The 115,343-nt window shown below is 69.5% G+C and carries 85 protein-coding genes and 1 tRNA gene (2 of these 86 cut by a window edge); 49 read left to right on the top strand and 37 right to left on the bottom strand.

Annotation, left to right across the window (positions count from 1 at the left end; genetic code table 11):
• Together SLW52_RS14730 and SLW52_RS14725 are read left to right on the top strand one after the other, a co-directional pair.
• Positions 1-648: the 3' portion of an MFS transporter gene (locus SLW52_RS14730; RefSeq protein ID WP_320740584.1), read on the top strand. The gene continues 591 nt to the left of window position 1, outside the view; 648 of the gene's 1,239 nt are visible here — the last part of the coding sequence; its start codon lies off the left edge, out of view; its stop codon occupies positions 646-648.
• Between the two features lie 102 nt (positions 649-750).
• Positions 751-1,848: a sterol desaturase family protein gene (locus SLW52_RS14725; RefSeq protein WP_267099884.1), complete on the top strand. Its 1,098-nt coding sequence runs from the start codon at positions 751-753 to the stop codon at positions 1,846-1,848.
• 164 nt (positions 1,849-2,012) lie between these two features.
• Here the strand turns inward: SLW52_RS14725 and SLW52_RS14720 are convergent, their stop codons facing one another.
• The 9 genes from SLW52_RS14720 to ybaL all read right to left on the bottom strand — a co-directional run bounded on the left by SLW52_RS14720 (position 2,013) and on the right by ybaL (position 14,586).
• Positions 2,013-2,327: a PsiF family protein gene (locus tag SLW52_RS14720; RefSeq protein WP_295930399.1), complete on the bottom strand. Its 315-nt coding sequence runs from the start codon at positions 2,325-2,327 to the stop codon at positions 2,013-2,015.
• Between the two features lie 53 nt (positions 2,328-2,380).
• Positions 2,381-3,634 carry a type III PLP-dependent enzyme gene (locus SLW52_RS14715; RefSeq protein WP_320740585.1) on the bottom strand — a complete coding sequence of 418 codons (1,254 nt, stop codon included), beginning with the start codon at positions 3,632-3,634 and terminating at the stop codon, positions 2,381-2,383.
• Positions 3,631-5,388 (bottom strand): IucA/IucC family protein, encoded by a 1,758-nt coding sequence (locus tag SLW52_RS14710; RefSeq protein ID WP_320740586.1) that lies wholly within the window; start codon positions 5,386-5,388, stop codon positions 3,631-3,633. The genes SLW52_RS14715 and SLW52_RS14710 overlap by 4 nt, the downstream gene beginning before the upstream one ends.
• A complete protein-coding gene (locus SLW52_RS14705) occupies positions 5,366-6,538 on the bottom strand; it encodes an MFS transporter (RefSeq protein ID WP_152236035.1) in 1,173 nt (390 codons plus the stop codon). Before SLW52_RS14705 ends, SLW52_RS14710 begins: the two co-directional genes overlap by 23 nt.
• The gene (locus tag SLW52_RS14700; protein ID WP_320740587.1) at positions 6,535-8,331 is read right to left on the bottom strand and encodes an IucA/IucC family protein; all 1,797 of its coding nucleotides are present in this window, start codon (positions 8,329-8,331) and stop codon (positions 6,535-6,537) included. Before SLW52_RS14700 ends, SLW52_RS14705 begins: the two co-directional genes overlap by 4 nt.
• Entirely contained in the window at positions 8,328-9,554 is a 1,227-nt protein-coding gene (locus SLW52_RS14695; protein WP_320740588.1) for a siderophore biosynthesis protein PvsA, read from the bottom strand. The genes SLW52_RS14700 and SLW52_RS14695 overlap by 4 nt, the downstream gene beginning before the upstream one ends.
• A 250-nt stretch (positions 9,555-9,804) precedes the next feature.
• Positions 9,805-11,883 carry a TonB-dependent siderophore receptor gene (locus SLW52_RS14690; protein WP_320740648.1) on the bottom strand — a complete coding sequence of 693 codons (2,079 nt, stop codon included), beginning with the start codon at positions 11,881-11,883 and terminating at the stop codon, positions 9,805-9,807.
• A 79-nt stretch (positions 11,884-11,962) separates the two neighbouring features.
• Entirely contained in the window at positions 11,963-12,694 is a 732-nt protein-coding gene (locus SLW52_RS14685; protein WP_150409772.1) for an aldolase/citrate lyase family protein, read from the bottom strand.
• A 212-nt stretch (positions 12,695-12,906) separates the two neighbouring features.
• Positions 12,907-14,586 (bottom strand): YbaL family putative K(+) efflux transporter, encoded by a 1,680-nt coding sequence (gene ybaL / locus SLW52_RS14680; RefSeq protein WP_267123530.1) that lies wholly within the window; start codon positions 14,584-14,586, stop codon positions 12,907-12,909.
• 489 nt (positions 14,587-15,075) lie between these two features.
• On the opposite strand from ybaL, the gene SLW52_RS14675 reads away from it, so the two are divergent.
• Positions 15,076-16,590 (top strand): MASE1 domain-containing protein, encoded by a 1,515-nt coding sequence (locus SLW52_RS14675; RefSeq protein WP_150409773.1) that lies wholly within the window; start codon positions 15,076-15,078, stop codon positions 16,588-16,590.
• Here SLW52_RS14675 and SLW52_RS14670 read toward each other — a convergent pair.
• Positions 16,580-17,011 carry a hypothetical protein gene (locus SLW52_RS14670; protein ID WP_026143831.1) on the bottom strand — a complete coding sequence of 144 codons (432 nt, stop codon included), beginning with the start codon at positions 17,009-17,011 and terminating at the stop codon, positions 16,580-16,582. The genes SLW52_RS14675 and SLW52_RS14670 overlap by 11 nt on opposite strands.
• Positions 17,012-17,353: 342 nt before the next feature.
• On the opposite strand from SLW52_RS14670, the gene SLW52_RS14665 reads away from it, so the two are divergent.
• On the top strand, positions 17,354-17,527 hold the full coding sequence (locus SLW52_RS14665; RefSeq protein ID WP_193312571.1) for a hypothetical protein: 174 nt from the start codon (positions 17,354-17,356) through the stop codon (positions 17,525-17,527).
• A 259-nt stretch (positions 17,528-17,786) separates the two neighbouring features.
• Here the strand turns inward: SLW52_RS14665 and SLW52_RS14660 are convergent, their stop codons facing one another.
• The 3 genes from SLW52_RS14660 to SLW52_RS14650 all read right to left on the bottom strand — a co-directional run bounded on the left by SLW52_RS14660 (position 17,787) and on the right by SLW52_RS14650 (position 25,950).
• Positions 17,787-20,171 (bottom strand): TonB-dependent receptor, encoded by a 2,385-nt coding sequence (locus SLW52_RS14660; protein ID WP_320740589.1) that lies wholly within the window; start codon positions 20,169-20,171, stop codon positions 17,787-17,789.
• A 684-nt stretch (positions 20,172-20,855) separates the two neighbouring features.
• A complete protein-coding gene (locus SLW52_RS14655) occupies positions 20,856-23,246 on the bottom strand; it encodes a TonB-dependent receptor (RefSeq protein ID WP_320740590.1) in 2,391 nt (796 codons plus the stop codon).
• A gap of 313 nt (positions 23,247-23,559) precedes the next feature.
• Positions 23,560-25,950: a TonB-dependent receptor gene (locus tag SLW52_RS14650; RefSeq protein WP_320740591.1), complete on the bottom strand. Its 2,391-nt coding sequence runs from the start codon at positions 25,948-25,950 to the stop codon at positions 23,560-23,562.
• 252 nt (positions 25,951-26,202) lie between these two features.
• Here SLW52_RS14650 and SLW52_RS14645 point away from each other — a divergent pair, with 252 nt between their 5' ends.
• Positions 26,203-28,062 (top strand): ABC-F family ATP-binding cassette domain-containing protein, encoded by a 1,860-nt coding sequence (locus SLW52_RS14645; protein WP_267101987.1) that lies wholly within the window; start codon positions 26,203-26,205, stop codon positions 28,060-28,062.
• Positions 28,063-28,504: 442 nt separating this feature from the next.
• Here SLW52_RS14645 and SLW52_RS14640 read toward each other — a convergent pair whose 3' ends face one another.
• Together SLW52_RS14640 and ampR are read right to left on the bottom strand one after the other, a co-directional pair.
• A complete protein-coding gene (locus SLW52_RS14640; protein WP_043085650.1) occupies positions 28,505-28,795 on the bottom strand; it encodes a hypothetical protein in 291 nt (96 codons plus the stop codon).
• Between the two features lie 206 nt (positions 28,796-29,001).
• Positions 29,002-29,880: a LysR family transcriptional regulator AmpR gene (ampR, locus tag SLW52_RS14635; RefSeq protein WP_267098160.1), complete on the bottom strand. Its 879-nt coding sequence runs from the start codon at positions 29,878-29,880 to the stop codon at positions 29,002-29,004.
• Between the two features lie 98 nt (positions 29,881-29,978).
• On the opposite strand from ampR, the gene bla reads away from it, so the two are divergent.
• Together bla and SLW52_RS14625 are read left to right on the top strand one after the other, a co-directional pair.
• Complete coding sequence (gene bla / locus SLW52_RS14630; protein ID WP_320740592.1) at positions 29,979-30,887, top strand: class A beta-lactamase; 909 nt, start codon at positions 29,979-29,981, stop codon at positions 30,885-30,887.
• 292 nt (positions 30,888-31,179) lie between these two features.
• Positions 31,180-32,103, top strand: a complete 924-nt coding sequence (locus SLW52_RS14625) for an alpha/beta hydrolase (RefSeq protein WP_267083799.1) — start codon at positions 31,180-31,182, stop codon at positions 32,101-32,103.
• Positions 32,104-32,323: 220 nt separating this feature from the next.
• On the opposite strand, the gene SLW52_RS14620 is transcribed toward SLW52_RS14625, so the two are convergent.
• Together SLW52_RS14620 and SLW52_RS14615 are read right to left on the bottom strand one after the other, a co-directional pair.
• Positions 32,324-34,480, bottom strand: coding sequence for a phospholipase C, phosphocholine-specific (locus SLW52_RS14620; RefSeq protein ID WP_320740593.1), 2,157 nt, complete (start codon positions 34,478-34,480; stop codon positions 32,324-32,326).
• A gap of 70 nt (positions 34,481-34,550) precedes the next feature.
• A complete protein-coding gene (locus tag SLW52_RS14615; protein WP_320740649.1) occupies positions 34,551-36,908 on the bottom strand; it encodes a TonB-dependent receptor in 2,358 nt (785 codons plus the stop codon).
• A gap of 509 nt (positions 36,909-37,417) precedes the next feature.
• Between SLW52_RS14615 and SLW52_RS14610 the strand changes: the two genes are divergently transcribed.
• Together SLW52_RS14610 and SLW52_RS14605 are read left to right on the top strand one after the other, a co-directional pair.
• Positions 37,418-38,701, top strand: coding sequence for a cation:proton antiporter (locus SLW52_RS14610; RefSeq protein ID WP_320740650.1), 1,284 nt, complete (start codon positions 37,418-37,420; stop codon positions 38,699-38,701).
• Between the two features lie 74 nt (positions 38,702-38,775).
• Complete coding sequence (locus SLW52_RS14605; protein ID WP_148828961.1) at positions 38,776-39,117, top strand: zinc ribbon domain-containing protein; 342 nt, start codon at positions 38,776-38,778, stop codon at positions 39,115-39,117.
• Positions 39,118-39,284: 167 nt separating this feature from the next.
• Here SLW52_RS14605 and SLW52_RS14600 read toward each other — a convergent pair whose 3' ends face one another.
• Complete coding sequence (locus tag SLW52_RS14600; RefSeq protein WP_320740594.1) at positions 39,285-40,238, bottom strand: DUF3011 domain-containing protein; 954 nt, start codon at positions 40,236-40,238, stop codon at positions 39,285-39,287.
• A gap of 157 nt (positions 40,239-40,395) precedes the next feature.
• Here SLW52_RS14600 and aspS point away from each other — a divergent pair, with 157 nt between their 5' ends.
• The 5 genes from aspS to SLW52_RS14575 all read left to right on the top strand — a co-directional run bounded on the left by aspS (position 40,396) and on the right by SLW52_RS14575 (position 44,051).
• Positions 40,396-42,147, top strand: a complete 1,752-nt coding sequence (gene aspS, locus SLW52_RS14595) for an aspartate--tRNA ligase (RefSeq protein ID WP_320740595.1) — start codon at positions 40,396-40,398, stop codon at positions 42,145-42,147.
• 33 nt (positions 42,148-42,180) lie between these two features.
• Positions 42,181-42,486, top strand: coding sequence for a DNA primase (locus tag SLW52_RS14590; RefSeq protein ID WP_152236023.1), 306 nt, complete (start codon positions 42,181-42,183; stop codon positions 42,484-42,486).
• Positions 42,487-42,489: 3 nt separating this feature from the next.
• A complete protein-coding gene (locus SLW52_RS14585; protein WP_043091795.1) occupies positions 42,490-43,008 on the top strand; it encodes a GNAT family N-acetyltransferase in 519 nt (172 codons plus the stop codon).
• 97 nt (positions 43,009-43,105) lie between these two features.
• Positions 43,106-43,417, top strand: a complete 312-nt coding sequence (locus SLW52_RS14580) for an I78 family peptidase inhibitor (RefSeq protein ID WP_223875595.1) — start codon at positions 43,106-43,108, stop codon at positions 43,415-43,417.
• Positions 43,418-43,424: 7 nt separating this feature from the next.
• Complete coding sequence (locus SLW52_RS14575) at positions 43,425-44,051, top strand: alpha/beta fold hydrolase (RefSeq protein ID WP_320740596.1); 627 nt, start codon at positions 43,425-43,427, stop codon at positions 44,049-44,051.
• 100 nt (positions 44,052-44,151) lie between these two features.
• Here SLW52_RS14575 and SLW52_RS14570 read toward each other — a convergent pair whose 3' ends face one another.
• Positions 44,152-45,048 carry a hypothetical protein gene (locus SLW52_RS14570; RefSeq protein ID WP_320740597.1) on the bottom strand — a complete coding sequence of 299 codons (897 nt, stop codon included), beginning with the start codon at positions 45,046-45,048 and terminating at the stop codon, positions 44,152-44,154.
• Between the two features lie 283 nt (positions 45,049-45,331).
• On the opposite strand from SLW52_RS14570, the gene SLW52_RS14565 reads away from it, so the two are divergent.
• From SLW52_RS14565 to SLW52_RS14480, 18 genes are all read left to right on the top strand, one after another.
• Positions 45,332-46,066, top strand: coding sequence for a YebC/PmpR family DNA-binding transcriptional regulator (locus SLW52_RS14565; protein WP_010344319.1), 735 nt, complete (start codon positions 45,332-45,334; stop codon positions 46,064-46,066).
• A gap of 115 nt (positions 46,067-46,181) precedes the next feature.
• Positions 46,182-46,751, top strand: a complete 570-nt coding sequence (gene ruvC, locus SLW52_RS14560) for a crossover junction endodeoxyribonuclease RuvC (protein ID WP_267092644.1) — start codon at positions 46,182-46,184, stop codon at positions 46,749-46,751.
• Between the two features lie 124 nt (positions 46,752-46,875).
• Positions 46,876-47,460 carry a Holliday junction branch migration protein RuvA gene (gene ruvA / locus SLW52_RS14555; protein WP_010344317.1) on the top strand — a complete coding sequence of 195 codons (585 nt, stop codon included), beginning with the start codon at positions 46,876-46,878 and terminating at the stop codon, positions 47,458-47,460.
• A gap of 130 nt (positions 47,461-47,590) precedes the next feature.
• The gene (locus SLW52_RS14550) at positions 47,591-49,432 is read left to right on the top strand and encodes a potassium transporter Kup (RefSeq protein WP_223875597.1); all 1,842 of its coding nucleotides are present in this window, start codon (positions 47,591-47,593) and stop codon (positions 49,430-49,432) included.
• A 182-nt stretch (positions 49,433-49,614) separates the two neighbouring features.
• The gene (gene ruvB, locus SLW52_RS14545; protein ID WP_320740598.1) at positions 49,615-50,652 is read left to right on the top strand and encodes a Holliday junction branch migration DNA helicase RuvB; all 1,038 of its coding nucleotides are present in this window, start codon (positions 49,615-49,617) and stop codon (positions 50,650-50,652) included.
• A gap of 39 nt (positions 50,653-50,691) precedes the next feature.
• Positions 50,692-51,165 carry a tol-pal system-associated acyl-CoA thioesterase gene (gene ybgC / locus SLW52_RS14540; RefSeq protein ID WP_320740599.1) on the top strand — a complete coding sequence of 158 codons (474 nt, stop codon included), beginning with the start codon at positions 50,692-50,694 and terminating at the stop codon, positions 51,163-51,165.
• Positions 51,162-51,938 (top strand): protein TolQ, encoded by a 777-nt coding sequence (gene tolQ / locus SLW52_RS14535; RefSeq protein WP_017907448.1) that lies wholly within the window; start codon positions 51,162-51,164, stop codon positions 51,936-51,938. The genes ybgC and tolQ overlap by 4 nt, the downstream gene beginning before the upstream one ends.
• Before the next feature lie 37 nt (positions 51,939-51,975).
• Entirely contained in the window at positions 51,976-52,413 is a 438-nt protein-coding gene (gene tolR, locus SLW52_RS14530) for a protein TolR (RefSeq protein WP_320740600.1), read from the top strand.
• Positions 52,403-53,404 carry a cell envelope integrity protein TolA gene (tolA, locus tag SLW52_RS14525; RefSeq protein WP_152244869.1) on the top strand — a complete coding sequence of 334 codons (1,002 nt, stop codon included), beginning with the start codon at positions 52,403-52,405 and terminating at the stop codon, positions 53,402-53,404. Before tolR ends, tolA begins: the two co-directional genes overlap by 11 nt.
• A 171-nt stretch (positions 53,405-53,575) precedes the next feature.
• A complete protein-coding gene (gene tolB, locus SLW52_RS14520; RefSeq protein WP_010344310.1) occupies positions 53,576-54,895 on the top strand; it encodes a Tol-Pal system beta propeller repeat protein TolB in 1,320 nt (439 codons plus the stop codon).
• Positions 54,896-54,963: 68 nt separating this feature from the next.
• The gene (gene pal / locus SLW52_RS14515) at positions 54,964-55,482 is read left to right on the top strand and encodes a peptidoglycan-associated lipoprotein Pal (RefSeq protein ID WP_152244871.1); all 519 of its coding nucleotides are present in this window, start codon (positions 54,964-54,966) and stop codon (positions 55,480-55,482) included.
• Positions 55,483-55,488: 6 nt separating this feature from the next.
• Entirely contained in the window at positions 55,489-56,316 is an 828-nt protein-coding gene (gene ybgF, locus SLW52_RS14510) for a tol-pal system protein YbgF (protein ID WP_193314680.1), read from the top strand.
• Positions 56,317-56,362: 46 nt separating this feature from the next.
• The gene (queE, locus tag SLW52_RS14505) at positions 56,363-57,040 is read left to right on the top strand and encodes a 7-carboxy-7-deazaguanine synthase QueE (protein ID WP_267114312.1); all 678 of its coding nucleotides are present in this window, start codon (positions 56,363-56,365) and stop codon (positions 57,038-57,040) included.
• A 209-nt stretch (positions 57,041-57,249) separates the two neighbouring features.
• Positions 57,250-57,915 carry a 7-cyano-7-deazaguanine synthase QueC gene (queC, locus tag SLW52_RS14500; RefSeq protein WP_026143259.1) on the top strand — a complete coding sequence of 222 codons (666 nt, stop codon included), beginning with the start codon at positions 57,250-57,252 and terminating at the stop codon, positions 57,913-57,915.
• Positions 57,916-57,979: 64 nt separating this feature from the next.
• Positions 57,980-58,055 (top strand) — tRNA-Lys (locus SLW52_RS14495).
• A gap of 499 nt (positions 58,056-58,554) precedes the next feature.
• Entirely contained in the window at positions 58,555-58,872 is a 318-nt protein-coding gene (locus tag SLW52_RS14490; protein ID WP_320740601.1) for a hypothetical protein, read from the top strand.
• Positions 58,873-59,341: 469 nt separating this feature from the next.
• Complete coding sequence (locus SLW52_RS14485) at positions 59,342-59,779, top strand: hypothetical protein (RefSeq protein WP_267123498.1); 438 nt, start codon at positions 59,342-59,344, stop codon at positions 59,777-59,779.
• A gap of 61 nt (positions 59,780-59,840) precedes the next feature.
• Positions 59,841-60,536, top strand: coding sequence for a glycosyltransferase family A protein (locus SLW52_RS14480; protein ID WP_267123497.1), 696 nt, complete (start codon positions 59,841-59,843; stop codon positions 60,534-60,536).
• Positions 60,537-60,593: 57 nt separating this feature from the next.
• Here SLW52_RS14480 and SLW52_RS14475 read toward each other — a convergent pair whose 3' ends face one another.
• The gene (locus SLW52_RS14475; RefSeq protein ID WP_320740602.1) at positions 60,594-61,211 is read right to left on the bottom strand and encodes a LysE/ArgO family amino acid transporter; all 618 of its coding nucleotides are present in this window, start codon (positions 61,209-61,211) and stop codon (positions 60,594-60,596) included.
• Between the two features lie 104 nt (positions 61,212-61,315).
• Here SLW52_RS14475 and SLW52_RS14470 point away from each other — a divergent pair, with 104 nt between their 5' ends.
• Positions 61,316-62,224, top strand: a complete 909-nt coding sequence (locus tag SLW52_RS14470) for a LysR family transcriptional regulator ArgP (RefSeq protein WP_320740603.1) — start codon at positions 61,316-61,318, stop codon at positions 62,222-62,224.
• 265 nt (positions 62,225-62,489) lie between these two features.
• On the opposite strand, the gene SLW52_RS14465 is transcribed toward SLW52_RS14470, so the two are convergent.
• From SLW52_RS14465 to SLW52_RS14450, 4 genes are all read right to left on the bottom strand, one after another.
• On the bottom strand, positions 62,490-63,116 hold the full coding sequence (locus tag SLW52_RS14465; protein ID WP_320740604.1) for a helix-turn-helix domain-containing protein: 627 nt from the start codon (positions 63,114-63,116) through the stop codon (positions 62,490-62,492).
• A gap of 568 nt (positions 63,117-63,684) precedes the next feature.
• Entirely contained in the window at positions 63,685-64,179 is a 495-nt protein-coding gene (locus SLW52_RS14460; protein ID WP_017908753.1) for a hypothetical protein, read from the bottom strand.
• Positions 64,180-64,327: 148 nt separating this feature from the next.
• On the bottom strand, positions 64,328-66,136 hold the full coding sequence (recQ, locus tag SLW52_RS14455; RefSeq protein WP_043091807.1) for a DNA helicase RecQ: 1,809 nt from the start codon (positions 66,134-66,136) through the stop codon (positions 64,328-64,330).
• A gap of 250 nt (positions 66,137-66,386) precedes the next feature.
• Complete coding sequence (locus SLW52_RS14450) at positions 66,387-66,953, bottom strand: Dps family protein (protein ID WP_010344296.1); 567 nt, start codon at positions 66,951-66,953, stop codon at positions 66,387-66,389.
• A 93-nt stretch (positions 66,954-67,046) separates the two neighbouring features.
• On the opposite strand from SLW52_RS14450, the gene hrpA reads away from it, so the two are divergent.
• Positions 67,047-71,183 (top strand): ATP-dependent RNA helicase HrpA, encoded by a 4,137-nt coding sequence (gene hrpA / locus SLW52_RS14445; RefSeq protein ID WP_320740605.1) that lies wholly within the window; start codon positions 67,047-67,049, stop codon positions 71,181-71,183.
• A gap of 381 nt (positions 71,184-71,564) precedes the next feature.
• Here hrpA and SLW52_RS14440 read toward each other — a convergent pair whose 3' ends face one another.
• The 7 genes from SLW52_RS14440 to pqqA form a co-directional block, all read right to left on the bottom strand.
• Positions 71,565-73,340 (bottom strand): chloride channel protein, encoded by a 1,776-nt coding sequence (locus SLW52_RS14440; RefSeq protein ID WP_150409796.1) that lies wholly within the window; start codon positions 73,338-73,340, stop codon positions 71,565-71,567.
• Positions 73,341-73,351: 11 nt separating this feature from the next.
• The gene (locus SLW52_RS14435; protein WP_017912272.1) at positions 73,352-73,864 is read right to left on the bottom strand and encodes a hypothetical protein; all 513 of its coding nucleotides are present in this window, start codon (positions 73,862-73,864) and stop codon (positions 73,352-73,354) included.
• Positions 73,865-73,960: 96 nt separating this feature from the next.
• On the bottom strand, positions 73,961-75,082 hold the full coding sequence (pqqE, locus tag SLW52_RS14430; protein WP_320740606.1) for a pyrroloquinoline quinone biosynthesis protein PqqE: 1,122 nt from the start codon (positions 75,080-75,082) through the stop codon (positions 73,961-73,963).
• Positions 75,079-75,357: a pyrroloquinoline quinone biosynthesis peptide chaperone PqqD gene (gene pqqD / locus SLW52_RS14425; RefSeq protein ID WP_295958998.1), complete on the bottom strand. Its 279-nt coding sequence runs from the start codon at positions 75,355-75,357 to the stop codon at positions 75,079-75,081. Before pqqD ends, pqqE begins: the two co-directional genes overlap by 4 nt.
• The gene (gene pqqC / locus SLW52_RS14420; RefSeq protein ID WP_267122153.1) at positions 75,354-76,100 is read right to left on the bottom strand and encodes a pyrroloquinoline-quinone synthase PqqC; all 747 of its coding nucleotides are present in this window, start codon (positions 76,098-76,100) and stop codon (positions 75,354-75,356) included. Before pqqC ends, pqqD begins: the two co-directional genes overlap by 4 nt.
• A 34-nt stretch (positions 76,101-76,134) precedes the next feature.
• Complete coding sequence (gene pqqB, locus SLW52_RS14415) at positions 76,135-77,034, bottom strand: pyrroloquinoline quinone biosynthesis protein PqqB (RefSeq protein WP_267100713.1); 900 nt, start codon at positions 77,032-77,034, stop codon at positions 76,135-76,137.
• A gap of 64 nt (positions 77,035-77,098) precedes the next feature.
• On the bottom strand, positions 77,099-77,260 hold the full coding sequence (pqqA, locus tag SLW52_RS14410; RefSeq protein WP_267092635.1) for a pyrroloquinoline quinone precursor peptide PqqA: 162 nt from the start codon (positions 77,258-77,260) through the stop codon (positions 77,099-77,101).
• Between the two features lie 179 nt (positions 77,261-77,439).
• Here pqqA and SLW52_RS14405 point away from each other — a divergent pair, with 179 nt between their 5' ends.
• Entirely contained in the window at positions 77,440-79,596 is a 2,157-nt protein-coding gene (locus SLW52_RS14405) for a bifunctional (p)ppGpp synthetase/guanosine-3',5'-bis(diphosphate) 3'-pyrophosphohydrolase (RefSeq protein WP_267092634.1), read from the top strand.
• Positions 79,597-79,713: 117 nt separating this feature from the next.
• A complete protein-coding gene (locus SLW52_RS14400; protein WP_320744251.1) occupies positions 79,714-81,237 on the top strand; it encodes a hypothetical protein in 1,524 nt (507 codons plus the stop codon).
• Positions 81,238-81,488: 251 nt separating this feature from the next.
• Here SLW52_RS14400 and SLW52_RS14395 read toward each other — a convergent pair whose 3' ends face one another.
• Positions 81,489-83,585 carry a glycosyltransferase gene (locus SLW52_RS14395; RefSeq protein WP_320740608.1) on the bottom strand — a complete coding sequence of 699 codons (2,097 nt, stop codon included), beginning with the start codon at positions 83,583-83,585 and terminating at the stop codon, positions 81,489-81,491.
• Between the two features lie 93 nt (positions 83,586-83,678).
• Between SLW52_RS14395 and mrcB the strand changes: the two genes are divergently transcribed.
• The 4 genes from mrcB (at position 83,679) to tsaB (ending at position 89,588) form a co-directional block, all read left to right on the top strand.
• Positions 83,679-86,111, top strand: a complete 2,433-nt coding sequence (mrcB, locus tag SLW52_RS14390; RefSeq protein WP_320740609.1) for a penicillin-binding protein 1B — start codon at positions 83,679-83,681, stop codon at positions 86,109-86,111.
• A 23-nt stretch (positions 86,112-86,134) separates the two neighbouring features.
• Positions 86,135-86,656 (top strand): tetratricopeptide repeat protein, encoded by a 522-nt coding sequence (locus tag SLW52_RS14385; RefSeq protein ID WP_010343249.1) that lies wholly within the window; start codon positions 86,135-86,137, stop codon positions 86,654-86,656.
• A 162-nt stretch (positions 86,657-86,818) separates the two neighbouring features.
• Positions 86,819-88,822, top strand: coding sequence for an ATP-dependent DNA helicase (locus SLW52_RS14380; RefSeq protein ID WP_320740610.1), 2,004 nt, complete (start codon positions 86,819-86,821; stop codon positions 88,820-88,822).
• 61 nt (positions 88,823-88,883) lie between these two features.
• The gene (tsaB, locus tag SLW52_RS14375) at positions 88,884-89,588 is read left to right on the top strand and encodes a tRNA (adenosine(37)-N6)-threonylcarbamoyltransferase complex dimerization subunit type 1 TsaB (RefSeq protein WP_017914452.1); all 705 of its coding nucleotides are present in this window, start codon (positions 88,884-88,886) and stop codon (positions 89,586-89,588) included.
• A 25-nt stretch (positions 89,589-89,613) separates the two neighbouring features.
• On the opposite strand, the gene SLW52_RS14370 is transcribed toward tsaB, so the two are convergent.
• Both SLW52_RS14370 and SLW52_RS14365 read right to left on the bottom strand, forming a co-directional pair.
• Positions 89,614-91,614, bottom strand: coding sequence for a pyridoxamine 5'-phosphate oxidase family protein (locus tag SLW52_RS14370; protein WP_267083674.1), 2,001 nt, complete (start codon positions 91,612-91,614; stop codon positions 89,614-89,616).
• Between the two features lie 30 nt (positions 91,615-91,644).
• Complete coding sequence (locus SLW52_RS14365; protein WP_152236005.1) at positions 91,645-92,304, bottom strand: glutathione S-transferase; 660 nt, start codon at positions 92,302-92,304, stop codon at positions 91,645-91,647.
• Between the two features lie 126 nt (positions 92,305-92,430).
• On the opposite strand from SLW52_RS14365, the gene SLW52_RS14360 reads away from it, so the two are divergent.
• Positions 92,431-93,411, top strand: coding sequence for a LysR family transcriptional regulator (locus tag SLW52_RS14360; RefSeq protein ID WP_017914511.1), 981 nt, complete (start codon positions 92,431-92,433; stop codon positions 93,409-93,411).
• A 26-nt stretch (positions 93,412-93,437) separates the two neighbouring features.
• Here SLW52_RS14360 and SLW52_RS14355 read toward each other — a convergent pair whose 3' ends face one another.
• The 3 genes from SLW52_RS14355 to gshB form a co-directional block, all read right to left on the bottom strand.
• On the bottom strand, positions 93,438-96,437 hold the full coding sequence (locus SLW52_RS14355) for a TonB-dependent receptor (RefSeq protein ID WP_267083673.1): 3,000 nt from the start codon (positions 96,435-96,437) through the stop codon (positions 93,438-93,440).
• 954 nt (positions 96,438-97,391) lie between these two features.
• Positions 97,392-98,273, bottom strand: a complete 882-nt coding sequence (locus SLW52_RS14350) for an energy transducer TonB (protein ID WP_017910261.1) — start codon at positions 98,271-98,273, stop codon at positions 97,392-97,394.
• Positions 98,270-99,220, bottom strand: coding sequence for a glutathione synthase (gshB, locus tag SLW52_RS14345; RefSeq protein WP_295961202.1), 951 nt, complete (start codon positions 99,218-99,220; stop codon positions 98,270-98,272). Before gshB ends, SLW52_RS14350 begins: the two co-directional genes overlap by 4 nt.
• 242 nt (positions 99,221-99,462) lie before the next feature.
• Here gshB and pilG point away from each other — a divergent pair, with 242 nt between their 5' ends.
• The 8 genes from pilG to SLW52_RS14305 all read left to right on the top strand — a co-directional run.
• On the top strand, positions 99,463-99,864 hold the full coding sequence (gene pilG / locus SLW52_RS14340) for a twitching motility response regulator PilG (RefSeq protein ID WP_003472648.1): 402 nt from the start codon (positions 99,463-99,465) through the stop codon (positions 99,862-99,864).
• Between the two features lie 17 nt (positions 99,865-99,881).
• Positions 99,882-100,244 (top strand): response regulator, encoded by a 363-nt coding sequence (locus tag SLW52_RS14335; RefSeq protein WP_026143267.1) that lies wholly within the window; start codon positions 99,882-99,884, stop codon positions 100,242-100,244.
• Position 100,245: 1 nt separating this feature from the next.
• Positions 100,246-100,776: a chemotaxis protein CheW gene (locus SLW52_RS14330; protein ID WP_017914762.1), complete on the top strand. Its 531-nt coding sequence runs from the start codon at positions 100,246-100,248 to the stop codon at positions 100,774-100,776.
• 40 nt (positions 100,777-100,816) lie between these two features.
• Positions 100,817-102,853, top strand: coding sequence for a methyl-accepting chemotaxis protein (locus SLW52_RS14325; RefSeq protein ID WP_017910265.1), 2,037 nt, complete (start codon positions 100,817-100,819; stop codon positions 102,851-102,853).
• 111 nt (positions 102,854-102,964) lie between these two features.
• Positions 102,965-110,224: an Hpt domain-containing protein gene (locus SLW52_RS14320; RefSeq protein WP_320740611.1), complete on the top strand. Its 7,260-nt coding sequence runs from the start codon at positions 102,965-102,967 to the stop codon at positions 110,222-110,224.
• On the top strand, positions 110,211-111,548 hold the full coding sequence (locus tag SLW52_RS14315) for a chemotaxis protein CheB (RefSeq protein ID WP_320740612.1): 1,338 nt from the start codon (positions 110,211-110,213) through the stop codon (positions 111,546-111,548). Before SLW52_RS14320 ends, SLW52_RS14315 begins: the two co-directional genes overlap by 14 nt.
• Positions 111,549-111,621: 73 nt before the next feature.
• Positions 111,622-112,098 (top strand): chemotaxis protein CheW, encoded by a 477-nt coding sequence (locus SLW52_RS14310; protein WP_284468509.1) that lies wholly within the window; start codon positions 111,622-111,624, stop codon positions 112,096-112,098.
• 2,105 nt (positions 112,099-114,203) lie between these two features.
• Positions 114,204-115,343: the start of an RHS repeat-associated core domain-containing protein gene (locus SLW52_RS14305; RefSeq protein ID WP_320740651.1), read on the top strand. 1,740 nt of this gene lie beyond the right edge of the window; the window shows 1,140 of its 2,880 coding nt (coding positions 1-1,140); it begins with the start codon at positions 114,204-114,206; its stop codon lies beyond the right edge, outside the window.

Raw genomic sequence — 115,343 nt, 5'->3', positions numbered from 1 at the left:
GTCGGGCGCTGGTACGCGCTGCACCTGCAGGCCGCGCGCGCGACGCCGCGGCCGGTCGCCGCGGTGCCGGCGCTGCCGCGCGCCACGGTGGTGCGCATCGTCGGCATCCTGCTGCTGCTGATCTTCTCCAAGTACTTCTACATCGCCGGGCTGAGCAGCTACTACACGTTCTACCTGATCCAGCGCTTCGGCATCTCGGTGCAGAGTGCGCAGCTGCACCTGTTCGCGTTCCTGTTGGCCTCGGCATTGGGCACGCTGATCGGCGGCCCGGTCGGCGACCGCATCGGCCGCAAGCCGGTGATCTGGGTGTCGATCCTGGGCGTGGCGCCGTTCGCGCTGGCGCTGCCGCATGTGGGCCTGCATGCGGCCACCGCGTTGACCGTGCTGATCGGCTTCGTGTTGTCCTCGGCGTTCTCGGCGATCCTGGTGTATGCGCAGGAAATGATGCCCGGACGCATCGGCACCATCTCCGGGCTGTTCTTCGGCTTCGCCTTCGGCATGGGCGGGCTGGGCGCGGCGGTGCTGGGGCTGCTCGCCGACCATCGCGGCATCGTCTTCGTGTACCAGGTGATGTCGTTCCTGCCGCTGCTGGGCATCTTCGCTGCGCTGCTGCCGAGCCGGCGACCCGACGCCGTCGCGACGCACTAGCACGACCGCGCGTGGCCGGCATCGGCCGGCGCGGACAGCTTGGCGAAAGCCAGCGGCCGCATGCTGTCGCGCCGGCCGTCGCGCCTCCATCGCCGTCTTCGCATGCCTGTCATCGCCCTGGTCTCGTCCGTTGCCCACGCCTGGTCCACGCTGGTCGACCTGGTCGCCAGCCATGCGGTGGCGCCGCTGCTGGCGGCGCTGCACCTGACCGGGCTCAGCGACGATCCGCACGACATCGCCGCCTCGTTGCTGGTGGCGGCCCTGCAGCTGTCCATCATCGGCGTGCTGTTCCGGCCGCTGGAGAGCCTGTGGCCGGCCGAGCGCTGGGAACATCGGCGGCTGGCGCGGATCGACTTCCACTACACCTGGCTGATGTTGATCGGGGTGTTCCCGCTGTTCTCGTTCCTGATCCTGACCCCGGTGGTCAACGCGCTGGGCGGCGCCGACCCCAACGCCGCGGCGGCGCCGGAGACCGGCCTGCGCCATGCCTGGCCGTGGCTGGACCGGCATCCGCTGGCGCTGTTCGCGCTGTACTACCTGGCCTACGACTTCACCTACTACTGGATGCACCGGGTGCAGCACTGGATGCCGTGGTGGTGGGCGATGCACAGCATGCACCACAGCCAGCGCCAGCTCAGCTGCTGGGCCAACGACCGCAGCAACTACCTGGACGGCATGCTGCAGTCGTTCGTGCTGGCCGCGGTGGGCATCGCCTTCGGCATCGAGGCCGACGAGTTCGCCTGGCTGATGCTGCTCGGCGAGCTGGTGCAGAACCTGTCGCATGCCAACACCCGGTTCGGCTTCGGTCCGGTGCTCGACAAGATCCTGGTCGATCCGCCGTTCCACCGCTTGCATCACATGCGCGTGGACCCGGAGCGGCCGGGGCTGCACAACTGCAACTTCGGCCAGGTGTTCGCGTTCTGGGACGTGCTGTTCGGCACGGCGCTGTACGGCGAGCCGGTGCGGCCGACCGGCGTGGGCGATCCGATGGTGGACCGCGACAACGAGCTGGGCCTGGTGGCGCTGCAGTGGGAAGGGCTCAAGCGCTTCTGGGGGGCGGTGCGACGCCGCTCGGGATGGACGCCGGGCGAAGTGGCGTTCGGCGAGGACTATGCGCCGATTCCGGTGGATCATGCTGGTTTGCCACTGCATGTCGAGCCGCCTGCGGCTGCGGCTTCTACGCCGGCGTCGAATGGTTGAAGGGCCGGGATTGGGGAGTCGGGATGACCAGCCGTTCGGCTGTGGAAAGCAGGGATTCGTAAGAGCGGTGGCGGTTGGTAATGCCGGTCCTTGCTGGCTTCGCTGGCTGTCGCACCCTCACCCCAACCCCTCTCCCGGTGGGAGAGGGGCTAGTCGCCTTACTGCTACTGCTTCTTCAGACAACCGCTCATGAAGGTCTTGCGGGCGTCGCCCTGCAGTTTCTGCGTCGCGGCTTGCGCGTTGCAGTCCTTCATCCGCTGCTGGGAGGCGTTGCCCGCGGCCGCGGCGGTGCCGCCGCTGAGGCAGGCCTTTTGCGCGCTCTTGTACTCATCGCCTTTCTTGCCCTTGTTCTGGGCCGAGCACTTGGCCATCAGGGTCTGTTGCGCGGTCTGCGGCTTGGTCGCGGCGGTGGCCAGCAGCGGGGCGGCGGTGAAACTCAGCAGCAAACAGGTAGCGGCGAAGCGGGCGGAACGGGTCATGGCGGCAGCTCCGGAGGATGTGCCGGCAGGGTGCGCCGGCACGGGTGACCGGATCATGACGCGGCGGTGGCCGGGTCGGCAATGCGGCGCTGCGGCATCGTGTCCGCGGCCTGCGCCGGGCCGTCGAGGAACAGCATCTGCGGCGGTGGATGCATCAGGAACTGCTGGTGCGAGATGTTCCAGGCGTAGGCGCCGGCCAGCGGGAACGCCAGGCAGTCGCCCGGCGCCAGCGCGGCCACCGGCTGGTCGCGGGCCAGCACGTCCTTGGGCGTGCACAACTGGCCGACCAGGGTCACTCGCGCATCGCGCAGCACCGGCGGCTGCGTGCCCCGCAGCACCAGGAACGGATGGTCGTGGCCCTGCGCGGCAGGCGTGCGGAAATGATGGGTGCCGCCGCGGCCGATCGCGAACTGCGCGCCATGGCTGCGCTTGATGTCCAGCACTTCCATCAGGTACCAGCCGCAGGCGGCGCTGACGTAGCGACCCGGCTCCAGGCGCAGGCGCAGGCCTTCGCCGTGCGTGCGCAGCAGCGTCGGCAGGCCCGCGCAGAACGCGGCCCAGTCGAACGAGGCCGCCGGATCGGCATAGTCCACGCCGAAGCCGCCGCCGGCATTCACCGTCAGGGGGCCCAGCGCGTAGGCCTGGCGCCAGCCCTGCACGGTCTGCAGGTAGTGCGCGATCAGCCGCAACTGCAGCTGCGCATCGCGCTGGTGCGACAGGAGGTGGAAGTGGAAGCCATCCAGGCGCAGCCCGCTCGCGCCGCGCAGCACCTGCATCGCGGCATCCAGGTCGTCCACGTCCAGGCCGAACGGCGAGGGCCGCCCGCCCATCACCAGGCGCGTGTCCTGCATGCCCGGCACCACGATGTTCAGGCGCAGGAACACCGACAACGGGCCTGTGCGCGACGCGGCGATGCGCGCCAGTCGCTGCAGCTCGCCCAGGCTTTCCACGTGCACGCTGCAGTCGGGCAGGCTGGCGGCCAGCTGCAGTTCGGTATCGAGCTTGCCGGGGCCGCCGAACAGCAGCCGGCGGCCCGGCTGGTGCGTGTGCAGCCATTGCAGTTCGCCGCCGGACGCCGCCTCGAAACCGTCCACCCACGGCGCCAGCGCGCGCAGCACGGGGGGCTCGGCGTTGGCCTTGGCCGCATAGAACAGCTCGCACTCGGCCGGCAGGTGTGCGCGCAGCATCGCCGCATGCGCCTGCAGCGCCGCCAGGTCGTAGACGTAGGCGCAGACCGGGCCGCCGGCCTGCGCGCGCAACTGCGCCAGCGCCGCGTGCAGGGGGGCGGGATCGATGCGCAGGCTCATGCCGCCGCCTGCCGCAGCGCGGCGCTGCCGATCGGGTTGGGCAGGAAGCTGTAGTCGGCATGGCGGTCGGCACGTTGCAGCAGGCGCAGGCGCAGGTTGTTCTTGGCCGGCAGCGGCGCGCCGTCGAGCAGGGCCTGCAGTGCCGGTTGCGTGCCGTGGCGCTGCTGCCAGCTGCGCGCGATGTCGCCGACGATCTGCCACAGCTGGCGTTCGCGGCGGTCGTGGCCGTCGGCGAGGTGGAAGATCGCTTCGGCCAGGTTGTTGACCAGCGCGCAGTAGGCGATGCGGTTCCAGCCGCGTTCGGCGCTGTAGTACAGCGACTGTCGCGCGGTCTCGGACATGCCCGGCAGGCGTGCGGCCGGCCAGCGCGACGGCAGCAGCTTGGTGCCTTCCAGGTCGCGGATCCACACCTGTGTCGGCAGGCCGTCCTCGCAGCCGATCACGGTGTTCTGCAGGTGTGGCTCCAGCACGATGCCGTAGCCGAACCAGGCGCTCCACACGCCATCCAGCAGCAGTTGCGCATAGGCGCGGAACCAGGCCGCGGTGGCCGCCTCCAGGCTGCTGCCGCTGCGCTGCGCCAGCGTCTGCGGTGCGGCGGCGCAAGCCGGCTGGCCGCGTGCGTCGTTGGTGAACAGCGCACCGGCCACCTGCGGGCGATAGCGCGCGCGCTGCGCCGCCGGGATCGCCTGCCGGTACAGCACGCCGAAGCTCTCGCCCAGCTCGCGGCAGGCCTGCGCATCGGCGTCCAGCGCGGAGAAGTCCAGATCGGTGGCGGCCGGCTCCAGCAGCACGTGGAAGCCAGGCACGCGCTGCGCCAGCGCCTGCCAGTCCGGCGCCAGCAGGCGGGTCAGCGCCACCGCGCTTTCCAGTTCGTACCAGGCGTTCTTGCGCACGCAGTTGGTCAGGCGCACGTGCACCGACAGCTTGAGGAAATGATCGAGCTCGGCGTGGTAGAGCGTGCGCACCGACGAGGTCGGGCGCAGCGCCAGGCCGCGTTCGCCCAGCGGCTCGATCCAGCCGCGCGCCTGCGCCTGGCGCAGCAGCGGATGCGCCAGCACGCGCTCGGCCTCCCACGGATGGCAGGGGTACAGGTCGGCGCCGCCGCCGGCCTGCGCCAGCGTCGCGCGCACGTCATCGCCCTGTGCGCGATACAGGCGCGGATCGATGCGGAACCAGAACAGCGGGAAGGCGCTGCGCGCTTCCGGCGCGCAGGCCAGCACCTGCTCCAGCGGCACGCCTTCGCGGCTCTTGGGCGTGGGATGGAAGGCGTGGCCCCACAGCATCGACTGCTCGGCATCGATCAGCGCCTCGCCGGTGGGCTGGGCGGCGTCGGCCTGGCGCAGCAACTGCGCGGTGATGGCGATGCTGTTGGCGCTCTGCGCCAGCAGTTCCAGGTTGGGCGCGTGCTCGCCTTCGCTGAGTTCCTGCAGCAGCAGGCGTACCAGCGCCTCTGCGTCCAGGCAGTGCCACGGACGGCCGTCGGCCTTCAGGTAGGGCGCCGAGGCGAAGCGGCAGCGGCCCAGGCGGTCGGCATGCGCCAGGCGCACGCACAGCGTGGCGCCGGAGGGCAGGCGCAGGCGCAGCCAGCGCTCGCCGGCGGCGGCGATGCCGGGCCGGTCCAGGCCGCGATAGTCGAAGTCGGCCAGGCCGCGATCGAGCGCGACTTCGCGCAGGTAGCAGTTGAGCCAGCAGGTGATCGCCTGCGCTTGCGCCAGGCTGTCGTACCACGGGTCATGCATCGGCAACGGGGACATGGACGGTTCTCCGAACGGACGTGAGCATCAGGGCCGGCAGCAGCGCCAGCAGGGCGGCCGCGGCGGCGGCGAGGAAGGGAACGGCCAGGCCATGGCCTTGCACCAGGGCACCGGCGAGGGCGCCGCCGGCGACGCCGGCGTACTTGCCGGCGGCATCGAAGCGGCCGAACAACTGGCCCGCGCCGCGCCCGCCGGCAACCTCGGCCAGGCTGCGGTTGAGGCCGCGCAGCGCCATCCACATGCCCAGACCGAACAGCAGCCGCGCGGCGATCAACCAGCCGGGCGCCGGCGGCGCCATCTGCAGCAGGCAGGCCAGTGCGAACAGCGCCAGCCCCGCCGGCAGCGGCGACATGCGGTGGTCGCGACCGCGCCAGCACGGCATCAGCACCAGGTAGACCAGGTGCGGCAAGCTGTAGAGCAGGCCGGCGACCGCGCTGCTGCCGATGCCGTGCGCCTGCGCATACGGCAGGAAGTAGGGAAAGGTCACCACCATCGCGAAACAGAACAGGAACTGCGTGGTCCACAGCGCCCAGCGCTGGCGGCGCTGCGCCGCATCCGCCTGCGGCATCGCGGGTGTGGATGCGACTGCCGCCGGCACGCGCGGCGGATCGGCCGGCAACCGCCAGCTCAGCGCGAAGGCCAGCAGCGGCAGCAGCGCCAGGTAGCGGTACAGCGACTGCGCCGGCCCCAGCGCGGTGGCCAGGCCGAGCAGCGCCGGTGCGGTGACCATCGCCAGCCGTGCCGAGAACTGGGTCCAGTCCAGCGCCCGCGCCAGCGAGCCACTCTGCGCCTGGCTGCTGAGATAGGCGTTGGTCGCGGCCAGCGAGCCGCCGCAGGCGCCTTGCACGACCAAGCCGGCGACCAGCCAGCCCAGGTTCGGCGCGAAGCCGGCCATGAGGAAGCCAAGCGCCAGGCCGAGTTGCGCGCGCAGCAGCGAGCGCTTGCGTCCATAGCGGTCGGCCAGCCGGCCCCAGGTGCTGGCGGTGAGCGCAGTGCACAGCGTCGGCAGCACGTACAGCACGCCGCTCCAGCCGATCGCCGCACCCGGCGCGAGCTGCTGCAGCACCTGCGGCAGGAACAGCGGCATGCCCAGCGCGGTGAAGGCGGCCAGATAATGCGCGGCCAGCACCGGGCCGAGGAGGCGCTTCATTGCGCCGCCCCGGCCGCGACCGCGCGCGCCGCCAGCGCAGCCTCGCGCAGCAGGTTGGGCGCGCTGTCGCCGTAGAACTTGTTGATGTCCGCCGCGCCGGTGATCTGCTTGCCGAGCAGGCTGCCGGCGCTGAGCAGGTACTTCACCGGCAGCGTGGGCGCGTCCAGCAGCGCCTGCGCCGGGGCGGTGTCGATGCCGTCCTCACGCAGCGCGCGCAGGGTGCCGTGCAGGCGCGCGCGCAGCAGTGCGTACAGCGGGGCGCGCAGTCCCGGCTGCCATTCCGCCAGCCCTTCCAGCACCGCCTGCAGATCCAGTTGCAGGATGATGGTGCAGAACATCCGCGCCAGCGCGGCGTCGTCCTGCACCACGATACGCGCGTCGCGCGGGGTGCCCAGCGCGGCCAGCGCCGGCCGTTGCGCGTACAGCCGCGGCAGCAGCACCCGCGCCGCGTCGTTGTCCTTCATCAGCAGCCGCGGCGCGCGGCCGGCGGCGTAGATCAGCACACTGTTCTGCTGGTTGGCCTCCAGCGCGATGCCGTAGCGCAGCCACAGCCGCAGGTGCACCTGGCACATCAGCGCCAGGTAGCTGTCCCACCAGGCGGTGAGGTCGCCGCCATGGAAGCGGTCGGCCAGGTGCGCGGCCAGCGGCCGGCCATCGGGCAGCGTCGCGCACAGGCCGGCCACCGGCACCAGAGTCGCCTCCGGCAACGCCGGATAGCGGCGCAGCAGATAGGACAGGTGGCGGGTCTCGCCGACATGGCCGGCATGCGCCTCGTCCACGTGCAGGTAGCATTCGCCCAGCGCCGGATCGTGCGCGGCCAGGTCGCACAGCACGCGTTCGAACCAGTGCCCGTCGTACAGCGTGGACGGTTTGATCAGGCGCAGGTTGAGCGCGCCGAGCGTGCGCATCGGCACCGGCAGCTTCAGATGATGATCGGGAAACGCCAGCGGAATCACCGTGCGCAGCGACAGCGACGGGCGCACCTGCAGCCACGGCTGCGGCGCGGCGATCGCGTCGTCCGGCAGGGCGAAGCCGTCCTCGCCCAGCCGCGCGAAGATCAGCGGGTGCAGCGGCCAGGCGACGTGGTCGGCGTCCAGCGTCGAATCCAGGCCGAGCATGCTCGGGCGCGGCCAGAACGCCGGCGGCGGCGTGGTCTGGGTGACCTGCGCGATTGGCAGCGCCAGCCAGCGCAGCGCGAAGCTGGGGCCGAACTCCGGTGCGTAGCGCGGCAGGTCGGCATCGTCCAGGCCAAGCTTGGCGCGTGCGCTGGGATAGAACGGATGGTCGCGGTGGCTGGCCAGTTGTTCGCAGCGGTAGGCGCGCTCGTGCGCGTCGGCGGCGTCCAGCGCGGTGGCCAGCAGTGGCCGTTGCTGCGCGTAGGCCTGCCGCGCCAGCGCGCGCTGGCGCACCGCGCACTCGGCTTCCTCGACATAGGCGCGGTGCAGCGCCTGGGTCTCCGCGTCGAGCCCGGCGCCCAGTCGCGCCAGCCACTGCGCCGTGCCGGATTCGCAGACACTGTGCTGCCCGGTGTGCAGGACCCAGCTGTCGCTGCAGGCGCTCACGGTCTGCAGGTAGCCGGCGCGGCGCAGCGGCAGCCACAGTTCGCCGTCGGGCAGGTGCGCGATGCGCCACCAGATGGCGTCTGTGGGCAGCGGCGCCTGCGCCCAGGCGGCGAGCACCGCCGGCGGCGGCGTGGCCGCGGCGCCGCGGCTGACGATGCCGCGCAGGTCTTCGCGCAGGCAGGCGTCGATCACGCGCAGGTCGATGTAGCGGCGGTCGGCGTCCTGGCTCATGCCGCCACTCCGGTGGTGGTGTCGATGCGCCAGTTCAGCGACGCCTCGGTGCTGGCCAGCGCCTGCTGCAGGTCCGACGCGGTGTCGGCGAGCACGTCCAGCACGCCCAGGTAATCCTTGTTGGAGTGGCTCAGCCGGATCGCGTCGCCGGGTTGCCGCAGGCGCCGGTAGCGCGCTTCCCAGTGCGCGTCGCTGCTGGCGTGGTCGGCACTGGCCACCGCCAGCCTGCCGTCGTGCTCGGCCACGTAGTAGCGCACCAGCGCCTGCGCGCGGCGCGCCTGCAGCGCAGGCAGCGGCCGGCCCAGGTGCAGGCCGAGCACACTGTCGAACCAGTGTCCGCCGAACAGGCGATCGAGCAGGAATTCGCGGCCGTCGCCGATGCTGCGGTAGTTGATCTCCACCAGCACCGGGCCGTCGGCGGTGAGGATGAACTCGCTGTGGCATACGCCGAAGCCGATGCCGAACGCCTGCAGTTGCGCCAGTGCCTGCTGCAGCACCGGGGTGTCGATGGCGCTGCGCCAGCGCGCCTCGCATTCGACGAAATGCGGTGGCGCCGACAGTTGCACGTCGAAGCCGCCGATCGGCTGCAGGGTGCGCCCGTCGCCGAGCGTTTCCAGGGTGAACAGCGGACCCTCCAGCACGCTCTCCAGCAGCACGCTGCGCTGCGGGTGGCGCTGCCAGAAATCATCGAGGTAGGCCTGCAGCGCCGCCGCGCCGGCGCAGTGGCGCACGTCCAGGCTGGCCACGCCTTCGCGCGGCTTGGCGATCAGCGGCCAGGGTGCCTGCGCCGGCGGCATCGCGCCCGGCGCCAGGCTGCAGAACCACGGCGCCGGCAGGCCGAGCGCGCGCAGCCGCTGGCGCATCGCCGCCTTGTTCTTGGCCGCGTAGCAGACCTGCCAATCCTTGCCCGGCACGCCGAGCGCGGCGGCGATCATGGCGGCGCTGGTCTGCAGGTGATCGCTGTTGCTGAATACCGCGCGCGGCGGCTGCGGCAGGCTGCCGAGCAGGTCGAGCACGCCCAGCGGATTGAACACGTCGCACTCCAGCACCTGCACCGGTGCGGCCGGCGGATGGCGGCGGAAGTGGTCGAGGTGCGCGTGGCGGTGGTCGGTCAGCAGCAGCACCGGCACGCCCAGGCGCTGCGCGGCGGGGAGGAAGCCATCGGTCACCGCCGGGTGGCAGACGTGGCTGAGGAGCAGCAGGGGAGCGTCGTGCGAGGTCATGTGCGGGTCTCGTCGGGCGCAGGCGCACGCACGCCGCCGGCGCGGCCGCGCGGAGGCGGACACGGGAGGCATGCGCCGCGGCTGCGGCAGGGTCGCGTGGTTGCCTGGCGCATCGCATCGGGCGCGCGCTGGGTAGGGGAAGGACGCGGCTGCGTCCGCTGCAGGTGCCCGCGTCTCCCGCGGGCGGCGGCGCGCCGTGCTGGCGCGCGGTGGTGCGACTGCCGGCGTCGTCGTCCGACGCCGGGGTGGATCAGAACGTGTACTCGAGGCCGACGGTGACGCTGCGGCCCGGCGCCGGCTGCCGGCCCCAGGGACTGGTGTCGATGCCGCGGTACCAGTACTTCCGATCGAACAGGTTGTTGACCGCCAGCGACGCGCTGAGCTTGCCGCTGGCGCCTTCGCTGAGCACCTGGCTCAGCTGCGCGTTCCACACCCAGTAGGCCGGCAGCTCGCCGACCGAGCCGATCGCGTTTTCCTGCACGGTGTTGGCCGCATCGCTGAAGGCGCGGCTGAAGTAATAGCTGGAAACGGCGACGGTGGTATGACCGGACTCGGGCCGGTACGACGCGCCGAGGGTGAGCTGGTTGCGCGAGGTGTAGGGCACGCGCAGGCCGTCGTACACGCCCGATTTCTGCCGTGCGTCCAGATAGGCGTAGCCGGCATTGAGGGTCAGCGCGCGCAGTTGCGCCGGGCTCCACTGCAGTTCCACTTCGCCGCCCTGGTGGCGGGTCTTGCCGAGGTTGCGGTAGGTGCGCGTGGTGTTGTCGAGCTGGATTTGCTGGTCGAAGTCGATCAGGTAGCCGCCGAACTGCACGCGGGTGCGCTCATTGGGCTGGTAGCGTGCGCCCGCTTCGTAGTTCCAGGCCAGTTCGGCGTCGAGGTTGTCGCCGAAGATGATCTGGGTGACCTGCGGCGCGCGCAGCGAGCGCTGCCCGTCGGCGTACAGGTACCACTGCGGGCTGGCCTGGAATCCCAGGGTCAGGCCGGGCAGCACGTCGTCGGTCTTGTTGCGCGTGCGCGCGCCGCTGGCCAGGTTGTAGTAGCGCGAATCGACCTGCTCGTAGCGCAGGCCGGGGGTGACGGTGACGCGGCCGTCGGCGAAGGCGATCGCGTCGCTGACGTAGGCGGCGGCGCCGCGGTCCTTGAAGCGCCAGTCGCGCACCAGGGTGTACAGGCCGTCCCTGAGGCGGGTGTTGCCGACCAGGAAGTCGATGTCCTCGTTGATCGCGCGCGCGCCCAGCGTCCACTGCTGGCGCACCGCGCCGTCGCCCATCGTCCAGCTCAGCCGCGGCTCGCTGCCGTAGACGCGGAAATCGCGCGGGGCGCTCTGCCGCAGTTGCGGCGGCAGGTCGGGGCGCCAGGTCTCGCTGGCCGCCGAGCGCATGCCGACGATGAAGTTGCGGCTGCTGCGCGCGCTGAAGTTGCTCCAGTCCAGGCGCAGGTCCTGGAACGGCCCCACATCGCCGAAGTCCTGCTGGTAGACCAGCGAGGCGCGCGTGGTGCGGCCGTTGAATGCGTCCAGCGGCCGCGTCGACTGGCGTGGATCGCGCAGGTAGTCGGCGGTGGACAAGGCGCCGGCCATGTCCATGTCGGCGACGTAGCGCTGCACGCTGGCCTTGAGCAGCTTGTCCGGTGCCAGCCACCATTCCGCGCGCAGGCGCAGGTTCTTGATGTCGGTGGCGCTGTGCTCGCGCCAGTAGTCGCCCTTGGTCCAGTTGGCGTCCAGTTGCAGGCCGAACGTGTCGCTGGCGTAGCCGCCGGTGCTGATCGCGGTGTCGCCCAGGTAATGCCCGGCGCCGCCGGCGGTGACCTTCTGGCCCAGCGTGGTGGTCCAGGTGGTGGGAATGTCCGGGCTGATCAGGTTGATCACGCCGCCGACGTTGTTGGGGCCGTACTGCACCGCCGCGCCGCCGCGCACGATGTCGATGCGGTCGACCTGGTTCAGGCCGACCGGGAACAACGACAGGCTGGTCTGCCCGTACGGCGCCAGCGCCAGCGGAATGCCGTCCTCGAGCACCTGCACGCGGCCGCTACGGCTCTCGTACAGGCCGCGCAGCATGATCTGCGGCAGCGCGCCGGTGCCGGTCTCGTCGAACACCTTGATGCCCGGCACCTTCTGCAGCGCGTCGTCCAGCGAGCGGTTGGCGCCGGTGCGCAGTTGCGTGTTGTCGATCACCTGGCGGCTGCCGGCGTAGTGCTGCACGTCCTCGACGGTGGAGCGGCCGAGCAGGCTGCCCTGCACCTGCACCGCGTCGAGCTGGCGGATCCGCGCCTGCGCGTCGGCGTCGGGCGGAGTGTCCTCGGCGCGCGCGCTGGAGGGGGCGAGCATGGCGGCGGCGAGGGCGACGGCCAGCAGCGAAGGGGAAAGCGAAGCGATCAAGACGACGACTCCAGAGGCACGAAAACGGTCAGGGGCTGCGCAGGTCGGCCGCGCGCTGGCGCAACGCGGCCTGCAGCAACGCGCGGTCTTCGCCGGCGAACAGCCACTGCAGGTCCGCCTGCGCCAGCCAGTGCGCGCGTTGCGCGGCGTCGCGGGGATTGGGGCAGAAAGGAACGCCGGCGGCGCGGCAGGCCGCGTCGATCGCCAGCAGCTGTTCCCAGACCTGCGGATGGGTGGGCTGCGGGCCGACGCCCAGGTCCAGCGCCAGGTCCAGCGCGCCTTCCATCACCAGCGACACGCCGGGCACCTGCAGGATCTGCGGCAGGGCGCGCACGCCGGCGGCGCTCTCGATCATCGGGATCACGCGCAGGCGCGCGCGGCTGCCGGCGATGTAGTCGGCCAGGGCCACGCTGCCGAAGCCGGTGACGCGGCCGCCGGTGATGCCGCGGCGGCCGTGCGGCGGGAAGTGCGCGGCGGCGACCGCGCGCTCGGCTTGCTCGGCGCTGTCCAGCCCGGCCAGGACCACGCCGCGGGCGCCGGCATCGAGCACCCGGCCGATCAGCTTGGCATCGACCTCGGGCACGCGCACCCACGGTTCGCAGCCGCCCAGCTCGCAGGCGCGGATGGCATGTTCCAGCTCGGCGGGCGAGCGCAGCACGTGTTCCAGATCGAGTACCGCGAAGTCGTAGCCGACATGCCCGAACATCTCGCACAGCAGGGCACTGGGCACGGAGTTGAGCAACCCGATCTTGCAGGCCATGGGGGAGGGCGCGCGGAACTGGGGAAGGGAGCGCAATCCTGCCGTAAACGAGAATGCTTATCAAGAAGATTCGCTGCAGGTCCTCACGGCCGCCGTAGACGCTTTCTGTGCGCTACCGCGCTTTTCGTTCTGCGACTCACCGTCCGAAGAGGAGCCGCTTTTGCGAATCCCCAATCCCGAATCCCCAATCCCTCATTCCTGCGGTCAAGGCCTCAGCGCGCCGCGGCGCGCATCCCCCGATACGGCGGCGTCGCCATCACCATTTCCGCCAGCGAATAGGCCAGCTCGCGCTCGGCCATCACCGTGCCGTCGGCGCCGTGGTCGAGCAGGTGCTTGACCTCGGCGTCGCTGTGCGCACGCGCCAGCAGGGTCAGTGCCGGGTTCAGCGCACGCAGCTTGGCCAGGGCTTCGCCGGCCTCCAGCGGCTGCGGGATCGCCAGGATCGCGATCTTGGCCTTGTCCGGGTGCGCCTCGGCCAGCACCCGGTCGGCGGCGGCGCTGCCGCGGATGCCGGGGATGCCGTCGGCGTGAGCGCGCTCGACGTGGTCGCGGTTGTCGTCGATCACCAGCACCGGCACGCCGCGCTCGCGCAGCACCGCCGCCAGCGCGCTGCCGACCCGGCCGTAGCCGATCACGATGGCGTGGTCGACCAGGTCCAGCGACGGGCCCGGCGGCAACTCCGGCTCCACCGTCACCGGCGCCTCCACCGCCTGCCGCGCCTGCCAGCGGTCCAGCCAGGTGAACAGCAGCGGGTTGGCGATGATCGACAGCAGCGCGCCGGCCAGGATCAGGTCGCGGCCGGTCTCGGGCAGGATCGCCAGGCTCACGCCCAGGCCGGCCAGGATGAAGGAGAACTCGCCGATCTGCGCCAGGCTGGTGGAAATGGTCAGGGCGATGCCGGTGGGGTGGCCGAACGCCCGCACGATTACGAAGGCGGCCAGCGACTTGCCGACGGTGATGGTCAGGAACGTGGCCAGCACCTGCCAGGGATGCTCGACCAGGATGTGCGGATCGAACAGCATGCCCACCGAGACGAAGAACAGCACCGCGAAGGCGTCGCGCAGCGGCAGCGAGTCGTTGGCGGCCTTGTGGCTGAGCTCGGATTCCTTCAGCAGCATGCCGGCGAAGAAGGCGCCCAGCGCGAACGACACGCCGAACAGGGTGGCCGAGCCGAACGCCACGCCCAGCGCGATCGCCAGCACCGACAGGGTGAACAGTTCGCGAGAGCCGGTCGCGGCGACTTTCTCCAGCGCCCACGGAATCGCGCGGCGGCCGACCACCAGCATCACCGCCACGAACGCGGCCATCTTCAGCAGGGTGACGCCGAGCGCGCCGAGGATCGCCCCGGTATCGGCGCCCTTGCCGCCGAGCGCGTCGGCCAGTGCCGGCAGCAGCACCAGCGCCAGCACCATCACCAGGTCCTCCACGATCAGCCAGCCGACCGCGATGCGCCCGCGCAGGGTTTCCAGCAGGCGCCGTTCCTCCATCGCCCGCAGCAGCACCACGGTACTGGCCACCGACAGCGCCAGGCCGAACACCAGGCCGTGCAGGGTCGGCCAGCCCATGCTCCAGGCCAGGCCCCAGCCGAGCAGGGTGGCGACCGCGATCTGCGCCAGCGCGCCGGGGATCGCGATCCACTTCACTTCCATCAGGTCTTCGAGGGAGAAGTGCAGCCCCACTCCGAACATCAGCAGCATCACCCCCAGTTCCGACAACTGATTGGCCAGCGCCTGATCGGCGACGAAGCCCGGCGTGAACGGACCCACGCAGATGCCGGCCACCAGGTAGCCGACCAGCGGCGAGAGTTTGAGGCGATGGGCCAGCGTGCCGAGGAGGAAGGCGAGCGCGAGCCCGACCGCGATGATGTCGATGAGACTGGTGTCGTGATGCATTCAGGATCGCAGAACAAGTAGGCCCCGAGTGTCGCCGATCGGGGCTTTTGTCGGCAAATCGATGTGGGGCGCCAAACGGCTGGCGGACTCCGGGCATCGTGATTGGGCCACAGGCCCATTACGTGGCGGGCTGCGCGTGCGGCGACAGGACGGGACGATCTCGGGCGGCGGCTGGGCGGCCGGCATCGGGAGCAGGCCGCCGCGAGACGCATGCCCCCGGCATCGCGCAGGTGGGGCACGGATGCGCTTGCCAGGGCCGGCGAGCCGCGCAACCGGCGCCCGGGGCAGTGCCGCATCCCGGCCCCGGCTCCCGCTCCCCGACACCTTGAGTGGGATGGAAGTCGCAGCGATCGGGTCCCCCACGCAACTCCCTGTCAGGAAAGGCATTACAGCGGATGATGGACGTTATCTGTCTACTGTTCCGGCCCATCCCGTGGTGTATGTTTGCGCCAATTAGGTGTCCTGCCAGGACCAGGGTGGCATGGCTAGATGGCTAGACTGAAGACATTCGCGAGCGGAATCCTCTTGAGCGCGGTGTACTGCGCGGCCTACCTGGCCGTGTGGCACTGCTCTCTGGATCAATGGTTCCTGCCGATCGGACTGCGCACCGCAGCACTGCTGTTTCTCCCGTATCGGCTTTGGCCCTACGTTTTTCTGGGAGACGCGGCGGCGCTGCTGAGCATGCGTGTGCCGATGATCGAGGAGGGCGGGGCAAATCCGGTCTGGGTGTACGGCAGCTCGTTCCTATTGATGCCGGCCTTCTCGCTGCTGCCTTGGGCGGTCCGGCGCAGCCTTCCTGATTTCCGGGTCGAGCAGAGCTGGCTGCCGCTGATCTGCCTGTGCGCGGCATTGTGGGCAGTGCTCGTCAACAAGGGAGTCAACTGGCTGCTGGGTGGGCCTGCCGCCTATATCAATCTGGAAAACACGCTGAAGTTCTGGATAGGTTTCTATCTGGGTATCGTCATGTTCGTCTTTCCCGCCCTGCTGTGGGTCAGGCGAGGAGAGGGAGATACAGGCGAGCGAAGGACGCTGCTGCACAGCGCAGGCGTCGCTGCGTTACTGATGGCCGTACTGTTCGCTGGGGCAATGCAGGCCGAGGGTGTGCTGCGCCAGTTTGTTCTGGTTCTGATGATCGCGCCGGCTGTGTGGCTGACGTTCAAGCATGCATGGCGAGGCGCTGCAATCGGTGTTGTGATGGCCAACTTTGCGGTGGCCATGTCACTGCCAAAGACCAACTATGCTGGTGCCTACGATGCGGACACATTGCAGGTGCAGTTGTTGGTGGCATTCGCGGTGACTGCGCTCGCTTCGTTAGGCGCCAGGCTCTCTGTCGCCTTCGACCAGGCGCAACGCTTCGGCTTTGCCGAAAGGCAGGCCCTGCAAGTCGCCCAGGCCAGCTACATGTCGGCCGAGCGCACGCTGCGTAACCGCGTGATCGAGTACACCGACATCCACGTGCACATCAACAAGCTGCGCCGCGACATCGCCAGCACGCTGAAAGAGCACGGTCACTACGCCGCGGCGATGGAAATGAACCGTACCGGAGTGATCCAGGCGCAGTTGCTGGACGATTACGTCGCGGCGCTGTATCCGCTGGATATCGAAACCCACGGCCTGTACGGCGCGCTGAATTCCATCGCCTTCGCCAACGCCTGCGATACCGAGGTCGAGGCGCGGCTGCACGGGGATTCGCGGCGGCTGTCCATCGGGCTGCAACTGGCGGCGTATCGCTGCGTGCTCAACGCCATGGAAATCCTGCCCGATGCGGGCCGGCACACGATCACCGCACGGGTCTGGACGGCACGCGGCAAACGCGGCGTGGTGGTGACCGTGGAAGCCGATGCGGCGATGCCGGGCAGCGATCGCAGGCAGCATAGCGCCGACGAGATGGACTGGGAGTTGGCAAGCCGGTTAAAGGCTCATGACGGCACCTGCCGGCGCCGTCATGAGCGGAAGATCAGTTTCCTGATCTCCGAGCCGCTGCAAAAGACCGTTATTTCTTGATGGTCACGGTCCAGACGTCGCCGTTGGCGCCGCTGGTCACCTGCACGGTGAAGTAGCGCGCATCGTAGACCACGGTGCCGCGGCTGCTGTCGAAGGTGTCGACGGTGCTCACCCGATCCACGTCCTTGCCCATCGGCGTCACCCAGGCGGTGTCGCCGACGCGGCCGACCGCACCGCGCACCTGACCGGTGCTGTCGTTGATCTGCAGGTAGGTCACGCCGTTACGCTCGAACTGATAGATGCGCACCGATGCGTTGGTGGACAGGTTGGTCGCCGCTGGTGCGCTCTCGCCGAAGCCGCGAATGGCGATCGGCGTACCGACACCGCCGCCCGGACAGCAGCTCTGTGCATAGGCATTGGACGCCAGCGCAGAGCAGAGCACGATGCCCGAGAGTGTCGCGAGTTTAGAAGTTTTCCACATAATCAGGTCCTTCCCCGGGTGGGGCTTTTTTGCCTGCCGTTCAGGCGATTCCACATTACGCGAATCGCAACAGGCCACTGTTGACAAATAATCAATCGATTCATACTTGTGATGTGGCTCACGCTTATTTTTGCGGAGGAATTCCCGCAAATACGCCGCATCGGCTTGCTCAGGTATGGCCCCAGGTCACGCGCGATTCGCGTCGACCATCCGGCATCGCCGGGGTGTCGGGCGTGGACCTTATTGCAGTTTCCATGCCACACATTGCGGGTATGTCCTCGCGGTGCAGCAGGGCATTTTATTGCTGGCGCTTCCGCGTTCGGCACAGCCAAGTGATGCCGAATGCCGCTGTCGATGGCGAGCGCGTTGCATCGTGGGGAAATCCATCGCGCCGTCGCCCGGCGTGTGTCGAATGCGATCACGAGTCGTGCCGTGTCTGAGATGGCCATCACCGACGTGACCGGATCGGTGCAGTTGCTCGGCGCGATGTGCCCGGATCGCGCGGCGAATGTTTGACGCCTCTGCGCGTCACTGTCGTGCAAACGCATGGTTCGAACGGATGACGGCGCGAGTGCGATGCGTTGCCAAACGGGACGAGGCTTATGGGCGCGCGCTTTGCCGACGCTTCGTCACCGCCGCGTTGATGCCCATCCGATTCCTGCGTCAGCGGTGTAGCGCCGCACGCCATCCAGACCGACCTGGCGGACATGCGGTCGCGGCGTTGTCTGCGATGAACGCGGTGGCGGCGGTGCCGGGACACCGCCGCTGCAATGCATCACCAGCTGTAGTTGACGTTGGCGTAGGCGAAGGCGCCGTTGAAGCCGAACGGCGAGGACGTGCTGTACGGCAGATAGGTGCGAGTGCCTGCGCCGGCGCGCGAGCGGTCGGGATACTCGTTGAGCACGTTGTCGCCGCCGACGGTCACGCGCCAGCGGCCCAGCGTGTACGCGGCCGACAGGTCCAGGGTCCATTTGGCCGCATAGGTCTGGTCGGCGGCCGGCGTGGTGCCGAAGTCGGTGAATTCGCCCCAGCGCGTGGCCGTGGCGGTGAAGGCCCAGGCGCCGGGCGACCATACGCTGCTCAGGAAGAACTTGTCGCGCGGCGAACCGCGGGTGATGCGCCCGATCTCGGCACGACCGATGCGCACCGCGGTCGGGTCGATCGCTTCCAGGACCGCAGGATTGCCGGCGATCTTCTCGATGTCGGTCTTGTTGTAGTTGTAGCCGGCGGTGAGATCGAGGCTGCTCGCGGGCAGCGTGAGCTTGTAGGTGCCAATCGCATCCACGCCCTGGGTCTTGGTGTCGATGGCGTTGGTGAAGTAGCGGCCGCCGCCGATGCCGGCGTAGCCGTTGCCCTGCAGGTAGTTGCGTACTGCCGTGGAGGTGAGATTCTCCGAGAGCACGATGCGGTCGTCGATGTCGATGCGGTAGGCATCGAGGGTGATGTACAGCGCGTCCACCGGCTGCAGCACCAGGCCCAGGCCGTAGTTCTTGGACTTCTCGGCCTTCAGCGGCTCGGCGCCGAGCGCGATCGCCGCCGGGTTGTCGGTGCGGAAGGTGCCGATCTCGAACGGCGTGGCGGCGATGCTGCCGTCGGGCTGGGCGACGTTGATGAAGTTGGTGGCGACCGACTGGAAATACTGCTGCTGCAGCGACGGTGCGCGGAAGCCGGTGGAGACGGTGGCGCGCAGCGCGACCTTCGGGCTGAAGGCGTAGCGCAGCGACAGCTTGCCGGTGGCGGTGTCGCCGAAGTCGCTGTAGTTCTCGTAGCGCCCGGCCAGGCCGGCGGAGAACTTGTCGGTGATGTCGCCTTCCAGGTCCAGATAGGCCGAGTAGCTGTTGCGATCGTAGTGGCCGGAATCGCTGGGCTTGAAGCCGGCGAACACTTGCGCGCCCGGCAACAGCGTGCCGTTGGCCGAGGGAATGCCGCCGTTGACGTAGGACGCCGGCGCGCCTGGCGATTCGTTGAACTTCTCGCCGCGCCACTCGGTGCCGAAGGCCAGGGTCACCGGGTAGGCCAGGCCGACCTCCAGCGATTTGCTGAAGTCGGCGTTGAGCACGTTCTGGGTGACCTGCAGCGCGCCCGCATAGAACTCGGTGGGACTGGCCAGGCCGAGGCTGTTGTTGAGGCTATGGCGCACGTCGAAGCTCAGATCGTTGCGGCCGTAGTTGTAGCTGAGGTCGATGGCCAGGCCGCCGGCGGTGCTGGACTTGACCCCGCCGACCCAGGACACGTCCTTGCTGACGTTGTAGATCTGCGGCAGGAAGCCGTCGGGGTAGATCTCCGGGCGGTTGCGGTTGTCGCCGGACCAGCGGAAGTAACCGTTGGACAGCACCTCGCGGCGGCTGAGCATCGCGTAGGAATAGAAGGTGATGTAGTCGGCCGGGCTGTACTGACCGTTGTAGGAGACTGCGCCCTGGTCCACGTCGGGGTCGCCGTAGCGCTGCTGCACCTGGCCCTGGTACGGCGTGGCGCGGTCGGTCTGGTCCTGGTGTCCGGCCTGCGCGGCGAAGTGCACTGTGCCGGTCTCGGCGAAGGTGAGCCCGGCATCGCCGGAGAGCTGGTACTGCTCGCCGTCGCCGGCGCTGTACTTGCCGTAGCGCCCGGCCAGGCTGCCGCCCGTGCCGCTGCCCTTGAGCACGATGTTGATGACGCCGGCGATGGCGTCGGAACCGTATTGCGCGGAGGCACCGTCGCGGAGCACTTCGATGCGTTCGACCGCGGCGATGGGAATGGTGTTGAGATCGGCCGGCGAGGAGCCGCGGCCCTGCGCGCCGTTGAGGTTGACCAGCGCGGTGGTGTGGTAGCGCTTGCCGTTGACCAGCACCAGCACCTGGTCCGGCGAGAGCCCGCGCAACTGCGCCGGGCGCACCGCATCGGAGCCATCGGTGATCGCCGGGCGTGGAAAGTTCAACGACGGCACCGCGCGCGACAGCGCGGTGGCCAGTTCGGTGGTGCCGGTGGACTGCAGCGTCTCCGGCGAGATGATGTCGATCGGCGAGGCCGATTCGGCGACGGTGCGATCGGCCACACGCGTACCGGTGACGATGACGGTGTCCAGCGTTTGCGCGTTGCCGGTGTTCTGCGCGTGGACCGAAACGGCGGACGTCGCCAGACACAGGGCGACGGCGTGGGCGAGCGGAGTGAGCGTGCGCGTCATGGGGGAGGCGGCTCCAGAAGTGGGGGGAGGCGCCGCTGCATGCGCACTCCCCTGTCCCCTGGCGGATGCGACGACGCGACCTAGGGATTACCGGTTGATGTCAGTGGAGTCAATATTCCGTTAAGCCTGATGCCGAGGTTGCAATTGCAACCACCGCTGCAGGCGTTGCGGCAGCGCCAATCCCGGGATTTTCCGGGCGTGTAGACAAAACGCTGGCCATGCGCACGGATGGTGCACGCGGCGGTGCCTGCGCGCGGGTGCTGCGGCGTTTTTCGCAGTGCGATGTGAGGGATGCTGGCTGCGCGGCACGAGGCGGAGCACGGTGTTGGGCGCGTCGCGGTTGCACGCGGGCAGCATCTCGCGAGCAATGCGTGTGGCGCTTGTGGGAGCGGCTTCAGCCGCGACGAGTGAAGCCCAACGCCAGCTGGCACCTTCATGCGTCGGGACTGAAGTCCCTCCCACAAGGACGCCCGATCCATGCGCCGGAGGAGCGGCTTCAGCCGTGCCCCATGGACAGCATCGTGCCGCGGCCGGAGCCGCTCCTGCAAGAAAGTTCAGGCCGGCGAAAACGTCGCAGGCTGGCGAATCTCCAATTCCCAATCCCCGCCCCAACAACAACGGCCCGGAAACCCGGGCCGTCGTCATGCCGTTCAACGCAGGCGCAATCGATGCCCGCGCGTGCGATCACCAGCGGTAATTGATCCGCCCGTACACGTAGGCGCCGTTGAAACCGTACGGCGAGTAGTTGCTGTACGGGAGCATGCCGTAGGTGGAGTTGATCAGGTTGGCGGTCTTGTCCGGGTACTGATCGAACACGTTGTCCGCGCCCAGCGTCAGCGTCCAGTTCGTGCTCGGCTTGAAGCTGGCCGAGGCGTCGACCACCCAGTCCGCGCCGTAGGTCTGGTCGCGGGCGGCGGTGGCCGAATTGCGCACGGTGAACTCGCCGTAGCGGGTGGCGGCCAGGCTCAGGTCCCACTTCGGCAGCTTCCAGGTGCCGCTGAGGATCAGCTTGTCCTTCGGGTAGCTTTCCTCCAGGCGGCCGATCTCGTCGCGGCCCAGCGTGGTCTGGGTCGAGCCGATCGCGGCCAGCGCCTGCGGCTGGGTCACCGCATGGGTGATGTCGGTCTTGCTGTAGCCGTAGCTGGCGGTGAGGTCCAGCGTGCTGGCCGCCAGCGGGATGCTGTAGGTGCCGACCACGTCGACGCCGCGGGTGCGGGTGTCGGCGGCGTTGCTGAAGTAGCGCACGCTGGTGACGTTGCTGTAGCCGAGCTGGCGCAGTTTGCCCAGCACCGCCGCATCGTTGAGGTTGGACGACAGCAGGATGCGGTCGTCGATCTCGATCTGGTAAGCGTCCACGGTCAGGTACAGGCGCTCGACCGGCTGCAGCACCAGGCCCAGGCTGTAGGACAGCGAGGTCTCGGCCTTCAGCGGCGCGGCGCCCAGCGCCTGGGCCACGGCGCTGTTCACCGGGAAGGTGCCGGATTCGAAGAAGCTGCCGTTGATGTAGCTGCTGGTCACCGCCTGGTACTGCTGCTGCGCCAGCGACGGCGCGCGGAAGCCGCTGGCGACGGTGCCGCGCAGCGCCACCTTGTCGGTGAACGCGTAGCGCGCCGACAGCTTGCCGGAGGTCTTGCTGCCGAAATCCGAGTAGTCCTCGTAGCGGCCGGTGAGGCCGGCGGAGAACTTGTCGGTGAGGTCGGCTTCCAGCCCCGCGTACACCGCGTAGTTGTGGCGGTCCGAATGCACCGCGTTGAGCGGCGCGAAGCCGGCGAAGCCCTGCGCGCCGCCGGTGGTGCCGGTGTACGAGGCCGGCTCGCCGGGCGACTGGTTCCACTTCTCCTGGCGGTACTCGGCGCCGAAGGACAGCGTCACCGGATAGGCCAGGCCCCACTCCAGCGGCTGGGTGAAGTCGGCGTTGACCGCGTTCTGGGTGTACTCCAGCGCGCCGTCGTAGAAGCGACGCGGGCTGTCGACGCCGAGGCTGTAGTTGATGCTGTTGGCGGTGTGGAAATCGACCTTGTTGTAGCCGTAGTTGTAGCTGACGTCCCAGGTGAAGCCGCCGGCGGTGCTGCCCTTCAGGCCGGCGACCAGCGAGCGGTCCTTGGAGTACTGCTCGATCTGCGGCACGTAGCCGTCGGGATAGACCTGCGCCAGCAGCGCGGTCTGGCCGTTGTGGTTGCGCGAGCGGTAGAACGCGAACGAGGTGATGTCGCGGTTGCTGGCGATCGCGGTGGCGTAGCCGGTAAGGTTGTCGTTGAAGCGGAACTCGCCGTTGGCCGAGACCGCGGTGGCGTCGACCTTGGGGTCGCCGTAGACGAAGGTGGTCTGGCCGATGCCGGGATAGTTGCCGGTGTTCGGCGCGGTGCCCTGGTAGGGACCGGCGCGGTTGGTGGCGTCCTGCTGGCTGATCTGCCCGGCCACGTGCAGGCTGCCGCGGCCGTCGCCGAAGCCGACCCCGGTATCGCCGGAGAGTTGCGACTTGGCGCCGTCGCCGGCCGAGTACTTGCCGTGCTCCACGGCCAGGCTGCCGCCTTCGCCGGCGCCCTTGAGCACGATGTTGACCACGCCGGCGATGGCGTCGGAGCCGTACTGCGCCGAGGCGCCGTCGCGCAGCACTTCCACCCGCTCGATCGCGGCGATCGGGATCGCGTTCAGATCCACCGCCGAGGAACCGCGGCCGATGGTGCCGTTGACGTTGATCATCGCCGAGGTGTGGCGACGCTTGCCGTTGACCAGCACCAGCACCTGGTCGGGCGAGAGCCCGCGCAACTGCGCCGGGCGGATGCCGCTGGTACCGTCGGTCAGCGCCGGGCGCGGGAAGTTCAGCGAGGGCAGCGCGCGCGACAGCGCGGTGGCCAGTTCCGAGGTGCCGGTGGCCTGCAGTGCCTCGGGGGTGATGATGTCGATCGGCGATTGCGACTCGGCGACGGTGCGGTCGCTGACGCGGGTGCCGGTGACGATCACCGTGTCCAGCGTGCTGGGCGTGCTCGGTGCGTCGGACGCGGTCTGGGCGAAGGAGGGGGCGGCGAGGGCGGCGAGCACGGCGCTCGCCAGCAGCGACAACGGACGGTTCATGAAAACTCCAGCAGGTGCCGAAACGGCAGGCGGGGCATGCGGCGACCGGCAGGGCCGGCAGGCCGCGTCCTCAGGGATGTCTAATTATTTTTTAACATGCGTGCTGCGTCGCAGGATGCAAGCGCATGTTCTTATTCCATTGCGTTCTAAGGGGCGGCAGAACGCCGCGCGCCGCCGTCCGCAATGGGGAGGCACGCACAACGTCCCGGTAGCGTCCGCGCCCACCGGGACAGCTGCGGCATAGGCCTGTCGGCCGCGCGAATCGCGCGTGGCGGACGTCGTCGCCCATCGCGGCGACGCCCGCCAGGGTCGCTCAGAAGCGGTAGCTCACTCGCCCGTACCAGTAGCGCCCGTTGAAGCCGAACGGCGACAGCGGCGAGTACTGCAGGCCGTTGGGGCGGTCGTCGTAGATGTTGTTCAGCGCGGTCCGGGTCGGGTACTGGTTGGTGACGTTGTCGGCGCCGACGGTGAAGGTCAGGTCGTGCCAGGCGTAGCTGGTGGACAGGTTGAGCAGCCAGCGCGCGGCGAAGCCCTGGTCCTGGCTGCCGTCGGCCTCGTCGCCGCGGCGGGTGATCGCGCCATAGCGGGTGGCGTCGCCATGCAGGGTCCAACCGGCCAGGCTCCAGTCGCCGCTGAGCACGTACTTGGTGCGCGGCGTGGCATCGGTCAGCAGGCCCTGGCTGGCGCGGCCGAAGTTCGGATCGGAGATCTCCAGGATCTCGATCTTGTTGTAGTTGGCGCTGAAACTGAGGTTGAGCGTGCCGGCGCGGTCGAGGTCGAGCAGGTAGTTGCTCACCCAGTCCACGCCGCGGGTGCGGGTGGTGGCGCCGTTGACGAAGAACTGTGCGGCGCTGACCTGGCCGATCGGAACGGCCAGCGAGATCTGGTCCGAATACAGGATCTGGTCCCAGATGCGGATCTGGTACAGGTCCAGGGTGGAATTGAAGCCGCCGCCGGGCTGCCAGACCGCGCCGATGCTGTAGTTGGTGGATTTCTCCGGCGCCAGCGGCTTGGCGCCGAGCGCGATCGCCACCGGGTCGGAGGTGCGGTAGGTGCCGATCTGGCTGAGGACGCCGTCCACCGGCAGGGTCACCACCGAGGCGTAGTTCTGTTGCGCCAGCGAGGGCGCGCGGAAGCCGTTGGAGATCGTGCCGCGCACGGCGAAGGCGTCGTTGAGCTGGTAGCGCGCCGACAGCTTGCCCGAGCGGGTGGTGCCGGCATCGCTGTAGTCCTCGTAGCGTGCGGCCACGCCGCCGGACAGGCGCTCGCTCAGGTCCGCTTCCAGGTCGGCGTACACCGCCTTGCTGTGGCGCTGGAACTGCCCCGCCACGGTCGGCGACAGGCCGGGGAACACTTGCGAACCGCCCGGATACGGTGCGCCGGTGTCCGGGTTGATGGCGTTCGGGTCGAAGTAGATCGAGGTGGGCGAGCCGGCCACCACGGCGTACTTGTCCTGCCGGTACTCGGCGCCGAAGGCGAGGTTGACCGGGTAGGCCAGGCCCCAGTCCAGGGACTTGCTGAAATCGGCGTTGAGCGCGTTCTGCTCGTTGCGGAAGCCGCCGGCGTTGAAGCGCGTCGGCGAGGCGCCGGTGCTCCAGTACAGGTTGGTGTTGATGGTGTTGCGCAGGTCGAAGGTGACGTCGTTCTTGCCGTAGTCGGCGGAGACGTCCCAGGTCCAGCCGCTGTCGGTGCTGCCCTTGACGCCGAGTACCGCGGCGCGGTCGTTGGACGGGTTGTAGATCTGCGGCAGGAAGCCGTTGGGGTAGACCGCCGGCACGTTGCGGTCGCTGTTGTCCCAGGCGCGGTAGTAGCCGTTGGACAGCACCTCGCGGCGGCTGACGTTGGCGTAGCCGTACAGGTCGACGTGCGGGGTGAGCGCGTAGCCGAAGTTGACCAGCCCCTGATAGGTCTTCAGCGCGGGGTCGCCGTAGCGCTCGTAGGGAACGCCGCTGGGGTTGGCGGCCCCGGCCAGGGTGGTGGCCTTGTCGGTGTTCTCGGCGCGGTTGGTGTTCATCGCGTTGAGGTAGTTCCACGACACCCGCACCCAGCCCGGCGCCTCGCCGCCCGGCGCGCCGCCGAAGGCCAGCCCGTAGGAGCCGTCGATGCCGTTCTGCGCGCCGTCGCCCTTGTCCATGATGCCGCCGCTGACGGAGACGCTGTTGCTGCCGGCCTTGGCGCCGTGCTTGAGCACGATGTTGATGACGCCGGCGATGGCGTCGGAACCGTATTGCGCGGAGGCGCCGTCGCGCAGCACTTCGATGCGCGCGATCGCCGACATCGGAATCGAATTGAGGTCGGCCGGCGCCGAGCCGCGCCCGACCGACGGGTTGTAGTTGACCAGCGAGGTGGTGTGGTAGCGCTTGCCGTCCAGCAGCACCAGCACCGCGTCCGGCGACAGGCCGCGCAGGGTCGCCGGGCGCAACGCGTCGTTGCCGTCGTTGATCGCCGGGCGCGGGAAGTTCAGCGACGGCAGCAGCTTGCCGAGCGCGCTGGCGAGGTCGCTGGCGCCGGTGGCCTGCAGCGCCTCGGGTGCGATGATGTCGATCGGCGATTGCGATTCGGCCACCGTGCGGTCGGCGATGCGGGTGCCGGTGACGATGATGTTGTCCAGCGTCGTCGGCGCCTGCTGGGACTGGGCGAGGCTGTTGCCGGAGGCGAGCACGAGCAGGACGGCACGGACGAGGGGGAGGCGGCGTTGCGTCATCGGGCGGAGACTCCTGGCTGGGGGATTGGCGCGGGTCTGGCGATTTCCGGTGGGGCGGGGTGGATGCTGCGGTGCAGCGTGTGCCATCGGATTGAAATCCGTTTTTCACATGGGCGCGTATACAAAAACGGACCTGGGTCGGGTTTTCGCGGCGGCCCGCGCGCCGCCTCGGACCGCGCTGCGTCGCCGCCCCGGGTGGGCCGGGACGGGCGAAGCGGCTACACTTCCGCCTCGCTAGCCGAGTGCCCTGCCTTGATTTCCCTACGTAATTTCGCCTTGCGCCGCGGCGAGCGGCTGTTGCTGTCCAATGTCGACCTCACCCTGCATGCCGGTTACCGGGTGGGCGTGGTCGGCCGCAACGGGGCCGGCAAGTCCAGCCTGTTCGCGGCGGTGAAGGGCGAACTGGAGGCCGACAAGGGCGACGTCGACCTGCCCGGCAAGGTGCGCATCGCCAGCGTCGCCCAGGAAACCCCGTCGCTGCCGGACCCGGCGCTGAGCTTCGTGCTCGGCGGCGACACCGCGGTGGCCGCGGTGCTGGCCGAAGAGGCCGAGGCGACCGCGCGCGAGGACTGGGAAGCGGTCGCCGCCGCCCACACCAAGATGGCCGAGATGGGCGCCTACGACGCCGATGCGCGCGCCGGCAAGCTGCTGCACGGCCTCGGCTTCCCGGCCGAGACCCATCACCGCGCGGTGTCCTCGTTCTCCGGCGGCTGGCGCGTGCGCCTGAACCTGGCGCGGGCGCTGATGATGCCCAGCGACCTGCTGCTGCTCGACGAACCGACCAACCACCTCGATCTGGACGCGGTGTACTGGCTGGAGCAGTGGCTGCTGAAATACCCGGGCACGCTGCTGCTGATCTCGCACGACCGCGAGTTCCTCGACAACGTCGCCACCCACACCCTGCATCTGCACAACGGCGGCGCCAAGCTGTACACCGGCGGCTACACCGATTTCGAGCGGCAGCGCGCCGAGCAGTTGCGCCAGCAGCAGATCGCGCACGAGAAGGAACAGGCCGAGCGCGCCCACCTGCAGAGCTTCATCGACCGCTTCAAGGCCAAGGCCTCCAAGGCGGCGCAGGCGCAAAGCCGGATGAAGCGCTTGGAGAAGCTGGCCGGCACCGAGGCGGTGCGCGCCGAGCGTGAGTTCCGCATCGAACTGGCGCCGCCGGCCAAGCTGCCGTTCTCGCTGATCCGGCTCAATCACGCCGAGGCCGGTTACGGCGCCGACGCGGTGATCCTGCACAACGTCGGCTTCGGCCTGGAGGCCGGTCAGCGCATCGGCCTGCTCGGCCCCAATGGCGCCGGCAAGACCACCCTGGTCAAGACCTTGGTCGGCGAACTGCCGCCGATCGCCGGCGAGCGCATGGCGCATCCGGACCTGCGTATCGGCTACTTCGCTCAGCACACGGTGGAGTCGCTGCACGAAGGCCAGTCGCCGATGGACCACATGCGCGAGATCGACAAGGACGCCAGCAACCAGGCGTTCCGCGATTTCCTCGGCAAGTGGAATTTCCCCGGCGACCGTGCGTTCGAGCCGGTCGACGGGTTCTCCGGTGGCGAGCGCGCGCGCCTGGCGCTGGCGCTGATCGCCTGGCAACAGCCCAATGTGCTGCTGCTCGACGAACCGACCAACCACCTCGACCTGGAGATGCGCGAGGCGCTGGCCGAGGCGCTGAGCGATTTCGAGGGCGCGATCGTGATGGTCTCGCACGACCGCCACCTGATCGGCCTGGTCTGCGACACCTTCTGGCGCGTGGCCGACGGCGTGGTCGAACCGTTCGACGGCGACCTCGACGCCTATGCCGCGTGGCTGCGCACCCGCCCGGCCGCGCAGGGCACCAAGCAGAAACTGGCCGAGGCCGCGCCGACCCCGCCGCCGCCGGTCAAGCCGCTGCCGGCGAAGAAGCCGCCGAACCCGCACAAGCTGGCCGCCGCGGAGAAGCGCGTGGGCGAACTGGAAGCGGCGCTGGCCGAGCTCGACCGGCAGCTCGCCGATCCCAAGCACTATGCCGATGCGGAAAAGATGGCGGTGCTGGGCCGCGAGCGCGAGGCCGCCGCGCGCGACCTGGCCCAGGCCGAGCAGACGTGGATGGAGTTGATCGACGGCGCCTGAGCCTCTGTGGATCTCGCCATTGCCGGTGTGTGCCGGTGTGTGCCGGCGAGCACGGACGATCCACGTCGAGCTGACGGTTTCTTCTCCCTGCGGGACCATGGCCCCCTTTTCGGGGGAAGGTGCCCCAAAGGGGCGGATGAGGTGCGGGTGCCGGGGGAGTTTAATGGCCGGCCGTGCATGACGCCGTACCCTCACCCCAACCCCTCTCCCGGTGGGAGAGGGGCTTCAATCGCTTCTTGACGCCGCTCCAGGCGAGGCCGGAACGTGAGCCGGCGTACCCGGTGTGGGAGAGGCTTCAGCCCCGACGCCGCATCGCCTCAGCCAACGGCAAGTCCCACCTGCATTGCCTGCGCCAGCGCCCAGGGCTGCGCGCGCGCCGGACATGCCGTGCAGGATGAGGACGATCGCATCCGCCGACGCGCGCGGCGCCGGCCCGTGCCGCTCAGGCGGCGGCGCTGGCCACGACCAGCAGACCGCCGGCGATCGCCGCCCAGTCCAGCGGCGTGCGCGAGCGCAGGCTCTGCAGCGAGGGGCGGGCGGTCGGCGTCGGCCGCAGGCCGGCCTTGAGCGCCATCAGCGCCAGGCCAGCGGCGCTGAGCGCCCAATGCCATTCGCTGGCGCCGCCGCGCAGGAAGTAGGCCAGATGCAGCACACACAGGCAGCCCAGGACGGCTGCCAGCACGACGTCACGCGAGACCAGGCCCGGACGGGCGGTCAGGACAGCACGGTTCATCAGCATGTTTCCCCCGAAACGGTCAGCGCCATCCCCGGCGCACAGTGCGACTGCGACCAGGATCATATTTCGGGCCTGCCCGGCCGCCAAGCGGCAGTGCACAAATTCTTCACATTACTGTCAGGCCTTGCTGGTAGGCGAAGCAAAGTGCGTGCCGGCGTGTGCCCAAGCCCTCCTGGCGCCCAATGCGGCGGCAGCGGTGTCGCTCAGTCGGCCAGTGCGGCCTGCTCGGCCAGCAACCACTCGCGCAAGCGCCGGGCGGCGTCGCTTTCCGCGCGCGAGCGCAGCCGGGTCAGCCAGTAGCGGCCCAGGTCGATGCGGGTGCTGAACGGACAGACCAGTCGCCCGGCATCCAGGTCCTGGGCGAACAGCCGCAGCGGCAGCAAGGCCACGCCGTGGCCGGCCGCGGCGATGCTGGCCAGGGTCAGCGAGGCATCGCAGATCGGGCCGCCCGCCTGCACCTCGGGCGCGCCGGCGGCCTGCAGCCAGCGCGGCCATTCGTCCAGCCGGTAGGAACGCAGCAGGGTGGTCCTGGCGAGGTCGGCGGGCGTGCGCAACAGCGGCGCCAGCGCCGGCGCACACACCGGCGCGAACGGCGCGTCCAGGATCGGCGTGGCGTGCTGGCCCTGCCAGTCGCCATCGCCGAAACGGATCGCCAGGTCCAGGCCTTCGCCGGCCAGGTCGACCCGGTTGTTGTGGGTGTACACGCGCAGTTCGATGTCCGGGTGCGCGGCGTGGAAGGCGTCCAGCCGCGGCAGCAGCCAACCCACCGCGAAAGTGCCGACCACGCCCACGCTCAGCGTCTCGCGATAGCGACCGCCGGCGAAGCGCTGCAGCGTCCCGGCGATGCGGTCGAAGGCCTCGGTCAGCACCGGATGCAGGCGCAAGCCTTCGTCGGTCAGGGCGACGCCGCGCGGCAGGCGCTGGAACAGCACCACACCCAGGCGCGCCTCCAGTTGCTTGATCTGGTGGCTGAGCGCGGCCTGGGTCACGCACAGCTCGGCGGCGGCACGGGTCAGGTTCTGGTGCCGCGCCGCGGCCTCGAAGGCACGCAGGGCGTTCAACGGCAGATGCGGACGGATCATCGCCAGGTATCAATTCGGCTCATGGGTGCGATTGAATAACCTCGCTGGTGGGGGTGGGTCAATGCGGCCATCATCCTGGCTCCCGACGGAGGTGGACGATGCTGACGAGACGACGGTTCCTGCAGGGTGTGGGCATGGGCGCGAGCCTGCTGGTCGTGGCTGGTGCACAGGCAAAAAACGCGAAAAACCCGACGCCGACGCTACAACTGCGGCTGGCCGAGATCGAGCGTCGCAGTGGCGGTCGGCTCGGCGTGAGCCTGCTCGACGGCGGCGGCGCAACGCTCGGCGGACAGCGCCAGGACGAGCGCTTCCCGCTGTGCAGTACCTTCAAATTTCTATTGGCAGGGGCGGTGCTGCAGCGGGTCGACCGCGGCGAGCTGGCCTTGGAGCGGCGCGTGCCGGTGCGCAAGGCGGATCTGCTGGCGAATGCGCCGGTGTCCGAGCGCCATGTCGGCGCCACCCTCAGCGTGGTCGAACTGTGCCGCGCGGCGATGATCTACAGCGACAACACCGCGGCCAACCTGCTGCTGCCGCTGGTTGGCGACCCGCCCGGCGTGACCCGCTTTCTGCGTGCGCTGGGCGATACGCAGACCCAACTGGACCGCAACGAGCCGGGCATGAACGAATTCGTCGCCGGCGATCCGCGCGACACCACCACGCCGGCGGCGATGGCGGCGACGATGCGTGCCTTGTTGCTCGGCGACGTACTGCAGCCGGTGTCGCGACAGCGCCTGATTGCCTGGATGCGCGACAACCGTACCGGCAACGACTGCCTGCGCGCCGGCCTGCCGGCGGGCTGGCAGATCGGCGACAAGACCGGCAGCAACGGCACCGATACCCGCAACGACATCGCCATCGTCTGGGCGCCGGGACGGCCCACGCCGCTGCTGCTCACCGCCTATCTCAACGGCGCTACGGTCGACAGCGCCGCGCGCGATGCGACGCTGAAAGCGGTGGCGCAGGCGGTCGTGGCCTCGCTGCCCGCGCAGACGCTGCGTACTGGCTAGGCGCGTTGCGCGCTGTCGCGCCTGATGCAGGTCGATCTCCCGTAGGCGCGGCTTCGGCCGCGACAGGCTTTACCGCGAAGGTCCGTCGCGGCTGATCCCACGAGCGGGAACCGCAGCCATGCGTACGAGACGCTGCTCGCGATCATCGGCGACGCCACGTGTCGATGCCGCGCGCGATCGCCCGCGTTGTACCAACGGCCACGGCCACCGCGGCCGTGCTCACTGATCGTGCGGTCCCTTTCATTCCCCACCCTGTTCGGAGCGTCCCATGCGTCGATTCGTGTGCTGTTCGTTGGCCATTGCCCTCGGTCTGTCTGCCCACGCCGCGCAGGCGCGGGTCTGGGAACCCGCACCGGGCCACGTGCAGGTGCCGATCTGGCCTGGCGCGGTGCCGGATGCCTTGCCGCATCCGAAGCCGGAAACGGCTGGGCCCGGGGCCAGGATCGACAACGTCAGCCGGCCGACCATGACGGTGTACCCGGCGCAGGGCCACAACACCGGCGCCGCGGTGGTGGTGTTTCCCGGCGGCGGCTACCAGATGCTGGCGATGGACCTGGAGGGCACGGAGATCTGCGACTGGCTGGTCTCGCGCGGCATCACCTGCGTGCTGTTGAAGTACCGCGTGCCGAACTCCGGGCCGACCTGGGTCAACGACCGGCGCTACTACCCCAAGGTGCAGACCGCGCTGCAGGACGCGCAGCGCACGCTGGGCCTGGTGCGCCAGCAGGCCGCCACCTGGGGCGTGGACCCGCACAAGATCGGGGTGATGGGCTTTTCCGCCGGCGGCCACCTGGTCGCCGCGACCAGTACGCATTTCGCCAAGCGCACCTATCCGCTGGTGGATGCCGCCGACCGCGTGAGCTGCCGCCCGGACTTCGCCATCGCCGTGTATCCCGGCCATCTGTGGGTGCACGAGGACGAGGATGACGACACCCGCAATCCCACCGATCTGGCCTTGCGTCCGGACATCCGCGTCGTCGCCGACACCCCGCCGACCTTCCTGCTGCAGGCGCAGGACGACTATGTCGACGGCATCTCGCAGGTGCTGGCGTACTACGTCGCACTCAACCATGCCGACGTGCCGACGGAAATGCACATCTATGCCCAGGGCGGCCACGCCTTCGGCCTGCGCGCCAAGAACCTGCCGATCGCACAGTGGCCGCAGCTCGTGGAGACCTGGTTGCGGACGATCGGGGTGCTTAAGAGCCGGGATTAGGGATTCGGGATTCGGGATTCGGGATTGGCAAGAGCGTGTCAGCGCACGGATTGCGCTTTCACGAATCCCCAATCCCCAATCCCAAATCCCCAATCCCCAATCCCAAATCCCCAATCCCAAATCCCCAATCCCAAATCCCCAATCCCAAATCCCCAATCCCAAATCCCAAATCCCAAATCCCGGACGTTGTCACGAATCCCCAATCCCAAATCCGCCCACCTCAGACAGGTCCGGGGCCTTGATAGTTGGGTGGGCTCTCCTGATACAGCCGCGCCGGTCCGCCCATGGCCGGGTCGCTGATGCCGGGCTTGCCGGTTTCCAGGCGGCCGGCCAGGCGCTGACGCGCGTTGTCCTGGATCAGCCACAGGTCGTACCAGCCGCCGCTCGGCTTGGCATTCCAGCGCATGCGCTGCTCGGCGCCGGGCGCCAGCGTCACCCGTTGGCGCGGTTGTGCCTGGGCGTAGGCGGCCGGTTCCAGGGACACGCTGAGTGGGGCGGTCCCCGGGTTGCGCAGGACCAGGCACAGCGCCTGCGCGTCGGTCGGCTCCTGGACGATCTCGGCCTGCAGCAGCGGGGCGCTGAGGTCGCCACAGTAGTGGCGGTGGAAGCCGTTGGGGCCGAGCAGCCACAGGTCGTAGCTGCCGTCGTAGGTGGTCCAGGTGCCGTCCAGGGTCGCGCCGGCGCCGACCGTGTAGCGGCGCGGGAGTGCGGCCAGGTCGTAGCGGTCGTAGACGTGCAGCACCGTTGCCGCGCCGGTATTGGCCATGCGCAGTTGCACCTCGCCGCGCGCCTGCACGAACTCCAACTGCACCGTCGGCCGATACGGCAGGGCGCGCGAACGGCGCACGCCGAAGGCCTGTCGTGGCGCCTGCAGTTGCGCCGGCAGTGGCGGCAGCGCGTGGTCGCGCAATGCGGCGGCGCGCGCCGCTGCCTCGCGCACATCCGGCAGGTCGGCGACGAACGGACGGGTGTCGGCCTGGCGGAAATCGAAGGCGTTCAGCAGGTCGCCGCAGACCGCGCGGCGCCACGGGGTCAGGCCGGCGGCGGCGACACCAAAGCGGCGCTCCAGCAGGCGCAGCACCGAGGTGTGGTCGTAGACCTGCGAATCGACCCAGCCGCCGCGGCTCCACGGCGAGATCACGTACAGCGGTACCCGCGGGCCGAGGCCGTAGGGACGCCCGCGCAGCTCCGGCGGATCGGCCTTGGCTTCGCCCGGCGCAGGATGCAGGTGGTATTCGCCGTCGGTGGCGACGCTGGAGGCGCCGGCCCAGCCGCCGGCCGCGGACGGATCGGGCGAGGGTGGGGCCGGTGGCGACACGTGATCGAAGAAGCCGTCGTTCTCATCGAACATCAGCAGCAGCGCGGTGCGTGCCCACACCTTGGGATCGGCGGTCAGCGCATCGAGCACGCGCGCGGTGTAGGCCGCGCCCTGCGCCGGGCTGGACGGATCGGGATGCTCGCTGCCGGCGGCGTCGGCGATGATGAAGCTCACCGACGGCAGCCGCGCGGCCAGCACGTCCTCGCGCAACTGGGCGAGGCTGCGGCTGCTGACGCCGCGTGCGCGCAGTTGCGGATCGTGCCCGGGTGCACCACGCCAGGCCGCACGGAACGGTGCGAATCCGGCCAGCGGGTTGTCGGTGAAGTTGTCGGCCATGTCCTGGTAGATCTGCCAGGACACGCCGGCCTGCTGCAGCGCCTCGACGTAGCTGGGCCAGCGATAGTCGTCCGGGTCGCCGCCCAGTTCCGGGAAGTTGTCGTGCGAGTTGGCGATGGCCGGACCGCCGGCGCGCGCATGCGGATCGTTCTGCCCGGTCCACAGGAAGATGCGGTTGGGATTGGTGCCGGCCTGGATCGCGCAGTGGTAGGCGTCGCAGACGGTGAAGGCGTCGGCCAGGGCGAACTGGAACGGCAGGTCGTCGCGTTCGTAGTGGGCCAGCGCGTGGTCGCGCTTGGCCGCCGGCCACTGGCCCATGCGGCCGTGGTCCCAGGCCTGCTGCGCGTTCGGCCAGGTATGCGGGGTGCCCTGCACGCGCATGGTGGCGAAGTCGCGCGCAGTGCGCAGCGGGAACGGCGCCAGGTGGCGGCTGCCGTCGGCGCTGGGCTGCAGCCACACCGTGCGCGGTGCGGTGCCGGGCAGCGGCGGGGCGGGGATCGGGAAGCGGTCGCCGAAGCCGCGCACGCCGGCCAGGCTGCCGAAGTAATGGTCGAAGGCGCGGTTCTCCTGCATCAGGATCACCACGTGCTGCAGGTCGTCCAGGGTGCCGCTGCGCACGTCCGGGGCGATCGCGGCGGCGCGCGCGATGCTCGGCGGCAGCAGCGCGGCGGCGCTGGCGGTGAGGCCGGCGCGGAGCAGCCGGCGGCGGGTCTGGTCGGTCATGGGGGTCCGGGGAGGCGCAATGCGGCGGCGGCCGGGATCGGCCGCCGCCGCGAGACTGCCACGGCGCCGGTTACAGGTCGACCATGAAGGTCAGGCCGACGGTGCGCGGCGGCGCGATGAAGGCGCTGTCGCTGCCGTCCACGCCGTTGAGGTAGCGCTTGTCGGTGAGGTTGCTGATCACCAGGTCCAGCTTGGCCTGCTGCAGTTGCGGACTCAGTCCGCCCAGGGCGATGCCGAGGTTGGCGTCGAAGGTGGTCACCGCATCCAGCGCCGCGCTGTTGGCTGCGTCCAGGTAGCGCCGGCCCAAGTAGCGGCCGGACAGGCCGCCGTGCCAGCGCTGGCCCTGCCAGTCGGCGGACAGCACCAGGGTCTGCCGCGGCTGGCCGATCACCTGCGAGCCCGGTGCGATCTCCAGCGCCTGGTCGCGTGCGGCGTTGCCGCTGCCCAGGTAGGTCGCCTTGTTGTAGGTGTAGGCGCCGTTGAGCCGCCAGCCGTTGTCCCAGGCGTAGCCGAGCGCCAGCTCCACGCCGCGTGCATGTACGCCGCCGAAGTTCTCGTAGACGCCATCGGTCTCGCCCAGGTAGTCGATGCCGGTGACGAAGTTGGCCGGCACGTAGACGATACGGTTGTCGAAACGGATGTCGTACAGGGTGATGCTGCCGGTCAGCGGCCAGCGGCTCATGCGCAGACCCACCTCGACGTTGTCGGCGGTTTCCGGCTTGACCTTGATCAGCACCAGCGGATCGGTCTCGCCGAGCACGCCGGAGGGAATCGCGGCGAAGTTCTGCGAGAAGCCGGCGAAGGCTTCCACGCCCTTGATCGGCGTGGTCCAGGTCAGGCCGGCGGAGAACAGCGGATCGGAGTGCGAATCCGATTCGATGTGCGCGGCGTCGCCGATGCGGCGGTCGCGGGTCTGATCGACGAAGAACTGCTTGACGCCCACGCGCCAGGCGAAGTCGCCGTAGCGCATCACGTCCTCGGCGTAGTACATCTGCTCGTCGGTGCGGTAGTCGTCCTTGAACTGCACCCAGTACGGCACGTGGTCGAAGGCGATGTTGGTGCCGACGTTGAGCAGGCGGTGCCAGTCGCGGGTGACGCTGCGGTCGTAGCGTTCCAGCCACAGGCCGCCGCGCACGGTGTTGTGCAGCCCACCAAAGTCCTGCGCCCATTCCACGTCGGCGGTGACGCCGCCGCGCTGGTTGTCGTAGTGGCTGTGGCGGTAGGACTGCACCGGCAGCGAGCCGGCCGGGTAGCAGGCCGGGTTGGACTCGGCCGGCAGCGTCGCGGTGTCGGCGCAGCCGGGCAGCATGCTCGCCGCCGCGCCGCTCGGGGTGACGAAGTAGAGCTTGCCCAGGGCGCTGCCGCCGTACACGGTGTGGCCGCCGGTGTATTCGGATTCGGGCTGGCCGGCGCCATCGTTGCTGACGTCGACCAGGTAGGGCGGGATCCAGTCGCCGCGGCCCTTCATCCGATGCGCGTAGCCGGTCAGCGTGGCCTTGAAGCCGTTGCCGCCGTCGAACAGGCCGCGCAGGTAGCCGAAGGTATTCTTGCGCAGCGCGCGCGAGCCGGAGCGGTAGTTCTGGTCGTAGTAGGGGAAGCCGGTGAGCGTGCCGGTGAGCAGGTCGTGGTCCGGGTCGGTGGCGAACTGCGCCGGGGTGACGCTGCTGTACTCGGATTCGTTGGCGTCGTCGTAGGACAGGTAGCCGCTGAGCGTCCACGCGCCGAGGTCGCTGACGAACTTGCCTGCAAGATGATCGCGGGTGGTGTGGCCGCTGCCGTCGATCCAGTCGTCGTTGCTGGCGTGCGAGCCGCTGACCCAGGCGCGGGTGCCGCCGAGGTCGCCGCTGTCGTAGCGCGCATAGTACTTGCGCGCCTGGTTGTCGCCGATGCCGAAGGCCAGGCGCACGCGCTGCTGGTCCAGCGGCTCGCTGGTGAGGAAGTTGAGGGTGCCGCCCAGCGCTTCGTTGGAGCGCGAGGCGATGTCGGCGGTGCCCTGGCTGACCTCCACCGTCTCCAGGTCCAGCGTGTCGATGAAGCGGTTGGCCTTGGAGCCGCCGCCGTAGGCCGAACCGCCGTTGGGCACGCCGTCGATGGTGGTGCCGATCTGCTGGTCGTCGCGGTTGGTGACGAAGCCGCGCATGCTGATCTGCGTGCCCCAGTCGGAGGAGCCGAACGCATCGGCCTCGGTGGCGATCACGCCGGGCAGTTCGTTGAGCGCGTCGTTGACGCTGCTCATCGCGAACTGCCGGTCCAGCGCTTCCTTGCTGACGTTGATCTTGGCGTAGGTGGTGGCCTGGCCGAGCACCTGCACCTGGTCCAGGGTCGAGACGCGGTCGCTGCCATCGGCCGGGGCGGTGCCGTCGGCGCCGTCGCTGGCCTCGGCGGCATGGGCGCTGGCGATGCTGGCGGCCAGCGCCAAGGTCAGCAGGGTGCGGGTGGGGGTGCGGAAATACGCCGAAACGGTCATCGGGTGCGCGGTTTGCGTGAGGGATCCTCATGCTCCGATCGAGCGGTTTCGTGCGTGTGACCGCGATCTTGTGAATCCATGCATCGTGCGCAAATCGGCATGAAAGCTGCCTTGCGCGATGCTGCGGCATGCGCAGCGGCCGCGCTGGCCTCAGTCGCTTTCCGGGTGGGGCGTTGACGTGCACCATCCGGAGATTGGACGGGTGGCCGCCGGAATTGCCCTTCAGCGAGATCGCCGCGTGCGCAGCGCGGTCGGGATCCGATTCGTGTCCGGCACGTCTGCCGGCATGGGCGAGGGTTCCGTCGCAGCGATGCGATGTCCTTGCGTGGTCGCGCCACCTCGCGCCAGCGCCGCACAGGGCGCGCGACCGCAGGCGGCCCGTGATGGCGTACCACACGGCCGACCCGGCATCATCGCCGCTGCCGCTGCCGCTGCCGCCGCCAGCGGGTCCCACCGGAATCTCCTGCCTGATGAGCCACGAACTGATCTACCTGCTGCTGATCTTCGCCCTGCTGGTGATCCCGCGCGCGCTGCAACGCTTCAAGATGCCGGCGCCGCTGACCTGCCTGCTGTTCGGCATCATCGCGATGCTGGCGATGGGGCCGCGCGCGCACGACCCGGTGGTGACCCTGCTGGCGACGCTTGGCATCTCCTCGCTGTTCCTGTTCGCCGGCCTGGAAGTGGACCCGAAGGCGCTGCGCCGCGGCTTGTGGCCGCTGCTGCTGCACCTGGTGGTGCGTGGCGGCACCCTGTTCGGCGTCGGCTGGCTGGCCTGGCGCTACGCCGGGCTGTCGTGGCAGGCGGCCGGATTGCTGGCGCTGGCCCTGCTGACCCCCTCCACCGGTTTCATCATCGAGTCGCTGGGGCGGCTTGGGCTGGACGAAGAAGAGCGCTTCTGGGTCACCAGCAAGGCCATCGCCGGCGAACTGCTGGCGCTGGCGGCGCTGTTCGTGATCCTGCAGGCCGGCGATCCCTGGCAGATGGGCCTGTCCAGCCTGGCGCTGCTGGCGATGCTGGTCGGCCTGCCGCTGCTGTTCGTGGCCCTGGGGCGCTGGGTGGCGCCGCAGGCGCCGGGGTCGGAGTTTTCGCTGCTGGTGATGGTCGGCCTGATTGCCGCCTACATCACCTATTCGCTGGGGGTGTACTACCTGGTCGGTGCGTTCATCGCCGGGCTGGTGGCGCGGCTGCTGCGCCAGCGCATGCCGCTGCTGGCCTCCGACGAGAACCTGCAGGCGGTGCGCCTGTTCGCCTCGTTCTTCGTGCCGTTCTACTTCTTCAATGCCGGCACCAAGGTGCCGAGCGGGGCGCTGAGCCTGCATGCACTGGGCCTGGGCCTGGCCCTGACCGCCTGCGTGCTGCCGCTGCGCATCGGCATTCTGTGGCTGCAGCGGCGGGTGCTGTTCGGCGAAGGCGCGCGCAGCAGCCTGCGGGTGTCGCTGGCGCTGTCGCCGACGCTGATCTTCACCCTGGTGCTGGCCGGCATCCTGCGCGACCGCTTCGCCATCGCCGACGCGCTGTTCGGCGCCCTGCTGCTGTACGCGGCCCTGACCACGCTGCTGCCGGCGCTGCTGCTGCGCATGCCGTTCGACGTCAGCCCGCTGGAGGCGGCGCCGGCCGCGCCGACCGATCCCGCGTCGGCGCAGGCACCGACGGCGCCGGACGAGCCGGTGGCCGAGGCGCCGTTGGCGGACGCACCGACGCCGCCTGCCGGCGTGCCGGAAACGGCGCCGCGGCCCCAGCCCGGGCCGGCGTGATGAGCGGGAACGCTTGAAAGCCAGCGTGCGGCCCCCATACTGGCCGCCTCCGTTGCTCTCGCGTTTTTGCCGCCATGCCGATCTACGCTTTCCAATGTGCCGCATGCGGTCACAGCTTCGACCGCCTGCAGAAACTGTCCGATCCGGATCCCGAGACCTGTCCGTCCTGCGCCGCCCCGGCGGTCAAGCGCCAGCTCACCGCACCGGCGTTCCGCCTGTCGGGCAGCGGCTGGTACGAGACCGACTTCAAGAAGGATGGCGACAAGAAGCGCAACCTGGCCGAGTCGGGGAGTACGGCCAGCAGCGGGGACAGCAAGCCCGCGGCCGCCGCGACGACGTCCGACGCGCCGGCCAAGCCCGCTGCGGCGGCCACGCCTGCCGCCGCGCCTGCCGCGGCCAAGCCTGCGGCGACCTGAGTCCCGCCAGGCCGCGCCAAGCCCGCGGCCTCTCGTAGGAGTGGCTTCAGCTGCGACCGAGCCTTGCCCGGTCGCGGTCGATCCAAAAGGGGCAAGCGCCGCCCGAACTCGACCTGTCACGCCATGCATCCGGCCGCGCAGCACGCCACGCGGCCCCTTGCCTTGGCTCAGCGCGCCCCGAAGCGCGCCCGGCAGCCGCCGTTGACCCACACCGTATTGCCTTCGTAGCCCCAGGTGCGGCCTTCCGCGCAGGTGGTGCCGGACAGCTGTTCGATCAGTTCCGGGCGGCCCTGGCGGCGGTCCCAGGCGCAGGTGCGCAGGCGCTTGTCGTCGCTGCTGCAGGTCACCGTGTAGCCGCTGTCCAGCGGCGGCCGGCCCGGCCCCCAGCCACCGCCGCCGCGGCCCTGGGCGAACTCGCCGCGACAACCGTCGTCGACCCACACCGCGCCGTCGCGCGAGCCCCAGGTGCGGCCCTCGATGCAGCGGGTGTCCGACAGCTGCCGCACCAGCATGGCGTTGCGCCAGCCGGTCGGGCACACGCGCTGGCGCTGGTCCTGGCTCTCGCAGCGTACGGTGCCGGCCACGCCGCCACTGCCGCCGCCGTCGCCCCAGTTGCCGCCCCAATCGCCGCGACCTTCGACGAAGCGACCACGGCAGCCCTGGTCCACCCACACCACGCCGGGCGCCGAGCCCCAGGTGCGGCCTTCGATGCAGGGCGAATCGGACAGGGTGCCGACCAGTCGCGCAGGCCCGCGAAACGGCGTGGCGCATTGCTGGCGCCGGCGGTCGTTGCTGGAGCAGGCGACGGTGCGGCCGTCGAAGCCCGGTTCCTGCCGCCAGCCGCCGCCGCTGCCGCGCAGCGAGGTGGCGATGTCCTGCTGGATGTTGCCGAAGCCCCAGCCGCGGTCGATCTGGTCCAGGTAGAACTCGAGCTGGTCGTCGGGGATCTGCCGGCCGCGCGACTGGTCGGCGTACTCGCGCTCGATCACCCGGACCCGCCCGGGGACCGACAGTTGCCGCAGGTCCTGCGGCGCGTAGGCGCGGGCGCTCTGGGCCGCGGCCGGGGCGCTGGCCAGGGCCAGCGCGGCGATCATCAGCCAGCCACCAAGGTGCTTCAACATGGGTTCTCTCCTCCCCGTGAATGGTGCGCGGACTATAGCCGCAGGCCAACTTAAGCCAGGATGAGTCATGCGCGATTTGCCCGGGCCGACGCGCCGCCGCAGAATACCGGGCTTGCCGGCGCCTTCTGCGCCGGGCGCCCCCTGTTTGGAGCTAGCGATGCGTACCCACTTCTGCGGCCTGGTCGACGAGACCCTGATCGGCCAAACCGTCACCCTGGCCGGCTGGACCGACGTGGCCCGCAACCTCGGCGGCGTGTGCTTCATCGACCTGCGCGACCACGAAGGCATCGTGCAGGTGATGGTGGAGCCGGAGAACGCGGAGGTGTTCAAGGTCGCCGCCAGCCTCGGCTACGAGGACGTGCTGCAGGTCGAGGGCGTGGTGCGCGCGCGGCATGCGGTCAACGACAAGCTGCGCAGCGGCAAGGTCGAGGTGATCGCCACCGCCATCACCGTGCTCAACAAGGCCGCGCCGCTGCCGTTCCACGCGCACGAGAACCCGGGCGAGGAAACCCGCCTGAAGTACCGGTATCTGGATCTGCGCCGCCCGGAGATGCAGCGCATGCAGCGCACCCGCATCAAGCTGGTGCAGGCGCTGCGCCGCTATCTGGACGAGCGCGGCTTCCAGGACATCGAGACGCCGATCCTGACCAAGGCCACCCCGGAAGGCGCGCGCGACTTCCTGGTGCCGGCGCGCATGCATCCGGGCGAGTTCTACGCGCTGCCGCAGTCGCCGCAACTGTTCAAGCAGATCCTGATGGTGGCCGGCTTCGACCGCTACTACCAGATCGCGCGCTGCTTCCGCGACGAGGCGCTGCGTGCCGACCGCCAGCTCGAGTTCACCCAGCTCGACATGGAGTTCGCCTTCGTCCGCGAGCGCGACGTGCAGGACTTCGTCGAGGCGATGGTCCGCGCCATCTTCAAGGAGGTGGTCGACGTCGAGCTGGCCGCCGAATTCCCGCGCATGACCTGGGCCGAGGCCATGCGCCGCTATGGCTCTGACAAGCCGGACCTGCGCATCGGCCTGGAACTGACCGATGTCGCCGAGCTGGTCAAGGACAGCGACTTCGCGGTGTTCACTGCGGCGGCCGCCGACTCCGACGGCCGCGTCGCCGCGTTGCGCATTCCCGGTGGCGCCAGCCTCTCGCGCAAGCAGATCGACGAGTACGCCGCGCACGCCGCCAAGTACGGCGCCAAGGGCCTGGCCTACGTCAAGATCGCCGACAGCGGCGAGATCAGCTCGCCGATCCAGAAGTTCTTCGGCGAAGCCGCGTTCGCCGCGCTGCTCGCCCACGTCGGTGCCGGCAACGGCGACATCGTGTTCTTCGGCGCCGGCGCCTACGGCAAGGTCTCCGACTTCATGGGCGCGCTGCGCCTGAAGGCCGGCAAGGACTTCGACCTCATCGCCGATGGCTGGCGGCCGCTGTGGGTCACCGATTTCCCGATGTTCGAATGGGACGAGGAGGCGCAGCGCTACGTCGCCCTGCATCACCCGTTCACCGCGCCGGCCGTGGACGACATCGCCGAACTGCGCGCCCACGCCAAGACCGCGGTGTCGCGTGGCTACGACATGGTGCTCAACGGCAACGAGATCGGCGGCGGTTCCATCCGTATCCACCGCCCGGACATGCAGAGCGCGGTGTTCGAGCTGCTCGGCATCGGTGCCGAGGAAGCGCGCGCCAAGTTCGGCTTCCTGCTGGATGCGCTGAACTACGGCGCGCCGCCGCACGGCGGCATTGCCTTCGGCATCGACCGCATCGCCGCGCTGATGGCCGGCACCGAGTCGATCCGCGACGTGATCCCGTTCCCCAAGACCACCGGCGCGCAGGACCTGATGACCGACGCGCCGTCGCCGATCGCCGACGCGCAGCTGGCCGAAGTGCACGTGCAGGTGCGCCCGCAGGCGCAGTGACCCCTTTCTTCCAACCGTAGCGCAGGCCGACACATGAGCGAGACCGCATTCAATCTGGAGTGGGAAACCCTCGGCAACGAGGGCGCAGTGGAGGCCATCGTCACCCAGCGCGCGCGCGTGTTCGGCGGCTGGCTGGTGCGCGCCGGCAGCGGCGCCAACGCGCCGCTGGCGTTCGTGCCGGATCCGGAGGGCCGTTGGGACGGCGAGGACTTCGGCGAGGACGATTACGAGTACGAGGAAGACGACGAGGAAGAAGAGGACGAGGAAGAAGAAGGCGACGACGAAGACGAGGGCGACGGCGAAGAGGCCGACGCCGACGCCGCGCACCCGGCGCGCTGAGCCGTGCTGATCCGTCGCGCCACGCCGGACGATGCCGCGGCGGTGACCCGCATCGCCACGGCCACCTTCTGCGAAACCTTCGGCCATCTGTATCCTGCGCAGGACCTGCAGGCCTTCCTCGACGAAGCCTATTCGATCGAGCGCGCGCAGGTGGTGCTGGCGCATCCGGACTACGCGATCTGGCTGGTCGAGCATGACGGCGAGGTGGTGGGACACGCTGCCGCCGGCCCTTGCGGCCTGCCGCATCCCGACGTGACGCCCGGCGATGGCGAACTGAAGCGCCTGTACCTGCTGCGCGCCCACCAGAACGGCGGCTGGGGTGCCCGGCTGTTCGATACCGCCCTGGCCTGGCTGGAGCGCGACGGCCCGCGCACGCTGTGGCTCGGCGTGTGGTCGGAGAACCTGGGCGCGCAGCGGTTCTACGCGCGCTACGGCTTCGAGAAGGTCGGCACCTACGAATTCCCGGTAGGGCAGGTGCGCGATCTCGAATTCATCCTGCGCCGGCCGCCGCGCGCGGCCTGACGCCTGCCGCCGGACCTCGTCCGGGCATGCCGCGTCGACACAGCGGAAACGAGCGCGCGCTACAGTGCTGGCCTGTCCAGCTTGAGGAGAGCACGCCATGTTCCGACCGTGGATGGGAATCGCCGCCGTCGTGCCGCTGCTGGCCGCGTGCGCGCCACCGGCGTCGCTGCAGCCGGCCAGTGCCGGGCCGACGGTGCAGGGCGATGGCCGCTGCAACGTCGAGGCCGTGGCCTGGGCGGTGGGCCAGGAGGCCACCCAGGCGACCATGAGCCGGGTCTGGAAGGAGAGCGGAGCCGGCGTGGTACGGCCGATCGCGCCGGGCCAGGCGGTGACCCGCGACCTGCGCCTGGATCGGCTCAACGTGTTCCTGGATGGCAGCAATCACATCGTCCGTACCACCTGCGGCTGAGTCGCCGATGGCCGCCGCGCCCCAGGTGCTGTTGCTGCATGGCATCTGGAACGCGCGGCCGTGGCTGCTGCCGCTGGCGCTGCGCCTGCGCCGCGAGGGCTGGCGCGTCGCCAGCTTCGGCTATTCGACCGCGTTCGGCGGCGCCGAGGCCGCGCTCCCACGGCTGCACGCCCGCATCGAACGTATGGTAACCACCGGTCCGGTGGCGCTGGTCGGGCATAGCCTCGGCGGCCTGATCGCCTTGCAGGCCTTGCGGGAGGTGCCCTCGCTGCCGGTGACCCGGGTGGTGTGCCTGGGCAGCCCGCTGGCCGGCAGTGCCGCCGCGCGCGCCCTGGCGCAACGGCGGCTCGGACTGGCGCTGGGCCGCAGCGCGGCGCTGTTGCAGCAGGGTGTGGCGCGCTGGGACGGGCCGGCCGAGGTCGGCATGGTCGCCGGCACCGTGGCGCGCGGGCTGGGCGCACGCTTTGTCGCGCTGGGGCCGGAGTCCGACGGCAGCGTAGCCCTGGCCGAGACCCGCGTGCCCGGCCTGGGCGATCACTGCCAGGTCCGCGCCAGCCACAGCGGCCTGCTGTTCTCGGCGCAGGCCGCGCGGCAGACCGCCGCCTTCCTGCGCGACGGCCGCTTCGCCGCCTGAGCCGGTCGCAAGACATCGAGCGTCCGGCGGCGGCGGTGGCCGGCGCTGCGTCGCGGTATCCGCCCGACCGCTTTGGTGCCGGCACAGGCGATGCCGCCGCTTACGGCGTCACGAAGGTCTTCAGCCAGTCCAGCGTGGGGTTGAGCGCCCAGGCGGCGGTGCCGCTGCGGTAGTTGCCGTCGACCAGCACGCCCGTGCACTGGGTGCCTGGATAGCCGCCGAATCCCATGAAGCAGTGGTCGGCGTAGAGGTCCTGCACCTCCCGGTCCTTGACGATGTACCAGCCGCTGCCGTTGCTGCGGAAGCACGACTGCTGCCCGTCGCAGCGCAGGCCGGTGACCAGTTGCGCCTGGGTGCGGGCGACGTTCTCGGTGCCGCCGACGAACATGTCGCGCTCGCCGTTGATGATGCGCAGGCGATCGGACGGCAGGCTGTGGTTGCCGTCGGCGATGCAGGAGGCCAGGTTGTAGTAGGCGGTGTAGGTCGTACCGGTGCCCTGGCCGAACGAGGCGGCGACCCGGGGATCGTAGTCGTGCGCCAGCACCGAGATGATCGAGCCCTGGCTGAGCCCGCCGGTCACCACGCCCTTGGAGCAATCGGCCTTGTCGCGGGCGCAGAGCTGGGCGATGGCGCTGTTGATGTTCTGCGCGTCGAAGATGGCCTTGGCGCGGTTGCCGATGACGCCGCAGCTGCCGAAGCTGGCGTTGTCGTACTCCACCGAGGCCGCCACGAAGCCCTTGGCCGCGGCGGCATTCACCGCGGCCATCGCCCAGTTGCTCTGGTAGTTCTCGCCGGTCCCGCCGATATGCACGTAGACCGGGTACTTGCCCGTCGCGCGGGGTTCCTGGCCGCTGATCGCATAGGTGGTGACGCCGGCGTTGTAGCGGCCCCGGAAGGCATCGGTCTGGGCGCTGGCCAGGCCCGGGGCGGCAAGGGCGAGCAGGCCCAGGCAGCGCAGGGCCAGCGACAGGAACGGGGCGGGGGTGGTGCGGGACATGAGGGATCTCCTTTCGGTGCGATGGAAAGCGGGCGCGGCTTACGCGTTCAGCCTCCAGGTGGGGCATGACAGTTCTGGCAGCGATGTGGCGCGCATGGGTAGACAGTCCGCCAAGGTTCGACCGGCAGCACGGGCCGACGCGCGCTGGAGTGTGCGCCGGCCGGGGAACGGGCGGCATGCGCCGGTCGCACGCGCGGTCGGTCGTCGGCGCGGCCGGGCCGCGGGATGTGCGCGGCATCAGGTAAAATCCGCGTCTTGTCCTTACAACTGTCCGGAACGCCCCATGGGTAGAGGCCCCTCGATCGAAGCCCGCAAGAACGCATCCGATGCGAAGCGCGGCAAGATTTTCACCAAGATCATCCGCGAGATCGGCGTCGCCGCGCGCGCCGGCGGCGGCGATCCGTCCAACAACCCGCGGCTGCGCGTGGCGATGGACAAGGGGCTGGCCTCGAACATGTCCAAGGACGTGATCGAGCGCGCGATCAAGAAGGCCACCGGCGAACTGGAAGGCGTGGAGTACGAGGAAGTGCGCTACGAGGGCTACGCCCCGGGCGGGGTGGCGGTGATCGTGGACTGCCTGACCGACAATCGCGTGCGCACCGTGGCCGACGTGCGCCATGCCTTCAGCAAGTGCGGCGGCAACATGGGCACCGACGGCTCGGTGGCCTTCATGTTCAAGCGCCTGGGCGTGCTCAGCTTCGCCGCCGGCGCCGACGAGGAGAAGATCACCGAGGCGGCGATCGAGGCCGGCGCCGACGACATCGTGGTCTACCCCGAGGACGGCGCGATCGACGTGCTGACCGCGCCGGAGGCGTTCCAGGCAGTCAAGGACGCCATGGACGCGGCCGGCCTGGCCGCCGACCACGCCGAAATCACCTTCCGCGCCGACAACGACATCGCCGTGGACGGCGACACCGCGGTGCAGGTGCGCAAGCTGCTGGACATGCTGGAAGACCTGGACGACGTGCAGAACGTCTATTCCAACGTCGACCAGGCCGCGCTGAGTGACGGGGGCTGACACCATGAAACCCGGGGCCGGGGCCCGGGGCCCAAGACCCGGAACCCGGGGCGGCGCCGTGCCGGTGCCGGAGGCATCGCCGACGTCGATGGCTGCCACGGGCATCTCTGCCCGCATGGGCGCTGCTTTCCCGATTCCCGATTCCCGATTCCCCAATCCCGGCTCTACCCGCATCCTCGGCATCGACCCCGGCTCGCAGCGCACCGGCGTGGGCATCATCGACGTGGACGCGGCCGGCCGTACCCGGCACGTGCACCACGCGCCGCTGGTACTGCTGGGCGAGGGCGACTTCGCGCTGCGGCTCAAGCGCCTGCTGCACGGGCTGGACGCGCTGATCGAGGAGTACCGGCCGCAGGAAGTGGCGATCGAACGCGTGTTCATGGGCAAGAGCGCCGACGCGGCACTGAAGCTCGGCCATGCCCGCGGCGCGGCGATCTGCGCGGCGGTGCTGCGCGAGTTGCCGGTGCACGAGTACGCGGCGAAAGAGATCAAGCTCGCCGTGGTCGGCAAGGGCGCGGCAGAGAAACAGCAGGTGCAACACATGGTCGGTCTCATGCTGAGCCTGACCGGCAAACTTCAGGCCGACGCCGCCGACGCGCTGGCCGTCGCCATCACCCATGCCCACGTGCGCGCCACCGCGCAGCGCCTGGGCGTCAGCACGCAGCAGGCGTGGAGTAGAAAATGACAAAGGCTGGGAATCGGGAGTCGGGAATCGGGAATCGGAACGGCAGAAGCGGTGAAGCGGCCCCCCGCTTTGCCCATTCTCCATTCCCGTTTCCCTATTCCCGGCGCCTCCAAGGAGGCGCCCAATGATCGGCCGTCTGCGCGGGATCCTGGCCTACAAGCAGCCGCCGTGGCTGGTGATCGACGTGGGCGGGGTGGGGTATGAGCTGGAGGCGCCGATGAGCACCTTCTACGACCTGCCCGACGTCGGTCGCGACGTCATCCTGTTCACCCACTATGCGCAGAAGGAGGACAGCGTGTCGCTGTACGGCTTCCTGCGCGAGGGCGAGCGGCGGCTGTTCCGGGACGTGCAGCGGGTCAGCGGGATCGGCGCGAAGATCGCGCTGGCGGTGCTGTCCGGGGTCAGCGTCGACGAGTTCGCGCGGCTGATCACCGCCGCCGACGTCACCGCGCTGACCCGCATCCCCGGTATCGGCAAGAAGACCGCCGAGCGCATGGTGGTGGAACTACGCGACCGCGCGGCCGACTTCAGCGGCGGCGCGCCGGTGACCGGGCAACTGGGTACCGACGCGGTCTCCGAGGCCACGGTGGCCCTGCAACAGCTCGGCTACAAGCCGGCCGAGGCGGCGAAGATGGCGCGCGACGCCGCCGCCGACGGCGACGAGGTCGCCACGGTGATCCGCAAGGCCCTGCAGGCGGCGCTGCGCTGACCTCGGGTCGGCTCGGCTCCCCGCTCTTTCTTCACGTTCTGGCGCTACTCTTCCCACCATGTCCAGCTCCTCCAGTTCCGCCGCCCGCCCGGGCAGCCACGATCCGCACGCCAAGACGGGCTTTGGGGTGATGCTGACCGCCATCGGCGTGGTCTTCGGCGACATCGGCACCAGTCCGCTGTACACGCTCAAGGAAGCGTTCTCGCCGCACTACGGGCTGACCCCGGACCACGACACCGTGCTGGGCATCCTGTCGCTGGTGTTCTGGGCGCTGATGCTGGTGGTCACGGTCAAGTACGTCACCGTGATCATGCGCGCCGACAACGATGGCGAGGGCGGCATCATGGCGCTGACCGCGCTGGCCCAGCGGACCCTGCCGGGCGGCTCGCGCTCGATGTACGTGGTCGGCATCCTCGGCATCTTCGGCGCCTCGCTGTTCTTCGGCGACGGCGTGATCACCCCGGCCATCTCGGTGCTGTCGGCGGTGGAAGGCCTGGAGGTGGCCGCGCCCAAGCTGGAACCGTTCGTGGTGCCGATCACCCTGCTGGTGCTGGGCATGCTGTTCATGGCCCAACGCTACGGCACCGAGCGGGTGGGCAAGGCGTTCGGGCCGATCACCCTGGTCTGGTTCGTGGCGCTGGGTGCGATCGGCGTCTACAACATGACGCGCGCGCCGGAAGTGCTGCATGCGCTGAACCCGTGGTGGGGCGTGCGCTTCTTCGCCGAACACAACTGGCACGCGGTGTTCGTGCTCGGCGCAGTGGTGCTGGCGGTGACCGGCGGCGAGGCGCTGTACGCGGACATGGGCCATTTCGGCGCCAAGGCGATCCGCCGCTCGTGGCAGTGCGTGGTGCTGCCGATGCTGACCCTGACCTACCTGGGGCAGGGCGCGCTGGTGCTGCGCGATCCGGCGGCAGTCAGCAACCCGTTCTACGAGGCGGTGCCGGAGTGGGCGCTGTACCCGATGATCGTGCTGGCCACCGCGGCCACGGTGATCGCCTCGCAGGCGCTGATCACCGGCGCCTACTCGGTGGCCAGCCAGGCCATGCAGCTGGGCTACATCCCGCGCATGCACATCCGCCACACCTCGCACTCCACCATCGGCCAGATCTACGTGCCGGCGGTGAACTGGTGCCTGCTGGCGCTTGTGGTGGTGGCGGTGATCGGCTTCGGCGACTCCACCTCGCTGGCCACCGCCTACGGCGTCTCGGTCACCGGCACCATGCTGATCACCACCGTGCTGATGGTCATCTACGCGCGCGCCAACCCGCGCGTGCCGGCGCCGCTGCTGTGGCTGTTCGCCCTGGTCTTCCTGGCGGTGGACTGCGCGTTCTTCTACGCCAACATCATCAAGTTCCTGGACGGCGCCTGGTTCCCGCTGCTGCTGGGCCTGATCCTGTTCACCCTGATGCGCACCTGGCGCCGCGGCCGCAAGCTGCTGCACGACGAGATCCGCAAGGACGGCATCAAGCTCGACACCTTCCTGCCCGGGCTGATGCTGGCGCCGCCGGTGCGCGTGCCCGGCACCGCGGTGTTCCTGACCGCCGACCCGATGGTGGTGCCGCACGCGCTGATGCACAACCTCAAGCACAACAAGGTGCTGCACGAGCGCAACGTGTTCCTGACCGTCGAAACCCTGCAGGTGCCGTACGCGGCGGCCGGGCAGCGGCTGAAGATCGACGCGATCGGCGACGAGTTCTATCGCGTCTACGTGCGCTTCGGCTTCATGGAGACCCCGGACGTGCCGCTGGCGCTGATGCGTTCCTGCGACCAGGGCGGGATCTACTTCGACCCCATGGACACCACCTATTTCGCCAGCCGCGAGACCATCGTGGCCAGCGCCAACCGCGGCATGCCGATCTGGCGCGACAAGCTGTTCGCGGTCATGCACCGCAACGCCGCCCCCGCCACCGGCTTCTTCCGCATCCCCGGCAACCGTCTGGTGGAACTGGGCGCGCAGGTGGAGATCTGAGGCCGCGACGTCGTCGCGGCCTTGGGAGTGGGGAGCCGGGAATGGGGAACAGGGAAAGGCAACGGCCGCGGCGTCCGGCCTGAAACCAGGCGGCGACCATCAAAGTAGGCGCCAGTTGTGCCGCCAACCGCTACTATTGTCCGCTCGATTCCCCATTCCCGATTCCCCAATCCCGGCTTTTCATGGACCGCATCATCGCCAGCAGCGCCACCCGCGAGGATGACGCGGCCGAGGCCAGCATCCGCCCCAAGCGGCTGGACGACTATCTCGGCCAGCAGCCGGTGCGCGAGCAGCTGTCGATCTACATCGAGGCGGCCAAGGCGCGCGGGGAGGCGATGGACCATGTGCTGATCTTCGGGCCGCCGGGCCTGGGCAAGACCACGCTCAGCCACGTCATCGCCAACGAGCTGGGGGTCAATCTGCGGGTCACCTCCGGCCCGGTGATCGAGAAAGCCGGCGACCTGGCCGCGCTGCTGACCAACCTGCAGCCGCATGACGTGCTGTTCATCGACGAGATCCACCGCCTGTCGCCGGTGGTGGAAGAAGTGCTGTACCCGGCGATGGAAGACTTCCAGATCGACATCATGATCGGCGAGGGCCCGGCCGCGCGCTCGATCAAGATCGACCTGCCGCCGTTCACCCTGATCGGCGCCACCACCCGCGCCGGCCTGCTGACCGCGCCCTTGCGCGACCGCTTCGGTATCGTCCAGCGCCTGGCCTTCTACACCCCGGACGAGCTGGCGCAGATCGTGCGCCGCTCCGCCAGCATCCTCGGCATTGCCTGCAACGCCGATGGCTGCGCCGAGATCGCGCGCCGCGCGCGCGGCACCCCGCGCATCGCCAACCGCCTGCTGCGGCGGGTTCGCGACTTCGCCCAGGTCCGCGCCGGCGGGCAGATCGACCTGGCCGTGGCGCAGGCCGCCACGCAGATGCTCAAGGTCGACGCCGAGGGCTTCGACGAGCTGGACCGGCGCATGCTGCGCACCATCATCGAGTACTTCGACGGCGGCCCGGTCGGCGTCGAGTCGCTGGCCGCCTCGCTGTCGGAGGAGCGCGGCACCCTGGAGGACGTGATCGAGCCTTACCTGATCCAGCAGGGCTACCTGATCCGCACCGCCCGCGGCCGCATGGCCACCAACAAGGCCTATCTGCACTTGGGCTTGCAGCCCAAGAACCGGGATTTGGGAATCGGGAATGGGGAATCGGGGGCGCTGTTCTAGGATGTTCTGGTTACCCAGCTATCGACAGGAGCGCCGCTCTTGACTGCCGATTCCCCATTCCCCGTTCCCGATTCCCGGCTATTCAGTTGGCCGACACGCGTCTACTGGGAAGATACCGACGCCGGTGGCGTGGTCTACCACGCGCGCTACGTGGCCTTCCTGGAGCGGGCGCGCACGGAGTGGTTGCGGGCGCTGGGGTATGGTCAGGAGCGTCTGCGCCTGCAACACGATCTGGTGTTCGCGGTGCGCGCGATGCAGCTCGACTTCCTGCGCCCGGCACGCCTGGACGATTCCCTGCAGGTCGGCGTCGCGCTGTCGCAATGCAAGCGCGCCAGCCTGGTGTTCGCGCAGTCGATCCGCCGCGACGACGGGGAGCTGCTGTTGCGCGCGCAAGTGCGGGTGGCCGCGCTCAGCGCCGGCAGCTTCCGCCCGCGCGGCATTGACGACGCGCTGCACGATGCATTGAAAGTTCTTGAAATCACTGAAGCCGAATTACTGAGGAACGACGGATGATCGCATTGCTCCTGGCCCTGCAGGACACGGTGGTGGAGGCGCTGCCGCAGGACGTGACCCAGACCGCCACCCAGGCCGTCGCCAGCACCGCCGCCCATGGCGGCATCAACTATCTGGACCTGATGGTCAAGGCCAGCCTGCCGGTCAAGGTGATCGTGCTGCTGCTGCTGCTCGGCTCGCTTATCAGCTGGGTCATCATCTTCCGCAAGGGCAAGGTGTTCAAGGACGCCAACCGCGAGGCCGACGACTTCGAGAACCGCTTCTGGTCCGGCACCGACCTGAGCAAGCTCTACGCCGGCGCCACCGACCGCAACCGCGTGGTCGGCGGGCTGGAGGCGATCTTCGAGGCCGGTTTCCGCGAGTTCACCCGCCTGCGCGACAAGCGCCGGCTCGATGCACGCATCCAACTGGAAGGCGCGCAGCGGGCGATGCGCGCGACCTACGCGCGCGAGGTCGACCGCCTGGAGCGCAACCTGGAACTGCTCGCCAACATCGGCTCCACCGCCCCGTACGTGGGCCTGGTCGGCACCGTGTTCGGCATCATGGTGACCATGCACGACATGATCAACAGCGGCCAGCAGGCGGGCATCGCCGCGGTCGCGCCGGGCATCTCCGAGGCGCTGTTCGCCACCGCCATCGGCCTGTTCGTGGCGATCCCGGCGGTGTGGGCCTACAACCGCTTCACCACCCGGGTCGAGCGCCTGGCCGTGCGCTTCGAGACCTTCTCCGAAGAGTTCAGCTCCATCCTGCAGCGCCAGGCCAGCGGCGACTGAGCGTCGCTCGCCTGTCCACGACTCCCAGGATTCCCGCATGACTGCCGCCATTTCCCGCCGCAAGCGCCGCAAGCTCAAGTCCGAGATCAACGTCGTGCCGTACATCGACGTGATGCTGGTGCTGCTGATCATCTTCATGGTCACCGCGCCCTTGCTCAGCCTGAGCGTGGACGTGGACCTGCCCGATTCCACCGCGCGCTCGGTGGAGAGCAAGAAGGATCCGGTGATCGTCACCGTCGATGCCGAAGGCCGTTACACGCTGACCCTGCAGGACGGCAAGCCGGAGAAGATCGCCGCGCCGGAGCTGAAGGCCAAGATCCAGGCCTTCGTCGGCCAGAACAAGGACGTGCCGGTGTTCGTTGCCGCGCCCGGCACCTCGAACTACCAACTGGTCATGGACGCCATGGTCATGCTGCAGCAGGCCGGGGTGCCCAAGGTCGGCTTGATGAGTCAGCCCGGAAACAATGCACGCTGAAGCCGATTCCCGCCCGCCGCAGCAGCGCGGCGACGACAAGGGGCTGATCTTCGGGGTCGCCCTGGCGTTGCTGGTGCACGTGCTGATCGCACTGCTGTTCTTCCTGGCCTGGTGGTGGTCGCCGGTGCGCCAGGTCGAACCGGCCGCCGGTTCGCCCATGGTCGAGGCCTCGCTGGTGGTCTCGGCCGCCGACGTGCGCTCGGCGCAGAAGGCGGTGAAGGACGCGCCCAAGCCCTTGCCCGAGCCGCTGCCCGAACCGGTCAAGGACGTCGCCGAAGAGGACACGGTGCCGCCGCCGCAGCCGCTGCCCACGCCCAAGCCGCAGCAGGCGCCGACCCCGCAGCAGCAGAAGGCGCAGGACTTCGTCCCGGTGCCCGACAAGGTCGACCAGGACCGCGCCACCCGCACCGCGATCTCCCAGGAAAAGGAGAAGCAGGAGCAGGAGGCCAAGCGCCGCCAGGAACAGATCGACCTGACCGAGCAGAAGCGCCAGCAGGAGGCCGAGCAGAAGCAGCGCCTGGCCGCGCAGCAGGAAGAGGAGCGGCAGAAGAAGATCGCCGACATCCGCAAGCAGCGCGAGAAGCTGGAGCGCGAGGCCCAGCTGGCGCAGCAGAAGCTGCAGCAGATCGCCGACCTGAACGCCAAGAAGGCGTCGGCGGCCGCGGCCACCACGCCGCAGCAGGCGCCGGGCCAGAACGGTACCAACACCGATCTGCAGGCCAAGTACGCCGCGGCGATCCAGCAGGCGGTGCTGAGTCAGTGGGTGCGCCCGGACTCGGTGCCGCTGGGGCAGAAGTGCAAGATCTCGATCACCCAGATCCCAGGTGGCCAGGTCATGCAGGCCAAGGTCAGCCCCGACTGTCCCTACGACGAGGCCGGCCGCCGCTCGATCGAGGCCGCGGTGCTGCGTGCCCAGCCCTTGCCCTACCGTGGCTTCGAGACCGTGTTCGCGCGCAACCTGACCTTCAACTTCACCGCCCAGGACCAATGACCCCGGCGGCTGACGCCGCGTTGCGCGCGCCCCAGCCATCCACCCGACATGCGATGGGCGATAATGTGCTGCGTCCTGCCATCGGCTTCACATGGCGATGGTTCATGATTGCGAATACGTTCACCCGCGCATTGCTATCTCTTGCGCCTTTCCGATCCTGCTGAGCGACCCATGAAGAAACTGCCGCGCTGGCTTGCCGTTCTCACCGCCCTGTTGCTGCCTCTCGCCGCGTCCGCGCAGGACAAGGGCCTGGAAATCGACATCGTCGGCGGCAATGCCTCGGCGACCCCGATCACCGTCGTGCCGATGCCGTACCAGGGATCGGCGACCCCGCCGAGCACCGACGTCGCCGCGGTGGTTCGCGCCGACCTGGATCGCTCCGGCCAGTTCCGCAACCTGCCCGAATCGCAGATCGTGGAGCGCCCGACCCGCGGCAGCGAGGTGCAGTTCGCCACCTGGCGTGCGCTGAAGCAGAGCTATCTGGTGGTCGGCCGGGTGATGGATGCCGGCGAAGGCGCCTACCGGGTCGAGTACGAACTGTTCGACGTGGGCAAGGGCGAGCGCATGCTCGGCCTGGCGATGACCGCTCGCGCCAACGCCATGCGCGACGTCGCCCACCAGATGGCCGACGCCATCTACGAGAAGATCACCGGCGTGCGCGGCGCGTTCTGGACCCGCATCGCCTACGTCACCGCCAGCGGCAAGGGCGGGGCGATGCGTTATGCGCTGATGGTGGCCGACTCCGACGGCTACAACCCGCAGACCATCGTCCGCTCGGCCGAGCCGCTGCTGTCGCCGAACTGGAGCCCGGACGGCAAGAAGCTGGCCTACGTGAGCTTCGAGCGCGGCAACTCGTCGATCTACATCCAGGACATCGCTACCGGTGCGCGCCAGCTGGTGTCCAGCTTCCGCGGCATCAACGGCGCGCCGTCGTTCTCGCCGGACGGCAAGAAGCTGGCCCTGGCGCTGTCGCGCAGCGGCAACCCGGAGATCTACGTGATGGATCTGGGCAGCAAGCAGCTGACCCAGCTGACCAATCACTTCGGCATCGACACCGAGCCGACCTGGGCGCCGGACGGCAACAGCATCTACTTCACCTCCGACCGCAGCGGCCGCCCGCAGATCTACCAGGTGCCGGCCACCGGCGGCAGCGCCACCCGCATCACCTTCCAGGGCAACTACAACGCGACCCCGAGCGTGTCCTTCGACGGCAACAAGCTGGTCGTGGCCCAGGGCAGCGGCAACACCTACAAGATCGCGATGATGGACCGCAGCCTGGGTTCGCCGCGCTGGAGCACGCTGTCGACCGGCTCGCTGGACGAGTCGCCGAGCTTCGCCCCCAACGCCAGCATGGTGCTGTATGCGGCGCGTGAAGGCGGCCGTGGCGTGCTGTACGCGGTCTCGGCCGATGCCCGCGTGCGGCAGCGCCTGGTGCTCGCCGATGGCGACGTGCGCGAACCGTCCTGGTCGCCGTATCGCACCGCACGTTGACATGTAAGTTTGGTGTTAATATTTCGCTGTTGAACCCCTCATCGGCCCAGGAGCCACAAGGTATCGCCATGAACAAGACCACCCGCGTTCTGCTTGTTTCGCTGTTGTCCGTTGCAGCTCTGGCCGGCTGCGCCAAGAAGGTCAAGGAACAGCCCCAGACCGACACCACCGGCACCACCGGTACCACCGTCCCGACCGGCCCGTCGACCTCCGGTCTGTACGGCCCGGGCGACCTGGACACCGATTCCTGCCTGCGTCAGCGCGTGGTCTACTTCGACCTGGACAAGGACACCGTGAAGCCGGAGTTCCAGGCGATCATGGCCTGCCACGCCAAGTACCTGCGTGACCGTCCGTCCTCGCGCATCACCCTGCAGGGCAACACCGACGAGCGTGGTTCGCGCGAATACAACATGGGCCTGGGCGAGCGTCGTGCCAACGCCGTGTCCTCGGCGCTGCAGGCCAACGGTGGCTCGGCTGCGCAGCTGACCGTGGTCAGCTACGGCGAAGAGCGTCCGGTCTGCACCGAGTCGAACGAGTCCTGCTGGTCGCAGAACCGTCGCGTCGAGATCGTCTACACGGCGCAGTAAGAAAAGATGCGTATCGGTGTCCTTACATCGATGATCGTCGCGGCGGCCCTCGTGGCCGCCGCGCCGGCTCATGCGCAGCGCGCAAGCCTGGCCGACCGCGTTTCCGCGCTTGAGCAGCAGGCCATGAATACCCAGGCCAACACCGACATCCTGAACCAGCTCAACCAGCTGCGGACGCAGATGCAGTCGATGGAAGCCACGATCGAACAACTGCAGCACAGCAACGACCAGCTCAAGCAGCAGATCAAGGACCAGTACCTGGACCTGGATGGCCGCGTGGGCAGGCTGGAGAGTGGTGCAGGGGCAGGGGCGACGCCGTCGCTGCCGCCGGCCAGTGGCACCGCACCGGCTGTCGCGCCGGCCGCGCCTGGAGGCAAGCCGTCCGCCGTCGCCGAGCCGCCGCCGTCGGTGCACGGCGACGCCGGCACCCTCGCCGCCGCGGGTGACGAGCGGGCCGCCTACAATGTCGCCTTCGATGCCCTGAAGGCGGGCAAGTACGCCGACTCGGCGAACCTGTTCCAGAACTTCCTGCAGGCCTACCCGAACGGCGTGTATGCGCCGAACGCGCTGTACTGGCTGGGCGAGAGCTACTACGCCACCAAGAACTTCCAGTTGGCCGAGGCCCAGTTCCAGGACCTGATCGGCCGCTATCCGACCCACGACAAGGCGCCGGGCGCGCTGCTCAAGCTGGGCCTGTCCCAGTACGGCGAAGGCCGCGTCCAGGATGCCGAGCAGACCCTGCAGCAGGTCGGCGCGAAGTATCCTGGGTCCGATGCCGCGCGGACCGCGCAGGACCGCCTGCAGTCGATCCGTCTCGGCCAGCAACTGCGCTGAGCCCCTAACGCTGCCGCCGCCGTCGCGGGAGCATCTTTCTCCCGCCATGGCCGCCGTTCCCAGCGATATCGTCCAAAGCCCGCTGCCCCGCCTGAAGCTGACGGAGATCTTCCTGTCGCTGCAGGGCGAAGCCGAGAGCGCCGGCTGGCCGACCGTGTTCGTGCGCCTGACCGGCTGCCCGCTGCGCTGCAGCTACTGCGACACCGCCTACGCCTTCCATGGCGGGCAGTGGTGGGACATCGACGCGATTCTCGACGAGGTGGCGCGCCACGGCGTGCGCCACGTCTGCGTCACCGGCGGCGAACCGCTGGCGCAGAAGCGCTGCCTGCAGCTGCTGCAGCGCCTGTGCGACGCCGGCTACGACGTGTCGCTGGAGACCTCCGGGGCGCTGGACATCGCCGAGGTCGACCCGCGCGTGTCGCGGGTGCTCGACATCAAGACCCCGGCGTCGCAGGAAGCGCATCGCAACCGCTGGGAGAACCTGCCGCTGCTGACCGCGCGCGACCAGATCAAGTTCGTCCTGTGCGGCCGCGCCGACTACGAGTGGGCGCGCAGCGTGGTCGCCGAACACCGGCTGGACACCCGCTGCACGGTCTGGTTCTCGCCGAGCAAGAGTGAACTGACCGCGCGCGACCTGGCCGACTGGATCGTCGCCGATCGCCTGCCGGTGCGGTTCCAGATGCAGTTGCACAAGCTGCTGTGGAACGACGAGCCTGGCCGCTGAGCGGCCGGGACCAGCCATTCGGCTGTGGAAAGGCAGGAATTCGGGATTAGGGATTCGTAGGAGCGGCTTCAGCCGCGAAGGATCTTGTCCGAACTTTCATCGCGGCTGAAGTCGCTCCTGCATGGTCAAATGGACCATGTGGTATCCCGTCCGTCCACGTACCGCCGCTTTTGCAAATCCCCAATCCCCACTCCCGAATCCCCACCCTCATGAAAAACGCCGTCGTCCTTCTCTCCGGTGGCATGGACTCCGCCGTCGTCGTCGCCATCGCCCGTGCGCAGGGTTTCGCGGTGCATGCCTTGAGCGTGCGCTACGGCCAGCGCCATACCTCCGAACTGGATGCGGCCGCGCGCGTCGCCTCGGCGCTGGGCGCGGTGGCACACAAGACCGTCAACGTCGACCTGCGCAGCATCGGCGGCTCGGCGCTGACCGACGACATCGAGGTGCCGGACGCCGGTGGCGACGGCATCCCGGTCACCTATGTGCCGGCGCGCAACACCATCATGCTGTCGGTGGCGCTGGGCTGGGCCGAGGTGCTGGGCGCGGCCGACATCTTCTGCGGGGTCAACGCAGTGGACTATTCCGGCTATCCCGATTGCCGCCCCGAGTTCATCGACGCGTTCCAGACCCTGGCCAACCTGGCGACCAAGGCCGGGGTGGAGGGTGCGGGGCTGCGCGTGCATGCGCCGTTGCAGCACATGAGCAAGGCGGACATCGTGCGCGAAGGCGTGCGCCTGGGCGTGGACTTCGGCCTGACCGTGTCCTGCTACCGCGCCGACGACGCCGGCCGCGCCTGCGGCCACTGCGATGCCTGCCGCCTGCGCGCGGCCGGCTTCGCCGACGCCGGCGTTGCCGACCCGACCCGCTATGCCTGATTTCGCGAAACGCCCCGTGCTGGGGTAGACTACGCGCCCCGGTGCAACGCCGGGGTCTTGTTTTGGGCCGTTAGCTCAGTCGGTAGAGCAGAAGACTTTTAATCTTTTGGTCGATGGTTCGAATCCATCACGGCCCACCACTCCGCTCAGCGGGTCACGCGTCGCCTTTGGCGGTTTTTTCACCGCCTCCTGAAAACTACGGCGATTTCGCTGGTTCCACGGTCGGCACCGCAGTCGTCGCCTTGCCGCATCACTTCTGTCTTTGGATAGCCCAGTTCTCTGATTTACATGAGAGCTGCCCAGATGCTTCATGCAGTGCTTTGCAACGCAACGAGGCCGCCAGCGGCGATCGCGCTCTCCGTGATCGTGTGCTTCGTCGAGCGCTATTGAACCTGCTCTTCGGAAGCTTGCTTTCGTTTGCGACACGCGGGCGATCTTCCGGCTGCACCGGATTGCGAGGCCGCTGCATGCGTATCTCAATGTCGGATCGCCGGCAGCGTCAGCTGCAGACATCCGGAAGAGCCAACCGAAGCTGCGCGCATCGGGCAACTGGACGCACTGCTGAAATTGCTATGCTAGAAGCTATCTACAGGGAAATTTGTTGTGCGATCAAACGCTTTGATTCTTGCGGCTGTCCTGGTGATTCTTTCCGTGCCGGTGCATGCCGCCCAATCCGGCCGCTATGTGGTCGTGCGCAAGCAACTCACGATTGCGAGCCTGCCGGACGACGACATGCGCCCGCAGATCGTCGGGAACGTGGTCGCCGTGAGCGCCGAAGGCACCACCCTGAAAGGCGGCGCCCGCGTACCTGCCACGGGCGCAAAGAAGGGCGACTTGGCGACGTTCGCCTGCCGTTCGATCGATGCCGATAACCCGCCGGTCTCGACCGACTGCGAACTGGTCAGCTCCCAGGCACCAGACAAGAAGGCGCGCGACTACAACAACTTCTGGGACTGACCCAACGCCGTAAACGTCGCCACGATCAGCACCTTCCAACCCTGGCCACGCGCCTAGGTTTTGTCGCGCAACTTCTCTTGCGCGCAGATTGACAGCCGGAACGCGCCGCGCATCTGGACAGGAGCACGACACTGCATTTGCGCTGTTGGGTACCAAGGTCCTGTTTGTGGCGTCGCCTGCACGTGGCGGAACTCGTATGCGACGATGTGCGTATGGGCGCCCGTGGGGATATGCGGGAGATTGCCAGAGGACCGGCATCCTGCGAGTGCCGGCGTACGGGGAATCCAGGATCTGCAGCGAGGACGCTTTGGATCAATTGACGACAACGCCTGTTCCGCACGGGGACGCCTTTTTCCGAGGGCGCTGGAAAGAGTACGTGTGCATCGCGAGCGGTCCGAGTTTGAGGGCCGAGGATTGTGCCGCTGTCCGGGCTTGGGCGGACCGACATCCGGATCGGGGCGTCATCGTGGTGAACACGACATTCCGCCTGTGCCTCTGGGCGGATGTGCTTTATGCGATGGACCATGCGTGGTGGCAATGGCACCTGCCGGAGGCGCGTATGAGGTTTCTCGGTGCGCTGGTAGCGCCTGGGAGACTACCTGGCGTGCATCATGTGCCCGTGGAAGGTGTCGGACATTCCGGCGCCGGTGCGGTTGCACTGGCGGCACGATGGGGCGCGACGAAGATCGTATTGCTGGGCTACGACTGCCAGAAAAGCGGTGGAAAGGCGCATTGGCACGAGGATCATCCACGCGGGCTCGGGAATGCCGCCGCCTTGCCGGGCTGGCCTGCGGACTTCAAACGTCTGCTTCCGATGCTCGGCGGAATCCAGGTCATCAATGCGACCCGCGACACGGCGCTTGATGTGTTTCCGCGCATGAGCTTGGAAGAGGTATTGGACGCATGATGCTCGGCGCCTGCACGGATCGTTGCCGCGTCGTTCCTGGGAGTTGGATGGGGTGTGCGAGATGCTGACGCTGTTGACGGCGACTGGCGCCAGGCCGGACGCATGGAGACTGTGCGAGCGCTGGATGTGCGCTCAGGATTATCCTGATCCGGTCAGGTGGATCGTCGTCGACGATGGCCCGTCTGCGCAAACGATCGGTTTTGTGCGCGATGGCTGGCATCTGGAGGTTGTGCGCCCCTCGCCAGCCTGGGAGGTCGGGCAGAATACTCAGGCGCGCAACCTGTTGGCCGGTTTGGAGGCCGTCGCTTCGGCGGACCGCGTGGTCATCGTGGAGGACGACGACTGGTACGCGCCCGATTGGCTGTCCCACGTCGCCAACGAACTGGAATCGGCCGATCTCGTGGGCGAGTGCCGTGCGCGCTACTACAACATACGCTCGCGTCTAGCCCGGCAGATGAGCAATAACGCGCATGCAAGTCTGTGCAGTACTGCGGTAAAGGGCGCAGGTATCGAGGCGCTTCGTGAAGCATGCAGGCGCCAACCCAAATTCATCGATCTGGAGCTGTGGCGTAGCGCACGGTATGGCCGGGTTTTCCCCGGCCATCGGGTTGTGGGCATCAAGGGGCTGCCAGGACGCCTCGGAATCGGTATCGGGCATTTGCATCAGTTCACTGGCCAGTACGACGTGGACGGCGCCATCTTGCGGGCCTGGGTGGGGCAGGATGCCGCGCTGTATGAGCAAGTGGCGTCGCGCTGAGCGGCCGGTGCAGGCGAAGGCCGCGCGCCGCGTTGACCGCAAACGCATCCCGATCGCTCACCCCAAAGGCTGCAGGAGCAACGCGAGGCACAAGCCCAGCATGAACAGCGCGACCGCCGCGTCCAGCAGCCGCCACGCGGCGGGTTTGCGGAACACCGGCTGCAGCAGCCGCGCGCCGTAGCCCAGGCTGCAGAACCAGGTCGCGCTGGCCAGGCAGGCGCCGAGTGCGAACGCCCAGCGCAGTTGTCCCGGGTAGCGCGTGGAGAGGCTGCCCAGCAGCACCATGGTGTCCAGGTAGACATGCGGATTGAGGAAGGTGAAGGCCAGGCAGGTCAGCAGGACGCGTTGCCAGCTCCGCTGATCCTCGCCGTGCGCCAGCAGGCCGCCAGTGCCGCGCCAGGCGCGTCGTGCCGCAAATAGCGCGTATGCGCCGAGGAAGGCCGCACCGCCGAAGCGCAATCCCTGCAGCACGCCCGGCCAGGCGTCCACCACGCCACCGATGCCGGACACGCCGAGGACGATCAGCGCGATGTCGCTGGCGGCGCACACGGCCACGACCAGGCCGACATGCCGACGCTGCAGTCCCTGGCGCAGCACAAAGGCGTTCTGCGCGCCGATGGCAACGATCAGGCCGGCGCCGGCGACGAAGCCGGCCAACAGTGCGTGCAGCAACATGGGGAGTGCCCGGTGGCGTGGGCGAGCATGCTGCATGTGCCAGCGCGATTAGCCAAACTCATTATTCTGTAGGCTGTGAAGCGTTCCTAATCTGTGTCGCTGCCATGAATCTCCTCCACCCCCAGCTGTCCGCCTTTGCCGCCGTGCTGGAAGAAGGCAGCTTCGAGGCCGCCGCACGCCGCCTGGCGCTGACGCCGTCGGCGGTCTCGCAGCGGATCAAGGCGCTGGAAGACCGGCTCGGCCAGGTGCTGATCGTGCGCCAGGCTCCCTGCCGGCCGACGCCCGCCGGCGAGCGCCTGCTGCGCAGCGTGCGGCCGATGCAGGTGCTGGAGGCCGAGGCGGTGGCCGATCTGCTGCCCGCGCCTGCCGGTAGCGCAGCGGCCCGCAGCATCGCCATCGCCGTCAACGACGATTCGCTGCAGACCTGGTTCCTGGATGCCCTGGCGGCCCTGCACGACGCGCATGGCTATCTGTTCGACATCCAGGTCGACGACCAGGACCACACGCTGGAACTGCTGCGCAGTGGCGCGGTGCTCGGCGCCGTCACCTCCGTCGGCAAGGCCTTGCAGGGCTGCAATGTGCTGGCGCTGGGTGCGATGCGCTACCGTGCGATCGCCTCGCCAGCCTTCTTCGCCCGCTACTTTGCCGACGGCCTGGATGCGGCGGCGCTGGCCCGCGCCCCAATGATCGTCTACAACCGCAAGGACGCGCTGCAGGCGCGCTTCGTGCGGCGCATCACCCGCGCGCTTCTGAGCCCGCCGACCCACTACCTGCCGACCTCCATCGGCTTCGTCGAGGCGGCCGCGCGTGGACTGGGCTGGTGCCTGGCGCCGGAGCCGATGCTGGTGGCCGCGCTGCGGCAGCGGCAGATCGTGGTCGTCGATGCGCAGCGCTGGCTCGACGTGCCGCTGTACTGGCAGCATGTCGCGGTCCGTTCCAGGACGCTGCAGCACATCGCTCAGGCGCTGCGTGCCGCAGCGGAGGGCATGCTCGCGTCAGCGCCGCTTGCCTGAGCGTCGCTCGCGGTGGGTCGCTTGCTCCGGCGCCGATCATCGTCCAGGGCGACCTCCTGCTTGTGACGGCAGCAGTGCATCGACGCCGAGTGCTGCCGGGGATCAGGTCAGGGTCGTTTCGCGGATGACGCCGCTCGGCCTCATGCCGCCTCGTGCAGGAGCGCAGCGCCGGCGTCTGTATCCGCAGGGCGCATCAGGATCCCGGTCAAGGCGTCGGTGATGGGGGGACGAGCCGTCAGGGAGAAGGGAACGGCGGACGACGGCGTCAGGTCTGCGCCGTGCTGAAGATCCCGGCCAGGCTCTCGCTCAGGATCAACTGCAGATGCATGCGGTTGAGCTCCACGCCGGTGGTCATCATCATGTGCAGGCCGCCGCACATCGCCGCGACCGCGTAGACGCGGGCCTGGAATTCGGCTTCGCTGCCGCTCCAGCCGTGGTCGCGCAGCATGCGCCGCAGCAGGTCGCCGAGGTTCTGCACCAGGGACACGTTGAGCCGGCGCGCGTACTGCGCCAGTTCGGGGTCGCGTGCGGCGGCCAGGTCCATCTCCAGATCCAGGCGCCGCCGCCGCTGGTTGGCATCGGCCACCAGCCAGTCTTCCAATGCACCGGCGATGAACGTGGTCGCGTCCTGGTGCGGCGGCGGTTGCAGCAGCCACATGGTGCGGATCGCACGCTCGTAGCTGCGTTCCATCAGCGCCTGGACCAGGCTGCGCTTGTCGTCGAACTGCCGACGTACCGCGCTGCAGGAGACGTCGGCAGTCCCGGCGATCAGTTCGAAGGTGGTGGCGCCGAGGCCGTTCTCGACGATGCAGCGCTCGGCCGCATCGAGGACGTCATCGTGCAGGCGCTGCTCGCGTTCGCGGGCGCTGTGCAGCCGGACTACGTTGGACATGGCGTGAGCTCGGGGGGAAGCGATGCCACATGAAGGGGAGGTATGCCAGGCGACCGGCCGCGACGCGCACGCGATGCGTGACGCCGCCGCGGACGGCATGCCGACAAAGGCAGCGCGATTGTAGACGCGATGCGTCGCGGTCGCGCGTGCGGCGGCAAGTCGGTCGATCCCATAGCCACCACCGTGACGGGCGGCACTCTCGAGTGGGGGTGTCGATGCGCACTTCGCGCGCAATGGACGCAGCGGGCACGGCTGCATGACTGGGTGCTGGAGCGCGAGCGTGGGAGCGGGCGGTTTCAGTGGTGCCGGCACGACACGGCGCACCGCGGGATGCTGCGATTGCGGATGTGAACAGGGGGGCGCGCGCGCTGTCGGAAAGTTCCAGGCCGCGTGCGGACCAGCCTGGGAGTCCGGCGGGCACTGCTGTCAACTTCGGGAAGTGCGCGGTAGGAGTGCCTTCAGCCGCGACGGGCGTTACCGGGAACGCCCCGTGGGGGGGATGACGCAACGTACATCGGTTCGAGCGTGGCGAGAGCGGATCATTGGCGCTGCCCTCGTGTCGCCGTGCTTACCAGCCGAACGGCGGCGGGCCGTAGGCGCCGGGATAGTAGCCGCGGCCGAACACCGGGCCGTCGCCGCGGCCGACGCTGATGCTGATGCCCATCTGCCGCGGCTTGCCGTCATCGGTGTAGGAGGTCTTGCACAGGTTCAGATTGGCGGCCTGGTAGTTGCTGTTGCCGCCATGTGTGGAATAGCCGATGCCGGTGGCGACGCTGCCGTGCACGTCGCCGTTGCAGCGGTCGGCCTGCGCCTGCAGGGCCTCGGCGCGCGCCTGCGCTGCCGCCGCCTTCTGCGCCGAGGCCGAGGTGCCGCTGGTATCGCCGTAGTAGGTGCCCGGCGGATCGGCCTTGGTGCCGGGATCGGCGTAGGTGATCGGTTGTTGCGGCACGCTCAGGTCGAGCTTGCGCTTGGCCGCCTCGCTGTCGCTGGTGGCATCGGCGGTCTGGGCCAGGGCCGGGCCGGCAAGCAGGGCGCAGGCGAGGAGAAGGAGGCTGCGGTTCATCGGGCATCCGCCAGAAGAGAGGGGCCCGGCGGAGCCTGTCAGACGCTCCGCCGTGACGCTGACGCTATCAATACCACGTTGAACCCGGCCTGTCGGCGCCGCGGGCCGCGCCGCGACGTGCCGATGCTGTAGGCGCCGGTGCCGCGCTTCAGCCCTGTCCGTGCACCACGTCGAGCAGTTGCTGGCCGTAGCGGGCCAGCTTGCTGCCGCCGATGCCGCCGACCCGCGCCAGTTCGTCCAGGCTGCTCGGGCGCTGCTCGGCGATGTTGCGCAGGGTGCTGTCGTGGAAGATCACGAAGGCCGGCACGTTCTGTTCCTTGGCCAGGCCGGCGCGGAGGTCGCGCAGCGCGTTGAACAGGGGCAGGTCCTGCGCCTGCACCGGCACGCCGGTGCGCGGGCTGCCGCTGCGGTCGCCGCGCTCGCGGCCGCGGCTGGGCAGTTCGCGGCGCATCATGATCTTGCGTTCGCCCTTGAGCACCTGGCGGCTGGCGTCGGTGAGGCGCAGGCCGCCGTAGGCGTCGCTGTCCACTTCCAGCAGGCCGGTGGCGACCAGTTGCCGGAACACGCCGCGCCAGGCGCGCGCGTCCAGGTCCTTGCCGATGCCGTAGGTGCTGAGCTGGTCGTGGCCGAACTGCTTGATCTTCTCGCCTTCGTTGCCGCGCAGGATGTCGATCAGGTGGCCGACGCCGAAGCGCTGGCCGCTGCGGTACACGCAGCTCAGCGCCTTCTGCACGGCCACCGTGGCATCCCAGGCGTCGGCCGGCTGCAGGCAGTTGTCGCAGTTGCCGCAGGGCTGCGGATAGGTCTCGCCGAAGCCGGCCAGCAGCACCTGGCGGCGGCACTGCATCGACTCGCAGTAGCCCAGCAACTGGTCGAGCTTGCGCCGTTCCACGCGCTTGCGTTCCTCGCCGGCCTCGCCCTGCTCGATCATCTGCTTGAGCAGCACCACGTCGCCCAGGCCGTAGCACAGCCAGGCTTCGGCGGCCTCGCCGTCGCGGCCGGCGCGGCCGGTCTCCTGGTAGTAGCCCTCCAGCGACTTGGGCAGGTCGGTGTGGGCGACGAAGCGAACGTCGGGCTTGTCGATGCCCATGCCGAAGGCGATGGTGGCGCACATCACGATGCCGTCCTCGCGCAGGAAGCGGCGCTGGTTGTCGGCGCGCACCTCGGCCGGCAAGCCGGCATGGTAGGGCAGGGCGTTCAGGCCCTCGCGGGCGAGGAAGTCGGCGGTCTCCTCGACCTTGCGCCGCGACATGCAGTAGACGATGCCGGCGCTGCCGCGGTGCGCGCGCAGGAAGTCCAGCAGCTGGCGCCGCGCATTGTCCTTCTGCACCACGGTGTAGCGGATGTTGGGGCGGTCGAAGGAGCTGACGAAATGGCGCGCCTGGGCCAGGTCCAGGCGCTCGGCGATCTCGCGCTGGGTCGGCGGGTCGGCGGTGGCGGTGAGGGCGATGCGCGGGGTCTGCGGCCAGCGCTCGTGCAGCACGGTGAGCTGGCGGTATTCGGGGCGGAAGTCGTGGCCCCATTGCGATACGCAGTGCGCCTCGTCGATGGCGAACAGGGCGATGCGGCTGCGCTCGATCAGCGACAGGAAACGCGGGGTCAGCAGCCGTTCGGGAGCGACGTACAGCAGGTCCAGTTCGCCGGCCAGCAGGTCGCGCTCGACACGCTGCGCGGTCTCGCCGTCCAGGGTGGAATTGAGGTATTCGGCACGCACGCCGAGCTGGCGCAGCGCCTCGACCTGGTCCTGCATCAGCGCGATCAGCGGCGAAATGACGATGCCGGTGCCGTCGCGCAGCAGCGAGGGAATCTGGTAGCACAGCGACTTGCCGCCGCCGGTGGGCATCAGCACCAGCGCGTCGTGGCCGGCAGCGACGTGTTCGACGATGTCCTGTTGCAGGCCGCGGAACTGGTCGTAGCCGAAGACGCGGCTGAGCAAGGCGTGGGCGGGGGAAGACATCTGTGTAGGATACCGCGCCGCGCAAGGGCGGTTGGCTTCCTGGTGTGCGCAAGCGCGTGTCAGGCGAACGCGCGCTGGTCTGTAGGTGGCGACTGTCTTGCGGTCGCGGCAGACGAAGCCTGCCGGGGCCGAGATGGAAAGGCGTCGGGACTGAAGTCCCTCCCACAGTGCACACAGCCAACGTCTCGCTCCGCGCGAAGGCGCGCGCGGGCGGCGCGCCCTGCCTGCCAGGCAGGCAGGGCGGAATCCCTTACTGCAGCAGCGAGCGCAGCATCCAGGCGTACTTCTCGTGGGTCTGCAGGCGCTGGGTCAGCAGGTCCACCGACGGGTCGTCGCCGGCGTCGTCGGCGGTCTTGAGCACCTTGCGCGCGGTGCGGCACACCGCTTCGTTGCCGACCACCAGCTGGCGCACCATTTCGCGCCAGTCGGCGCTGTCGCTGAGGCCTTCTTCTTCCGGGATCGAGGTCAGCGCGGCGTATTCCTTGTAGGAGCCCGGGGCGTTGAAGCCCAGGGCGCGGATGCGCTCGGCGACGTCGTCCAGCGCCGCCCACTGCTCGGTGTACTGGGTCTCGAACATCAGGTGCAGCGAGTTGAACATCGACCCGGTCACGTTCCAGTGGAAGTTGTGGGTCTTCAGGTACAGGGTGAAGGCGTCGGCCATGTAGTGCGACAGGCCGTCGGCGATCTTCTTGCGATCGCCGCCGCCGATCCCGATATCGATGTTGGGCGCGGACGGCGCCAGGCCGGCCAGCGGCTGGCCGGCGACGGCCTTGCTGGCGGCGTTCTTGGTCTTGCCGGGGGTCTTGTTCTTGGCCATGGGAGTTCCTCTTTGGGGGTTACAGACGAGATGGCGTCACAATAGACAGACTAAAGCATGTGCTGTGATTCAACGTTCAATGGCATCCGATTGATGAACGCTATCGAAAAACCTTCCGTGCCGGCACGCCTGCGCGAACGCCGCGCCGCGATCGACGGCGCGCTGACCCGCGACCGTGGCCGCCTGCTGGGCCTATGGTCGCGCTGGCAGGCCGCGCCCGGCAATGCCGCGCTGGAGACGGCGTTTGAGCAGGCGCTGCAGGCGTCGCAGGCGCGTTGCGCCGCGCGCGCGGCGCAGCAGCCGGCGATCACCCTGGATCCGCAACTGCCGATCGCGCGCGAGGCCGAGCGCATCGTCGCGCTGATCCGCGAGCACCAGGTGGTGGTGATCGCCGGCGAGACCGGTTCGGGCAAGACCACGCAGTTGCCGAAGCTGTGCCTGGCCGCCGGGCGCGGCGCCGCCGGCATGATCGGCTGCACCCAGCCACGGCGCATCGCCGCGCGCGCGGTGGCCAGCCGCGTGGCCGAGGAGCTGCGCACGCCGGTGGGCGAGACGGTGGGCTTCCAGGTGCGCTTCAACGACCGCGTCGGCGAGCAGACCCGGATCAAGTTCATGACCGACGGCATCCTGCTGGCCGAGATCGCCAGCGACCGCTGGCTGTCCAGCTACGACACGATCATCGTCGACGAGGCGCACGAGCGCAGCCTCAACATCGATTTCCTGCTCGGCTATCTGAAGCAGTTGCTGCGCAAGCGCCCGGACCTGAAGGTCATCGTGACCTCGGCGACGATCGACACCGCGCGCTTCGCCGCGCATTTCGACGATGCGCCGGTGATCAGCGTGGAAGGCCGCACCTATCCGGTGGAGGTGCGCTACAGGCCGCTGGAGGAGGCGGGCGGCGAGGAGGCCGACGCCGAGAGTGGCGACAACGCCGGCGACCGCACGGTCAACCAGGCGATCGTGGCGGCGATCGACGAAATCACCCGGCTGGATCCGCGCGGCGACGTGCTGGTGTTCCTGCCCGGCGAACGCGAGATCCGCGATGCGCACCATGCGCTGGAACGGCGCAAGTACCGCGAGACCGAGGTGCTGCCGCTGTACGCGCGGCTCTCCAACGCCGACCAGGATCGGGTGTTCAACCCCGGCCCAAAGCGGCGCCTGGTGCTGGCCACCAACGTCGCCGAGACCTCGCTGACGGTGCCGCGCATCCGCTACGTGGTCGATCCCGGCTATGCCCGGGTCAAGCGCTACAGCCCGCGGCAGAAGCTCGACCGCCTGCACATCGAGCCGATCTCGCGGGCCAGCGCCAACCAGCGCAAGGGCCGCTGCGGCCGCATCGCCGAGGGCATCTGCTACCGGCTGTACGCCGAGGCGGATTTTACGGCGCGCCCGGAGTTCACCGATCCGGAGATCCGCCGCTCCAGCCTGGCCGGGGTGATCCTGCGCATGTTGCAACTGGGGCTGGGACGGATCGAGGATTTCCCGTTCCTGGAGCCGCCGGACGAGCGTGCAGTGGCCGATGGCTGGCAGCAACTGGTGGAGCTGGGGGCGGTCGGCGAGCCGGACCGCCATGGCTTGCGCAAGCTGACCGAGATCGGCCGCAAGATGGCGCGGCTGCCGGTGGACGTGAAACTGGCGCGCATGCTGGTGGCGGCGCAGCAGCACGGCTGCCTGCGACCGATGCTGGTGATCGCCGCGTTCCTGGGCATCCAGGACCCGCGCGAGCGCCCGCCGGAGGCGCGCGAGGCTGCCGACAACGCGCATGCCAGGTTCGCCGATGCGCGCTCGGAATTCGTCGGCATCCTGCGCCTGTGGGACGGCTACCGGCAGGCGCACGAGGACCTGACCCAGTCCAAGCTGCGCGACTGGTGCGGCCGGCATTTCCTCGGCTTCCTGCGCATGCGCGAGTGGCGCGAACTGCACCGTCAGCTGCATCTGCTGTGCGCGGAGCTGGGCTGGACCGAGGAGCCGGCGGAGGCCTCCCTGCGGCCGCTGCTGGCCGGCGCTTCCGCGCCCGCGCCGGCGCGCGATGCCGAGACCGCGGCGCGTGCGACCCGCGGGCAGTTGCATCGCGCCGCGCGCCTGGCCCGCGAAGGACGCGGCACCGGCACGCCGGCCACACCCGCACCGGCGGCCCAAGCCGCGCCACCGGCGTCCGCCGAGGCCGGGGAGGCACCACGTGCCAGCGAACGCGAGCGTGCCGCCGCCTACCAGGCGCTGCACCGCGCCTTGCTGGCCGGGCTGCCGACCCAGGTCGGCCACCGCACCGAGAAGGGCGATTTCCTGGCGCCGCGGCAGCGCCGCTTCCTGTTGTTCCCCGGCTCGGCGCTTGCCCGCAAGCCGCCGCCGTGGGTGCTGCCGGCGACGTTGCTGGACACGCAGAAGGTATGGGGCCTGACCAATGCCGCGATCGAGCCGGATTGGGTGATCGCCGAGCTGCCGCACCTGCTGGCGCGCAAGCATTTCGATCCGCACTGGTCGCGCGCGCAGGGGCAGGTGCTGGCCTCCGAGCAGATCAGCCTGTTCGGGCTGGTGCTGGCGCCGAAGAAGCCGGTGCACTACGGCCGCATCGATCCGCCCGGCGCGCACGAGCTGTTCGTGCGCCAGGGCCTGGTGCCGGGCGAGATCAACACCCGCGCCAGCTTCGTCGCCGACAACCAGAAGGTGCTGGCGCAGGCGCACGAGGAGGAGGCCAAGCTGCGCCGCGCCGGCATCGTCGCCGACGAGGACTGGCAGGCGCGCTGGTACCTGGACCGGATTCCCGGCGAGATCCATTCCGCCTCCGGCCTGGACGCCTGGTGGAAGGCGCTGGCGCCGGAGCAACGGCGCGCGCTGCACTGGTCGCTGGCCGACCTGCTGCCGGGCGAGGGCAGCGCGGCCGAGCGCTATCCCACGTATTTCCCGCTGGGCGATGCGCGGCTGCCGCTGCATTACCGGTTCGAACCCGGCGCGGCCGACGACGGCGTGACCCTGGAGGTGCCCGTGCACCTGCTCAACGCGCTGGACCCGACGCGGCTGTCGTGGCTGGCGCCGGGCTTCGTCACCGACAAGGCGGCGGCGCTGATCCGCAGCCTGCCCAAGGCGCTGCGCCGCAACTACGTGCCGGCGCCGGACTTCGCGCGTGCGTTCTACGAGGCGTTCCCGCAGCCCAGCGCCGACGACATCCGTGGCGAGCTGGCGCGGTTCCTGCAGCGCGCCACCGGCGTGCCGCTGAGTGCGCTGGAGTTCGACGAGAGCACGCTGGAGCCGCATCTGCGCATGAACCTGCGCCTGCGCGACGAGGCGGGCAAGGTGCTGGCCGAATCGCGCGACCTGGACGCGCTGCGCGCGCGCTTCGGCGAACGTGCCGGGCAGGCCTTCGCCGCGCGCGCCGGCCGCGCCATGGCCGCGACCGGGCTGCGCGAGTTCCCGGCCACGCCGATCCCGCTGCAGGTGCCGGGCGAAGCCGGCGTGCCGGCGTATCCGGCACTGGTGGACGAGGGCGACAGCGCCGCCCTGCGCATCTTCGCCGACCGTGCGCAGGCCGAGGCGGCGCATCCGCGCGGCGTGCGTCGGCTGCTGGAGATCGCCCTGGCCGACAAGGTCAAGCAGGCGCGCAAGCAGTTGCCGGTCTCGCCCAAGACCGGGCTGTTGTACGCGGCGATCGAATCGCAGGAACGCCTGCGCGGCGACCTGGTGGAAGCGGCGTTGAATGCGCTGCTGGAACAGGGGCTGGAGGCGATCCGCGATGCGGACGGTTTCGCTCAGCGCCGCGACGCCGCCGCCAAGCAGCTGTTCGGCGAGGCGATGGAGCGGCTGAAACTGGCCGAGGCGATCATGGGCGCGGCCGCGGAACTGAAGCCGCAACTGGAATCGCCGCTGATGGGCTGGGCCAGCGGCAACCTCGACGACCTGCGCGCGCAACTGGCAGCCTTGCTGCATCCGGGCTTCCTGCGCGAGACCCCGGCCACGGCGCTGGCGCAGTTCCCGCGCTATTTGCGCGCGATGATCCTGCGCGCCGAGCGCGCCAAACGCGATCCGGCGCGCGACCAGGCGCGGATGCTGGAACTGAAGCCGTTCGTCGACGCACTGGCCGACGCGGCTGCGGCCGGACGTGGCGACACGCCGGAGTGGCAAGCGCTGCGCTGGGACCTGGAAGAACTGCGGGTGTCGCTGTTCGCCCAGGAACTGGGCGCCCGCGCCGGCATCTCGGCCAAGAAGCTGGCGCAGCGAGTGGCTCTGCTGCGGTGATTGGGGAGTGGGGATTCGGTGTGAGATTCCACCGCTGTCCCGTACCACCCGCGTGACCAGCATTCTTGTGGGAGGGACTTCAGTCCCGACGCGTTCAGCGGCAGGCGTCGGGGCTGAAGCCCCTCCCACAAGGGGGATGCGCCGCTTGGACGGTCAAGCGATCTGCTCTGCAACGGCGCGTGGTGTTGGTGCCACGCGCCAACGCAGTCGCGTCTTGTTGTGTGGCAGGAGCGGCTTCAGCCGCGCCCATCGTGGCGCCATGCGTCGGGGCTGAAGCCCCTCCCACAGCAGCCGCTCCTGCGACATGCGATCACGGCCCTCAACGTTTCAGCCCGCAGCAATCCAACGAATCCCGAATCCCCACTCCCCAATTCCTGCCGCTCAATCATCCACCCGCTCGCCCATCAGCTCGCGCTGGCGCTTGTCCAGTTCCTCGGCGTAGCGCTTGCGCACGAAGCTTTCGCTGAGCACGCCCAGGACCTTGCCCTGGTCGTCGACCACCGCCAGCTCGTCGCTCTGGGTCAGGTCGAACTGGCGCATGGCGGTGACCACGTCGGTGTCGGCGGGCAGGGCCACGTCGCGGTTGCCGGCGTAGTCGACGATGGCTGCGTCGGCGTTGACGCCATCGGCGTAGGCGGCGGCCAGGGTGACCAGACCGGCGTAGTGACCGTTCTCGTCTTCCAGCACCACGCGGGTGCCCGAGCCGAGCGGGAAGCGGCGGCGGAACTCGGCCACGCTGGTGGTGGCGGCCAGCGGATGCACGTCCTTCTGCATCATCCGCCCGGCGCTGAGGTGCTTGACCCAGCCGACGTCGCGCGCGCTCTTGATGGTCTCGCCGCGCAGGTGCAGGCGCCAGGTGGAGAACGAGTAGCCGAAGATCTGGCGGACGATGGTGTTGGCGACCAGCACCGCCACCATCACCGCGCTGGCCAGCACGAAATCGTGGGTGCCTTCCAGTACCAGCATCGCCATCGTCATCGGCGCGCCGATCACCGCGGCGGCCATCGCCGCCATGCCGGCCAGCGACGCGGCGGTGCCGTCGACCAAGGCCATGCCGCTGCCGAGATTCAGCACGCCGGCGAACAGCCCGCCGACCAGCGAACCCATGAACAGCGAGGCGAAGAACAGGCCGCCGCGGAAGCCGAAGCCCAGCGAGATCGCCGAGCCCAGGCACTTGAGCAGCAGCAGGATGCCCAGCCAGCGCAGCGAGGTCGGGCTGGTCAGGTCCAGGTGCAGCGCGCCGTGTCCGGAGGACAGCACCTGCGGGGTGATCAACGCCAGCGGGATCAGCAGCAGGCCGCCGGCGACCGGGCGTGCCCAGCGCGGCAGCGGGCTGCGGTTGATCGCCTGTTCGATCGCGCCGATCAGGCGCATCACCGCCACCGCCAGCAGCGCGCAGAGCACGCCGAGCAGCGCGTACAGCACGTAGTCGCGCGCCTCCAGCGCCGAGGCCGCCGAGGCCGGCAGCAGGTACGGCTGCACCCCGGCCAACTGCGACACGAACACCGCGCCCAGCGAGGCCACCGCCACCGGTGCCAGCGCCGATGGCGAGTAGGCGCCGATCACGATCTCGAACGCATAGAACGCGCCGGCCAGCGGCGCGCCGAAGGCCGCGGCGATGGCCGCGCCGGCGCCGGCGCCGACAAGGGTGCGGATGTCGGCGCGGCGCAGGCGCAGCACGCGGCCCAGGTGCGAGCCGCTGCCGGCGCCCATCTGCGTGTACGCCGCCTCCAGGCCGACCGAGGCACCGACGCCGTTGGAGAACAGGGTCTGCACGGAGACGATCAGGTTGTCGCGCATCGACATGCGCCCGCCGTACAGCGCGTTGGCTTCGACGGCGTCGACCAGTTGCCGCTTGCGCGCGCGCGCGGCCATGCCCAGCAGGCCGACCAGCAGCCCGCCCAGCGGCAGCACCAGCAACTGGTGCACGCTCAGTTCGGACATGGCGCTGAGCCGCTCGTCGGCCTCCAGGCCGTACAGCAGAGCCTGCGCGCCGTGTGCCAGGCTGCTCTGCAACAGGGTCAGCAGGCCGGCGATCACGCCGACCAGCAGGGCCAGGGCGATGAACCAGACATCGCTTGCGCGCAGGCGCCGGCGCAGCGCGTCGGCGAGGCTGTGCGAGGCGTCGGCCAGTCCCGGCCGCGGACGCAGGTTCACGGCGCGCGATCCTATTTGATGCGACGGACCTTGGCGCGGGTGTTGTAGTTGTCGATCTGCATGTACCACACGCCCATGATGCCGGGGGTGATCTTCACCTTGGGCGCGGTGCGGTGCACGCTGGGCAGGCTCGCCGCCTCGGTCTGCTCCCATTCCTGACCGTTGGCCAGCACGTACTTGCGGCCTTTGGCGAAGCCGGAGAACTCGCCCACCAGGGTGCTCTCGATCGGCTCGGCGCTGCCGAAGTCGAAGAAGCCGCGGTTCTTGGTGATCACCTCGCGGCGGCCCTCTTCCTTGGCCTTCTCCAGCGCCACCGCGGTCTCCTTGGCGACCTTGCCCTGCAGCCAGTCGTTCAGCGCAGCCAGCTCCTGCGGCGACAGCTTGTCCAGCCCGGCCGCCTTGAACTCCTGCGGCGACATCTGCGTCTGCAGATCGCCGGAGACGGTGCGCTGGGCGAGCGCCGGGGCGGCTGACACGGCGAGCGCCGCGCACAGGACCAGGGGAGCGAGACGCGCAAGGGACATGGCGAGGATCCGGGCAGTGGGATGCGCCGTAGTGTAGTCGCAAGCGGTGACTGCGCACGGGATACCGGGCGCGCCGGGACCGCGTCGGCGCCCGGTTCAGTCCTCGGCGGCGGCTGGCACGTCCGACCTGCGCGGCGGTCGCCGGTACACGAAGTCCGGCGCCGGCGCGGCGGCTTCGCGCTGTGCCAGCGCCTGCAGCGCCGCGTGCGCCGGGGCGCGTTCGCACACCGGGTCCAGGGTCGCGGCATCGCCGCTCAGCGCCAGCGCCTGGCAGCGGCAGCCGCCCCAGTCGATCTCGCGCTTGGGACAGCCCTGGCATACCTCGGGCATCCAGGCGCTGCCGCGGAAGCGCACGAAGGCCTCGCCGTCTTCCCAGATCGCCGCCAGCGGGCGCGCGCGCAGGTTCTCGAAGCGCATGTCCGGCAGGGTTTCGGCGGCGTGGCAGGGCAGCACGTCGCCGCGCGGGGAGATGTTGACGAAGCGCTGGCCCCAGCCGCCCATGCAGGCCTTGGGCCGGTGCGCGTAGTAGTCGGGGGTGACGAAGTCGATGTGCAGGCGGTCCTGCAGGCGCAACCGCGCGGCCTCCACCGCGGCCACGGTGGCGTCGATCTGCGCGCGGCTGGGCATCAGCGCAGCGCGATTGCGCAGGCCCCAGCCGTAGTACTGGGTATGGGCCACTTCCAGGCGTTCGGCGCCGAGTTCCAGCGCCAGCTCGATCATTGCCGGGACACGTTCGGCGTTGTGGCGATGGATCACCGCGTTGATCGTCAGCGGCAGGTCGAGCGCGCGCACCGCCGCGGCGAAGGCGCGCTTCTTGGCCAGGCTGTCGCGGTAGCCGGCGATGCGGTCGGCGCCGGCGGCGTCGGCGTCCTGGACGCTCAGTTGCACGTGTTCCAACCCGGCCGCGGCAAGGTCCGCCAGCATCGGCGCGCCACCGGCCACGCCGGAGGTGATCAGGTTGCTGTACAGGCCCAGTGCGCGTGCATGCGCGACCAGCTCGGGCAGGTCCTTGCGCAGCATCGGCTCGCCGCCGGAGAAATGCGCCTGCAGTACGCCCATCGCCGCCGCCTGGTCCAGCGCCGAGCGCCAGCCGGCCGTATCCAGTTCCTCGCGCAGGCCGGCCAGTTCGATCGGGTTGGAGCAATACGGGCAGGCCAGCGGGCAGCGGTGGGTCAGCTCCAGCAGGATCGACAGCGGCGGCGGCACCGGCGTGTTCATGCGCGCAGCAGCCGCTTGGCGTGCAACTGCTGCGCCAGCTCGCGCACGTCGCGTTCGACCTCGGCCGGGTCGGCCTCGAATTCTGCGGCCAGTTCCGCGGCGATCGTCGCCAGGCTGCGGACGCCGTCGCAGCGCGAGACGATGGCGTGGGCGATCTCGTCCAGTTCGATCACCCGCTCCGGTGCCAGCAGCACCCATTGGTCGCGCGCACGGTCGTGCTGCAGGCGCACGCCGGCGGCGAGCCGCGGTTGGCTGCTGGCGTCCAGCGCGCTCATGCCGCGGCCTGCGCGGCGTCCGGCACGAACGCGTCCGGCCAGGCCACGCCCGGCTGCACGTAGGCGAAGTGCAGCGCATCCAGTTGCGACCACAGCACGCCGCACTTGAAGCGCAGCGCGTCCTGCACCAACTGCTGCTTCTCCACGGTGTCGGCATGGCGCTTGACGTAGTCCAGGGCGAAGTCCGAATCGCGCGGCGCCTCGTGCAGGCGATGCTCGAAATACGCCAGCGCCTCGCGCGAGACGAAGTCGTAGTGCTGCAGCATGCCGGCCACGCGGTGGCCGATGATGCCCGGGGCGAACAGTTCGGTCAGCGACGAGGCGATGGCTTCCAGCAGGCTCTTCTCGCGCACGAAGTGCAGGTAGGCCTGCACCGCGAAGCGGGTGCCGGGCAGCAGGCCGCGCCCGGACTGCACCAGGTCACGATCCAGTCTCAGCGCGTCGGTCAGGTGCAGCCAACGGGCGATGCCGCCTTCGCCATCGGCGCTGCCGTCGTGGTCGACGATGCGCTGGCGCCAGATCCGGCGCAGCGCCGGGTCGTCCATCCGCGCCAGGATCGCCGCGTCCTTGAGCGGGATGCAGCGTTGGTACTCGTAGCGGTTCAGCGCCCAGGCCTGGACCTGGCCGCGGTTCAGGCGGCCGCTGTGCAGCAGGGCGTGGAAGGGGTGCTGGTCGTGGTACAGCCGCGCACCGATCCCGCGCAGCGCGGTTTCCAGTTGTTCCGGGCTAAGCAGTGCGCTCACGGGGTCGGTCTCGCAGGCGATGGGGCGGCAGGGGTCACAGTGCGATCTCCATGCCGTCGTGGGCCACGTCCCAGCCGTGCGCGGCGACGGTGGCGCGCTCGGCGGAGCCGGCGTCGAGGATGGGGTTGGTGGTGTTGATGTGGATGAAGACCTTGCGTGCCACGCCCAGGTCGGCGAAGGCATGCAGGGTGCCGGCCTCGCCGTCGATGCTCATGTGGCCCATGCGCTGGCCGGTCTTGGCGCTGACGCCGAGCTGCACCAGTTCGTCGTCGCGCCACAGGGTGCCGTCGAAGAACACCAGTTCGGCGCCGCGCAGGCGCTCGCGCAGGGCGTCGGTCAGCGCCGCGCAGCCGGGAATGTAGTGCAGGCGGTGTGTGCCGTCGTCGATGGTCAGGCCCAGCGTCTCCTCGGCCGAGCCGGCCAGGTCGCCGCTGTGGCGGGATTCCATGAACAGCGGCACCTTGCCCGGCACCGCGAATGGTGTGACCTGCAGGCCGAGCAGCGACAGCGGTGTGTCGAGGGCGAACGGATGGCGGTGCACGTAGGCCGGGTGCAGCGCGTCGAACACCGGGTTGTGCGCCAGCAGGTCGAGCACGCGGCTGCTCGCATACAGGTCGAAGCGCTGGCTTTCGCGCATCGACAGCAGCCCGGCGATATGGTCGATCTCGCCGCTGGTCAGCAGCACCGCCTCGATCGGCGAATGGCGCTGGTCGCGCTGCGGCCATAGTGCGGGGGTGGCCAGCACCTGCTGGCGGAAATCGGGTGAGGCGTTGATCAGCAGCCAGCGCTGGCCATCGACGCTGACCGCGATGCTGGCCTGGGTACGGCGTTGGGCACCCGGGTGTTGCTGCCACGCGCGCTGGCTTGCAGGCGTGTGGCAGTTCCACTGCGGATGCCCTCCGCCTGCCGCCGATCCCAAAACGATGAGGTGCATCCGGTCTCCGTTGATGGCGCCTGGCCGGTCGCGCTTCGGTCGCGGGAAGGGAGGAGTGCGCGGGTCAGAGCTCGCCGGAGGCGTAGCAGTTGATTTCCGCGCCGACGCAGATCTCGCGGATCACAGGCTTGTTCCACTTTTTCATGTGCGTTCCTCTTCGAATCGGTCTAGGGACGACGGCAGCGGCGCATGCAGACAGCAGCGGGTCGCCGTCGCGTTCGAGCATAGGCGCGGGGATTGGGGCGGTTGTGAAATTCCGGTAAAACCGCTGCAAGTCGCAACCGGATCACAGTGACGCGGCGGTGCGTATCCTCGGGGCGCCTCCGGCGCGCGGCCGGCGCAATTGTGAGAACGCGCACAAGCGCGTTAGTGTAGGCGGCACCGTTTCGTCGACTGCGTCCGTCCTTGAACCACACCGTCCACTCCGGCCTGGAGGCGTTGCTGCAGCGCCCGTCGGCCGCGACCCTGGCGCCCGCCCTGCGCGCGGCGCTGCTGCAGGCCTGGCAGGCACAGGCCGAGCCGCTGCCGCGGCTGCCGTGGCCGGTGCTGGCCGACACCCTGGACGCGCTGGCGCTGCTGTCCGCCGACGAGGCCTCGCTGCTGGCGGCGTTGCTGTTCGACCTGCCGGCCTTGCGCGCGCAGTTGCCGCAGCTGCCGGTGGCGCCACCGGCGCGGGCGCAGGCGGTGGTCGGGTTGTTGGAGGCGCAGGACGCCGCCGACCCGGTGTGGGCGCTGCATGCCGGGCGCGAGGCCGGGCGCAACAGCGAAGGCCTGCGCCGGCTGCTGCTGTCGATCGTGCAGGACCTGCGGGTGGTGCCGATCCTGCTGGCGCGGCAACTGGCGCAGATGCGCGTGGCCGACAAGGCGCCGGAGGCGCAGCGCCGCGCGCTGGCGCAGCTGACCCGCGACATCCACGCGCCGCTGGCCAACCGCCTGGGCATCTGGCAGCTGAAATGGGAGCTGGAGGATCTGGCGTTCCGGCACCTGGAACCGGACACCTACCGGCGCATCGCCCGCGAGGTCGACGAGAGCCGGGTGGCGCGCGAGCGCTACATCGAGGCGGTCAAGAAGATCCTGTCCAAGGCGCTGGCCGAGCAGGGCCTGCGCGCGGAGATCAGCGGGCGGCCCAAGCACATCTACAGCATCTGGCGGAAGATGCAGAAGAAGCGCCTCGCCTTCGACCAGCTCTACGACCTGCGCGCGGTGCGGGTGATGGTCGACGATGTCGCCGCCTGCTATGCCGCGCTGGGCGTGGTGCACGCGCTGTGGGCGCCGGTGCCTAGCGAGTTCGACGACTACATCGCCCGGCCCAAGGCCAACGATTACCGCTCGCTGCACACCGCCGTGGTCGGCCCGGAAGGGCGCACGATCGAAGTGCAGATCCGTACCCACGACATGCACGCGCAGGCCGAGCTGGGCGTGGCTGCGCACTGGAAGTACAAGGAAGGCGGCAAGGGCGCGGAGAAGGCCTTCGACCGCAAGATCACCTGGATGCGCCAGTTGCTGGAGCAGTCACAGGACGGCGAGCAGGGCGGGCTTGCCGGGGCGCTGGACGCCGAACTGGTCGAGGACCGGGTCTATGCCTTGACCCCGATGGGCGAGGTGATCGACCTGCCGCAGGGCGCCACGCCGCTGGATTTCGCCTACCACGTGCACACCATGGTCGGGCACCGCTGCCGCGGCGCCAAGGTCAACAACCGCATCGTGCCGCTGACCCACAAGCTGCGTAGCGGTGACCGTGTCGAGATCCTCACCGGCAAGGAGGCCGAGCCGCGCCGCGACTGGCTGCTGCCGGCCAATGGCTACCTGGCCAGCGGGCGTTCGCGCGACAAGGTGCGCGCCTGGTTCCACAAGCTGGACCGCGCGCGCAACGTGCAGGCCGGCAAGGAGCTGCTGGAGCGTGAGCTCAAGCGCCTGGGGCTGCAGCACGCCGACCTGTTGCCGGCGGCGAAGAAGTTCCATGCCGACGGCGTGGAGGAACTGTACATCCAGGTGGCGCTGGGCGACGTCGGCCCCAGCCAGGTCGGGCGTGCGCTGCACGAGGCCGAGCGTGCCGCGGCGCAGCCGGCGGCGCCGGCCATGCCGCGGCCGACCGCGCGGCGCACCGGCCTGGGCAAGTCCAAGTTCACCGTGCAGGGCGTCGGCAATCTGCTGGTGCAACTGGCGCGCTGCTGCCAGCCGGTGGCCGGCGAGCCGATCGCCGGCTACCTGACCCGTACCCGCGGCGTCACCGTGCACCGCAGCGACTGCGCCGCGTTCGCGCGGCTGGCCGCCAGCCATCCGCAGCGGGTGCTGCCGGTGGAGTGGGGCCAGGCCGGCGGTGGCTACGAGGTCGACGTGCTGGTGCGCGCGGTGGACCGGCGCTGGCTGCTCAAGGACATCACCAACCTGATCGCCCAGGAAGAGGCGCACGTGCTGGAGATCAACAGCGAGAACGTGCGCGACAGCGGTCTGGCGCAACTGCGGCTGCGGCTGAAGGTCGGCGATTATGGGCAGCTGTCCACCTTGCTCGGCAAGCTCGACGCGCTGCCGGGCGTGCACGAGGCGCGGCGGCTGGGCTGAGGGGCGTCGGCATGCCGGCCGGGAGGCCTGCCAGCGGGTGGGCCACCTACCGTGCGCGCGGCCGGCGCGACGCACAGCTGTTCGTCATCGGGGCAACGCTAAGCTTGTGCGGTGAGCATGCCGCCGGATCAGGTCAGGGACGAACCCACGCGCAGACAGCGGCCGGTGCCGCTGTGGCGCGATCGGCGTGTCTGGCGCTGGGCGCTGGCCGTGCTGCTGGTGCTGGGCATGACCGTGGTGGTGTTCCGCCGCCCGCTGGCCGACCTGATCTGGCCGGAGACGCGCATCCAGCAATTGCTCGACCAGGGCCACGCGGCGCTGCGCGCGGGCAAGCTCAGCGCCGCCGACGGCAGCGGCGCGCGCGAGCGCTTCGAGGCCGCGCTGGCGCTGGATAGCGACCGCATGCAGGCGCGCGTCGGACTGGCCGCGACCGGGCGCGCGGCGCTGGGGCAGGCGCGCGCGGCGTTGGCCGCCGGTCGCTTTCCGCAGGCGCGCGAGGCGCTGGCGCTGGCGCGCGCGCTGCAGGTGCCGCGCGCCGATGCCGATCGCATCGAGGCGGCATTGCGCGCGCGCGAGGCCGCGCACGCCGGCATCGATCAACTGCTGCAACGGGCGGCGCAGGCGCGCCACGACGGGCATCTGGACGACGGCCCGGACGCGGCCCTGCCGCTGTACCAGCGCGTCCTGGAGTACGCGCCGGAACGCACCGCGGCGCTGGAAGGCCGCGAGGATGCGCTGTCGGAACTGCTGCAGCACGCACGCAGCGACCTGGCGCGCGGCGACCTGGCCGCCGCCGCGGCGCTGGTGGAGCGCGCGCGCGGCTACGACCCCGGCCATGTCGACTTGCCCGAGACCCAGGCGGAACTGAACCGGGCGCTGGAGCGCCTGCAGCGCGAGGCCGAGCAGGCCCTGCGCCGGCAACGCCTGGACGCGGCGGCACACGCGTTTGCGCAGTGGCACGCGGCGGTGCCGGACGCAGCCGGCGCCAGCGACGGCCTGGAGCGGGTGGCGGCGGCCTATGCGCTGCAGGCGAGCCGTGCCGCCGCCGATTTCCGTTTCGGCGAGGCCGAGCGCGCGTTGCGCAAGGGCCAGGCCCTGGCGCCGGATAGCCGCGCGCTGGCCGACGCGAAGCAGGCGCTGCAGCGCGCCCGGCAGAGCCAGGCCACGCCGCCCTCGCGGATGTCGCCGGCCGAGCGCGAGCGCCGCCTGCAGCGCCTGCTGACCGATCTGCAGGCTGCCGAGGCACGGGGCGCCTGGCTGACCCCGCCCGGCGCCAGCGCCTACGACACCTTGCTGGCGGCGCAGACCCTGGCGCCGCGCGATGCGCGGGTGCGCGCGGCCGAGCAGCGCGTGCTGGCGGCGCTGCGACGCTGTTTCGACGATGCCATGCGCGGCAATCGGGTGCTGGCGGCGAGCGCCTGCTACGACGCCTGGCGCGCGCTGGCGCCGGGCGGCAATGGCCTGGCCACCGCGCGGCGACGCCTGGCGCAGCGCTGGCTGGCGGTCGGCGACGAGCGCCTGAGCGGCGGCGATGCCGCGTTCGCGCGGCAGGCGTTGCAGCGCGCCCGCGCGATCGATCCGGCGACCCCGGAGCTGGCCGCCTTCGAGCGTCGCTTGCGCAGCCTCAGTCCGGGGCGTTAGTGGGCGCAGTGAAGTGGGAGCTTCCCCAGGCTGATGGTGCGGCGCGTCGGGACTGAAGTCCCTCCCACAGGGGGCGTTGAGAGGTTCCGGCGATCGGTTGTATATCCGGGGCTGCGAGCGTCTTGGTTTGCAGTGCGCGCGTGGGTGCGCGACAGCGCCCGCCGGGTGCCGGCCAGAGCGGCGATGCTCGCAACACCATTGTGGGAGGGACTTCAGTCCCGACGCGATAGAAAACGGCGCGCCACCGCCGCTCAGGCCAGGAACGCCTCGCGCACCGTGGCGCGGGCGGCGTCCAGCGAGAAGTGGGTTTCGATGTTGCGCAGGCCGTTGTCGGCCAGCCGTTGCCACAGCGCCGGATCGGCGTAGAGCTGCGCGATGGCGTCGGCGAACGCGGCGGGGTCGTCGGCGATCAGCACGTCCTCGCCGTCGCGCAGGTGCATGCCTTCCACCGCGCACGCGGTGGCCACCACCGGCTGGCCATGGGCCATGCTGAGGTTGACCTTGCCCTTGACCCCCGCGCCGAACCGCAGCGGCGCCACGGCGATGCGCATGCCGTCCATGTAGGCAGCGATGTCGGGCACGTGGCCGAGCAACTCGACGCCCGCGGTGGCCTCGCCGAGGCGGCGGATGTACTCCGGCATGTCCGCACCGATGCAGTGGAAGCGCACCTCCGGCAGACGCGTGCGCACGGCAGGAAATACCTCCTGCAGGAACCAGCGCACCGCGTCCACGTTGGGCGCATGGCGGAAGCCGCCGACGAACACCAGGTCGCGGCGCTGCGCCCACGGCAGGCCGGGGCCGGCGACCTCGTGCAGGTTCGAGATCAGCGCCGTGCGCACCTGTGGCGCCTCGCGCTGCAACTGTTCGCGTTCGACCGCGCTGACCAGCACGGTCACGTCGACCTGCGCCATCACCTCCAGCTCGCGCGCGCGGGTGCGCTCGGCCTCGCGCAGCAGGCGCGCGTCGCCGGCGAGTTCGGCGCCGCGGCGCTCGCGCAGGTAGTGCAGGTCCACGGTGTCGAACAGGCGCCGTGCCTGCGGCGCGAACCGGCGCAGCAGCGGCAGGCAGGCGTGGGCGACGTGGTGGCGCACCAGCAGCACGCTGTGGAAGCGCGCACCGTGCTGCTGCAGGAACCAGGTCAGGTTCTTCAGGTACGGCGCGTACCACACCTCCACGCCGAGCCGCTGCAGGGTCTCGCTATGGCGGCTGGCATAGCTGCGCTCGCTGGGCACGAACACCACGTGCGCGCCTTCCTCGAGCAGCAGGCGGATCAGGTTGAGCTGGCGCAGCGAGGCCGAGTCGCGGTCCGGCTGCGGCAACGCTTCGTCCAGGATCAGCACCTGGCGCTGCCGGCGATGCAGCAGCGCCGGCGCAGGCACCTCGCCGGGCTGCAGGTGCTGCGCCAACACCTCCGCCCATTTGCGGGCGAAGACCGCACGGTTGCGCACCTGGTAGGCCTTGATTCCGCTGCCGGTGTCGGTGCCGTTGCTGGTGCCTTCGTCGTGCACCACGCGGCTGGCCGGCTGCACCAGCGTGCGCAAGCCGGCGGCGCGCACCGCGAAGGCCAGGTCGGTGTCCTCGTAGTAGGCCGGCATGTAGCGCGTGTCGAAACCGCCCAGCGCCAGGAAGCGCGCGCGTTCGATCGCCAGCGCCGCGCCGCTGCCGTAGTCGACGTCGCGCAGGTAGGCGTAGCGCGGATCGTCGGGCGACTCGAAGCGGCCGTAGCTCCAGGCGCTGCCGTCGGCGAAGACCACGCCGCCGGCATCCTGCAGGCGGCCGTCGGGATACAGCAGTTGCGCGCTGACCAGGCCGGCCTGCGGCAGCTGCGCGAAGGTGTCCAGCAACGCGTCCAGCCAGCCCGGCTGCGGCACCGTGTCGTTGTTGAGGAACACCAGGTAGCGGCCCTGCGCGCGCGCGGCGCCGTCGTTGCAGGTGGCGATGAAGCCGCCGTTGCGCTCGCGCACGTGGTAGTGCAGGCCGACCACCTGCGGCAGCCACTGCGCGGTGTCGTCGCTGCTGCCGTCGTCGATCACCAGGATCTCGCAGGGTGCGGCCGGCGGATGCGCGGCCAGCGCGCGCAGGCAGGCGAGGGTATGCGCGACGTGGTTGTAGACCGGGATCACGATGCTGACCAGCGGTGCGGGACTGTTCGGCACCGCGAACGGCGCGAACGGCGCCGCTTGCACCGCGAACAGCGCGCGCTGCGGCGGCGGCAGCGGTTGCGCATGCACGCGCAGGCGCTCCCAGGTGCTGCGCCAGCCGCGCGTGCGCAGGCTGGTCAGGCCGCGCCGGACCAGGCCGGCCAGGCGGTTCAGGGCGTAGCGCGCATTCGCCCACGACATCGACATCCGGTACCACTCCAACTTAAACGAAGAGGCCGTCGCGCCGCGCTGCCCGCTGGGCTGCGCTAGACTCGGCGGAATTTACATTCTCGCATTCCCGTGCCCCGACGCTACGACGATCACGACACCGACGATCAGGACGACGCCCTGGACAGCCCCGCCGCCGTATGGCGCAGGCGTCTGCTCACCTGGGGCCTGGCCGCCGCCGCACTGGGCCTGGGCTTCCTGATTCCGTACACGGTCTATCTGAACAAACAGGTCACCCAGCGTTTCGGCGAACTGCGCTGGCAGATTCCCACCCGCGTGTACGCGCGGCCGCTGGTGCTGGCGCCGGACACGGCGATGGACCCACAGACGCTGAAGACCGAACTCGATGCCGCCAGCTATCGCGCCGATGCCGGCGCCGAGCGCCCCGGCAGCTACCAGCAGGACGGCAGCCGCTTCACCATCGCCAGCCGCGGCTACGTCGATGTCGACGGGCGGGTCGCGCCGCGGCGCATCGAGGTGGGCCTGGCCGGCGGGCGCGTGGTGGCGCTGCGCGATGCGCAGACCCGCAAGGCGCTCAAGGCCGCGCGGCTGGATCCGGCGCGCATCGCCACGCTGTACGGGCAGAAGCAGGAAGAGCGGCGCCTGGTGCGCGTGGACGAGGTGCCGGAACTGCTGGTCACCGGCTTGCAGGCGGTCGAGGACCGCGACTTCAACTCGCACCACGGCATCGACCTCAGCGGCATGGTCCGCGCGGCCTGGGTGATGGTGCGCTCCGGCGGCAAGAGCCGGCAGGGCGCCAGCACCCTGACCCAGCAGCTGGCGCGCAGCGGCCTGCTCGGCATCGGCAAGGAACAGACGGTCACCCGCAAGTTCAACGAGATCCTGTACGCGCTGATCATGGAGGCGCGCTACGACAAGCGCACCATCCTCGAGGCGTATCTGAACCAGGTGTACCTGGGCCAGCGCGGCAGCCAGGCGGTGCATGGTGTCGCGTCTGGTGCGGAGTTCTGGTTCGGCCGCGAACTCGATGCGCTGGCGCCGGAGCAGGTGGCGCTGCTGATCGGCCTGGTCAAGGGGCCGTCCTACTACGACCCGCGGCGCTATCCCGAGCGCGCGCTGGACCGGCGCAACTTCGTGCTCGGCAAGCTGCGCGAGAGCGAGCTGATCGACGAACCCACCTACCGCAAGGCGCTGGCCGCGCCGCTGGGCGTGCCGGCCGAACCCGGCCTGGTCGCGGCCAACCGGTTCCCCGCCTATGTCGACCTGGTGCGGCGCCAGCTGGCGCGCGATTACCCCGAAAGCGCGCTGCAGGGCGCCGGCCTGAGCGTGCTCACCGGCATGTCGCCGTCGGCGCAGGCCTATGCCGAGGGCGCGGTGACGCGCACCATCACCGCGCTGGAGACCAACAAGAAGCGCCCGCCGCTGCAGGCCGGCCTGGTGCTAACCGACACCCACAACGGCGAGGTGCTGGCGGTGGTCGGCAGCCGCGACGTGGCCCAACCCGGTTTCAATCGCGCGATCGAGGCGCAGCGCCAGGTCGGCTCGCTGCTCAAGCCGTTCGTGTACCTGTTGGCGCTGGCGCAGCCGGACCGCTACTCGCTGGCCAGCTGGGTCGACGACACCCCGGTCACCGTGCAGCTGGGCCGCGGCCGCACCTGGAGCCCGGGCAATTCCGATGGCCGCAGCCACGGCACGGTGCGCGTGGTCGATGCGCTGGCGCACTCCTACAACCAGGCCACGGTGCGCATCGGCATGCAGGTCGGGCCGGAGCGCGTGGCGCAACTGGTGAAGGTGCTGGCCGGCATCGAGGCCGAGGTCAATCCCTCGCTGATCCTCGGCGCGACCGACCAGAGCCCGTACGCGATGGCGCAGCTGTACCAGTTCCTGGCCTCCGGTGGCGAAATCCAGCCGCTGCATGCGGTGCGCGGCGTGCTCGATCCGCAGGGCAAGCTGCTCAAGCGCTACGACAAGACCCCGGCGCCGGCGCAGGAGGGCGACTCCATCGCCGCCAACCTGGTGGGCATGGCGCTGCAGCAGGTGGTCAGCAACGGCACCGCGCGGCAACTGCTCAGCGATGGGTTGGGCAAGCTGTCGCCGGCCGGCAAGACCGGTACCAGCAACGATGGCGTGGACAGCTGGTATGCCGGCTACACCGGCGACCACCTGGCGGTGATCTGGATCGGCAACGACCAGAACAAGCAGACCGGCCTGTACGGCGCCACCGGTGCGATGCGGGTGTGGTCGGGCATCTTCTCGCGGCTGCCGAGCGCGCCGCTGCAGGTGCAGGGCAAGGGCATCGACTGGCAGTGGATGGACCCGGTGGGGTACAACAGCACCGACCCGAGCTGCCCCGGCGCGCGCCAGTTCCCGTTCGTGGTCGGTTTCGTGCCGGCGTATGCCGCATGCACGCCGCCGCAGGCGCTGCCGGAAGACGCCGCGCCCGCCGAGGGCGAACATCAGGGCGGCGGCTGGCGCAGCTGGTTCGGCCTGGACAAGAAGAAAGACCCGCCTGCCGACGCGGCCGCGCCGCCGCCGGCGCATTGATTCCCGGATCCCGGATACCGCTCATGACCCCACGTCTTCCCGCCATCGCCGCTCTCAGCCTGCTGCTCGCCTCCTGCGTCAGCGCACCGCCGCCGCCGCCCCCGGCCGCACCGGTGGACACCACCACGCCGGCGCAGCGCATCGCCGCGATCGACGCCAGCGGCGGTGCCGACGACACCGAACTGAGCGTGCAGCCGCTGCGCGATCCGGAAGTGGAGGATCTGCGCGAGAGCGCCAAGCGCAAGCGCAGCGCCGGCGACCTGGCCGGCGCCGCCGCAGCCCTGGACCAGGCGCTGAAGCTGGTGCCGGACGACCCGGCGCTGCTGCAGGACCGCGCCGAAGTGGCGCTGCTGCAGAAGGACGACGCCCAGGCCGAAGCCTTCGCCAAGCGCGCCATCGACCTGGGCTCGCAGACCGGCCCGCTGTGCCGCCGCCACTGGGCGACCATCGAACAGGCGCGCCTGGCCCGCGGGCAGAAGGAAAACGCCGCCTCGGCGCACGCCCAGATCGCCGGGTGCACGGTGCCGGGGATCAAGAGGTACTGAGGGCCGGGAATGGGGAGTCGGGAATGGGGAATGGATAGAAGCTGCGTTTCTGGCGGCTCGTCCCCCTGGCGGCGTTCGGTCTTCCCGCTCTGCCGGCGGCAGTCACAGTGAGCTGGTAGCGCTGCTGCTCTAACCATTCCCTATTCCCGACTCTCCATTCCCATGTCGTTAGCTCACGCAAGCACCGAAGCCCTCAGCGAAGGCGGGGCGCTTGCGCGTCAGCTCGATGCGTTCGTGCCGCGGCCGGCGCAGTTGCGGTTGACCGCGGCGATCGCCGAGGCGTTCGAGCAGCGCGACGTGCTGCTGGCCGAGGCCGGCACCGGGACCGGCAAGACCTATGCGTATCTGGTGCCGGCGCTGTTGTCGGGGCTGAAGACCATCGTCTCCACCGGGACGCGCGCGCTGCAGGACCAGCTCTACCACCGCGATCTGCCGCGGGTGCGCGCGGCGCTGGGCGTGGGCCTGAGCAGTGCGCTGCTGAAGGGACGCGCCAACTATCTGTGCAAATACCGCCTGCAGCAGGCGCGCGGCGAGCCGCGCTTCACCGCGCGCGAGCAGGTCGCGCAGTTCCAGCGCATCGTCGCCTGGAGCGGACGCACCCGCTTCGGCGACATCGCCGAGCTGGACGCGCTGGCCGACGATTCGCCGCTGCTACCGCTGGTCACCTCCACCGTCGACAACTGCCTGGGCACCGAATGCCCGTTCTGGGGCGAGTGCTTCGTGGTGCAGGCGCGGCAACGCGCGCAGGCGGCCGACCTGGTGGTGGTCAACCACCACCTGCTGCTGGCCGATCTGGCGCTGAAGCAGGAGGGCTTCGGCGAAATCCTGCCCGGGGCGCAGGCCTTCGTGATCGACGAGGCGCACCAGTTGCCGGAGCTGGCGGCGAACTTCTTCGGCGAAGGTTTCGGCATGCGCCCGCTGCAGGAACTGGCGCGCGACTGCGTGGCCGAGAGTCGCAATGTCGCCGGCGCGCTGGCCAGCCTGCAGGCGCCGGCGCAGGCGCTGGAACAGACCCTGCGCGAATTGCGCGCGGCGATGGAGGGGCTGCCGGCGCGCGGCACGCAATGGCGGCTGTTGGCCAAGCCGCAGGTGCGCGACGGTTTCGACGCGCTGCTGGCCGATCTGGCGCGGCTGCAGGAGCCGCTGGCGGTGCTGCGCGAGGCTTCGCCCGGCTTCGACGCCTGCGCGGCGCGCGCGCGCGAGCTGCGCACGCGGTTGGGCCGCTGGCTCGGCGAGGATGCGCCGATTCCGGATTTCGAGGCCGAGCCGGAAGCGGACGCGCCGTCCAACGACGTGCTGTGGTACGAACTGACCCCGCGCGGCTTCCGCTGCCAGCGCACGCCGCTGGACGTGTCCGGGCCGCTGCGCGCGCACCGCGAGGCCTCGCGCGCGGCCTGGGTGTTCACCTCGGCGACGCTGGCGGTGAAGGGCGAGTTCGAGCACATCGCCACCCGCCTGGGCCTGAGCGACCCGATGACCTTGCTGCAGCCGAGCCCGTTCGACTGGGCGCGGCAGGCGCTGTGCTACCTGCCGGCGCTGCCCGACCCCGCCGCGCGTGGCTTCGGCACCGCATTGATCGCCGCGTTGCAGCCGGTGCTGGAGGCCTCGCAGGGCCGCGCCTTCCTGCTGTTCGCCTCGCACCGCGCGCTGCGCGAGGCGGCCGAGGCGCTGCGCGACGGGCCCTGGCCGCTGTTCGTGCAGGGCGAGGCGCCGCGCGCGACCTTGCTCGAGCGCTTCCGCGCCTCCGGCAACGGCGTGCTGCTCGGCTCGGCCAGTTTCCGCGAGGGCGTGGACGTGGTCGGCGATGCGCTGAGCGTGGTGGTGATCGACAAGCTGCCGTTCGCCGCGCCCGACGATCCGGTGTTCGAAGCACGCCTGGAGGCGATCCGCCGCGACGGCGGCAACCCGTTCCGCGAGGAGCAGTTGCCGCAGGCGGTGATCGCCCTCAAGCAGGGCGTGGGCCGGCTGATCCGCAGCGAGCGCGACCGCGGCGTGCTGGTGCTGTGCGACCCGCGGCTGCTGTCCAAGTCCTACGGCCGGACCTTCCTGGAGTCGCTGCCGCCGTTCGCCCGCACCCGCGACGTGGAGGACGTGCGCCAGTTCTTCGCCGCCGAAGCCCCGGCGCTGGGCGATAATCCCCAGGCCGGCATGTCGCCATCCGACTAGCCGCCGCGCCGCTCCTGCTTTTGCGAATCCCCAATCCCGAATCCCCAATCCCGGCTCCTCGATGAATCTGCTCGCCTTCGAAACCTCCACCGAAGCCTGCTCCGTCGCCGTGCTGGTCGGCGACCGCGTGCTGGAGCGCTTCGACCTGGCGCCGCGGCGGCACGCCGAACTGGCGCTGCCGTGGGCCGAGCAGTTGCTGGCCGAGGCCGGCATCGGCCGCCGTCAGCTCGATGCAGTGGCCTTCGGTCGCGGCCCCGGCGCGTTCACCGGCGTGCGCCTGGCGATCGCGGTCGCGCAGGGCATCGCCCTGGCCCTGGACCTGCCGGTGCTGCCGGTGTCCACGCTGCAGGTGCTGGCGCTGCGCGCGCCGGCCGACGCGCCGCGAGTGCTGGCGGCGATCGATGCGCGCATGGGCGAGGTCTACACCGCGGCCTACGCGCGGCAGGCCGATGGCGGCCTGCAGGCGCTGACCCCGGAGCAGGTGCTGAGTCCGGAGGCCTTCGTGTTGCCGGAGCCGGATGCGGCCTGGGCTGCGGTCGGCACCGGGCTGGCGGCGGTCGATGGCACCTTGCAGCGCCGCTTCGGCGCGCACTGGCGCAGCGCCGATGCGCAGGCGCTGCCGCATGCCGCCGACGTGCTGACCCTGGCCGCGGCCGCATACGCGCGCGGCGAAGGGATCGCGCCGGAACGCGCCGAACCGGCCTACCTGCGCGACAACGTCGCCCTGACCCTGGCCGAGCAGCAGGCGCAGCGGGCCGCACGGTGAGTGCGTGCGGCGTGCCGTCGGCGCGTCAGCGGTCGAGTACCAGCGGCGTGGCGCTTTCGTGCGCAGGCCTGGCGACGCACAGCAGCGCACAGCCTGGTTCGATCTGGGTGTCGGGCGGACGCAGGTAATGCACTGCGCCGGACAGCACGCGCGTCGCGCAGGTGCCGCAGGAACCGTAGCGGCAATCGGAGGGCGCAGCGATCCGCTGCGCTTCTGCCAGCTCCAGTAACGTGCCGGCGTCCGGGGTCCAGACCGCCTCGCGTCCCGAGCGCTGGAACCGCACGCGCACCCGTGGCGCATCTGCGGGCGCTGCCGGGTTCGTATCGCGGACGAGGCTCGATGGGCCGAATGCCTCGAAGCGGATGCGCGCGTCCGCCACGTTCAGCGCGCGCAATCCACGGTACATATCGCGCATGAAGTCTGGCGGTCCGCACAGGTAGAAGTCGTAATCGTCGAATGCCAGGATCCGCTGCAACCGCGCGATGCCGATGCGGCCGGCGCCGTGGCCGGCCGCTCGGCTGTCCAGGCAATGCAGCGACAGCCGCGCGTCGGCCGTGGCGAGCCGTGCCAGTGTGGCGGCGAACGGACGATCGGCGGCCTCGCGGGCGCCGTGCACGAAGATCAACCGCCGCCGCGAGGCGGTGTCGGCCAGCGCCTGGCGCAGCATCGCCAGCATCGGCGCGATGCCGATCCCGGCCGAGACGAACACCACCGGCCGCGGGCTGGCGGCATCGAAGACAAAATCGCCGCGCGGCATCTGCGCGTCCAGCGTCGTGCCGACCTGCGCATGGTCGTGCAGCCAGGCCGATGCCCGGCCCTGCCGTTTCACGGTGATCCGGTAGAGCGCGCCACCCGGCGCGTCGGACAGCGTGTAGTTGCGCACCGTCGGCGCGGCATTGCCGCAGATCGGGAAACGCAGCGTAAGGTGTTGGCCGGCTGCGTACGACGGCAGCGCGCCGCCGTCCTCGGCGGCGAAATGGAACGAGCGGATGGCACGCGCTTCGTCGACGATCCGCACGATCCGCAGCGGCCGCCAGGCGCGTTCGGCGGCAGGCGTCGACGCCGCGGCGAACTGCGCTGGGCGCTGCACCGCCGACCAGCGCCACGGCAACACGGCGCGCGTGTGGCGCACTTCGCGGAGATGGAAGCGCACCACGCGCTGCGCGCCCGCGAACGTCGCCAGTAGCGGCCCGTCCCAGACGATCTCCGCGCGGGCGGCCAGGTACAGCAGGTCGCCGCGTTCGAAGTCGATGAACAGCAGCCCCGCGCGCGGATCGTGCAACAGGTTGCCGAGCGTATTGAAGTAGCGGTTGCCGCTGAAATCCGGCGTGGTCAGGGTGCGCGCATCGTCGACGCGCACGAAGCCGGGCAGGCCGCCGCGGTGCGACACGTCCGCGCCGCGCGCGGCGCCGGCATCCTCCGAGGTGTTCGCGCTGGCGATGAAGAAGGTATCGCAGCGCGCGAGCAGCGCGCATTGCGTATCGCTCAGACGCGCCGACACGGCAGTCGCGGTATGCGCGTGGACCTCGCCTGCGGCGAACGTCGGGCTGCGGCTGTTGATGTACTGCGGGCAGTTACCGAAGCTCTGCTCCACCGCGACCGTCAGCGTGTCGCCATCGACTGCGCTGACGCTGCCGTTGACGCGATTGCGTCGTCGCGTTTCGAGCGCGATGCCCAGGCCGCCGAACGGCGCGCCCGGCCGCCAGGTGCCGGCCAGCGGGTCGCCGGGCAGGGGCGGCGCGGCGATGCGCAGCGTGCGCGGGTCCGGTGTGCTCAGGAAGCCGGGCTGGCCCACGCGCAGCGTCGCCCACGGCTGCCCGTGCGCGTCGCTGCCGGCGAGTACGAACAGCGGCAGTTGCGCGAAGAAGTCCCGATGCTGTTCGGGCATGCAGCGGCGGATGCTGCGCCGCCCGGCCGCCGCCGCGACCGCGCTGGCCCCGGCCCGCTGCTGGACGGCAAGTTCGCCGGGGTGGAACGGCGAGGTCTCCAGATCCCAGCCGGCGACGCCAGCGGTCGGCGCGTTCATTGCGGTCTGCGTGCCGTCGGCCGGCAGCGCTCAGCCGGCCGACGCGCCGGGCGGCAGCGCCGGCAAGGCGACGAATCCCGGCAAGGCTTCGATCCGGGCAAGCCACGCCCGCACTTGCGGGTAAGGTTCGAGCGCGATTCCGCCTTCTGGCGCATGCGCGATGTAGGTGTAGCCGGCGATGTCGGCGATGGTCGGTTGCGCGCCGGCGGCGAACGGCGTGTCGGCCAATTCCTGGTCGATCGCATCGAGCAACCGGGTCGCCGTACGCCTGGCCGCCGCCAGGTCGAGCGGCATCCCGAATGCGGTCGCCAGCCGCGCCGCGGCGGGCCCGTAGGCGATCGGCCCGGCCGCGTACGACAACCAGCGCTGCACGGTCGCTGCGCCGAGCGGCTCGTCCGGCAGCCATTGCGGATGGCCGTAGCGTTTGGCCAGATAGACCAGGATCGCGTTGGAATCGGCGAGCACCCTGCCGCTGTCGTCGATCACCGGTATCTGTCCGAGCGGATTCAGCGCCAGGAACGCCGGTTGCCGTTGCGCGCCGGCGGCGAGATCCACATCGATGGTCTCGAACGGCAGTCCGAGCAGCGACAGGAACAGGCGCACCCGGTGCGCGTGTCCGGACAGGGGCGCGGAATAGACCCGGATCGGAGCGGCGGGACGATCGGTGCCGCGAGGACTGAGGGTGGACATGGAACGGCTCCGCAATCGTGCATCGCCGGGGATCGGCGACGATCGGCTGCAGCCTAGCGCTGGCCGCGGCCGGCAAGAAGACGGACAATGCGAGAAACATTATCCTTTCCGGAAGGACAATCGGGCATGGCCGACCTGCGCGACGTCAACCTGAATCGTCTGGCGATCTTCGTCGCAGTGGTCGAGGCCGGCTCGCTGACTGCCGCGGCCGAGCGGCTCGGCTTGGCCAAGACGGTGGTCAGCACGCACATGCAGCGCCTGGAATCGGAGGTCGGCGCGAACCTGCTGGTGCGCACGACGCGACGGCTGAGCGTGACCGACGCCGGACGCGGGTTCTACGAGGCGTGCCGCGACATCGTGCGCGCGGCCGAGCATGCGCTGCAGACGGTGTCTCCCGACGCCGGCCCGTTGCGTGGCGCGCTGCGGGTCAGCGTGCCGGTCGACTACGGCGCGCAGGTGGTGGCCCCGGCGGTGGTCGCTTTGCGCGACAGGCACCCCCGCCTCGATGTCGAACTGGTCGCGAACGATCGCATCGTCGATCTGGTCGCCGACAATCTCGATGTGGCGATCCGCATCGGCCGTCTCGCCGATTCGACCTACCGCGCGGTACGGCTCGGCAGCTATGCGGTGTGGCCGGTCGCCAGCCCGCAGTTCGTCGCGCGCCACGGGCTGCCGCGCGACCCGGCGGCGCTGGCTGCGCTCCCCTTCGTGCTGCTGTCCAGCATTGCCCGTCCGCGCACCCTGGAGCTGGTCAATGCGCGCGGCGACAGCGTCGCGGTGCGCTGCGTGCCGCACTTCGTCGCCAATACCGCGACCGGCTGCCGCGCGATCGTGCTGGCCGGTGGCGCGTTCGGCCTGCTGACGGATTTCTCCACCGCCGCCGACGTCGCCGCCGGCCGGCTGGTGCGTCTGTTGCCGGCGTGGCGTTCGGCATCGTTCGGCATCCATGCGGTATACCCGCCGACGCGGCTGCCATCGCCGAAGGTGCGCGCCTTCATCGATGCGATGAAGGCGCGGATCGCATCGATGCGCACCGAGGCGGAGGGCGGCACGGCGGCCGTTGCCGGTGCGGCGCCTGCACGTGCGCGGCGACGGCCAGCGCGCTGATCGCGCGCCGGTCGCCGTGCCGCCGATCAATAGTCGTAGCTGACGCTCAACCGCAGCGACCGCGGCGCCTGGCGCAGCAGGGCCGCGCCATACACCGGGTCCGCCTTACCTGGGTCCGACTCCGAGTACGGATACTTCCACAGCGTGGCCTGGCCGTTGAAGACGTTGAACACGTCCAGGGTGAAGGCCAGTTTGCGGTCGGCGTAGGCCGGCCGCCACGACACGCCGAGATCCAGTTGCTGCAGCCACGGCAGGCGGCCCTGGCTGCCCGGAGGCGCTGGCTGGCCCTGGTAGTAGTGATAGGCGATGCCGTAGCCGGAAGGGTCGCTGTGGTCGGGGCCGTAGGAGCCCAGCGCACTGAACGGCGAACCGGAGATCAGCTTGAGGTTGGCCGACACCAGCCATGCGGGGTTGAGCTGGTAGTAGCCGTAGAACTTGAACTGATGGGTGTGGTCGTTGCTCTGCGGGCCGTTGGTGTGCTCCATCAGCTGCGCGAAGTCCCAGGCCTGGGTGGTGGACACCGCGGTCTGGCCGATGCCCGACAGCAACTGGCCCTCGGTGGTGCCGTAGCTGCGCGACCAGGTGTAGTCGAGGCGGCCGTACCAGCGCTGGTCGAACGGATGCTCCAGCGACAGGTTGAGTCCGTAGTAGTTGCGCTTGAACGCCGGGAAGCCGAACTGCGCGTTGCTCAGCGGCACCTTGACGTAGTTGCCCGAGGTGTCGACCAGGGTGAAGGTGTTGGCCCGGCCCGGGTTGATCAGCCAGCAGCTGACCGGATTGCTGGCCAGGGTCACCGTGTGTCCTTGCGCCGCGGCGGCGGCGAACACGGTATCGCTGTCGCAGTAGTCGTCCACGCCGCTGCGCAGGACGCGGTAGGTGCCCTTGGCGCCGTAGACCCAGCTGTCGCCCCAGGCCTTGGTGAAGCCGAGGATGAACTCGTCCTGGAACGAGGGCTTGATGCCCTGCGTGGCGACGGTCTTGGGGTCGGGCAGGATGCCGTAGTTGTTGTTGGACGAGACCGCACCGGAGATCTGGGTCAGGCCGGTCGGGTAGCCGTTGGCGTCGATGCCGCCATAGGTGTAGTAGGTCGAAGTGGCCAGGGTGGCGCCGGCGGCGTTGAACGCCGGGTTCAGCGGCAGCGCCAGGTAGTAGCGGCCGGCGTTGCCGTACACCTTGAAGCGCGCATCGCCGTCGACGTCCCAACTGAAACCCAGCCGCGGCGCCCATTGCCCGCTGGTCTGCTTGATGTACGGCGCGCCGTCGCGGTTGTAGTTGGTGAACTGGTCCAGGCGCAGGCCGAGGTTGAGCAGCAGCCGGTCGTTGACCTGCCAGTTGTCCTCCACGTACTGCGCGCGCTGCGCCGAGCGCACCGAGGCTAGCGCGCTGTAGATGTACTTGCGCACGTAGTAGCCGTCCTGGCCGTTGGGGTAGCCGCCGGTGGCGGGTACGCCGAGGCCGGTGTTGATCGGCACGTTGGGGTTGGCCTGGCCGTAGATCCAGTAGTAGCCGTCGCCCGAAGCCACCGAGCCGCGGTTGAGCGCGCGTGCGTTCTGGTTGTCGATGCCGATGGTGATGCTGTGCGCGCCGATGGCGTAGTTGAGGTCCAGGCGCAGGTTGTCGGTGCGGTTGCCGCGCGCCGGATCGACCAGCAGCGCGGTGGTCTGCGCATTGGTGATCGGGGTGCCGCCGGTGTAGGCCGGGTTCTGGAAGCCGGGGCTGGAGAGATAGGTCAGCGTGCCGTTGTAGTTGGGGTTGCGGCTGTAGTCGTCGGTACGCTGCTGGCCGTAGAGGGCGCTGAAGGTCAGGCGGTCGGTGAGGTAGCCGGTGTACTTGGCGCTCCACAGGTCCCCGCCGGTCTTGGTGGTGTCGGCATTGCCGCGCAGGGCGCCGATGTCGCGGCCGCTGTACTGGTAGTACTTGCCGCGGGTGACATAGCGGCTGGACGCCCCGGTGATTTCCAGCAGCTGGCTGTCGCTGATGTTCCAGTCGAGCTTGGCGTACCAGCTCGGCCGGCGGTACTGGTAGTCGTAGTAGTACGGCCCCGGGGTGGTCTCGCGTGCGCCGTAGAAGCGATCCCCGTCCTGGCGCTGCAGTTCGTAGGCGCCGAAGAAGAACAGCTTGTCCTGGATCAGCGGGCCGCCGGCGTAGACGCTCTGGGTGCTGAGGGTGGAGCCGCTCTTGCTGTCCGGGCGGTACAGCGCGCCGTTGCCGGGCGCGTACACGTCCTTCTTTGCGGAGCGCAGGCCGTCCGGTTCCCAGGTTGCCTGGCCGCCGAAATGCCATTCGTTGCTGCCGCGCTTGCCCACGGCGTTGATCACGCCGCCGTCGGAACGGCCGTACTTGGCGCTGTAGCCGCCGGTGTAGACCTCCAACTGGTCGATGCTGCCATAGGGCAGGGTCAGTCCGCCCAGTCCGCGCAGCGGGTCGGTGGTGTTGAAGCCATTGATGTAATAGGCGTTCTCCGCGGCCGAAGAGCCGCCGAAGCTGAGCAGCTGCGCGCCGGTCGGGCCGATGTAGGTACCGCTGCCGCTGTTGCCGGCCACGCCGGGCGCCAGTTGCGCGATGGCCTCCGCCGAGCGGCCCAGCGGCAGGCGCTGCAACTGTTCGGCATTGATCACGGTGCGCGAATCCACGCTGCTCACGTCGATCGCGGCGGCGGCGCGGTCGGCGCTGACCTGGACGCCGGCCAGGCTGGTGGTGGCGGGGCTGAAGGAGACGTCGGTGACGGCACCGACGGTGAGGCTGATGCCGTCGCGGCTGCCCAGCACGCTGCCGTCGGCGCCCTTGGCGATGATGGTGTAGGTGCCCAGCGGCAACTGGCCGATGTTGTAGCGGCCGCGCGCATCCACGGCGACCTCGCGGCTGAGGCCGCTGTCGCTGCGGACCAGAATGCGCTGGGTATCGGCGGGCGCCTGACCGGCGACGGCACCGGTGGTGGACTGGGCCTGGGCCGGCGGGAGGGCGAGGGCGGCACTCAGTGCCAGGGCGAGCAGGGCGGGCCTGCGGAGGGAGCGATGGTTGTGCATGCGGAAGGCGACTCGGGTGGTGGGGGCGGGGGGCCGCCGCGCCGACTCGAATCCGCCCGTCCTGGATGATGCGGTATGCGCGGTAACGTTCCCCGCTCCATTAACCTTAATGGGACGCCATCACAGAAATGCCGCGTCGTTATGTCGGCGGCACCAATGGTTATGTCGGCTGTTGGACGTTGTGGGCGACCGGACCCTCACCCCAACCCCTCTCCCGGTGGGAGAGGGGCCAACGCTCTCCTTCTCCCCCCGGGAGAAGGTGCCCCGAAGGGGCGGATGAGGGTACTTGCGAAGCCTCGACCTATTGCGACCGGCAGGCGTTGCGGGCGGCCGTTCCCTCACCCCAACACCTCTCCCGATTGGAGAGGGGCTAACGCTCTCCTTCTCCCACCGGGAGAAGGTGCCCCGAAGGAGCGGATGAGGGTACGGGCGAAGCCTCGACCTGTTGCGACCGGCAGGCGTTGCGGGCGGTCGTACCCTCACCCCAACCCCTCTCCCGATGGGAGAGGGGCCAGCGCTCTCCTTCTCCCGCCGGGAGAAGGTGCCCCGAAGGGGCGGATGAGGGTACGGGGCGAAGCCTCGAACTGTTGCGACCGGCAGGCGTTGCGGGCGGTCGTACCCTCACCCCAACCCCTCTCCCGGTGGGAGAGGGGCCAACGCTCTCCCTTATCCCGCCGGGAGAAGGGGCCCCGAAGGGGCGGATGAGGGTATGGGGCGAAGCCTCGACCTATTGCGACCGGCAGGCGTTGCGGGCGGTCGTACCCTCACCCCAACCCCTCTCCCGATGGGAGAGGGGCCAGCGCTCTCCCTTCTCCCATCGGGAGAAGGTGCCCCGACGGGGCGGATGAGGGTATGGGGCGAAGCCTCGACCTATTGCGACCGGCAGGCGTTGCGGGCGACCGTACCCTCACCCCAACCCCTCTCCCGGGGGGAGAGGGGCGATCTGCGTGCCGCTCAGCGGTCGTCGACCAGGCTGCCGCCGGGCAGGAACACCCAGGTGCGGGTCACCTGCAGGATGTCGACGTTGTCGTCGGTGCGCGGCAGCGGCGGGAACGGCTGCGCGAGTTGCACGATCCGCAGTGCGGCGGCGTCGAGCATCGGCACGCCGCTGGAGCGCAGGATGCGGCTGCTCTCCAGGCTGCCGTCGCGGCGCACGCCGACGCTGATCACCACCTGGCCGCCGAGCCGGCGCCGCCGCGCTTCGTCGGGATAGTTGAGGTTGCCGACGCGCTCGGCGCGGTCGACCCAGGCGCGCAGATAGTTTGCGTAGGCGTATTCGCGGGTGCTGGCGGAGACGAACTTGCGGTTGGGGCGCTTGGCGTACTGCTCCGAGCGCAGGTGCACCTCTGCGGCCAGCCGTGCCATCTCGGCATCGCGCTGTTCGCGCTGCGCGTCCACCGGCCGCTGCGGGTCGTCGGTGCGCGGCTGGGTCTGCGCCACCGGCAGCGGCTGCTCGCCGCGCGCGCTGCTGACCACGCGCGGGGTCGGTTCCGGTGCCGCGGCCGCGGTCTGCGCACGCAACGCCTGCGGCGCCAACCCGTCCTGGCGTTGTGGCACCACGCCGGGCTGGCTGTCGCGCGGACGTTGCGGCGTGTCGTGGTCGCCGCCGCCCTGCTGGTTGGCCTGGGCCAGGAAGTCGGCCTGTTTCGGTGTCAGCGGTGTGCTGGTCTGGCTGAAGATCACGTCCAGCGTCGGCACCAGCGGTGCATCGTCGTCGATCGCGAAGCCCACACCCAGGATCAGCAGCCCGTGCACGATCAGCGACAGCACCAGGGTGGCGCTGAGCCGTTCGCGCTCGCCGATGCGCGGCGCGGGCGTCGCGGCGGCCGCGCTCATCGCGCCGGATAGGCCTCGATGGCGTCGAACAGCAGCCCGGCGATGTTGAGCTCGAACTGCGCGTCCAGCTCGCGCACGCAGGTGGGGCTGGTCACGTTGACCTCGGTGAGGTAGTCGCCGATCACGTCCAGGCCGACGAAGCGCATGCCGCGCCGTTTCATCTCCGGGCCGACCTGGGCGGCGATCCAGCGGTCGCGCTCGCTCAGCGGGCGGCCTTCGCCGCGGCCGCCGGCGGCCAGGTTGCCGCGGAACTCGTCGCCCTGCGGAATCCGCGCCAGGCAGTAGTCCACCGCCACGCCGTCGACCAGCAGGATGCGCTTGTCGCCGGCGCTGATGTCCGGGATGAAGCGCTGCGCCAGAGCCAGCTTGCGGCCGCCGTCGGTCAGCGTCTCCAGGATCACGTTGAGGTTGGGGTCGCCGGTGCCGCTGCGGAAGATCGACCGCCCGCCCATGCCGTCCAGCGGCTTCAGCACCGCCTGGCCATGCTCCAGCACGAAGGCCTTGAGCGTGGCGGCGTCGCGGCTGACCAGCGTCGGCGGACAGCACTGCGGGAACAGCAGGGCGGCCAGCTTTTCGTTGAAGTCGCGCAGGCCCTGCGGGTCGTTGACCACCTGCGCGCCGGCGCGCTGGGCCACGCTGAGCACGTGGGTGTCGTACAGGAACTCCGCATCGAACGGCGGATCCTTGCGCATCAGCACGACCTGGCCGGGACCGAAGGTCAGTTCGGCGAACGCGTCCAGCTCGAACCAGCCGGCCTTGTCGTCGCGCACCCGCAGCGGCGCGGCCTGGGCGGTTGCGCAGCCATCGCGCAGGGTCAACCCGCCGGGGCGCACGTAGTGCAGCCGGTGCCCGCGGCGCTGCGCTTCCAGCAGCATCGCGAAGGTCGTGTCTTTGGCGATCTTGATGCTGGCGATGGGGTCCATCACCACGATGACATCGAACGGCATGGGGGCACCTGAGAGACTGAGCAGAAGATGGTAGCGGGTCGGCGGGGGCGCCGCGCATCGGGGGTCGGGCGCGGCTGCGCGGTGTCGCACGTTATCCGCCAAACTGTGACATAGTTTGTGCTGTTACGTGGTTCAACGCAGACCGGCAGCGGCGGCCTTGACAGTCGCAGCGGGTCTTGGGATACATGGCGTTTCGCAGCGAAGCCGGATCCGATGAAGCGTCGCGCGCTTGGGGGCAAGTGATGAGTGAAAACACGACTGCGGGTGGGGAACTCGCAGGCTTGCGGGTCATGGTGATCGACGATTCGAAAACGATCCGTCGTACTGCCGAAACGTTGCTGAAGCGCGAAGGGTGCGAAGTGGTGACGGCGACCGACGGCTTCGAGGCGCTGGCCAAGATCGCCGACCAGCAGCCGCAGATCATCTTCGTGGACATCATGATGCCGCGGCTGGACGGCTATCAGACCTGCGCGCTGATCAAGGGCAACCAGCTGTTCAAGGCCACGCCGGTGATCATGCTGTCCTCCAAGGACGGCCTGTTCGACAAGGCGCGCGGGCGCATCGTCGGGTCCGAGCAGTACCTCACCAAACCCTTTACACGCGAAGAGCTGCTGGGCGCGATCCGTACATACGTCAACGCCTGACCAGGGGGAAAGGCAGCATGGCCCGTATCTTGTTGATCGAGGACTCACCGACCGACCGGGCGGTGTTCACGCAATGGCTGGAAAAAGCCGGGCACCAGGTCCTGTCCACCGACAACGCGGAGGACGGGATCAAGCTGGTACGCGAGCAGGCGCCGAACCTGGTGCTGATGGACGTGGTGCTGCCGGGGATGAGCGGCTTCCAGGCCACCCGCGCGCTGTCGCGCGATGAGGCCACCCGGCACATCCCGGTGCTGATCATCAGCACCAAGAGCATGGAGACCGACAAGGTCTGGGGCATGCGCCAGGGCGCCACCGACTACATCGTCAAGCCGCCGCGGGAAGACGAGCTGATCGCCCGCATCAATCAACTGGTGGGCTGACATGCGCTCGCCCTTCGACATCCTCGAGGCCTACGAGCGGCGCAGCCTGGCGCACGCCGTGCAGATGCCCGAACGCGCCTTCGACGACGACGTCTGGCGCGGGGTCGGCTACCGCGTCGGCAAGCGCCACCTGGTCTCGGATTTCCGCGAAGTGGTGGAGATCGTGCGCATGCCGCCGGTCACCCCGGTGCCGGGCGCGCAGCCGTGGCTGCTGGGCGTGGGCAACCTGCGCGGCAACCTGTTCCCGGTGGTCGACCTGAAGCAGTTCCTGGAAGGCGAGCGCACTGCGCTGCAGGAAGGCCAGCGCGTGCTGATCATGCGCCAGAGCGGCGGCGACGTGGCCCTGACCATCGACGAGCTGTTCGGCCAGCGCAGTTTCACCGAGACGCAGGCGGTGGAACCGGGCGATCTGGCCCAGGGCCGCTACGCGCACTTCATCGACCGCGCCTTCCGCGGCGACGCCCAGGACTGGGGCGTGTTCTCGCTGTCGCTGCTGTCGCGTACTCCCGAATTCCGGCAAGCCGCCGCCTGAGCGCGCGCGCTGCCTCCGCATCGAAGACCGAGGTCGCATCATGAGTACTGCTCCGGACGCCCGCAAGGCCAGCAAGCTCGGCAGCGTGGGCACGAGTTTCTGGCTGGGCCTGCTGGCGTTGTCGCTGGTCGTGTTCGGCGCCAACACCGGCGTGGCCACTTGGCAGGGCAACCGCCTGGCCGGCGCCAGCACCGGCGCGGCCGACCTGCAGGTGCTGTCGCAACAGCTGGCCAACCAGGCCCGCGACGCAGTGTCCGGCAACGCCGAGACCTTCAAGCAGTTCAAGCAGACCAAGGCGAAGGTGGAGAGCACCGTCGCCGAGCTCAACGCACGCTACGCCAACGAAGCCGGCGTGTCCGCGCCGCTGCAGACCCTCAACGGCACTTGGGCGCCGCTGGCCAAGAACGCGCAGCAGGTGGTGGACAGCGAACCGGCGGTGCTGGCGCTGGCCGGCAACGCCGACCGCTTCGTCGGCGGCGTACCGCAGCTGCAGGCGCAGTTGAACGAGGTGGTGCGCGCGATGACGGTCGGCGGCGCGCCCGCCGCGCAGATCTACAACACCCTGCAGCAGGTGGTGGTGGCCGGTACCATGGCCCGCCGCGTCACCGAAATGCGCGCCGGCGGCCGCGGCGCGGCCAGTGCCGGCGACGCGCTGGCGCGCGACGCGGTGGTGTTCGGGCAGATGCTCGAGGGCCTGCGCAACGGCAACGAGGAACTGGGCATCGCCCCGGTGCGCAACGCTGCCGCGCTGGCTGCACTGGAGCAGTCGCAGGCGCAGTGGGCGGAGATGAAGAAGGACCTGGACGCGCTGCAGGCCAGCTCGCGCAGCCTGTTCGCCGCCCAGTCCGCCGCCGCGGCGCTGACCGCCGGCTCGGGCAAGATGCTGGAGGACAGCAAGAAGCTGTTCGACGCGTTCTCCGCGTTCGGCTCCACCCGCGACACCCGCCTGTTCCCGAACTTCTGGCTGGGCGTGATCTCCGGCCTGCTGGCGCTGCTCTCGATCGTCGGCTTCGTCTGGACCACGGTGCGCAGCCGCAGCCGCGAGCAGGAAATCCGCCTGCAGACCCAGGTGGAATACAACAGCCGCAACCAGCAGGCGATCATGCGCCTGCTCGACGAAATCAGCTCGCTCGGCGAAGGCGACCTGACCGTCAAGGCCTCGGTCACCGAGGACATGACCGGCGCCATCGCCGACGCGATCAACTACGCCGTCGACGAACTGCGCCACCTGGTGACCACCATCAACGACACCTCGGCCAAGGTCGCCGTGTCCACCGAGGAAACCCAGGCCACCGCGCGGCAACTGGCCGAGGCGGCGGGGCACCAGGCCGAGCAGATCGGCTCGGCCTCGGTGCGCATCAACGAAATCGCCGCCAGCATCGAGCAGGTCTCGCGCAACTCCACCGAATCGGCGGAAGTGGCGCAGCGCTCGGTGGTGATCGCGGCCGAAGGCGCCGGCGTGGTCCGCGAGACCATCCAGGGCATGGACCAGATCCGCGACCAGATCCAGGAGACCTCCAAGCGCATCAAGCGCCTGGGCGAGTCGACCCAGGAGATCGGCTCGATCGTGGAACTGATCAACGACATTTCCGAGCAGACCAACATCCTGGCGCTCAACGCCGCGGTGCAGGCCGCCTCGGCCGGCGAGGCCGGCCGCGGTTTCGCGCTCGTCGCCGACGAAGTGCAGCGCCTGGCCGAACGCACCTCCGGCGCCACCCGCCGCATCGAAGGCCTGGTGCAGACCATTCAGGCCGATACCAACGAAGCGGTCAGCTCGATGGAGCAGACCACCTCCGAAGTGGTGTCCGGCGCGCGCCTGGCCGAGGACGCGGGCACCGCGCTGACCGAGATCGAACGCGTGTCCAACGCGCTCAACACCCTCATCAAGAACATCTCCATCGCCGCGCACCAGCAGTCGGCGGCGGCGATCGACATCACCCAGACGATGGACGTGATCCGGCAGATCACCGGACAGACCTCGCAAGGCGCGGGACAGACCGCCGAATCGATCGGCCGCCTGGCGCAACTGGCGGCGGACCTGCGGCGCTCGGTCGCCGACTTCAAGCTGCCGGCGTAAGCGGGCCGGAACCGGGTGGAAGGAAGCGCACATGACGTACCGTGAACAACTCCCGCATCCCGTCGCCGCGCTCGCGCGGCACGGCGCGTGCCCGGCCGCGGAGACGCGGCGATGAGCGCGCTGCGCGATGCGATGAGCCATGCCGCGCTGGGCTGGGTCAAGCCGGAACTGGACGAGACCCTGCGCCAGGTCCGCGGCGAGATCGAGGCCTTCGTCGAGGAACCGGCCGACACCGGCCGCATGCGTTTCTGCGCCGGCTACCTGCACCAGGTGCAGGGCACCTTGCGCATGGTCGAGCTGTACGCGCCGGCGATGGTCGCCGAGGAACTGGAACTGCTGGCCACGGCGGTGCAAAACGGCCAGGCGGCCGACCGCGACGAGGCCTGCGCCACGCTGATGCGCGGCACCGTGCTGCTGCCGGACTACCTGGAACGCCTGCAGGACGGCCATCGCGACATTCCGATCGTGTTGCTGCCCTTGCTCAACGAGATCCGCGCCGCGCGCGGCGAAGCCGGCCTCAGCGAGGGCGCGCTGTTCGCGCTGGCGCCTGACGCGGCCGCCGCCACCGAGGCCGAACTGGACCATGCGCGTGGCAGCCTCGCCGGGCGCAACCGCGAACTGCTCGACACCGTCGGCACCGCGATCAAGGAAGAACTGCTGCGGGTCAAGGACGCGCTGGACCTGCATCTGCGCACCGGCGGCGACGTCGCCGCGCTGCAGACCCAGGTCGACGAGCTGGGCAGCGTCGCCGATACCCTGGGCGTGATGGGCCTGGGGGTGGCGCGCAGCGTGGTGGTGCAGCAGCGCGACGCGCTGCGCAGCATCGTCGATGGCGCCCGCGCGGCCGACGAAGGCCTGCTGCTGGATATCGCCGGTGCGCTACTGTACGTGGACGCCTCGCTCGACGACCAGGTCGCCTACCTCGGCGCCGGCGGCGACGTGCACGACGACGCCAGTGCCGCCGAGGCGCGGCGCACGGTGGAAGTGCTGGCGCACGAGGCCATCGCCAATTTCGGCAGCGCCCGCGAGCACTTCGTCGCCTTCATCGAGACCAACTGGGACCATGCGCGCCTGGACGAGGTGCCGCGCCTGCTCGCTGAGGTCGCCGGTGCCCTGCGCATGCTGGAACTGCCGCAGCCGGCCGACTACCTGGAAGGCGTGCGCCGCTACGTCGGCACCGAGCTGATCGGCAAGCGCCGCGTGCCCAGCGGCCGCCAGCTCGACACCCTGGCCGACGCGATGGCCAGCCTCGAGTACTACCTGGAAGCGCTGCGCGAGCGCCGCCCCGGGCGCGAGGAGATCCTCGACATCACCCGCAGCAGCCTGGAAGCGCTGCGCTACTGGCCGCTGCCCGACACGGCGCCGGCTGCGCCGGGTGTGTTGCCGAGCGCAAGCGACTCTGCTGAGTCGACCAAGGCCGCCCCGCCGGTGATTGCCGATCGCATGGCCGAACCTGCGTCGCCACCGTCCATCGCCGCACCGGCCGTGCCGGCCTGGGATCTGGCGCCGGCCGAGGCCGCGCCGGAGACGACGTCGCGCACGCAGGACACGCCTTCCGCACCGCAGGCACCGCAGGCACCGCAGTGGAGCCTGGCGACGGACGAGCCCGACACCGCCACCGAACATGCCCTCGCGCCAGCTGACGCTGGCGCTGGCGCTGGCGCTGCGGGCGACGCGCACGAGCAGGAGCCTGTCGCGCCATCGCAGGCGCTCAGCTTCGATCCGGTCGCGGCCGAACAGGACAGCTGGGCCGGCACCGCCGAGCCGCTGCACATCAGCCTCGATTCCCTGGTGCTGGAGCAGGACGCACTGCGGCCGCAGACGCCGTCCACGCTCGCCCAGGAAGACGATGCCGCAGCCGCTTCCGCGCCGTCCGCCTCCGATGTCGCCGATTTCGATCCGGTGGCCGCCGAGTATCCGGAGCAGGCGCAGGCCGATGTGCCGGCTGCGTTCGCTGGCCTGGACGAACACGACGATCCCAACCTGATCATCGTCGACACGCCGACTGCTGCAGAACACGCCGACGCCTCCACGCCGCCGCTAGTCATCGAACTGGAAGACGCGCCGGCGTTCGCCGACGCGCCTGGCGGGTCCGCCGACGAGGTGCATACGCTCGACTGGCACGCCGCCCCGGACGCGCAGGACGAGCAGGCCGCGTCCGCGCTGTCGCCGGATGCGGCCGCGCTGGCCGACGCTGGCGCCCATATCGCACACGGCGAACGCCTCGACGCGGCAGGGGAGGGCGAGCCAACAGACGCCGACGCCGAAGACGCCGCCCACGCGATCCCGTCGGAGGCCGCGGAGGCCACCGACGCCGCACGCGAGACCGAGTCGCACGCGCCCATGGATGACTCGGCGCAGACCGATGCCGGCCTTGCCGCCATCGGCGAGGCCGCGCACACCGATGCCGTGGCCGATGCGCCATCGGCGCCGGAGCATGCCGCGCTGGAATCCGAGGAGCATGCGACGCCCGAGCCGGTACAGGCACACGCTGCACCGGTGTCGGACGCCGAAGCCGCGTTCCTGGCCGACCTGGAAGCTGCTGCCGCGCAGTTCGACGTGACCGCATCCGCCCACAGCGGCGAGCCTGCGGCCGCAGCACCCGCCAGCGCGGAGGCGAGTGCCGCGCCTGCCGCCGCTCCGCCTGCCGCCGAGACCGGCTTCATCGACGGCGATGGCGAGATCGACGAAGAGATCCGCGCGGTGTTCCTCGAGGAATTCGACGAGGAACTGGTCAATCTCGGTGCGCTGCTGCCGGCCTGGCGCGCCGCGCCTGCCCACACAGAAAGTCTGCGGCCGATCCGCCGCGTGTTCCACACCCTCAAGGGCAGCGGCCGCCTGGTCGGCGCGCGCGTGCTCGGCGAGTTCAGCTGGAAGATCGAGAGCATGCTCAACCGCGTGCTCGACGGCTCGCGCCCGGCCAGCCCGGCGGTGGTGGCCATGGTCGAGCAGGCCTACGCGGTGCTGCCGCAGCTCAATGCCGCGCTGCGCGGCAACGGCACGGTGCAGGCCGATCTGGACGCGATCCAGACAGTGGCCGAACGCATCGCCGCCGGCGAGGAGGCGTTCTATTTCGCCACCCCGCAGGCGAGTGCCGCGCCGCGCGCGGGGACGCCGGCCTCGGTGGACAGCGTGCTGCGCGAGATCCTCGAAGCCGAGGTCGCCACCCATCTGGAGACCGTGCACGCCTGGCTGCAGCACGCACCGCAACCGGCGACCGAAGCGCTGCTGCGCGCGGTGCACACCATGAGCGGCGCGTTCGCGATGACCGACGTGCCGGAGATCACTGCGGTCACCGGCCCGGCCGAGAGCTACGTCAAGCGCGCCTTGGCGTCTGGTAGCGTTCCGAGCGCCGACGGCGTGCGTGCGCTCGAGGACGCGGCGCGCGCCATCGCCGCCACCATCGCGGAACTGCAGGCACCGTCGCCGGTGATTCCGCCGTTCACCGAGCTGTCGCAGCGCCTGCGCGCGCTGGTGGAGACCCTGCCGGAAGTGCAGTGGCCGCCGATCGCGCACGACGAGGACGACGAAGACCTGTCCGCGTCGGCACCGGCCGAGGCTGGCCTGGATGAGCAGGCCGTGCAGGCGGTGGAACTCACCGCGGCCGACGATCTGTCGGCGTTCCTTGGCGATGCCGCGCATCTGCACGAAGCGCTGCCGGTGGATGACGTTGCCGGGCAGTCCGACGCGGTCGACGCCGACCAGCATCGCATCGATGTCCACACCGACGCCGCGTCCGCGCAGTCCTCGGACGGGGCGGCGGCGTCCACGCTGGCAGACAGCGACGCCACCACCGACACGGATGCGGCCTCGCTGGCGTCGGCGAGCGAGGACAAGCCGCTTGCTGTTGAGCCGGCGGCTGCACAGGACCATGCGCAGTCCCATGACGCAGCAGCGGGAGACGAGGCGGCGGCACCGCACGACGAACGCGACGCCGACGAACAGGCGGCCCTGGCGCAGGACGGCCAGCTCGACGAGCTGACAGTCGAGGCGCCGCTGAGCGCCGAGCAGGTGTCGGACCCGGCTCCGGAAGCGTTGGATCCGGCGGCGGCGCAGGACGCGACGGTCGATGCGGTCATCGCCGATGCTGCGACCGATACCCCGATGGATGCGCAGGAACTGCAGGCGCCGGAGCATGCTGGCGAGTCGCACGGCTCCGAGGCTCACGCAATCGAAGCGCAGGACGGGGAAGCCCGGGATGCGTCCGTGCATGCGCCGGAGTCGCAGGTGTCCGATCATTCGGCGGCCGACCGCGACGCCGACGCCGACGCGACCGAAGCGCAGGCAACGGATCATTCGGCAGCGGACCACGCTGTCGAAGACCATGCGACCGACGCGCAGGCGAACGACAGCCAGGACGCGTCCGCACACGGGCAGGATTTGCAGGCATCGGAGCACGATGCGACGCACGGCGACGCCGATGCGCCCATTGACGACACCGCTGAAGCGCACGAGCAGCAGCTCAACGAGGACGCCCCTGCGATCGGCCTGCGCCAGCACCCGTTGGCGCCGTCGAGCGGCTGGCGCCACGATGGCGTGGCCTCGGCCAACGACGATACCGAGTCCACCGCCGAGCACGGCGACGTGACCCTGGACGCCGCTTCGCCTCCGCACGCGGGGACGGGCGAGGGCGGTGCGAATTCCCCCGCCGCCGACACCGACGCAGAACACGTCGAGCCGACCAGCGGTGCAGGCGAGAGCGGGCTGCAGGATGTCGCCGCCGAAGCGGACGATGCCGCGCACGCGTCGTCGTCCGATGCCGACGAGACGACGGACGCGCATCATGCGGCGCTCGACGCAGCGCCCGACGCGCCGCGAGGCGCCGCCGCTCACGACGACACGACCGCGGCGACCGAGACGGGCGCGACGGCATCGGCCGACGCAGCGCACGAGGAAACCGATCAACACGCGTCGGCGGCAGCCGTGCCCGTGCAGCCCGACGTCGACGCCGCGCATGCCGCGGCCGATGCCGCGCGAACCGATCTGTCGGCCGTCGATCTGGGGCCGCTGGACTTCGCCGACCTCGATCGCGAGCTGGTCGATATCTTCGTCGACGAAGGCAAGGACCTGCTCGACCATTGCGACCGCCTGATCGCCGAGTTGCGCGCCGCGCCGCAGGACCGCGAGGTGCTCGGCGGCCTGCAGCGCGACCTGCACACGCTCAAGGGTGGCGCGCGCATGGCCGGCATCAATGCCATCGGCGATCTCGGCCATGGCATCGAGTCCCTGCTGGAGGTGGTGGCCGCACATCGCACCGAACTCGACCGCCAGGACGTGCAGTTGCTGGAGCGCGGCTTCGATCGCCTGCACCAGTTGCTGACCCTGACCGGCAACCACCGCGCGGTGGCGATGCCGCAGGACCTGATCGGCGCGTTCGACGCGCGCGCACACGGGCAGGCGCCAGCCGCCATCGGCGATGCCGACACCGCGGTTGTGGCGCCGGTCGCGGCGACCGAGGACACGCCGGCTGCCGCCGCCCTGGCGGCCGTGGCGGCGCCACTGTCGGCACCGCTGCCGGTGGAGGGCACGCCCGACGAAGAGGCGACGATCGCGCGGCCCATGCAGGAACAGGTACGCGTGCGTGCCGACCTGCTCGATCGCCTGGTCAATCACGCCGGCGAAGTGGCGATCTACCGCTCGCGTCTGGAGCAGCAGTTGGGCGCGTTCCGCGGCGCGATGGCCGAACTGGACCGCACCAACGCGCGTCTGCGCGACCAGCTGCGGCGCCTGGATCTGGAAACCGAGGCGCAGATCGTCGCCCGCTACCAGCGCGAACAGGACCAGACCGAGCAGAGCTTCGATCCGCTGGAACTGGACCGCTTCTCCACGCTGCAACAGCTCAGCCGCGCGCTCAACGAGTCCGCGGCCGACCTGGGCGGCCTGCAGGGTGTGCTCGACGACCTGGCGCGGCAGTACGACGGTCTGCTGCAGCAGCAGTCGCGCGTCAGTTCGGAATTGCAGGACGGGCTGATGCGCGCGCGCATGGTGCCGTTCGACGGCCTGGTGCCACGGCTGCGGCGCGTGGTGCGCCAGGCCGCCAGCGAGACCGGCAAGCAGGTGCACCTGAGCCTGGAAGGTACCCACGGCGAACTCGACCGCAACGTGCTCGACCGCATGGTCGCGCCGCTGGAACACATGCTGCGCAACTCGGTCGCGCATGGCCTGGAGGCGCCGGAGCAACGGCGTGCCGCGGGCAAGGCGGAGGAGGGCAACATCGCCATCCGCTTGCGCCGCGAGGGATCGGAAATCGTGCTGGAAGTGGCCGACGACGGCGCCGGGCTCGACCGCGAGGCGATCCGCCGCCGCGCCGAGCAGCGCGGGCTGATCGCCGCCGACGCGACGCTGTCCGACGACGAACTGGATGCGCTGATCTTCGCGCCCGGGTTCAGCACCTACGACCAGGTCAGCCAGCTGGCCGGCCGCGGCGTGGGCATGGACGTGGTGCGCAACGAAGTGCGCCAGCTCGGCGGCTCGGTCGACATCCACTCGGTGCGCGGCCAGGGCGTCACCTTCACCCTGCGCCTGCCGCAGACCCTGGCGGTGACCCAGGCGGTGTTCGTGCAGATCGGCGAGACCACCTTCGCGGTGCCGGTGGCATCGGTCAGCGGCATCGGCCGCATCGGCCGCGAGCGCTTCGAGGCCGGCACCGGCGGCTACCGCTACAGCGGCGAGGAATATGCGCTGCACGACCTCGGCTCGCTGGTCGGGCAGGCACCGGCACGCGCCGAAGGCCAGGCGCAGGTGCCGTTGCTGCTGGTGCGCGCGGGCGACCTGCGTGCGGCGGTGGCGATCGACCAAGTGCTCGGCAACCGCGAAATCGTGGTCAAGCCGGTCGGCCTGCAGATCGCCTCGGTGCCCGGCATCTACGGCGCCACCATCACCGGCGACGGCCGCGTGGTGGTGATCCTCGACATTGCCCCGTTGGTGCGCCGCTTCCTGGCGCAGCCGCAGCGGCCGGTGGTGGAGGCCGCGCCGACCGAACAGCGCCGCGTGCCGCTGGTGATGGTGGTCGACGACTCGCTGACCATGCGCAAGGTCACCGGCCGCGTGCTGGAGCGGCACAACTTCGACGTGGTGTCCGCGCGCGACGGCGTCGAGGCGCTGGAGCGCCTGGAAGAGCGCGTGCCCGACCTGATGCTGCTGGACATCGAGATGCCGCGCATGGACGGCTACGAACTGGCGACGGCGATGCGCGCCGATCCGCGTTACGCCGCCGTGCCGATCGTGATGATCACCTCGCGCAGCGGCGAGAAGCACCGCCAGCGCGCCTTCGAACTGGGCGTGCAGCGCTATCTCGGCAAGCCTTACCAAGAGTTGGATCTGATGCGCAACGTCTACGACCTGCTGGGGATCGCCCGTGTTCGCGAATGACGGCGACGCCACCTCCACGCCGGTCGCATTGCTGGCCCGTCCCGGCAAGGCGCGCGAGCGCCTGCGCGACGCGCTGCACCTCGTCGGCGCGGCGATCGTGCTGGAGGACGACCCGGGCGCGATCGACGCGCAGACCCTGGCCGATGCCGCCCCCAGCGCGGTGCTGATCGCGCTCGAACCGGCGATCGAGGACGCACTGGAGCGGCTGGATGCGGCGCTGGCGCTGCCTGGCGTCACCGTGATCTTCGACGAGGCCGAGCTGGCCGCGCGCCGCGAGGGTTGGGAAGCGCAGCGCTGGGCGCGGCATCTGGCGGCCAAGCTGCAAGGCCATCAGGACGTGCTGCCGCCCGGCCGCGAGACCGAGACCGGCCTGCAGCCGGAGCCGGGCCTGCCGGCGACGCCGGCGCAGCTGCACGAGGACGCGCCGATCGGCCTGCATGTCGACGAAGCTGCCGGCTTTGCTGAGGCCGCGCCGGAAGACGGCATGTATGCCTGGCAGCCGCCGGCGGACGTCGCGCCCGGTTTCGAGGAGCTGCAGTTCGCGCGCGCCGAAGCCGCTGCCAGCGAAGCGTCTGCCGCGCCGGCTGCACCGCAGGCCGAGGCCACACCGGCTGCGCCCACAACCGCACCCGCGGCGCTGCCGGCCAGTGCCTGGTCGCTGGTCGACGACGACGCGCCCCTGCTTGCCGCTGCGCCGCGCGCGTCGCAACCCATCCCGCAGTTCGCCACCGAAGGTCTGTCGCTGGTCGCGCTGGAGTCCGAAGAACCCGCGGCCACGAGCGGCGCCGGTGCAGGCGCCGCCGCGCGCGGTGCGGTGCTGGTGATGGCCGGCATCGGCGGCCCCGACGCGATCCGCCGCCTGCTCGCCGCACTGCCGGAGAACTTCCCGCTGCCGCTGCTGGTGCAGTTGCGACTGGACGGCGGCCGCTACGGCAACCTGGTCAAGCAGATCGCCCGCGTGTCCGCGCTGCCGGTGCTGCTGGCCGAGGCCGGCGAGCCGGTCGCCCCTGGCAACGTCTACATCCTGCCCGACGACGTCGGCGTGCACGGCACCGCCGGCCTGCGCTTCGTCGCCCAGGACGCCGGTGCCTCCGTGGTCGCCGGCCTGCCGGCCGCGCACAGCGCGGTGCTGCTGCTCAGCGGCAGCGACCCGCAACAGGTGGAGGCCGTGCTGGCGCTGGCCGCGCAGGGCGCCTGGGTGGCCGGGCAATCCGGCGACGGCTGCTACGACCCCGCCGCCGGCGCGCACCTGATCCTGCAGGGCCATCCCGGCGGCGATCCGGCGCAACTGGCCCAGGCCTTGACCGCGCGGTGGAGCGGCTGAGCGAGGCGGCACACGCCATTCATCGCTGCGCCCGCATCGCGCGTTTTTTCCGCTTTCAGGACGAAGTCACTCCATGAGCAGCTACGCCAGCAACGACGAAATCCGCGGTGTCCTCATCCTGGCCGGCAGCGAGCGTGTGCTGCTGCCCAATGCCACCATCGCCGAAGTGATGTCGCGCGTGCCGGTCGAACCGCTGCCCGACGCCCCGCACTGGCTGCTTGGCCAGATCGCCTGGTACGGCTGGAAAGTGCCGCTGGTCTCCTTCGCCCGCCTGACCGGCCTGGGCGCCGAGATCGTCGCCGCCAACAACAAGATCGTCGTGCTCAAGGCCCTGGGCGGCAATCCTGACCTGCCGTACGTCGCCCTACTCACCCAATCCTTCCCGCAACTGATCTCCGTCCCCCGCGACGGCCTGCTCGCCGACGCCTCCGAAGAAACCCTCCCGCCCGGCGTGCACATGCGCGTGCTGCTGGGCGAGCAGAGCGCCTTGCTGCCGGATCTGGAGGCGATCGAGGGGATGGTGGTGGAGCGGTTTGCGGCTGTAGCGTAGTTTTAGCTGTAGCGTAGTTTTACTGGTGCAAGACACCAGTAAGCCTTTGGATGAATTAATTGGCCCTGCGTGGTTGGGAAGAAGTCTTCTGTGCGGGCTTGTCCATCAGCCGATCTGCCCAATGCTTTATTCAGTTAATTTTCTAATGGAATTAGATCATGCGTAAGTCTGTGTTTTTTCTCATGCTGATCGTTGTGGGAATTTTATATGCTGCCCCTTCTGTGAGTAGTGCACAGGCAGTTGGTCAATACTGCTACCAGTCTTGTTTTGCCTCTTTGGATGAGGCTGAAGCTGAAATGAGAGCTGCCTTGGCTTATGGTGCCTATCTTGTCAGAGATAAGTCCATTGTGACGGAAGGTGGTTCATCTACGCCATCGTATCAGATTAGATATAAGGTAAAACGTCAGCCGCCTTCCTATATAAGTCCGCCTGGTTTTATGATTTCGGGAAATGGCTCAACTAGTACTAATCCAGTAATTTGTAGTGCTAACGCCGATCCCTTGCTCAAGGATTTTTGCGCTGACGAATCGGAAATGCTTCAAGGATGGAGGAAGTTGATTCGCTCCAATTCTCAAGACTGTACGATTTCTAATGAGAGGGTGGATGGTGGGTCATACTTTGAGCCGTTTGCTCGAAGTGTGCCCTACGCTAACGGGTTTGGAATGCTCATTTTTAATGAGTCTGATTACAAATGGTACAGGTATAGTATTTCTTGCCCCGGCTGGGATGATCCTACCCCTTCTCCGCGGGGCGATACTTTTACGAAGACGAGAGTTTTCTCATGTCCTGCTGGACTGCAGCCAGTAAGTGCATTCAATGTGGATTATAAGCCTAATTTAGGTCCTGATAGCACGGCAGAGTATCCCTATCTTTGTGACAACAGTAGTGAGCCAGTCATCTACGCAAAGGGGATTGATCAAACAAAGTCATGTGCTGCGAATGCAAATCCCTGTCTTCCTGCTACCGGCGATAAATTTAGGCGTGAGGATGATTTGATTTTTGCAGGCAAGGCTTTCCAAACATTTTACCATTCACGTCAGCAGCTTCAAGCAGGATTGGGGATGGCTGCGGGGTGGAGTCATTCTTTTTCTGATCTGTTAGGCTCCGACGGAGCCTATATGTTCACATATGACGGTTTTTTTGAGCAGTTTGTAAGTGTGTCTGCAGGTAAATACAGAAGTCGTCGCAATGCGGCGGAGATGTTGTCGCGTTCTGATAATGGTGTATGGACGCTCATTAAGGCAGATGGAGAACGGCGGACCTATAATCCGCAAGGGCGTCTTGTCTCAATTAAGTCCAGTGCTTCTCCAGCATTTGATGTTGAATTATTCTACTCGGGTGAAAGTCTGATTAAGGCCGTCGACGGGCTTGGGCACTCTCTCTCATTTAGCTATAGCAACGCACTCCTCTATAAGGTGGCCTTGGACGACGGGAGTTATGTCAGCTATGACTATGACGACGCCCAGAATCTAGTGAGTGTCACCCGTTCTGACGGCAGTGCGCGAACTTACCGCTATGGAGAGTCAGGGCATGCGCCTGCTGGGCGTGCCCACCTGCTTACTGGTATTGAAGAGGATGGCGTTCGATACGCAACCTTCAGCTATGCAGCTGATGGACGGGTGGCGGCCAGCAGCCTGCATGCAAACGGAGAGGAGGTGGAAACGACCTCCATCACTTACTCGGGTGCGAGTAGTGCTCAAGTTTTGCAGCCTAATGGTACGAGCTATACGTATCAGTTCGGCCAAGGCCTTTTCCGCCAGATCGAAGCCATCAGCGGCCCTGATGGTACTAAGTCAATGAACTTCGATGCGGGGCGGCCCATCTCTATCACGGATAGGTTGGGGAACACCGAGCAATTCAGTTATCAAGATTCCCTGGACGGTCAAGGGGCCTCGTCCAGCACTGTGACTGAAGGTGTTGGGACGTCTTATCAGAGATCGAAGACGCTTACACGGGACTCGGAAAATCAGGTTGTGGCGCAACAAGCGAGCGACGGGAGTGGAACGGCGTCTCTTTCTCGAGCGGTTTATGCCGCAGGGAGAGTCACCTTTCGCTGTCAGTACGATGTGTCGGTTTCTGCTGCTTCCGCCTATGTCTGTGGTTCGATGGCCAGTGCGCCCGCTGGTGTCCGGCAGGTTGCCTATACCTACTGCGCTGATGGCGATCTGGCTGATAGTTCGAGCAATTGCCCGAAGCTGGGACTTCTAAAACAGGTCGATGGCGCTCGCACAGATCTCAGTGACATCGCGACGTACACCTACTACCTCACCGACGACAGCACCTGCGCCACGTCCCCAACCACCTGCCCGCATCGCAAGGGCGACCTGTGGAAGGTGACCAATGCGCTGGGTCAGGTCACCGAGTACCTGGCCTATGACGGCGCCGGTCGCGTGCTGTCGGTTAAGGACGTAAATGGCGTGGTCACCGACTACACCTATCACCCGCGTGGCTGGCTGACCGCCAGCAAGGTGCGTGGTGCCGACGACAGCAGCGAGAGCGACGATCGCATCACCGCGATCGACTACTGGCCGACTGGTCTGGTCAAGCAGGTGACGCAGCCCGAAGGCGCGTTCACCCGCTTCACCTACGACGCGGCGCACCGGTTGACCGATATCGCCGACAACGCCGGCAACACCATCCACTACACCCTGGACAATGCCGGCAACCGGTCCAAGGAGGACACCAAGGACGCCTCGGGCGCGCTCAAGCGCACGCTTTCCCGGATCTACAACCAGCTCGGCCAACTGGCAACGCAGGCCACCGCGCAAGGCGATCCCACCGACTTCGGTTACGACGGCAACGGCAACACCAAGACCGTCACCGACGCGCTCGGTCACACGACCCAGAACGACTACGATCCGCTCAACCGCCTGGCGCGCACCCTGCAGGACGTGGGTGGCATCGCCGCCGAGACCAAGTTCGGCTACGACGCCCTGGACAACCTGACCAAGGTCACCGACCCCAAGGGCCTGGACACCACCTACGCCTACAACGGCCTGGGCGACCTGACCAAGCTCACGAGTCCGGACACCGGCAGTACGACCTACACCTACGACAGCGCCGGCAATCGCGCCACCCAGACCGATGCGCGCAACATCAAGACCAGCTACGGCTATGACGCGCTGAACCGCCTGACCCAGGTCACCTATCCGACCGCCAGCCTCAACGTCAGCTACACCTACGACGTCAGCCAGAGCACCTGCGCCAGCGGCGAAACCTATGGCATCGGCCGGCTGACCCGGATG

The organism is Xanthomonas sp. LF02-5 (assembly GCF_034105325.1).
Lineage (GTDB): Bacteria > Pseudomonadota > Gammaproteobacteria > Xanthomonadales > Xanthomonadaceae > Xanthomonas_A > Xanthomonas_A sontii.
Note: the sequence above shows the minus strand (reverse complement) of the source record. Positions and strands in the feature narration are given on the sequence as shown.

Coding starts and splice junctions, on each gene's coding strand:
- recQ (WP_043091807.1), bottom strand. CDS start 66,136: ATGTCTTCCCCCGCCCACGCCTTGCTCAGCCGCGTCTTCGGCTACGAC.
- SLW52_RS14325 (WP_017910265.1), top strand. CDS start 100,817: ATGAGTACTGCTCCGGACGCCCGCAAGGCCAGCAAGCTCGGCAGCGTG.
- SLW52_RS14665 (WP_193312571.1), top strand. CDS start 17,354: ATGCCGCTGTCGATGGCGAGCGCGTTGCATCGTGGGGAAATCCATCGC.
- SLW52_RS14470 (WP_320740603.1), top strand. CDS start 61,316: ATGAATCTCCTCCACCCCCAGCTGTCCGCCTTTGCCGCCGTGCTGGAA.
- SLW52_RS14715 (WP_320740585.1), bottom strand. CDS start 3,634: ATGAGCCTGCGCATCGATCCCGCCCCCCTGCACGCGGCGCTGGCGCAG.
- SLW52_RS14610 (WP_320740650.1), top strand. CDS start 37,418: ATGAGCCACGAACTGATCTACCTGCTGCTGATCTTCGCCCTGCTGGTG.
- SLW52_RS14395 (WP_320740608.1), bottom strand. CDS start 83,585: ATGTCGATGTCGTGGGCGAATGCGCGCTACGCCCTGAACCGCCTGGCC.
- SLW52_RS14480 (WP_267123497.1), top strand. CDS start 59,841: ATGCTGACGCTGTTGACGGCGACTGGCGCCAGGCCGGACGCATGGAGA.
- SLW52_RS14450 (WP_010344296.1), bottom strand. CDS start 66,953: ATGGCCAAGAACAAGACCCCCGGCAAGACCAAGAACGCCGCCAGCAAG.
- SLW52_RS14370 (WP_267083674.1), bottom strand. CDS start 91,614: ATGAACGCGCCGACCGCTGGCGTCGCCGGCTGGGATCTGGAGACCTCG.
- SLW52_RS14600 (WP_320740594.1), bottom strand. CDS start 40,238: ATGTTGAAGCACCTTGGTGGCTGGCTGATGATCGCCGCGCTGGCCCTG.
- SLW52_RS14640 (WP_043085650.1), bottom strand. CDS start 28,795: ATGAACCGTGCTGTCCTGACCGCCCGTCCGGGCCTGGTCTCGCGTGAC.
- aspS (WP_320740595.1), top strand. CDS start 40,396: ATGCGTACCCACTTCTGCGGCCTGGTCGACGAGACCCTGATCGGCCAA.
- SLW52_RS14685 (WP_150409772.1), bottom strand. CDS start 12,694: ATGGCCTGCAAGATCGGGTTGCTCAACTCCGTGCCCAGTGCCCTGCTG.
- SLW52_RS14705 (WP_152236035.1), bottom strand. CDS start 6,538: ATGAAGCGCCTCCTCGGCCCGGTGCTGGCCGCGCATTATCTGGCCGCC.
- tolQ (WP_017907448.1), top strand. CDS start 51,162: ATGATCGCATTGCTCCTGGCCCTGCAGGACACGGTGGTGGAGGCGCTG.
- pal (WP_152244871.1), top strand. CDS start 54,964: ATGAACAAGACCACCCGCGTTCTGCTTGTTTCGCTGTTGTCCGTTGCA.
- queC (WP_026143259.1), top strand. CDS start 57,250: ATGAAAAACGCCGTCGTCCTTCTCTCCGGTGGCATGGACTCCGCCGTC.
- SLW52_RS14580 (WP_223875595.1), top strand. CDS start 43,106: ATGTTCCGACCGTGGATGGGAATCGCCGCCGTCGTGCCGCTGCTGGCC.
- SLW52_RS14335 (WP_026143267.1), top strand. CDS start 99,882: ATGGCCCGTATCTTGTTGATCGAGGACTCACCGACCGACCGGGCGGTG.
- SLW52_RS14655 (WP_320740590.1), bottom strand. CDS start 23,246: ATGAACCGTCCGTTGTCGCTGCTGGCGAGCGCCGTGCTCGCCGCCCTC.
- SLW52_RS14310 (WP_284468509.1), top strand. CDS start 111,622: ATGAGCAGCTACGCCAGCAACGACGAAATCCGCGGTGTCCTCATCCTG.
- SLW52_RS14570 (WP_320740597.1), bottom strand. CDS start 45,048: ATGTCCCGCACCACCCCCGCCCCGTTCCTGTCGCTGGCCCTGCGCTGC.
- pqqA (WP_267092635.1), bottom strand. CDS start 77,260: ATGCTCGAACGCGACGGCGACCCGCTGCTGTCTGCATGCGCCGCTGCC.
- SLW52_RS14365 (WP_152236005.1), bottom strand. CDS start 92,304: ATGTCCACCCTCAGTCCTCGCGGCACCGATCGTCCCGCCGCTCCGATC.
- SLW52_RS14700 (WP_320740587.1), bottom strand. CDS start 8,331: ATGAGCCAGGACGCCGACCGCCGCTACATCGACCTGCGCGTGATCGAC.
- ybgF (WP_193314680.1), top strand. CDS start 55,489: ATGCGTATCGGTGTCCTTACATCGATGATCGTCGCGGCGGCCCTCGTG.
- gshB (WP_295961202.1), bottom strand. CDS start 99,220: ATGCCGTTCGATGTCATCGTGGTGATGGACCCCATCGCCAGCATCAAG.
- SLW52_RS14720 (WP_295930399.1), bottom strand. CDS start 2,327: ATGACCCGTTCCGCCCGCTTCGCCGCTACCTGTTTGCTGCTGAGTTTC.
- SLW52_RS14400 (WP_320744251.1), top strand. CDS start 79,714: ATGCCGCCGGATCAGGTCAGGGACGAACCCACGCGCAGACAGCGGCCG.
- SLW52_RS14350 (WP_017910261.1), bottom strand. CDS start 98,273: ATGAGCGCGGCCGCCGCGACGCCCGCGCCGCGCATCGGCGAGCGCGAA.
- SLW52_RS14565 (WP_010344319.1), top strand. CDS start 45,332: ATGGGTAGAGGCCCCTCGATCGAAGCCCGCAAGAACGCATCCGATGCG.
- SLW52_RS14605 (WP_148828961.1), top strand. CDS start 38,776: ATGCCGATCTACGCTTTCCAATGTGCCGCATGCGGTCACAGCTTCGAC.
- ampR (WP_267098160.1), bottom strand. CDS start 29,880: ATGATCCGTCCGCATCTGCCGTTGAACGCCCTGCGTGCCTTCGAGGCC.
- hrpA (WP_320740605.1), top strand. CDS start 67,047: ATGAACGCTATCGAAAAACCTTCCGTGCCGGCACGCCTGCGCGAACGC.
- SLW52_RS14460 (WP_017908753.1), bottom strand. CDS start 64,179: ATGAACCGCAGCCTCCTTCTCCTCGCCTGCGCCCTGCTTGCCGGCCCG.
- SLW52_RS14710 (WP_320740586.1), bottom strand. CDS start 5,388: ATGTCCCCGTTGCCGATGCATGACCCGTGGTACGACAGCCTGGCGCAA.
- SLW52_RS14355 (WP_267083673.1), bottom strand. CDS start 96,437: ATGCACAACCATCGCTCCCTCCGCAGGCCCGCCCTGCTCGCCCTGGCA.
- pqqB (WP_267100713.1), bottom strand. CDS start 77,034: ATGCACCTCATCGTTTTGGGATCGGCGGCAGGCGGAGGGCATCCGCAG.
- queE (WP_267114312.1), top strand. CDS start 56,363: ATGGCCGCCGTTCCCAGCGATATCGTCCAAAGCCCGCTGCCCCGCCTG.
- SLW52_RS14575 (WP_320740596.1), top strand. CDS start 43,425: ATGGCCGCCGCGCCCCAGGTGCTGTTGCTGCATGGCATCTGGAACGCG.
- SLW52_RS14330 (WP_017914762.1), top strand. CDS start 100,246: ATGCGCTCGCCCTTCGACATCCTCGAGGCCTACGAGCGGCGCAGCCTG.
- SLW52_RS14690 (WP_320740648.1), bottom strand. CDS start 11,883: ATGCTCGCCCCCTCCAGCGCGCGCGCCGAGGACACTCCGCCCGACGCC.
- tolB (WP_010344310.1), top strand. CDS start 53,576: ATGAAGAAACTGCCGCGCTGGCTTGCCGTTCTCACCGCCCTGTTGCTG.
- ybaL (WP_267123530.1), bottom strand. CDS start 14,586: ATGCATCACGACACCAGTCTCATCGACATCATCGCGGTCGGGCTCGCG.
- SLW52_RS14695 (WP_320740588.1), bottom strand. CDS start 9,554: ATGACCTCGCACGACGCTCCCCTGCTGCTCCTCAGCCACGTCTGCCAC.
- SLW52_RS14550 (WP_223875597.1), top strand. CDS start 47,591: ATGCTGACCGCCATCGGCGTGGTCTTCGGCGACATCGGCACCAGTCCG.
- ruvC (WP_267092644.1), top strand. CDS start 46,182: ATGGGCGCTGCTTTCCCGATTCCCGATTCCCGATTCCCCAATCCCGGC.
- SLW52_RS14475 (WP_320740602.1), bottom strand. CDS start 61,211: ATGTTGCTGCACGCACTGTTGGCCGGCTTCGTCGCCGGCGCCGGCCTG.
- SLW52_RS14385 (WP_010343249.1), top strand. CDS start 86,135: ATGACCCCACGTCTTCCCGCCATCGCCGCTCTCAGCCTGCTGCTCGCC.
- SLW52_RS14660 (WP_320740589.1), bottom strand. CDS start 20,171: ATGACGCGCACGCTCACTCCGCTCGCCCACGCCGTCGCCCTGTGTCTG.
- pqqE (WP_320740606.1), bottom strand. CDS start 75,082: ATGAACACGCCGGTGCCGCCGCCGCTGTCGATCCTGCTGGAGCTGACC.
- tolR (WP_320740600.1), top strand. CDS start 51,976: ATGACTGCCGCCATTTCCCGCCGCAAGCGCCGCAAGCTCAAGTCCGAG.
- SLW52_RS14360 (WP_017914511.1), top strand. CDS start 92,431: ATGGCCGACCTGCGCGACGTCAACCTGAATCGTCTGGCGATCTTCGTC.
- pqqD (WP_295958998.1), bottom strand. CDS start 75,357: ATGAGCGCGCTGGACGCCAGCAGCCAACCGCGGCTCGCCGCCGGCGTG.
- ruvA (WP_010344317.1), top strand. CDS start 46,876: ATGATCGGCCGTCTGCGCGGGATCCTGGCCTACAAGCAGCCGCCGTGG.
- pilG (WP_003472648.1), top strand. CDS start 99,463: ATGAGTGAAAACACGACTGCGGGTGGGGAACTCGCAGGCTTGCGGGTC.
- SLW52_RS14725 (WP_267099884.1), top strand. CDS start 751: ATGCCTGTCATCGCCCTGGTCTCGTCCGTTGCCCACGCCTGGTCCACG.
- bla (WP_320740592.1), top strand. CDS start 29,979: ATGCTGACGAGACGACGGTTCCTGCAGGGTGTGGGCATGGGCGCGAGC.
- SLW52_RS14320 (WP_320740611.1), top strand. CDS start 102,965: ATGAGCGCGCTGCGCGATGCGATGAGCCATGCCGCGCTGGGCTGGGTC.
- SLW52_RS14620 (WP_320740593.1), bottom strand. CDS start 34,480: ATGACCGACCAGACCCGCCGCCGGCTGCTCCGCGCCGGCCTCACCGCC.
- SLW52_RS14650 (WP_320740591.1), bottom strand. CDS start 25,950: ATGACGCAACGCCGCCTCCCCCTCGTCCGTGCCGTCCTGCTCGTGCTC.
- SLW52_RS14380 (WP_320740610.1), top strand. CDS start 86,819: ATGTCGTTAGCTCACGCAAGCACCGAAGCCCTCAGCGAAGGCGGGGCG.
- SLW52_RS14590 (WP_152236023.1), top strand. CDS start 42,181: ATGAGCGAGACCGCATTCAATCTGGAGTGGGAAACCCTCGGCAACGAG.
- SLW52_RS14670 (WP_026143831.1), bottom strand. CDS start 17,011: ATGTGGAAAACTTCTAAACTCGCGACACTCTCGGGCATCGTGCTCTGC.
- SLW52_RS14675 (WP_150409773.1), top strand. CDS start 15,076: ATGGCTAGACTGAAGACATTCGCGAGCGGAATCCTCTTGAGCGCGGTG.
- ruvB (WP_320740598.1), top strand. CDS start 49,615: ATGGACCGCATCATCGCCAGCAGCGCCACCCGCGAGGATGACGCGGCC.
- tsaB (WP_017914452.1), top strand. CDS start 88,884: ATGAATCTGCTCGCCTTCGAAACCTCCACCGAAGCCTGCTCCGTCGCC.
- tolA (WP_152244869.1), top strand. CDS start 52,403: ATGCACGCTGAAGCCGATTCCCGCCCGCCGCAGCAGCGCGGCGACGAC.
- SLW52_RS14435 (WP_017912272.1), bottom strand. CDS start 73,864: ATGTCCCTTGCGCGTCTCGCTCCCCTGGTCCTGTGCGCGGCGCTCGCC.
- SLW52_RS14465 (WP_320740604.1), bottom strand. CDS start 63,116: ATGTCCAACGTAGTCCGGCTGCACAGCGCCCGCGAACGCGAGCAGCGC.